Consider the following 102625-nt stretch of genomic DNA (forward strand, 5'->3'; position numbering starts at 1 on the left):
CTCATCCGACAACGTCAACTCGGCCTTCGGCCGCCCCGTACGTGCCATACCGCAAGCCTACACATCTGAACAGAATTCCTGACTCGGAAGACTAGAGCGGCAGCAGCTGCGGGCGCTTGGCGGTGCGGCCGTCGCCGGAGGAGGTGCCGCGCAGCCGGCGGCCGAGCCAGGGGCCGAGGAAACCGGCCACCCAGGCGGCCTCGGCGGCGACGGCCCCGGCGAACGCGCGGGGCGGGCGGGCCGGCAGCGGCTCCCGCCAGGCACCGCCGCTGCCCGGCAGCTCCAGGGCCTCGGCCAGCGCGGCGGCGATCCGGGCGTGGCCGAGGGGGCTGGCGTGCAGCCGGTCGGCGGTCCACAGCCGCGGGTCGGTGGCGACGGCGGCCCGGCCGGTCTCGGCGACCACCACCCCGTGGCGGGCAGCCGCGGCGCGGATGCGGGTGTTGAGCGCGTGCACGCGCGGGCTCAGCGACCGGGCCAGGGGGGCGATGCGCGCCACGTCGGGGAAGGTCACGGTGGCCACCCGGGCCCCGGCGGCGGTGAGCGCGGCGAACGCCTCCTCCAGCTCCCCGGCCACCTCGGCGGCGTCGAAGCGCGGCCTGAGCAGGTCGTTGACCCCGGCTACGACGGTCGCGAGGTCCGGCCGCAGCTCCAGGGCGGGCCCGAGCTGTTCGGCGCGGACCTGTCCGGCGAGCCGGCCCCGGACCGCGAGGTTGGCGTACCGCAGCCCGGGGGCGGCGGCCGCGAGGTGTCCGGCGAGGCGGTCGGCGAAGCCGCGCAGGCCCACCGTGTCGTCGCCGTCCCCCAGCCCCTCGGTCTGGCTGTCGCCCAGGGCGACGTAACGCAGGTACTCAGCCTTCCGCACGGGTGATCCCCTCCCTCTTGCCCAGTACGTCCGCGGTGCGCAGGCACCAGTCCCGGTGGCCCTCCTCGAAGGCCACCCCGCGCAGGCAGGTCAGATAGCCGCCGATCCGCTCGCCGCGCAGCAGGAACTCCTCCTCGTCCAGCTCGCCCCGCATGTCCCGCAGCAGCCCGCGGAGCATCTCGATCTTGGCCTCGGCGGCGGCCGCCCGTTCCAGGAGCTGCCCGATGACCGGGGCGGTGCCGATGCGGTCGGCGCTCTGCACCTTGACGAGGAGGTCGTCGCGGATCGAGGAGGGCTTGGACGCCGTCCCGGCGAACCGCTCCAGTTCGGCGCGGCCGGTGTCGGTGACCCGGAACAGCCGCTTGTTCGGCCGGGACTCCTGCACCACCTCCCGGCCCGCGACCAGCCCGTCCGCCTCCAGCCTCGCCAGTTCGGCGTAGAGCTGCTGGGGCGAGGCGTGCCAGAAGTTCGCGACGCTGATGTCGAAGGCCTTCGCCAGCTGGTAGCCGCTGTACTCGCCGTCGAGCAGCGCCGCCAGCACCGCGTGCCGCAGAGCCATGGCCACTCCCCCTTCCCTTTCCGTGTCCGCAGCGGCACGATACTCAAAAACATGACTACTCGCATTCTTGAGTAGTCATCGGCATCACCGACAGGAGGAGGGGCCACATGGGGACCGTGGACACGGCGGGGACCGCCGAACGCTTCCGCGCAGCCGTGGAGAAGCGCGATCTGGCCGCGCTGGACGAGCTGTTCACCGACGACATCCGGCTGTACAGCCCGGTGAAGTTCAAGCCGTTCGAGGGCAAGGCCGCCGTCCTCGGCCTCTTCGGCGTGCTGCTGCGCACCTTCGAGGACCTCCGCTACCTCGGCCGGCTGGACGGCGGCGCCGAGACCACCTCCGGCGACGGCGAGGCCCCGACGGTGATCCTGCCCTTCCGCGCGCTGGTGGCGGGCAAGCAGATCCACGGCATCGACCAGCTCCAGTTCGACGAGGCGGGCCGGGTCAAGGAGTTCACGGTGATGGTCCGCCCCCAGTCCGCCGTCCAGGCCCTGGGCCAGGCGGTCCTGACCGGCCTGATCGCCGACGGCCTCGCCCCGGAGGCCTGACGGCCGGGCCGTGCGCGCGCCCGCGGCAAGTACTTGCTAGATTGGCAAGTACTTGCCGGGCAATCGCACCCGCGGCCGCCCGGCCGCCATACGGGGGACCACCATGAACGAGCAGACCGCCGCCGCGGCGGCACTGAAGGGGATCGCACGGATCGAGGCCGACGCCCGGCAGCGGAGCCGACGGCTCACCGGCTGCCTGTGGGCCTTCGCGGGCTGGCAGCTCCTCCTCGTCCCCACCGTGCTGCTGTGGCACGGGCGTACGGGCACGCTCGTCGCCACGGCGGCGAACGCGGTCGTCGTGGTGGCGCTGTCCGCGTTCGCCACCCGGCAGCCCGTCGTGCCCCGGGGCCACGCCCGCCGCTACCTCGGCGCGATCGGCGCGTGGGCCGCCACGTACGTACTGGCCCTCGTGCTGGGCCTCACCGTCTTCGCGGACAGCACCGCCTACGCGGCCGGGGCGGCCCTGCTGTGCGCGCTGCCGCCCGCCGCCGCGGCCTGGCGGGAGGGCCGCGCGGCATGACGACTCCGGCCGACCGGACCCCGCACCCGCGCCACGCGCTCGCCCCGCTGCTCTCCTCGGCGGTGCGGCTGTCGATCGTGGCGGCCCTCGCGCCCGTGGAGAAGGCCGAGTTCGGCTACGTGCGGGACCTCGTGGAGATCACCGACTCCGCGCTGTCGAAGCAGGTCGCGCGCCTGGAGGAGGCCGGCTGGGTCACGGTGGAGAAGGGACGGGTCGGGCGCATGCCGAGGACCTGGCTGCTCCTGACCGGGGAGGGCCTGGCCGGCTACCGGCGGCACGTCGCCGCCCTCGCCGCCATCGCGGGCCCGCCGCGCTGACCGGCGTGTCGCCTCCGGGAGCGTCCCGCGCCGGTACGAGGATGGGCCGGGCGTTTCCGCACCTGACGGACCGCGCCCACGCGGCTACGCACCGCCCCGGGGAGCCGCCCACGAGTACTGTGGAAGGGCTTCCGGGGGCGCACCGGCGGATGGGGTACACCGTGTCGACATCGAGTCACGAAACGTTCGGCGCGCCCTGCTGGGTCAGCCTCATGGCCCGCGACCTCGATGCGTCCAAGGAGTTCTACAGCGCGGTCCTCGGATGGGAGTTCGGCCCCGCCCACCTCGGGGAGGCCTTCGCCGTCGGCTTCGCCTCCGGGGTCCCGGTGGCCGGGATCGGCGCGCTGCCCCCGACGCTCAGCATCCCCGTCACCTGGACCCCGTACTTCGCCGTGGACGACGCCGACGTCACCTCGGCACGCATCCGGGAGCGGAGCGGGACCGTCGCCGTCGGCCCCCTGTCCTTCGGCACCGGCCGGGCCGCGCTCGCCGCCGACCGGGACGGGGCGGTCTTCGGGATCTGGCAGGGCGAGGCCATCCCGGACTGGGGCATGGGCGGCGACGCGGCGCCGGCCTGGCTGGAGCTGCACACCCGGAACGCCTTCGACGCCGCCATCTTCTACGGCGAGGTCCTGGAGTGGGCCTGCGACCACGCCGGCTGCTGCGAGGTGGCCTACGTGGAGGAGGACGACCGCATCCTGCTCCGCCGCGCGGGCCGGACCGTGGCCCGCCTGCACGGCGGGACGCTCGCGGAGGCCCCCGACCCGCACCTCAGGCCCCGCTGGCGCGCCCACTTCCGGGTCCCCGACGTCGACGCCGCGGTGGAGGCCGCCACCGCGCTCGGCGGCACCGCCGTCCCCTCCGCGGACTCCGCCGCCTTCCCCCACGAGCGCACCCTGCGCGACCGCGACGGCGCCGCGTTCAGCATCGTCGGCCCGGCCGCACCGGGCCGCTTCTGAGCCGGCCCGGGCGCCCACCGCTCGCGACGCGCCTCAGCCGGGCCGGTACTCGGCCCAGGTCTTGGGCGTCTCGGAGACCCTCACGGCCGTGAGCTCGGGGATCCGCTCCGTCCAGAGGTCGTGGATCCACACGGCGAGGTTCTCCGCCGAGGGCGAGGTACCCCCCCCCATCGCCTCATTGAGGTGACGGTGGTCGAGGGTCTCGTCCACCCACTTCTTGAACGCGTCGAGGTCCCGGTAGTCCCTCACGAATCCGGCCTCCGTGAGGTCCTCCCGGCGGCCGCGGAGTTCGAGGACCACGACGTAGTTGTGCCCGTGCATGCGGGCGCAGGGGTGCCAGCCCGGCAGCCGGTCGAGAACATGGCTGGCCGAGAAGTGGAACTCCTTGGTGATCGTCAGCATGGCCACCCCCGTCGGCCCGCGAGCGGCGCGACCCCGCCCGGCACGAGTACTGCGCGCATCACCGACCGACCTCGCCGGCGCCGAGAATGGCTCGGTTGAGGGAGACGCCGGACAGGAACCGCTCCCGCACCGCGTCATCGGCGATCAGGTCCGCCTTGCGCAGGACCGCACCCCTGGCACGGTCGAGCAGGCCCCGCGCCTCGTCCTCGAATCCGCGCGCCGAGAGGACGAGCGCCGAGTGGTAGAGGACCTCCTCGGTCCGCAGCGCGGGCATGTCCCCCACCTCGCCCAGGATCCGCAGCGCCTCCCGCGCGTGCTCCTCGGCCCCCTCCACGTCGCCCCGGCGCACCAGGATCCGGCTGCGCAGGGAGTGCGCGGCGATCTCGCTGCGCACCATGCCGCTGCGCCGCGTCTCGACGCACGTGGCGACCGCCAGCCGCTCCGCGGCGTCGAGCTGCTCGCCGTACTCCCCCGCGCCGGCGAGGAGCACCTCCGCGTAGAGGTTGCGCACGATGGGGACCAGATTGGCCAGCCACGTCCGCTCGGTCTCCGCCCAGGCCTCGGCGATCAGCCGGCGGCCCTCCTCCCGGTCGCCCGCACGCCGCGCCACGATGCGGGCGAGGAGCGCGGCGTTGTAGGCGTGCCAGGCGCTGTCACCGCCGCGGTCCGCCTCGAAATCGAGGGCCTCGCGCAGGGCGTCCTCCGCCTTCCCCTGGTCCCCGAGGCCCATGTGCACCTGGGCGAGGTAGTTGAGCGCTATCGGCAGCTCCGCCTTCAACGGCTCGTCGCGCAACCGCGCGACGCACCGGGTCAGCCTCGTCAGCGCCTCGGTGAGGTACCCGCTGTCGAACAGGGTGATCCCGAGCTGCATCTCCCCCAGGTTGCGGGCGTGCTGGAGGACCGGCTCCCCGCCGCCCCCGAGGCGCGGGTCCGAGGCGTACATGCGTTCCGCCTCCCGGAGCTGCGCGAGGCCGTCGGCGAGCCTGCGCTTGGAGACCTGCCGGCCGTATTCGACCCGGGCCACGAAGAGGGGCACCGGATCCCCGTGCTCCTCGGCCAGCTCCACCGCTGCGGCCAGCTTGACCAGTGAGGGGACGAGTCCCTGCGTGGCGAGGAGGGTCTTGCCGCGCAGCAGCGTCGCGCGGATGGCCAGTTCCGGCTCCGCGCACCGCCCCGCCGCCGCCTCCGCCTCGGCCGCCAGGTCGTCGATGTCGGGTCCGCCCGCAGGGCGGCTCTGCCCTCGCCAGCGCACCTCGGTCAGCGAGAGGAGCAGCTCCACGGCCTGCACGAAACGCCGGTCCCGCCCCTCGGTCCCCACCGGCAGGTCCCGGGTGGCCTTGATCACTTCCTCGCAGTGCCGCTCGGCCTCGGCGAAGGACAGTCCCTCCGTGGCCGCGTCCCGCGCGAGCGCGAAGTGCGCGTCGGCCGATGCGGCCAGACAGGCCGGCCCGCCCCGTCTCAGGTGCCGTGCGATCTCCAGCCGCCGCTCCAGGGAGGCGGCCTCCGGCCGGGCCTGGCCGAGCGCCGACGCGATCCGCGCGTGCCGCGACCGCATCTGCTCGGCGCTCTGCTGTGCGTAGACGACGCTCCACAGCGCGCGGTGCTCGAAGCGGTAGCAGTCCGCGGGCTCCCAGCGCGCCCACGCGGGCGGCTCCTCGGCGACGAGCAGGCGGTGGTCCCGCGCGATCAGCCGCAGCCGCTCCATCACGACGTCGTGCGGCACACCCGTGACCGCCGCGACCGTGCCCGACAGGAACACCTCACCCTGGGCCGCCCCGGTGACGAGCAGGGCACGGTCCTGCTCGGTCAGCGTGCGCAGCCGCTCCTCCACCACCCTCGACAGGGTGGACGGCAGGGCCACGTCGGCCCCGTGGTCGGGGCTCCACTCCTCCAGGCAGAGCGTCACGAATATGGCGTGGCCGCCCGTCAGCTCCGCCAGCCGGTGCGAGAGGGCGGGCGGAGCCGCCGGGTGCCGCTGCGCGACGAGTTCGGCGATCGCGTCCTGCGGCAGTCCCCCCATCGTCCTGCGCCGTAGCAGCCCCTCACCGGACCAGCGGTGCAGCAGCGCCTCGATCCTGGACTCCCGGCCGTCCGCGTACGCCCCGTCGCTCGTGTGGCTGAGCACGAGGGCGAGCTGCTCCCGCGGCAGTTTGCGCAGCAGCTGGTCGAGGACGAACTGGCTGCTCTCGTCGATGTGCTGGACGTCGTCGATCACGAGCACGGTCGGCGGGCCCTGCCGGACCACCTCCAGCAGGCCGTCCACGATCCGGAGCGCCGCCGCGTGCCGGAACGGCAGCAGGCTATCGAAGGGCATCGACCCCGAGTCGAGGGAGGCCTCGGTGATCTCCCGTCCCAGGGTGAACACGGCCCCGAGTCCGGGGACGATCGCGGACAGCACCTCGGGGGCCGATCGGACCACCCCCTGCCCGGCGGCGCCTAGCATCCTCCTGAACACGCCGCGCCGCTTGGGTTCCTGGTCCTCCCCGATCTTCAGGAGCAGGTCGAGCACCGGCCCGTACATCAGGTCCGGTCCGATGCCGGGCCGGCACGCGGTGGACACGATCCGGCAACCGGCCCGGCCCGCGGACCCGGCGGCCTCCGCCTCGAACGCCCTCAGCAGAGCCGACTTGCCCATTCCTGAGGCACTGTCGAAGGCGAGGGCCTGGCCGCCCCGTCCCTCCACGAGCGCCGCCAGGACCGAACGCAGTTCCTCCATGTGCTCGACGCGATCGACGAATCCGATCGGCACCCCACGTCCCCCGTCCCATGGATCTGGCAGAGCTTCCCGGCCCGTTTCGGCAGGGCGCCGCCAACGGTAGATCATCCGGGTTCGTCCCGCCCGTGACTCGGCGAGATCGGCTCATCCGGATGGCGCCGGGAAGGCCGGTCAGGCGTTGTTGACCGGGAGGACGTCCGGGGAGAGGGAGCCCGCGTGGGCGGAGGCGGAGGTCATCAGGCGGCGGTGGTGCCGGCGGCACAGGACCTCGTAGCCGATCTCCTCCGCCGGGCGGTTCACGTCGCCGACCACCACCTGCGCGCCCTCGACCACCATCTGCCCGCCCACCGTGCGGGCGTTGTGCGTGGCGCGGGCGCCGCACCAGCACAGGGCCTCGACCTGGAGCTGTTCCAGGCGGTCCGCCAGTTCGATGAGGCGCTGGGAGCCCGGGAACAGCTTCGTGCGGAAGTCCGTGGTGATGCCGAAGGCGAACACGTCCAGGCCCAGGTCGTCCACGGTCCGGGCCAGCTGGTCGATCTGCTCGGGGGCCAGGAACTGCGCCTCGTCGACGATGACGTAGTCCGCCTTGCCGCCCTTGGAGAGCCGGTCGACGAGGTACGCGTACAGGTCCATGCCCTCCCCCGCCTCGACGGCCTCCGTGACCAGACCGAGGCGCGAGGAGATCTTGCCCTCGCCCGCCCGGTCGTCGCGCGTGAAGATCACGCCCTGGAGGCCGCGCGCGGAGCGGTTGTGGTCGATTTGCAGAGCCAGCGTGCTCTTTCCGCAGTCCATCGTTCCGGAGAAGAACACCAGCTCGGGCATGGGAGGTACGGGACCTTTCGGGGCAGGGTGGGAGAGGGGGGTGCGGGAGCGGGACGGTCAGGTGCGGATTTCGAGCAGCGGGACCAGCTGCTCGGCCGCGGTCATGGAGCCGTGCATCCCGGTGAGCGCCGACTCGTTGGGCTCGTTGCGGGAGGCGGTGATCGCGACGTCGGCCTGGGCCGCGGCGATCACGTCGCCGATCCGGCCGAGGACCCGCTCGTCGCACTCCCCCGGCGCCCCGAACCAGCCCAGTGCCAGGGCCTCTTCGCGGCTCGCGACCCAGAAGCGGTCGCCGAGCACCTCGCGCCAGACGGTCAGCACGTCGGCCTCGGCGCCCGGCACCGCGTAGACGTGCCGGGCCCGGCCCTCGCCGCCGAGCAGGGCCACGCCCGCGCCCAGCTCCCAGTCCTCGTCGAAGTCGATCCGGGAGTCCTCGTCGAAGGGCACGTCGACCATGCCGTGGTCGGAGGTGACGTACAGGGCGGTGCGCGGCGGCAGCTGCTCCGCGAGGCGCTGCACGAGCCGGTCGACGTACATGAGCTGGCCGCGCCAGGCGTCGGAGTCCACGCCGTGCCGGTGTCCGGCGCCGTCGAGTTCGCTGAAGTACGTGTACACGAGCGAGCGCTCGCCGGCCGCGAGCTGGATCGCCGCGAGGTCCATCCGGTCCTCGCCGGTCATCCGGCCGTGGAAGGTGCCGCCGCTGAGCGCGATCTGGGTGAGCGGGGTGGTCTGGAAGTTCGGCGCGGACACCTGCGCGGTGTGCACCCCGGCCGCGTCGGCGAGCTGGAACACCGTCGGGTACGGCTGCCAGGGCTTCGGCGAGGTCCACGGGTGCCAGCGGAGCTGGTTCATCAGCTCGCCTGAGGCCGGGTTGCGCACGGCGTAGCCGGGCAGGCCGTGCCGGGCGGGGGGCAGGCCGGTGCCGACGGAGGCCAGGGAGGTGGCGGTGGTCGCCGGGAAGCCCGAGGTGATCGGCAGGCCGGTGCCGCCGCGCGAGCTCGCGAGGAGGGAGGTGAGGAACGGGGCCTCGTCGGGGTGGGCCTTGATCTGCTCCCAGCCCATGCCGTCGACCAGGAACACGCAGTTCCGGTCGGCCGGCGCCAGCTCGGTGATCCCGGCGGCGAGGCCGGGTACGCCCTGGCCGGCCGCGAGGGTCGGCAGCAGGTCGGCGAGGGAGCCGGAGCCGTACTGCGGGACCGGGGCGCCCGCGAGGTCGAGCAGTTCCGGCTCGTCCTGCCAGTTCGACGGTACGGAGGAGGACATCAGCGGGCGGGGCCCGAGGTCGCCGCCGTCGCCTCGCTGAGCGCCTGCGCGAAGAGCAGGGCCTGGCGCACCGTCTCCGGGCCGTCGCCGGCCTCGCTGACGCGCAGGCTGAGGTCGTCGGCGGTGGAGTTGCCGGTGTAGCCGTGGTCGGCGTCGCAGTTCTGGTCGCCGCAGGCGGCGGGCTCCAGGTCGATGCGCGAGACCGCGCCCCAGCCGATGGTCAGGACGACCTCGCGGGGCAGCTGGCCGGGCGTGTACGACTCCGGGTTGGCCACGACGCGGCTGAGCACCACGGAGGAGATGCTGGAGAGCTTGACCGACTCGGTGGAGGTGGTCGCGTACGGGGACGGCGACCCTGCGTCGGCGGCCTGCTCGTCGGTGTGGCTGACGATGAAGCGGTTTCCGGTCAGGACCAGCACGGTGACGTGCCGGCGCACCTCGTTGGAGTCGAAGGTGGTCTCCTGGTGGACCAGGTACGACGAGATCGGCTCGCCGCCCACCGCGGCCTCCACCGCCTCGGCCACGAGGGCCGGGTAGTAGCCGCTGCGCTCGATGGCCGCGCGCAGCCCCTGGGTCGTCGTACCGGATTTCGCCATGAGGTCCATCCTAAGGCCCGTACGGGCTCCCCCTGCCTGTCGTGCGCTCAGTAGCTCGGCAGTGTGCGCGGGCCGAGGTCGGTCCGGGCGGGCGGGTGCGCCACGCGGACGGTGGCGCTGAGCACGGAGAGGCCCCCGGTGGCGACGACGACCGGTTCCAGCGAGACCCCGGTCACTTCCGGGTGGTCGTCCAGCAGCCGGGACAGCCGCAGCAGCAGCTCCTCCAGGGCGGGGGTGTCGACGGGGTCGCTGCCCCGCCAGCCGAAGAGCAGCGGGGCGGCGCGGATGGAGCGGATCAGGGCGGCGGTGTCCCGGTCGGTGGCGGGGACGAGGCCGTGGGCGGTGTCGCCGAGCAGCTCGGAGGGGACGCCGGCGAGGCCGAAGGAGAGGACGGCCCCGGCGGCGGGGTCGACGGTGGCGCGGACCACGGTGTCGACTCCGCGCGGGGCCATCGACTGCACCACGGGCTGCAGCTCGGCCGGCTTCCCGAGGGCCTCGGTGAGCTCCTCGTACGAGCGTCTGAGCTCGGCCTCGTTGGTGAGGTCGAGGCGTACGCCGCCCAGGTCGGCGCGGTGGCGCAGGTGCGGGGCGGTGGTCTTGAGGGCGACGGGGTAGCCCAGGACCCGGGCCGCGCGCACGGCGGCGTCGGGGCCGGGGGCGGGGAGGGTGGGCAGCACCCGGATCCCGTAGCGGGCCAGCAGCCCGCGGGCGTCGGCCTCGTCCAGGGTCAGCGCGGCGCCCTCCTCGACGCCCGTGAGCAGGGCGGCGAGCCGGGCGGCGGCGCCCGCCTCGTCGATGTCCTCGTACTCGGGGACCTGTCCGGTCTCGGCGTTGTCCCGGCGCCACCGGGCGTACCGCACGGCCTCGGCGACGGCCTTCACGGCGCGCTCGGCGGCCGGGTAGGCGGGGATCCGGCCGGCGCCCTCGACGCCGTGGGCGCCGCCGTCGGCGTCGGCGCCGGCGGGCACCTCGGCGGGCGGCGGGGGCGCGGCGGGGGGCGCGTCGCCGGCCGCGGCGGCCAGGGCTTCGACGAGGTCGCCGAGCTCCACGTGGACCACGGCGACGGGCTTGCCCGGGACCTCGGCGACGGCCTCCCGCAGCGCCTGCGCGAGGTCGTCGGCGAGCCGGCGGTCGCTCACGGAGGGGATGGCGGTGACGACGACGGCGTCGCAGTCCTCGGAGGCGAGCGCGGCGCGCAGGGCGGTGCGGAAGTCGGCGGGGCCGGCGGCGGTCGTCAGGTCGAGCGGGGGCAGCGGGCGCAGCCCCTCGGTCAGGCAGGCGTCGTAGGTGAGGACGCCGAGGGACTCGGAGTTGCCGAGGATGGCCACCCGGGGCCCGGCCGGCAGCGGCTGCCCGGCCAGCAGCAGGCCGACGTCGACGAGCTCGGTGACGGTGTCGACGCGGATGACGCCGGCCTGGCGGAGCAGCTCGGAGACGGTGGCCTCGGGGAGCCGGGTGCCGGGGACGACGTGTCCGGCGGGGGTGTGCCGGCCGCCGAGGGCGACGACCACGGGCTTGACGGCGGCGGTGCGGCGGGCGAGGCGGGTGAACTTGCGCGGGTTCCCGAGGGTTTCCAGGTACATCAGGGCGACGTCGGTGGCCTCGTCCTCGTACCAGTACTGGAGGATGTCGTTGCCGGAGACGTCGGCCCGGTTGCCGGCCGAGACGAAGGACGACAGTCCCTCGCCGCGCCGCAGCAGGGCGGACAGCAGGGCGATGCCGATCGCCCCGGACTGGGTGAACAGGCCGATCGGGCCGCGCGCGGAGGCGGGGGCCGGGGCGAGGCAGGCGTTCAGCTCGACCTCCGGGGCGGTGTTGACCACCCCGAAGGCGTTGGGCCCGATGAGCCGCATCCCGTACGAGCGGACCTGCCGCACCAGTTCACGCTGGCGGGCGAGTCCGGCCGGGCCGCTCTCGCCGTATCCGGCGGACAGGACCACCAGCCCCTGCACCCCGTGCTCGCCGCAGGCGGCCACGGCGTCGGGGACCCGGTCGGCGGGGACGGCGATCACGGCGAGGTCGACGGGGCCGCCGATCTCGGCGAGGGAGCGGTAGGCCCGTACGCCTTCGAGGAGGTCGCCCTCCAGGCCGGGGGCGCGGGCCTCGTTGACGGCGTAGAGGTGTCCGCGGAAGCCGCCGTCGCGCAGGTTGCGCAGGGCGGTGGCGCCCACGCCGGCGCCGGAGCGGCTGGCGCCGATCACCGCGACGGAGCCGGGGGCGAGGAGGCGCTGCACGGAGCGGGCCTCGGCGCGCTGTTCGCGGGCGCGCTGGACGGCGAGGGACTCGGCGGTGGGTTCGAGGTCGAGGGTGAGGTGGACGGAGCCGTCCTCGAAGCTGCGCTTCTGCTGGTAGCCGACGTCCGTGAACACCTTGATCATCTTGGTGTTGGCGGGCAGCACCTCGGCCGCGAACCTGCGGATCCCGCGTTCGCGGGCCACGGCGCCGATGTGCTCCAGGAGGGCGGAGGCGACCCCGCGGCCCTGGTGGGCGTCCTGGACGAGGAAGGCGACCTCGGCCTCGTCGGCGGGGGCGGAGGCGGGCCGGCCGTCGGGGCCGATGCGGTCGAAGCGGACCGTGCCGATGAACTCCCCGCCGATGGTCGCGGCGAGGCCGACGCGGTCGACGTAGTCGTGGTGCGTGAAGCGGCGGACGTCGCGGTCCGAGAGGCGGGGGTAGGGCGCGAAGAAACGGTAGTACTTCGACTCGTCCGAGACCTGTTCGTAGAAGCTGACCAGGCGGCCCGCGTCCTCGGTGGTGATGGGGCGGATCCGGGCGGTGCCGCCGTCGCGCAGCACGACGTCCGCTTCCCAGTGGGCCGGGTACGAGGGGTCCGACGCGGTGGTCATGGGGCCACCTTAAGGGGCGGTCCGGCCGGGTGTGCGGGTGCGGTGGGAGGCCCGTTCGGCGAGCGCGCGGCGAATGCGGCACACCGGGGCGAACCAGTGCAAGCTGGGGAGGGTCGAACGGCGGTGGATACGGGCCGAAGGTCGGTCCGAGCATTCCGGACGGCGTGAGAGACTGGTCTAGACAACCCGTAGAACCTGAAGGGCATCACCATGGCAGAGCGCCGCGTCAACGTCGGCTGGGCCGAGGGCCTGCACGCTCGTCCCGCCTCGATCTTCGTCCGGGCGACCACCGCCTCCGGAGTCCCGGTGACCATCGCGAAGGCCGGCGGCGACCCCGTCAACGCCGCGTCGATGCTGGCGGTCCTGGGCCTGGGCGCCCAGGGCGGCGAGGAGATCGTCCTGGCTTCCGACGCCGAGGGTGCGGACGCCGCGCTCGACCGCCTCGCGAAGCTGGTCGCCGAGGGCCTCGAAGAGCTCCCCGAGACCGTCTGAGACCGTCAGACCCTTCGGGTCCGGTAGACCGGAAGCCGCAGTCCCCACCACCCCGGGGGCTGCGGCTTCCGCGTTTTCCCGTTCGGGGAATCCGGGAATTCGGCGCGCCGGGAGGCGGCCGGAACGCGGCGGAATGAAAGCGGACGGGAATTAAACCGCCGCCCGGACGGGCCGGCGGACGGACGGACGGACGGACGGACGGACGGACGGACGGACGGACGAGAATATCCCTCTGTTGTATACGGGAATTGTTAATTCGGAGAGCTCGCCGCGTTTACGGCAGGTTGCGGATTCCTCACCCTGGGCCGGTGCGCCCCCGCCGACCGCTGCGCGTGCAGCGCGGTCAGCGCCCTGGCCCGCTCCGCGTCGCCGCGCGCGACGGCGTCCACGATGGCGGCGTGCTCGGCCCAGCACTCCGCGGGCTGCGCGGGCGCGTCCACCACGTACATCCAGGCGATCTTGTGCCGGGTCTGGGTCAGCAGGGCGATCAGCCCCGGGCTCGCCGAGGCCTGGGCCAGCGTCTCGTGGAACCAGCTCCCCAGGGAGCGCAGGTCCTCCCCCTGGGCCCGGCCGGCCCGTTCCCGGCCCAGCCTGACCAGTCCGCGCAGCACCTTGAGGTGGCCGTCGGTGCGCCGGCGGGCGGCCCGGGAGGCGGCGAGCGGCTCCAGCAGCATCCGCAGCTCCAGCAGGTCGGCGGCCTCCTGCGCGGTCGGCTCGGCGACGCAGGCGCCCGCGTGCCGCCGCGTGGTGACGAAGCCCTCGGACTCCAGGGTCCGCAGCGCCTCGCGGACCGGGACGCGCGAGACCCCGTAGCGGCGGGCGAGCACCTCCTCGGTCAGCCGGCCGCCCGGCCCGAAGAAACCGGAGACGATGTCGTCGCGAATCGCTGTGCACACCGCGTGCGCCGGAATACGCAAGGCCGGACCTCCGCTGGTTTCGGTTCGGTTTACCGTGGCCGTGCTGCGACTCTATTGCACATCGCGGTGAATTCCGAGCGGGGTCGGAAACAGGGCTGGAAACAGGGCTGGAAATACGGAGAAGGCCCCGGCTCTGTGAGCCGGGGCCTTCTTCGGTGAAGCGCGCTGCGTGCGTGCGGGTCAGATGCCCACGCCGTGGTTGCGCAGGTACGTCAGCGGGTTGATGTCCGTGCCGTACGTGGCGCCGGTGCGGGCCTCGAAGTGCAGGTGCGGGCCGCTGGAGTTGCCGGTGGAGCCCGACAGGCCGATCTGCTGGCCCGGGGTAACCGTTTCGCCGGCGGAGACGCTCAGCGAGCTCATGTGGCCGTACTGGGTGTAGGTGCCGTCGTTGTGGCGGATGACGACGTTGTTGCCGTACGCGCCGCCCCAGCCGGCCTCGACGACGGTGCCCGCGCCCACGGCGTGGACGGAGGTGCCGGAGTCGGCGTGGAAGTCGATGCCCGTGTGGCTGCCGGAGGACCACATGCCGCCGCCCGCGCCGTACTGGGTGCTGACGTACGAGCCGTCGATCGGGGAGACGAAGGTGTTGAGGCGCTTGCGGGCCTCTTCCTCGGCGGCCTTCTCGGCTGCCTCGCGCTCGGCCTTCTCCTTGGCCTCGGCGGTGCGCTTGGCCTCGGCGGCCCGCGTCTTCGCCTCGGCCTCGGCCTGCGCCTGCGCGGCGGCGGCCTCGGCGGCGCTCTGCTGGGTGGCGGCCTGGACCTCGATGTCGTCCTGCAGACCGTCGGCGACGACGATCGCGTTCTGACCGGTGTCCTCCATGGACGGTGCGCTGCTGTTGTCCGCCGCGAAGGCCGGAGCGGCCAGGGTGCCGACCACGCCCGTGGTGGCGAGGGCGGCGACGCCGGCGAAGCCGGCGGTCTTGCGGCTCAGACGGCTGGAACCACGGTGCTTACCAGAACCGGCGGCACGACTGCCAAACGCCATGAAGGGGGTGATCCTTTCCTTCCCTCTCGCCTACCGGGTTAGCTGACGGGTTCGGAGCAGGAAGGTCTCCTACGGGCCTCCTCTGGCGAGGGGGTCCGATTCACCCCAGGGACATGTGGGTCCCCGGCTCCCCAGGCTCGCGCCTGACGGGGACTCGGCGATCGCTGTCCGGTGCCGCGGGTGCGGCGGTTACAACTGACGAACAGCACGGCCGACGCTAGGCGGATCATCAGTCAATCGCCAAACAGACGAGCGGTTTTGTTGCGTACGCCACACCGCATACCTGCAACCACGCCACCAAACGGACAAAGGGGGCTCCGGTGGATGTTCCACCGGAGCCCCCTGGAAACGGGCCGGACCACGGCCCGTCTCGGGCCTCGCGCCGCTCAGTTGGAGACGACGGTGACCTCACCGATCCCGAGCGCCAGGACGGGCTCCTCGATCTGCGCGGCGTCGCCCACCAGGATGGTGACCAGACGGTCCACCGGGAAGGCGTTCACCACGGCCGAAGTGGCCTCCGCCGTACCGGTTTCGGCCAGCCGCGCGTACAGCCGCGCCTGGTAGTCGTCCGGCAGCTCCTGCTCGACCTGGTCGGCGAGCGTGCCGGCGACGGAGGCGGCCGTCTCGAACTTCAGCGGGGCCACGCCCACCAGGTTCTGCACCGCCACGTCCCGCTCGGCGTCGGTCAGCCCGCCCTCCGCGAGGGTCCGCAGCACCTTCCACAGGTCCTCCAGCGCCGGACCCGTGTTGGGGGTGTCCACCGAACCGCTGATGGCGAGCATCGAGGCGCCCTTGCCGTCCGCGGTGGAGCGCAGCACCTGCCCGAAGGCGCGCACGCCGTAGGTGTAGCCCTTCTCCTCGCGCAGCACCTTGTCCAGGCGCGAGGTGAGGGTGCCGCCGAGGCAGTAGGTGCCGAGCACCTGCGGGGCCCAGACGATGTCGTGCCGGTCCGGCCCGATCCGGCCGATCAGCAGCTGCGTCTGGACCGCGCCCGGCCGGTCCACGATGACCACGCGGCCCGTGTCGTCGGCCGTCACCGGCTGCACGGGACGGGCCGGGGCGGTGTCGCCCGTCCAGGCGCCCAGGGTGTCCGCCAGCAGCGCGTCCAGGTCGATGCCGGTCAGGTCGCCGACGACCACCGCGGTGGCGGTGGAGGGGCGTACGTGGGCCTCGTAGAAGGCGCGCACGGCCCCGGAGTCGATCCGCGCGACCGTCTCCTCGGTGCCCTGGCGCGGGCGGGACATGCGCAGCGAGGCCGGGAACAGCTCCTTGGAGAGCTCCTTGGCGGCGCGGCGCTGCGGGCTGGCCAGCTCGTGCGGGATCTCGTCGAGCCGGTTGCGCACCAGGCGGTCGACCTCGCCGTCGGCGAAGGCGGGCGCCCTCAGGGCCTCGGCGAGCAGGGCGAGCGCCTTCGGCAGCCGGGAGGCCGGGACCTCCAGGGAGACCCGCAGGCCGGGGTGGTCGGCGTGGGCGTCGAGGGTGGCGCCGCAGCGCTCCAGCTCGGCGGCGAACTCCTCGGCGGAGTGCTTGTCGGTGCCCTCCGACAGGGCGCGGGCCATGATGGTGGCCACCCCGTCGAGGCCCTCGGGCTCGGCGTCCAGCGGGGCGGCGAGGTTGACCTCGACCGCCACCACCTGCTGGCCGGGGCGGTGGCAGCGCAGCAGGGTCAGGCCGTTGGGGAGCGTGGAGCGCTCCGGGGCCGGGAAGGCCCACGGCTTCGCCTCGCCGGCCTGCGGCCGCGGGTGGAAGGTCATCGTGACGGCTGCGGTGTCGCTCACTGCTCCGCCCCCTCGTTCTCGTCGTGCTGCTCGGTCTCGTGGGCCCCGGCGCCGCCCAGCGGCTCGTAGACCAGCACCGCGCGGTTGTCGGGGCGCAGCCTGGCCGCGGCCACGGCCTGCACCTCCTCGGCGGTGACGTCCAGCACCCGCTGGACGGCGGTCAGGGCGAGCTGGGGGTCGCCGAACAGCACCGCGAAGCGGCACAGTTCGTCGGCGCGGCCGGCCACGGTGCCCAGCCGGTCCAGCCATTCGCGCTCCAGCTGCGCCTGGGCGCGCTCCATCTCCTCGGCCGTCGGGCCCTCGGCGGCGAACCGCGCGAGCTCCTCGTCGACGGCCGCCTCGATGGCGGGCACCTCGACGCCGCTGGAGGTCTTGACGTCCAGCCAGCCCAGCGAGGGCGCGCCGGCCAGGCGCAGCATGCCGAACCCGGCCGCCACGGCCGTCTGGTCACGGCGCACCAGGCGGTTGTGCAGGCGGGAGGACTCGCCGCCGCCCAGCACGGTCAGCGCCACGTCGGCGGCGTCGCACTCGCGGGTGCCGTCGTGCGGCAGGCGGTAGGCGGCCATCAGCGCACGCGCCGGGACCTCCTCGACGATCTCCTCGCGGAGCTGCCCGCCCATGACCTCCGGGAGGGAGCCGTCGCGCGGCGGCTGCTTGCCGTCGTGCGCCGGGATGGTGCCGAAGTACTTCTCGACCCAGGCGAGGGTGCGCTCCGGGTCGATGTCGCCCACGACCGACAGCACGGCGTTGTTGGGCGCGTAGTACGTACGGAAGAAGTTGCGCGCGTCCTCCAGGGACGCGGCGTCCAGGTCGGCCATCGAGCCGATCGGGGTGTGGTGGTACGGGTGGCCCTCCGGGTAGGCGAGGGCGGTCAGCTTCTCGAACGCGGTGCCGTACGGGACGTTGTCGTACCGCTGGCGGCGCTCGTTCTTGACGACGTCGCGCTGGTTCTCCATGGACTCGTCGTCCAGGGCGGCCAGCAGCGAGCCCATGCGGTCCGCCTCCAGCCACAGGGCGAGCTCCAGCTGGTGGGCCGGCATCGTCTCGAAGTAGTTGGTGCGCTCGAAGCTGGTGGTGCCGTTCAGCGAGCCGCCGGCGCCCTGGACGAGCTCGAAGTGCCCGTTGCCCGGTACGCTCGCCGAACCCTGGAACATCAGGTGCTCGAAGAGGTGAGCCAGACCGGTCCGCCCCTTGACTTCGTGGCGCGAGCCGACGTCGTACCAGAGGCAGACGGCGGCGACCGGAGTGAGGTGGTCCTCGGACAGCACCACGCGCAGGCCGTTGGCCAGCCGGTGCTCGGTCGCTGTCAGGCCGCCGGAGCCGGCCTGAGCTGTGGCCGTGTGACCCATGGGCATGTGGTCCCTTCGATCGCGATGCAGAGATTTCTGTCAGACCTGCCACTGTATGCAAGCGCACCGACGGCCGGATAAGTTCCCGGGTCACTCCCCGCGACTCCGTACGGGGGACCCCCGGGGTCGGAGTCCGCGTTGTCGGTGCCTCGGGCCACAATGGTCCGCGTCAACCCCGCCAGATCCCCCCAGTACACCCCGAACCTTGGTTAAGGAGCCGCGCAGCGATGGCCCGCCGCAGCACGAAGACCCCGCCGCCGGAGGATTTCGAGGAGAAGATCCTCGACATCGACGTCGTCGACGAAATGCAGGGCTCCTTCCTCGAGTACGCGTACTCGGTGATCTACTCCCGCGCCCTGCCCGACGCCCGCGACGGCCTGAAGCCGGTGCACCGGCGCATCGTCTACCAGATGAACGAGATGGGCCTGCGGCCCGACCGGGGGTACGTCAAGTGCGCCCGCGTCGTCGGCGAGGTCATGGGCAAGCTGCACCCGCACGGCGACCAGTCGATCTACGACGCCCTCGTGCGCATGGCCCAGCCCTTCTCGATGCGGCTCCCGCTGGTCGACGGCCACGGCAACTTCGGCTCGCTCGGCAACGACGACCCGCCGGCCGCGATGCGCTACACCGAGTGCAAGATGGCCGACGCGACGTCGCTGATGACGGAGTCGATCGACGAGGACACCGTCGACTTCGCCGCGAACTACGACGGCCAGGAGCGCGAGCCCGTCGCCCTGCCGGCGGCCTACCCGAACCTCCTCGTCAACGGCGCCTCCGGCATCGCGGTCGGCATGGCCACCAACATGCCCCCGCACAACCTGGGCGAGGTCATCGCGGCCGCCCGCCACCTGATCCGGTACCCGGAGGCGGACCTGGAGGCGCTGATGCGCTTCGTGCCGGGTCCGGACCTGCCGACCGGCGGCCGGATCGTCGGCCTGTCCGGGATCAAGGACGCCTACGAGAGCGGCCGCGGCACCTTCAAGATCCGCGCGACCGTGGCCGTGGAGGACGTGACCGCGCGCCGCAAGGGCCTCGTCGTCACCGAACTCCCCTTCACGGTGGGCCCCGAGAAGGTCATCTCGAAGATCAAGGACCTCGTCGGCTCGAAGAGGCTCCAGGGCATCGCCGACGTCAAGGACCTCACGGACCGCTCGCACGGCCTGCGCCTGGTCATCGAGATCAAGAACGGCTTCCACCCGGAGGCCGTCCTGGAGCAGCTGTACAAGCTGACGCCGATGGAGGAGTCCTTCGGCATCAACAACGTCGCGCTGGTCGACGGGCAGCCGCTGACGATGGGCCTCAAGGAGCTGCTGGAGGTCTACCTCGACCACCGCTTCGAGGTCGTGCGCCGGCGCAGCGAGTTCCGCCGGGGCAAGCGCCGCGACCGGCTGCACCTGGTCGAGGGCCTGCTCGTGGCCCTGCTCGACATCGACGAGGTCATCCGGATCATCCGCGACAGCGACAACTCCGCGCAGGCCAAGGAGCGCCTGATGGAGCGCTTCTCGCTGAGCGAGGTCCAGACCCAGTACATCCTGGACACCCCGCTGCGCCGCCTCACCCGCTTCGACCGGATCGAGCTGGAGTCCGAGCGCGACCGGCTGACCGGCGAGATCGACGAGCTGACCGGGATCCTGGAGTCGGACTCGGCGCTGCGCAAGCTGGTCTCCGCGGAACTGGCGTCGGTGGCGAAGAAGTTCGGCACCGAGCGGCGCACCGTGCTGCTGGAGTCGGCGGGCACCTCGGTGGCGGCCGTCCCGCTGGAGGTCGCCGACGACCCGTGCCGGGTGCTGCTGTCCTCCACGGGCCTGCTGGCGCGCACCGCGAACGCCGACCCGCTCCCCGTCGAGGAGGGCGGCGCCCGCGCGAGGCACGACCTGGTCGTCTCGCAGGTCGCGGCGACCGCCCGGGCGGACGTCGGTGCCGTCACCTCGTACGGCCGTCTGCTGCGGCTCGCGGTGATCGACCTGCCGCAGCTGCCGGACACGGCCGCCGCGCCGAACCTGGCGGGCGGCGCCCCGGTCTCGGAGTTCCTCTCCGGACTGGAGGCCGACGAGACGGTGGTCTGCCTGCTCTCCCTGGACGAGTCCTCGCAGGGCCTGGCCCTGGGCACGGAGCAGGGCGTGGTCAAGCGGGTCGTGCCCGACTACCCGGCGAACAAGGACGAGCTGGAGGTCATCACCCTCAAGGAGGGCGACCGGATCGTCGGCGCGGTCGAGCTGCGGACGGGCGAGGAGGACCTGGTCTTCATCACCGACGACGCCCAGCTGCTGCGCTACCCGGCGGGCCAGGTACGCCCCCAGGGCCGCCCGGCGGGCGGTATGGCGGGCATCAAGCTCTCCGAGAACGCCAAGGTGATCCACTTCTCGGCGGTGGACCCGGCCCGGGACGCCCTGGTGTTCACGGTGGCGGGCTCCCAGGGCACGCTGGACGACTCGGTGCGCTCCGGCAAGCTGACGCCGTTCGACCAGTACCCGCGCAAGGGCCGGGCCACCGGCGGCGTGCGCTGCCAGCGGTTCCTGAAGGGCGAGGACGTGCTGACGCTGGCCTGGGCGGGCAACGCCCCGGTCCGCGCCGCCGCGAAGAACGGCTCCCCGGCCGAGCTGCCGGTCCCGGACCCGCGGCGCGACGGTTCGGGTGCCGCGCTGCCGGCCACCGTCGACTCGCTGGCGGGCGCCGCGCTGTAGCTGCGGGGGCGGGCGGGGCGGGTGGACCGGGTGGACGGATGCGTTCCCCGGACCACCCGCCCCGCCCGCCGACTACTGTTTTCCCGGTACACGCGGGTGGGGGGAGAGCAGAGCTGATGAGTCGTCGGTCCAGCGGGATGATCGGCGTCTGGGCCGAGGCCCAGCGACAGCAGCAGCAGACGCAGCTGATCCAGATGCGCGAGGCGGAGCGCCGGGAGCGGGCGTACCAGCGCGAGGCCGCCCGGGACCGGCGCGAGCAGCAGGCCGCGTACAAGCAGCACCGCGAGGCCGAGGCGCGGCGCCGTACCGAGCAGCTCGACGCACAGGTGGCGGCCCTGCAGGGGCTGCTGGCCTCGGGCTGCCGGGCGCCCGCGTTCCGGATGGCCGGCCTGGTGCGGTCCGAGCAGATCCAGCCCTTCGACCCCGGCGGCCTCGGGCATCCGGTGCCCATGCCGCAGCTGGCCCAGTTCCACCGGAACGGCGGCGGCTGGGCCGTCGGCTCGCGCGGCCGGGCGGAGCGGGAGGCCCACGACCGGTACACCCGGGCCTGGCAGACCGCGCACGCCGCCGAGCAGGAGCGCCTGCGGCAGCTGGCGGCGTACCGGCAGCAGTACGACCGGTGGGCGGCGGAGCAGCTCGCCGGCATCCGCCGGCACAACAGCGGCCTGACCGATCTGGCCGGCTCCCTGCGCGCCGGGGAGCCCGACGCGGTGGTGGAGTACTTCTCGGCGGCCCTGTACGCCTCCACGGCCTGGCCCGGGGAGCTGCCCCGGCAGGTGGCGGCGGCGTACGACCCCGCGGCGCGCCAGCTCGTACTGGACTGGGAGCTGCCCCGGTACGAGGTGGTGCCGGAGGTGAAGGCCGTGCGGTACATGCCGAGCACGGACCAGGACAGGGAGACGGCGCGGCCGGCCACGCAGCGCCGGGCGCTGTACCGGGACCTGCTCGCCCAGTGCCTGCTGCTGGTGCTGCGCGAGCTGTACGCGGCGGACGAGTTCGGCGCCCTGGACTCGGTGGTCGTCAACGGGTTCGTGGACGACCACGATCCGGTGACGGGCCGTGAGGCGCAGCTGGTGCTGGCGACCGTGCAGGCGGCGCGCGGCGCCTTCTCCGGGCTGCGGCTGGAGCAGGTGAGCGCGGTGGACTGCCTGGTCGATGGGCTGCGGGGGCAGTTGTCGGCGCGCCCGGACCAGCTGACGGCCGTCCGGGCGGGCCGTCGGCCGGGCGAGGTCGGCGGGGACGTCGTCAGCCACGGCGGGCACGTCGCGGACGGCGAGGACGAGCCCGACCTCTTCCAGATGGACCCGATCGCCTTCGAGAACCTGGTCGCGGAGCTCTTCCGGGCGATGGGCATGGAGGCGGTGACCACGCAGCGGTCGGGTGACGGCGGCGTGGACGTCGAGGCAGTGGACCCGGCGCCGATCCGGGGCGGGCGGATCGTGGTGCAGGTCAAGCGCTACCGCAACACCGTGCCGCCGACGGCGGTACGGGACCTGTACGGCACGGTCCAGGACAAGGGGGCGAACAAGGGGGTGCTGGTCACCACCGCGTCCTTCGGGCCCGGGTCGTACACCTTTGCCAACGGCAAGCCGCTGGAGTTGGTTCCCGGGGCCGAGCTGGTGGAGCTGCTGCACCGGTACGGGCTGCGGGGGCGGCTGGGCGGCGGTCCCGTGCCGGCCCAGCGGACCTCCGGGGCAGCGGCGGCCGCGGCGGCCCGCCCGGCTCCGGGCCCGGCGGGCGGTCCGGCCGGGACGCCGACCCTGGTCGACCTGCCTCCCGTTCCCGACGACCGCAACGTGCTGGGCATGACCTGGTCGGGCGCGGTCGCACTGGACGTGTGCGCACTGGTCTGCGAGGGCGGCCGGGTGCTGAGCGAGGACCACTTCGTCTTCTTCAACAACCCGAGCACCCCGGACGGTTCGGTGCGCTCGCGCCCGCACTCCGCCCCGGACAAGGCGGCCGTCGAGGTCGGCTTCGACGACCTCCCGCAGCATGCCGACCGTCTGGTGCTGGTCGCCGCGGTGGACCCCGAGGTGAACCCGGACGCCGATCTGGCGGGGTTCACCGACGCCCGGATCCGGCTGCTGGACGCGTCGGGCGCGGAGATCGACCAGTTGGAGGTCTCCGACGGCCGGGCGGGCGAGACGGCCCTGGTGCTGGGCTCCTTCCGCCGCCGCCCGGGCGGCGACTGGAGGTTCGTCGTCGGCGGCAAGGGCTACCGGGGCGGCCTGGAGGCGCTGCTGGGCGACTTCGGCGTCGAGGTGGCCTAGGCGGCGCCCCCGTCGCGGTCGAGTTCGGCGTCGAGGGCGAGGGCCGCGATGATGAGGGCCAGGTGCGTGAAGGCCTGGGGGAAGTTTCCGAGCTGCTCGCCGGTGAGGCCGATCTCCTCGGCGAAGAGCCCGACGTGGTTGGCGTAGGTGAGCATCTTGTCGAAGGCGTAGCGGGCCTGGTGCCGCCTGCCCGCCTTGGCGAGGGCGTACACGTACAGGAAGGTGCACAGCGAGAAGGTGCCCTCGGAGCCCCGGAGGCCGTCCGGGGAGGCCGCCGGGTCGTAGCGGTGGACGAGGCTGTCGGAGACGAGTTCGGCGGCCATGGCGTCGAGGGTGGAGAGCCAGCGCGGGTCCTTGGGGGTGATGAAGCCGACCAGGGGCATGAGCAGCAGCGAGGCGTCCAGGACGGTGTTGTCGTACTGCTGGACGAACGCCTGCCGTTCCGTGCTCCAGCCGCGGGTCATGACCTGCTCCAGGATCGAGTCCCGCGCGGCCCTCCAGCGGGTCAGGTCGGCGGGGCGGGAGGTGGCCGTGGCCTGGCGGATGCCGCGGTCGAGGGCGACCCAGCACATGAGCCGGCTGTAGGTGAAGTCCTTGCGGCCGCCCCTGGTCTCCCAGATGCCCTCGTCGGGGCGGTCCCAGTGCTCGCACAGCCAGTCCAGCAGGGCGGCGCAGCGCTGCCAGTCGTCGTAGCCCACCAGGTCTTCGGCCGGGCCGCTGGGGGACAGTCCGTGGACCGCCTCCCCGTAGATGTCCATCTGCAGCTGGTCCGCCGCGCCGTTGCCCGCGCGCACGGGTGCGGAGCCCCGCCAGCCCTCCAGGTGGCCGAGGACCTCCTCGCTCAGGTACGGGTCCCCGTCGACCCGGTACATGATCTGCAGGGGTTCGCCGCCCGGTGCTCCGCCGTCCCTCAGCCGCTGCATGAGCCAGGCCCGGAAGGCGTGCGACTCCTCGGTGAAGCCGAGGTCGCGCATGGCGCGCAGCGCGAGGGAGGCGTCCCGGATCCAGGTGTAGCGGTAGTCCCAGTTGCGCTCGCCCCCCTCCTGCTCGGGCAGGCCCATGGTGGCGGCGGCGATCGGCGCCCCGGTGGGTGCGTACGTCATCAGCTTGAGGGTGATCGCGGAGCGGTTGACCATCTGCTGCCAGCGGCCGCGGTAGGTGCAGCGTCCGATCCAGCCGTGCCAGAACTCGCGCACGGCGTCGAACTCCGCCGCCATGTCATCCGGTCCCACGGGGGGTGGGGCCCCGCTGTCCGCGTCGCAGACCGTCAGCAGGACGGCCGCCCGTTCGCCCTGGGACAGGACCACGGTCGCCCGCACGTCCGTCCCGTCGGCCTCCAGGGCCACGGGACCCAGGGCCTGCAGGTACGCGGTGATGCCCGGTCCGTCGAAGCGGGCGGTGGCGCCGTCGCACGCGAGGCGGTGGGGCGCCCGGCCGTAGTCGAAGCGCGGCCGGCACTCCAGGTCGAAGCGCACGGTCCCGCGTACCACCCGCATGACGCGCACCACCTGGTGCCGGTCGGTGGCGGTGTGCGGCGCGTGGACGGGCATGAAGTCGATGACCTCGGCGACGCCCTCGGGGGTGAGGGAGCGGGTGATGAGGACCGCGGTGTCGGCCATGTAGAGCTGGCGGGTGACGGCTCCGGTGCTGTCCGGCGGTCCGCCGCGTGGTCGGCGGGCGGCGTCGGTCGTGATGGCGAAGTAGCCGCCGCGGTCGTGGTCGAGCAGGCTCGCGAAGACGCTGGGTGAGTCGAAGCGTGGTGAGCAGAACCAGTTGAGCACTCCCTCGGACGAGACGAGGGCACAGGTCTGCAGGTCCCCGATCAGACCGTGTTCGGCGATCGGCGGGTAGGGGCGCATCGGCCCTCCACGAGGGTTCTGGGCACGGCCCGGCCGGAGGGCGTCGCCCCGACGGGCCGACGGGCCGGAGACCGTGTCATACGGGGGCCGGGGCGAACGGGTACATCGCGTCGGCTCCGGGCTGGACGACGCCGTACGTGCTCTCCGGTACCTCGTGCCACGCACCGGGCAGATCGCCGAGGGGTTCGGACACGACCATCCGGGTCTCGTCGGAGACCTCCTGCAGGAACGCGACGTCGGGGTGCAGCCTGCGCAGTGCGTCGACCCGGCTGCTGTAGAACAGCGACCGGGACGCGTGCGCGCTGGAGTAGCGGAAGGCCCAGACGCTCTCGCCGTCGGTGATGGCCAGCGTCATCTGGAGCGGGAACTCCACTCCGTGGTCGCGTCCGGCGCGTTCCACCGTGCCCGCCATCCGGGCCACGGCGGCCGGCGGGTCCTGCTCCAGGCCGAAGGTGAGGGCCAGGTAGAACATCACCTCCGAGTCGGTCGTCCCTTCGATGTCGGCGTACAGCGCGGGGTCGACGAGCAGGGTGAGGTCGCGGCGCATCAGGTGGAAGCCGGAGATCGCGCCGTTGTGCATGAACATCCAGCGGCCGTGCCGGAACGGGTGGCAGTTGGACTGCTGCACCGCGGTGCCCGTCGACGCGCGGATGTGGGCGAAGAACAGCGGGGCGCGGACGTGGTCGGCCATCTCCCGCAGGTTGCGGTTGTTCCAGGCCGGACCGACGTCTCTGAGGAGCGCCGGAGTGGGGTCGTCCGGCGAGTACCAGCCGACACCGAACCCGTCGCCGTTCGTGGTCTCCACGCCGAGCTTGGAGTGCAGGCTCTGGTCGATCAGGGAATGGGCGGGTTTGTAGAGGATGGTGTCGAGCAGCATGGGTGTCCCCGAATAGGCGAGCCATCGGCACATGTGCGATCACCTGGGTCCTTGCGGCACGCCAGGAGGGAACCGCGCTTCCCGGCCTGCTCGGGTGACGCCGCTCGTCGAGTTCGGGCGTCACCTGTTCGCTGTGGCTGCCGCCCGGGCTGGGGCAGCCCGGGCGGGGGTCGCCGCGCATCGTGCGGGCGACAACGTGTGGACCTGGTCCGGCAGTGTCCATTCTCGGTTCGCTCTCCGGGGCGCGCCACACGGGCCGCGGGACCCTATGCGTCCCGGGCCTGGGCCTCCTGGGCCGGGGTGCCGTCCTCCGCCGCGGGCTCGTCCCCCCGGTCCGCCGCCGCGACGTAGCGCAGGACCCCCCACATGCTCTCGGGCGGCGCCTGTCCGGGGGACTCCTCCCGGCAGGCGTCCAGCTCGCGCAGCAGGCCCGGCCCGTCGGTGCCGGAGCCGATCAGGACGAGCTGCGTGCGGCGGCGCTCGCCCCGGCCCCAGGGGCCGGGGGTGAAGCGCAGGAAGCGGCCGACCGCGTGGACCTCGTACCGTTCCTGGTGGCCGGGCACGCCGAACCAGACGAACCCCTTGATCCGGTAGAGGCCGGCCGGGCGCCGGTCGAGGAAGTCGATGAAGCGGCGCGGGGACAGGGCCTGGTCGGAGGTGAACCCGACGCTCTCGTAGCGGGCGTGGGCGTGGTCCGCGTGCGCGTCGTGGCCGTCGTCACCGGCGTCGGAGTCGGCGTCGGCGGCATCGGCGGCCTCCGCGATCAGGTCCTCGAAGGACAGCTGCCCCCGCGTCTCGGTCCAGGGGCGGCGGTCGAAGAGCAGTTCCGGGTCGATCCGCCCGTGGTCGGCGCCGACCAGGGGCGTCCCCGGGGCGCAGAGCGAGGCGATCTCCCCCTCGATGCGCGCGCGTTCGGCCGGGTCCACGCGGTCGGTCTTGTTGAGCACCACCAGGTCGGCGACGGACAGGTGGCGGTCGGTCTCCGGGTGCGCGGCCCGCGTCCGGTCGAACTCCGCCGCGTCGACGACCTGGACCAGGCCGCCGTAGCGGATCGCCGGGTTCTCGTTGGCGATCAGCATCTTGACCATCTCCTGGGGCTCGGCGAGCCCGCTGGCCTCGATGACGATCACGTCGATCCTGTGGACGGGGGCGGCGAGCTTGTCCAGGTACGCGTCCAGCTCGCTGCCGTCGACGGCGCAGCACAGGCAGCCTCCGCCGAGGGAGACCATCGAGTCGCCGACCTGTCCGGCCACCGACATCGCGTCGATCTCGATCGACCCGAAGTCGTTGACGACGACCCCGATCCGGGTGCCGCCCCGGTTGCCGAGCAGGTGGTTGAGGAGCGTGGTCTTGCCGGAGCCGAGGAATCCGGCGAGGACCACGACGGGAATGGGCTGGACGCTGTTCACCCGGACGATCGTAGTCAGCCCGCGGCGGGCACGGGCTGCGGCGGGGTGGGGCCGGTGTAGCGCGCGGCCGGCCGGATGATCTTCGAGTCGGCGGCCTGTTCCAGGACGTTCGCGCTCCAGCCCACCACCCGGGCCGCGCAGAAGGTCGGGGTGAACATCTCGCGCGGCAGCCCGCACAGCTCCATGACCACGCCCGCGTAGAACTCCACGTTGGTGTGCAGCTCCCGGCCCGGCTTCAGCTCGGCGAGGATCTCCTCCACCTGCCGTTCCACCTCGACGGCGAAGTCCACGAGCGGCCCGCCGAACTGCCGGGCGATGTCGCGCAGCATCCGCGAACGCGGGTCCTCGGTGCGGTAGACGGGGTGCCCGAAGCCCATGATCCGGTCCCCGGCCAGGACCCGCTCCCGGATCCACGGCCCGATCCGGTCCACCGTGCCGATGGCGTCCAGGGTGTCCAGGGCCCGGCTGGGCGCCCCGCCGTGCAGCGGGCCGGAGAGCGCGCCGATCGCCCCGGTGAGGCAGGCGGCGACGTCGGCGCCGGTGGAGGCGATGACGCGGGCGGTGAAGGTGGAGGCGTTGAAGCCGTGGTCGACGGTGGAGATCAGGTACCGCTCGACGGCGCGGGCCTTGACGGGGTCGGGCTCCTCGCCGGTGAGCATCCACAGGTAGTTGGCCGCGTACGGCAGGTCGTCGCGCGGTTCGACCGGCTCCAGGCCCTGCCCGAGCCGGTGCAGGGCGGTGAGCAGGGTGGGTACGGCGGCGCAGGCGGCGAGGGCGTCGGCGGCCCGGCGCTCCGGGTCGAGGTCGTACACCGGGCGGAAGCCGGAACAGGCGCCGAGCAGCGAGAGCGCGGTGCGCAGGCCCGCGAGGGGGCCGGAGAGGGCGGTGGCGCCGGCGAGGGCGGGGAGCGCGTCGCGGACCTGGGCCGGCAGGTGCCGCAGCGGGGCGGTCTCGGCGGCGAAGGCGGCCCGCTCCGCGGCGTCCGCGGGGAGCGTGCCGCGGAACATCAGGTGCCAGACGTCCTCGAAGGTGCGGCTCTCGGCGAGCTCGACGGCCGAGTACTGGCGGTAGTGGTAGAAGCCCTCGCGGCCCCGGACGTCACCGAGCTGGGTTTCGGTGACCACGACTCCCGCGAGACCGCGGGGTACTTCGACGGTGGTGTTCATGGATCGACCATCCATCCTTGATTGGATCGCTGTCAATATTGATTGAATCAACATATGTAGGCTGTGTGTCATGAGCGAAGACGAGAGGCGGCTCACCACCCGGGAGGCCGCGCAGATCCTCGGGGTGAAGCCCGCGACCGTGTACGCCTACGTGAGCCGGGGCCAGCTCGGCAGCCGCCGCGACGCGGTCGGGCGGGGCAGCACCTTCGACGCGCGGGAGGTGGAGGCCCTGGCCAGGCGCAGCCGGCGGGAGGCCGCGGCGCCCGCCGGGGAGCTCTCGGTGCGCACGGCGCTCACCCTCATCGAGGCCGACCGGTACTTCTTCCGCGGTGTCGACGCCGTCGAGCTGGCCGCGCGGTACCCCTACGAGGAGGTCGCCGAGTGGCTCTGGACGGGGACCCTGCCGCACGGGGCCCGGTTCACCGCTCCCCCGGAGGCGCTCGCCGCCGCACGGCGGGCGGTGGCCGCACTGCCCGAGCACAGCGGGCCCCTCGACCGGCTCCGGGTCGCGGTCGCCGCCGCGGCGGTGGTGGACCCGCTGCGCTTCGACCTGTCCGAGGAAGCGGTACTCGGCTCCGCGCGCTGCCTGATCCCGACGCTGGTCGGCGCCCTGCCCGGGGCGGAGGCGGCCCCGGCACCGGAGGGCGACGGGCGGCTCGCCCGGGCACTGTGGCCCCGGCTGACCCGACACGAGCCGGACCCGGTCGCCGTCGACGCCCTGGACCTGGCGCTGGCCCTGCTGGTCGACCACGACCTGGCCGCCTCCACCCTCGCGGTACGGGTGGCCGCCTCGGCGCGGGCCCATCCGTACGCGGTCGTCTCGGCCGGGCTCGGCGCCCTGGAGGGCCCCCTGCACGGGGCGGCCGGGCGGCTCGCGCACCGGATGCTGGCGGAGGTCCTGGAGCGGGGCGGCGCCGCGCCCGTGGTGGCGGAGCACCTGCGCGCGGGACGCCGGGTGCCCGGGCTCGGCCACCGGCTGTACCGGGGCGAGGACCCGAGGGCGCGGGCCCTGTTCGACCACCTGGAGGGGCTCCCGGGGGCCGCCCCGGCGCTCGGCGCGGCCCGGGACGTGGCGGCGGTGACGGCCCGGCACGGCCTGCACCCCAACGTGGACCTGGCGCTGGCCGTGCTGACGGTGTCCTGCGGGATGACCGCCGAGGCCGGCGAGACGGTCTTCGCCGTCGCCCGGACGGCGGGCTGGATCGCGCACGCGCTGGAGGAGTACCAGGAGCGCCCCCTGCGCATGCGCCCCAGCGGCCACTACACCGGCACCCGCCCGCCCCGCCCGCTGCCCTGACCGGCACCCGCCGCACCCCGCCCGGGACCGCCCCGACCGCTCCGACCGGCCGGCAACGGCCCGGGTGGGGCCCCTCCGGGTGGGGCTTCTCATAGACGGGGGAAATTCCGCTTCCGCTCCCGCCGACCTACGGTGCTAGTCATGCGGTTCCTCCCCACGGGCGCTCGGCGCCTCGGGCTGCCCCGACGGGCCGTCTCGCAGATCCTGCTGACCCAGCTGGCCATCGCGGCCGGGGTCGCCGTCCTGGCGACCGGGCTCTTCCTGGCCCCCCTGAGCGGCCAGCTGGACGACCAGGCGATGCGGCGGGCCCTGGCCATCGCCCAGAGCACGGCCGCGGACCCGTCACTGGCCGCCGACCTGCTCCGGTCGCAGCCGACGGCGGACAGCCCCGTCCAGTCCGCGGCCGAACGGATCCGCAGGGCGACGGGCGCCGAGTACGTGGTGGTCCTCGACCTCCACGGCATCCGCCGCTCCCACCCCACCCCCGACCGGATCGGACGGCCCGTCTCCACCGACCCGAGCGACGCGCTCGCCGGCCACGAGGTGATGGAGATCGACGAGGGCACCCTCGGCCGCTCCGCCCGCGGCAAGGTCCCCCTGGTCGCCGCCGACGGGGAGGTCGTCGGCGCCGTCTCGGTCGGCATCGCCTACGACAGCGTCCGCGACCGGCTGCTCGGCGCCATCCCCGGACTCCTCGCCTACGCGGGCGGCGCCCTGGCGGCCGGTGCGCTGGCCGCCTACCTGCTCTCCCGCCGGATCCAGCGGCAGACCCGCGACCTGGCCTTCTCCGACATCGCGGGGCTCCTCGCGGAGCGCGAGGCCATGCTGCACTCCATCCGCGAGGGCGTGATCGCCCTCGACCCGGACGACCGGGTACGGCTCGTCAACGACGAGGCCGCCCGGCTGCTGGGCCTCCCCCCGGACAGCGCCGCCACCCTCGCCGGCCGGCCCCTGGACGAGGTCCTCGGCACGGGCCGCACCAGCGACGTCCTGACCGGGCGGGTCACCGGCCGGGACCTGCTCACCGTCCAGGGCCCCCGGGTCCTGGTGGCCAACCGGATGCCGACCGCCGACGGCGGAGCCGTCGCCACCCTGCGCGACCGCACCGAGGTGGAGCGCCTGGGCCGCGAGCTGGACTCCACCAAGGGCCTGATCGACGCCCTGCGCGCCCAGGACCACGAGCACGCGAACCGCCTCCACACCCTCCTCGGCCTCCTCGAACTGGGCCTGCACGAGGAAGCCGTCGACTTCGTCAACGAGGTCGTCGGAGTCCACCGCACCACCGCCGAACAGGTCACCGAGAAGGTCCACGACCCCCTGCTCGCGGCCCTGCTCGTGGGCAAGGCGACCGTCGCCGCCGAGCGCGGCGTCGCCCTGCGCCTCGCCCCGGACGCACTCCTGCCCGACCGCCTGGTGGACCCGGGCGGCCTCGTCACGATCCTCGGCAACCTCGTCGACAACGCCCTGGACGCGGCGGCCGGCTCGGCCGCACCCCTGGTCGAGGTCGACATCCGCGCGCAGGGACGCACGGCGGTGCTGCGGGTGCGCGACAGCGGCCCGGGGATCCCCGCCGGCCGGCACGAGGAGATCTTCACCGAGGGCTGGTCGACCAAGAAGCCCGAGGCCCACCGCGAGCGCGGGCTGGGGCTGGCCCTCGTACGCCGCCTCGCGGAGCGGCAGGGCGGCAGCGCCCGGGCCGGGTCGGCAGAGGACGGAGGGGCGGAATTCTCCGTCGTGCTCCCGGAGGCCCTGCGGTGAACGAGACCCCGATCCACGTATTGGTCGTCGACGACGACATGCGTGTTGCCAGGATCAACGCGGCGTACGTGGCGAAGGTTCCCGGTTTCCGGGTCTGCGGCGAGGTCCATTCGGCGGCCGAGGCCCTGGACTTCCTCACCGCCCGCCCGGTGGACCTGGTCCTCCTCGACCACTACCTCCCGGACGAGAACGGCCTCGACCTGGTACGCCGCCTGCGCCAACTCGGTCACCACACCGACGTGATCATGGTCACGGCCGCCCGGGACCTGGCCACCGTCCAGGCGGCCATGCGGCTCGGCGCCCTCCAGTACCTGGTCAAGCCGTTCACCTTCGCCGGGTTGCGCACCAAGCTGGAGGCCTACGCCTCCCTGCGCCGCTCCCTCTCCGGCGGCGGCGAGGCCGAACAGGCCGAGGTAGACCGGATCTTCGGCGCCCTCGCCGCGGCCGGCACCCCGAACGAGCTGCCCAAGGGGCACTCCCCCACCACCGCGGAGCTGGTCCGCCAGGTCCTGCGCGCCGCCGAAGGCCCCCTGTCCACCCAGCAGATCGCCGACCGCGCCGGCATCAGCCGGCAGACCGCCCAGCGCTACCTGAAGCTCCTGGACCGGGCCGGCCGCGTCACCCTGGCCCTGCGCTACGGCGAGACCGGCCGCCCCGAACACCGCTACGCCTGGCGCCCGTCGGACACCCCGACCTAGCCGGGCCCCGCGGACCGCCTCACACGGCGCCGGCCCCGGTCAGCGACCGGACCTCCGTCTCGGCGTGCTTGCGCTCGTCCGCCTCCTCCGCGGAGGTCACGGTGCCCAGCCAGCCCGCGAGGAAGCCGAGCGGGATCGAGACGATGCCCGGGTTCTGGAGCGGGAAGTACTGGAAGTCCACTCCCGGGAAGAGCGATTCGGGGCTCCCGGAGACGACGGGCGAGAGGACCACCAGCAGCACTGCCGGGACCAGCCCCCCGTACACCGACCAGACCGCGCCCCGCGTGGTGAAGCCCCGCCAGAACAGCGAGTACAGCAGCACCGGCAGGTTCGCCGAGGCGGCCACGGCGAAGGCCAGTCCCACCAGGAAGGCCACGTTCAGGTCCTGCGCGAGCAGCCCGAGGGCGATGGCCACCGCCCCGATGCCGACGGCGGCGAGCCGCGCCACGGCCACCTCGCTGCGCTGCCGGGCATGGCGGCGCCTGAGGGAGGCGTACAGGTCGTGCGCGACGGAGGCCGACGAGGCCAGGGTGATCCCGGCGACCACCGCGAGGATGGTCGCGAAGGCGATGGCGGCCACGATCGCGAACAGCACCGCGCCCCCGGTGGACTCGGCACCCCCTCCCAGGAAGGCCGCCAGCAGCGGTACGGCCGTGTTCCCGGAGGCGTTCGAGGCCCGCACCTCGTCGGGCCCGACCAGCGCGGCCGCCCCGAACCCGAGGACGACGGTCATCAGGTAGAAGCCCCCGATCAGCGCGATCGCCCACACCACCGACCGGCGGGCGGCCCGCGCGGTCGGCACCGTGTAGAACCGCGACAGGATGTGCGGCAGCCCCGCGGTACCCAGCACCAGCGCGAGGCCGAGGCTCATGAAATCGACCCGCGAGGTCCAGTCGCCGCCGTACTTGAGGCCGGGGCTCAGGAAGCGGGCCCCGTGCCCGCTGCGCTCGGCGGCGCCGGTGAGCAGCTGGTCGAGGTTCCCGTGGAAGCGGAGCAGGACGAGCACGGTCAGGGCGACGGCCCCGCCCATCAGCAGCACCGCCTTGACGATCTGGATCCAGGTGGTGGCCCTCATCCCGCCGAAGGTCACGTAGACCACCATCAGCGCCCCGACCCCGATCACGGTCAGGGTCCGGGCGGCGGGGCCCGAGTCCGAGAGCAGCAGGCCCACCAGGCTGCCCGCCCCGACCATCTGCGCCACCAGGTAGAGCACGGAGACGACCACCGAAGAGGTGCCCGCGGCGATCCGGACGGGGCGCTCGCTCATCCGGGCGGCCACCACGTCGGCGAGGGTGAACCGCCCGCAGTTGCGCACGAGTTCCGCGACCAGGAAGAGGACCACCAGCCAGGCGACGAGGAAGCCGACGGAGTAGAGCAGCCCGTCGTAGCCGAAGAGGGCGATCAGCCCTGAGATCCCCAGGAAGGAGGCGGCGGACATGTAGTCGCCGGCGATGGCGAAACCGTTCTCCATGGGGGAGAAGAGCCGCCCGCCCGCGTAGAACTCCTCGGCCGAGCCGTGCCGGTTGCGGCTGACCCAGGTCGTGATGCCGAGGGTGACCGCGATGAAGGCGCTGAAGAGGATCAGCGCGAGGGCCTGGTGTTCGGTGGTCACGCCCCCTCCCCCCGGACCGTCCTCGGCCGCTGTCGGCCGTACTCCTGCTCGCGCGCGGCCGCCCGGTCCTGTGCGCGCTCCTGCACGCGCTCCTGCTCGAAGACCGTCCAGCGCAGGTCGAGGGCGGCCCGGTCCCGGCGCAGCCGCGCGTGCCGGGCGTACGCCCAGGTCAGCAGGAAGGTGCTGAGGAACTGGCCGAGGCCGGCCAGCAGGGCCACGTTGACCGCGCCGGCCACGGGCCGGGCCATGAACCCGGGTGCCGCGGTTGCGGCGGCCACGTAGGCGACGTACCAGAGCAAGAAGCCGGCGGTCGCGGGGACGACGAACCTTCGGTAGCGGCCGCGGACCTCCTGGAAGGCGGCGCTGCGCTGCACTTCGAGGTAGATCTCGGACGCGCCGGGCGCTGCCCGGCCTCCGGGGACCGGGGCTGCCTGGGCCGGGACCGTGTCGGCGCCCTCGCCCCAGCCCACGGCCAGTGCGTCGTACCAGGGGTCGTCCAGCCGGATCGTTCCGGCATCACGACCTTCGTGCTTGTCCACCGAACTCTCCTTGTCCGCCGCCGCATTGGCCGCGTGCCCACAAGGATGTGCCGGATGGTCGGTTTCCGGACTGATGTACCGGTGCTCTTCACCCCTTCAGGTGATGGAGCGAGCGGCACCGGTGTGCCGGAACGCCGTTTCCGCATCCGCGGTACCGGCCGTGGCCGGCCGGTACCGCGGAGGGGTCAGGCGTCGATGCGCGAGCGGTCGAGGGTCGCCGCGGAGCCGGTGATGAACTCCTTGCGCGGAGCCACCTCGTTGCCCATGAGCAGGTCGAAGACCTGCTCGGCGGAGTCGAGGTCGCCGATGTTGATCCGCCGCAGGGTGCGGTGGCGGGGGTCCATGGTGGTCTCCGCCAGCTGGTCCGCGTCCATCTCGCCGAGGCCCTTGTAGCGCTGGATGGCGTCCTTGTACCGGATGTTCTTGCGCTGGTACTCCAGAAGGGTCTGGCGCAGCTCGTTGTCCGAATACGTGTAGACGTACTTGTCCTGGCCCTTCTTGGGCTGGACCAGCTCGATCCGGTGCAGCGGCGGCACGGCCGCGAAGACCCGGCCCGCCTCGACCATCGGGCGCATGTACCGCTGGAAGAGCGTGAGCAGCAGGCAGCGGATGTGCGCGCCGTCGACGTCGGCGTCGACGAGGAGCACGATCTTCCCGTAGCGGGCGGCGTCGATGTCGAAGGTGCGGCCGGAGCCGGCTCCTATGACCTGGATGATCGCACCGCACTCGGCGTTCTTGAGCATGTCCGAGACCGAGGACTTCTGGACGTTGAGGATCTTGCCCCGGATCGGCAGCAGCGCCTGGAATTCGGAGTTCCGCGCGAGCTTGGCCGTACCGAGGGCGGAGTCCCCCTCGACGATGAAGAGCTCGCTGCGGTCCACGTCGTCGCTGCGGCAGTCGGCCAGCTTGGCCGGCAGCGAGGAGGACTCCAGCGCGGTCTTGCGGCGCTGCGCCTCCTTGTGCTGGCGGGCCGCGATCCTGGTCCGGGCGGCCGCGACGATCTTCTCCATCACGGCGCGCGCCTGCTGCTTGTCGTCGCGCTTGGTGGAGGTCAGGAAGGCCTTGAGCTCCTTGGCGACGACCGCGGCCACGATCCTGGTGGCCGCGGAGGTGCCGAGCACCTCCTTGGTCTGCCCCTCGAACTGCGGCTCGGCGAGGCGGACGGTCACGACCGCCGTCATGCCCTCCATGGCGTCGTCCTTGACGACGTCGTCCTCGGCAACGCGCAGAAGCTTCGCGGAGCGCAGCACCTCGTTCACGGTCTTGGTGACCGAGCGCTCGAATCCGGAGACGTGGGTGCCGCCCTTGGGGGTGGCGATGATGTTCACGAAGGACTTGACGCCGGTCTCGTACCCCGTGCCCCAGCGCAGGGCGATGTCCACTCCGAGCTCGCGGGTGACCTCGGTGGGGGTCATGTGGCCGCGGTCGTCGAGGACCGGGACGGTCTCCTTGAAGGTGCCGGTGCCGGTCAGGCGCAGCACGTCGCAGACGGCCTTGTCCTGCGCGAGGTACTCGCAGAACTCGCTGATGCCGCCGTCGAAGCGGAAGGTCTCCTCGGTCTTGCCGGCGCCGTCGATGCCGCGCTCGTCGCGGACGACGATGGTCAGGCCGGGGACGAGGAAGGCGGTCTGGCGGGCGCGCTGGTAGAGGTTCTCCAGGGAGAGCCGGGCGTCCTTGAGGAAGATCTGGCGGTCGGCCCAGTAGCGGATCCGGGTGCCCGTCTTGCCCTTGGCGACGCGCTTGGCCTTGCGCAGGCCGTTCGCCGGGTCGAAGGGGCTCTCGGGGCCCTGCTCGGTGAAGAGGCCGGGGACGCCGCGGCGGAAGCTGATGGCGTGCGTGGCGCTGTTCCGGTCCACCTCGACGTCCAGGCGGGCGGAGAGGGCGTTGACCACGGAGGCGCCGACGCCGTGCAGGCCGCCGGAGGCCGCGTAGGAGCCGCCGCCGAACTTGCCGCCGGCGTGCAGCTTGGTCATGACGACCTCGACGCCGGACAGGCCGGTCTTGGGCTCGACGTCGACCGGGATGCCGCGGCCGTTGTCGCGGACCTCGACCGAGGCGTCGTCGTGGAGGATCACCTCGATGTGGTCGCAGTAGCCGCCCAGGGCCTCGTCGACGGAATTGTCGATGATCTCCCAGAGGCAGTGCATCAGGCCTCGGCTGTCGGTGGAGCCGATATACATGCCGGGGCGCTTGCGGACGGCCTCAAGGCCTTCGAGGACGAGCAGGTGCCGCGCGGTGTAGTTGGAACCGTCCCGGTCTGCTCCGGACAGCAGCGCGCTGGAAGGCACGGACGTGTCGGCGGTCACGCAGTTCGCTCCTCGCTGAATTTCTTTTCTGGCCCGGTCGGGCGCAGGGGTGGCTGGGTCGCCGGTCGAAGGGTACCGAGGCCTGGTAGAGCCGATGCAACGCCACCCTCGTGGGTTCCACAGCCTAGTGCAGATCCGCACGGATGTTCGATCCCCCGTGGGGGTGAAGCAAACATCACGTTCCCTTCGACGCATGAACCATTTAGGGTTCGGGCACGTCCTCATCAACATCCGGCACTCAGCCGGGGAGGACGAGAACTGCTACAAGCGAACGACTGACAACGCGAAACCGTAAAGCAACGCAATACGGCTCCTTCGCCGCCAACCGGCAGCAGCCGGCCAGCTTCGGAAGGAAGTTTCGAGGAAAAGCCGCGAGCGGGAACGTTTTCGGCCTGGTTGGATGTTGACCCTGGTACGACAGCTCGTCGAGCTAGAGAAGAGGCGACGTGACTACTGTTCTGACACCCGCGACCCCGCTGACGGCCGCTGACCGATGCGACCGTTGCGGCGCCCAGGCATATCTGCGCGTCGTCCTCCTGAGCGGTGGTGAACTGCTCTTCTGCGCCCACCACGGGCGTAAGTTCGAGCCGGAACTCAAGAAGATCGCCGCGGAAATACAGGATGAGACCGAGCGGCTTACGTCCGCTCCGGCCGCCAGTGCGGCCGACGAGGACCGCTGACACAAGGCCTGAACCTCGCATCCGACGAGCCAGGACCGGCCAGGCCGGTCGACGGGCGGCATCCCTGAGATCCAGGGGCGCCGCCCGTCCTCATCTCCGCGGGTGCCCGGGGAGACCCCGGGCCCTGCTTCCGGAGTCCGCCCCTGGCGGCCCCGGCGCCCCTTCCCGGGGCTTGCGGGGCGCCTGGAGCCCCTCCGGGCACCTCGTGCGGCCCCCTAGGCCCCGCTCGGCCGTGCGCCCCTCTCGGGGCCGCTCACGAAGCCGACGAGCGGTGCGATCCGGGTGTACACCCCCGGGCTGTCGGCACGCCCGCAGCCGCGCCCCCAGGACACCAGCCCGATGAGCCGCCCCTGGGCTACCAGCGGCCCGCCGCTGTCCCCCTGGCAGGCGTCCTTCCCGCCGGCACGGTCGCCCGCGCACACCATGGAGTCCTCCCGGTACTGCCCGTCCGAGTCCCCCGGGTACGCCCGGCGGCAGACCTCGTCGGCGAGTACGGTGACCCGCGCCGCCCGCAGCCCGTAGGCGTAGTCGCCGAAGCCGCTGGTGTCGCCCCACCCGTACACGGCCGCCTCGGTGCCCGCCCCGTAGGCGGGGTGGCCGGCCCCGGCCATGGGGAGCACGTGGTCCGCCGGCACCGCTTCGGCCAGCTCCAGCACGGCGAGGTCCCCGGCGTTGGTCCCGGGGTCGTAGGCCGGGTTGACCCGGGCCCCGACCACCGCGATCTCGCGGCCCTCGGGCGCGCGGAGCTCCGTACGCCCGGTGATCACGCGGAAGTCGGCGACGGATTCGACCGGCCCGCCGAGCACCTGGCGGCCGAGGCAGTGGGCTGCCGTCACCACGGTGGTCGGGGCGACGATGACACCGCCGCAGAACTGCCCGTCACGGATACCCCCGAACCGGTCACGGCTGGCGAGTGCCACCACCCAGGGACTGTCGGCGACCCGTACCGGGCTCCCGCCTATGACGACGCTGTCCGCGGCCACCCTGGGCGCCTGGGCCAGCGGCGCCGCGGCCGCTCCCGCCACCAGGGTCAGAGCGCCCGCCAGGGCACGGGCGAAGGGACGACGCATGAGGCCTCCTGACTCTGAGTGTGCTCGAATACACCCAGAGTGGGATGACCGGAGGACATGCGCACCTGCTGCCCCGGCGGCGGCCCGTCCCGGGACGGGCCGCCACGGACCGGATCAGTCCAGGTAGTCGCGCAGGACCTGCGAACGCGACGGGTGGCGCAGCTTCGACATGGTCTTGGACTCGATCTGGCGGATGCGCTCACGGGTGACCCCGTAGACCTTGCCGATCTCGTCCAGGGTCTTCGGCTGCCCGTCGGTCAGTCCGAAGCGCATCGAGACCACGCCCGCCTCGCGCTCGCTGAGCGTGTCGAGCACGGAGTGGAGCTGCTCCTGCAGGAGCGTGAAGCTCACGGCGTCGGCCGGGACGACCGCCTCGGAGTCCTCGATGAGGTCGCCGAACTCGCTGTCGCCGTCCTCGCCGAGCGGCGTGTGCAGGGAGATCGGCTCGCGGCCGTACTTCTGGACCTCGATGACCTTCTCGGGGGTCATGTCGAGTTCCTTGGCCAGCTCCTCCGGGGTGGGCTCGCGGCCCAGGTCCTGGAGCATCTGGCGCTGCACCCGGGCGAGCTTGTTGATCACTTCGACCATGTGCACCGGGATGCGGATGGTGCGGGCCTGGTCGGCCATGGCGCGCGTGATCGCCTGGCGGATCCACCAGGTCGCGTACGTGGAGAACTTGTAGCCCTTGGTGTAGTCGAACTTCTCGACCGCGCGGATCAGACCCAGGTTCCCCTCCTGGATCAGGTCCAGGAAGAGCATGCCGCGGCCGGTGTAGCGCTTGGCCAGCGAGACCACGAGGCGGAGGTTGGCCTCCAGGAGGTGGTTCTTGGCGCGGCGGCCGTCCTCGGCGATGATCTCCAGCTCGCGCTTGAGCTTGGGGGCCAGCTTGTCGGAGTTCGCCAGCTTGTCCTCGGCGAACAGGCCCGCCTCGATGCGCTTGGCGAGCTCGACCTCCTGCTCGGCGTTGAGGAGGGGAACCTTGCCGATCTGCTTGAGGTAGTCCTTGACGGGGTCGGCGGTGGCGCCGGCCACGACGACCTGCTGGGCGGGGGCGTCGTCCTCGTCGTCGGAGATGACGAAGCCCTTGTTCTCGCCGCCCTCGTCCTCCTCCTCGGCCTCCGCCTTCACGGCGTCGGGGCCCTCGTCGAGAGCGTCTTCGCCGCCCTCGTCGGTGTCCTTCTTGGCGGCGGTCTTCTTCGCCGCCGTCTTCTTGGCGGCGGTCTTCTTGGCGGGTGCGGCCTTCTTGGCCGCCGTCTTCTTCGCCGCCGTCTTCTTCGCGGCCGGCTCGGCTGCGGGCTCCCCGGCGAGCGCGTCGGCGGTGTCGGGGTCCGCCGCCCCCGCCTCCGCCGTGACGGTGTCGGCCACTGCCGGGGCGACCGCCGTCTTGGCCGCGACGGTCTTCGTCGCCGTCCGCTTCGCGGGAGTCTTCGCTGCGACGCTCTTGCGTGGGGTGCGCTTGGGCGACTCCGCGGCACTGACCATCAGCGTCACACCCTCTTCCTCGAGGATCTGGTTGAGGCTGCGCAGGACATTCTTCCACTGGGTCGCAGGAATCTGGTCAGCCTCGAAGGCCCGACGCACGTCATCGCCGGCGATCTGCCCCTCGGCCTTGCCCCGCTCGATGAGCGCCATCACAGACTCGGAATCGGCGATCTCCGGCGGGAGCGTACGGGATGTGCTGGCCGACACGAACAACCTCTCGGAACGATGGGAACGGCTTCCGACCCCGGCCTGGTGCTGGACCGGAGCCGACGACCACCGACTGGGGATGGGCCGGGGGCGCGGGCAGGGGCCGGGGAGCTGCACAGCATCCCCAAGGGCTGCTGTCTTCCCTCCGTCGGCCATCACCTCTTACGTCATCGCGTGACGTCGCGGAGCGTTACGCCCAATCTTCGTGTCCCGGCTGCGCCCCTTCGTGGCCTGCGTCACACCGCGTGCGCGGGCGTGCCGGTCCCGCGGTCGACCGCACCCGCCGGGGACCGCTCCCGCGGAGCCCCGCACGCGGAGCCCGCATGCCGCTGTCGCCGGGCCCGCAGGGGACCCGGCGACCGGTGGTGCGCTCCCACGCCCCCGTGCGTCGGAGCGTCAGTGCTCGCGCGGGGCGGGGACCACGCGCTCGACCTCCGGATGCACCGTCAGGAGCTGGCGCATGGCGCTCTCGGCGCCCGCGCCGTCGCCGGAGGCCAGGGCCTCCGCCATCCGCGCGTGGTGGGCCACGCAGGTTTCGCTGGGGCGGTCGCACGAGGTGATGGGGCTGCCGGAGACCTGGAGGGCGGCGGAGACGATGCCCGAGAGGTGCTCCAGCATGCGGTTGCCCGCGACCTGGATCAGGAGCGCGTGGAACTCGTTGTCGGCGCGGGCGAAGGTGATCGCGTCGCCCTGGCCGAGGGCGTGGCCCATGATCTCGACCATGTCGGAGAGGCGCTGCTGGACGTCCGGGCGGTCGTGTCCGGCGGCGAGGCGGGCGGCCAGCGGCTCGATGGTCCAGCGGAGCTCGTTGAGCTCGCGGCGCTGGTCGTCGCGCTGGGGGCCGAAGGCGCGCCACTCGATGATGTCGGGGTCGAGGAGGTTCCAGTCGGCGACCGGCCGGACCCGGGTGCCGACGTTGGGGCGGGCGCTGACGAGGCCCTTGGCCTCCAGGACCCGGAGCGACTCGCGGACGACGGTACGGGAGACCTCGAAGCGCTGGCCGATCTCCTCGGGGACCAGCGGCCGGTCCGCGCCGAGGTCGCCGGAGACGATCATCTGGCCGAGCTGCTGGACGAGTTGGCCGTGCAGTCCGCGGCCGCGGCTGCCGGCCGCCCGGCGTCCGACGCGGCTCAACTCGACGTCGGCACCGTCCCAGTGGGGTGGTCCGACCCGGTCGGAGCCGGCGGCCTCCGCGTAGGGGTAGCGGTCGAGTTCGCCCGGGCCGGCGAGGCCGGTGTCGGCATGGCGGGCGGCGGTCATCATGGTGTGCGCAAGGGTACTCACGAATCCTTTGTCGGCCGTGCCTCCACGACCCTTGAGGTCTTTGGTGAAAAGCACACGAAAGGGTGATCGGTGCCACCTACGCAATTGACGCCTTATCGTAAGGAACCGGGCCCTTTGCGGGGAGTTGTGGTCCGCTTCGCCTGATTCCGTGCGAAGCGGACTTCCGCGGTCTCCCCGCAGTCGCCTCCCGTAAGGGAACGATCACCAACGGACTCTGGCGCGCAGTCCTGTGAACCCATAGGCGCACAACAGGACCATCAACGACAACACCAGTGCGGTGCCGACGGGTTGGGCCATCACCCGAAGGGCCCCCAGCACGAAGCGGTCCCCTTCCGGGGGCCAGGGCGCGGAGGCCAGGGCGCGCAGCCGGGAGGCCACCCCGCCCGCGGGGTACGCGGACTGCCCCTCCAGGGCCTTGCGCACCAGCGGCACGACCGCCACCGGTACGGCGAGCACGGCGCCCAGGCCCGCGAGGGAGGACCGGAACACCCCGGAGGCGAGCACCCCGGACCAGGCGCAGCCGACCAGCAGCCCGGCCCAACTCGCGGCCGGGGCGAGCCACTCGGCCGGGGCGCGCAGCGGGGCGCTCCCGAAGACGAGGCGGAGCGCGGCGGCGTCGGCGGCGACCGCGAGGGCCCCGAGCGCGAGGGCGAGGGCGGCGCACACCCCGAGCTTGGCGGTGAGCAGGCCCAGCCGGCGCGGCACGGTGCCCCGGTCTGCGGCGAGGGCGGGGTAGCGGTACTCCTCGCCGAAGGCCAGGGCCCCCAGCAGTCCGGCGCCGAGCGCGGCCGGGGGCAGCGGGAACGGCTCCGGCCACGCGGCGAGGACCCGGTTCTGCGGGGTGTGCCCGGCGCGGGCGAGCACGAGGGCGGTGGCGGCGGAGACGGCGACGACGAGGGCGGCGGTGAGGAAGGGGGCGGCGGTGCCGAAGACGCGGCGCAGCTCGTAGCGCAGCGGCCGCAGCGGGCCGCCCACGCGGCGCACCGCCGGGGCGGTGCGTCCGGGCCGGGCGTGCCGGGCCCGCCGCGCGAGGGCCCGCGTGCGCCCGGCGGGCCCGGGGACGTGAGCGGGCGGGCCGGGCGCGGAAGCCGGACCCGGGCCGGACGGGGCCTCGCCGGACGGCTCGGCGCGCCCCTCGGCGGCGGGGGCGGTGACAGCGGGGCCGGGGAGGGACCCGGCAGCGGAGCCGGTGCCGGTCCGGGGTTCCGCGTGGGCGCCGCCGTCACCGCCGTCACCGCCGGCCGTGACGGCGCCGGGGCCGGGGCTGGTGCGGACCTGTGCGGCGGCTTCCACCCTGGCCTCCGCGCGGGCCTCCACCCGGATCCCCGAGCCGGTCCTGGTGCGGGCCTGCGGCACGGGCGGGACGGGTGCTCCGGTGTCGCCCGTCTCGTCCGCGAGCTGGTGGACCAGCACGCCGTGGCGGAACGCGGCCTCGCCGACCTCCGCGCAGTTGCTCCCGTACACCGAGAGCCGACTGCCGCTCTCCTCGACGATCTCCACCACCCGGTGCGCGGCCCGGGCCTCGCGGCCCAGTACGTCGGCCAGCCGGGCTGCGTGCGGGGTGCGCACGGCGACCCTGGGCCGCAGCCGGGTGCGCGCGAAGTCCGCGGCGTCCTGGTCGGCGACGAGCCGGCCCGCGGCGATGGAGACGACCCGGTCGGCGCTCCGGGCGGCTTCCTTCGCGTCGTCGGTGGTGAAGAGCACGGCGCCGCCCAGGGAGGCGTGGCCGCGCAGCAGTCCGTGCAGCCAGGCCCGTTCCCGGGCGGCCAGACCGGCCGTGGGCTCGTCGAGGAGCAGGGTGCAGGGGTCCGCGAGCATCGCCGCCGCCAGCCCGACCCGGCGGTCCATCCCGGCCGAGAGCGAACCGAGCCGCTGGTCGCGCAGGCCCCCGATGCCGACGACCTCCATCATGGCGTCGGCCCGGGAGGCCGGGACGCCGACGGCGGCGCAGAGCATCCGGAGCTGGTTGCGGACCGTCCGCGACGGGTGCCCGGGGACGTCGCCGAGGAGGACCCCGACCTCACGGCCGGGATGGGGGATGCGGTGCAGCGGGCGGCCGCGGAAGTAGGTGACGCCGCGGCCCGGTTCGAGTTCGAGCATGAGCCGCAGTGCGGTGGTCTTGCCCGAACCCGGCTCTCCGAGCAGGGCGGTCACGCACCCCGGGCGGGCCTCGAAGGTGAGGTCGTCCACGAGGGGCGGGAGATCTCGACGGGGTGTGCTGGTGAGTCCGATGGCCTGGAGCATCGCTTCTCTCGCGGGGTGTGAGACCGCTTTGCGGCAGCGTGAGTACCACACGCAAGATAACGCGATATGTCCGATTTTGTACGCAACCGGCCCGAGTCCGTACCGATATGGCCGCAGGCCGACCCTCGGACGGCGGAGGCCGCCACCCCGGCTCCGGCGGCTCAGACCTCCGGGCGCAGCATCGGCGGGTTGAGCAGGGTCGCACCGCCGGCCCTGAACAGCTGCGCGGGCCGCCCGCCCTGACGGGTCGTCGTCCCCCCGGCGGGCACCAGGAACCCGGGGGTCCCGGTGACCTTGCGGTGGAAGTTGCGCGGATCGAGCGCCACGCCCCACACGGCCTCGTACACCCGGCGCAGCTCGCCGACGGTGAACTCGGGCGGGCAGAAGGCCGTGGCCAGCGAGGAGTACTCGATCTTCGAGCGGGCCCTCTCCACGCCGTCGGCGAGGATCGTCGCATGGTCGAAGGCGAGCCCGGCGGAGGCCTGGTCAGGGCCTTCGAGCAGTTCGTCGACGGGGGCCCAGCGGGCGCTGTTCGCGTCGCCTCCGGCCCGCGGGGCGGGCAGGTCCGGGGCGAGGACCAGGTGCGCCACGCTGACCACGCGCATCCGGGGATCGCGCTTCGGGTCCCCGTAGGTGGCGAGCTGTTCGAGGTGCGCGCCGTTGTCCACGCCCGGCGCGGCCGGGTCGTGCGCGCACAGGCCGGTCTCCTCGGCGAGTTCCCTGGCAGCGGCACCGGCCAGGTCCTCGTCCCCGCGTACGAAGCCGCCGGGCAGCGCCCAGCGCCCCTGGAACGGCTGCTCACCCCTTCGGACGACCAGCGCGCAGAGCGCGTGGCGCCGCACGGTGAGCACGACCAGGTCGACGGTGACGGCGAAGGGCGGAAAGGCCGACGGGTCGTAGGGCGACATGCCGCGATCATAGTCGTCTGCCTGACGATAAACAGTCGTTTCGTGATCCCGAGGACGGTGATCTGGACCCCAGTCAGGATCCTCCCGAGCAGCCGGGGCCACCGTGCGGGCCTCTCCTCAGCCTCCCAGTTGGAGCCCATCGGCCGCCTCCTCCACCATGCCCACGCCGAGGCGGCTGATCCTGACGGTAAAGGGCTCCCCCGCCACCCGCAGCCCCGAGAGGCGCAGGGCCCCGAGGGGGGCACCCGCCCTGGGGGCCACGGCGACCGTGCCGGCCGGGGCGTCCGGGCGGATGCCGGCCAGGGCGGTGAGCGCGTGGATCCCGGCGGCCGCGGCCACCGCCGCGGGCCGGCAGGCCGCCGGATGCGGCAGGGGCGCGCTGCCCGCGGTCCGCTGCTCGGAGGCGTGCATCTCCGGCAGCCGGTACCCGAAAGCCTCCGCCGCGTCGAGCAGGCCCCGCAGCAGACCGGCGGCCTCCTTCTCGAAGCCCGCCTGGGCCAGCCCGGCCACCGCGACGGCGCTCTCGTGGGCCCGGACCGCCCCCGACCGGTGGCCGAACGGGTTGTGCCCGGGCTCCCGGGCGGCCATGCTCCGCAGCCCCCACCCCGAATCCATGGCGGGGGCTCCGAGCAGCCGGGCGAGCTGTTCGGTGCGGACGGCGTCCAGCAGCCCGGGCGCCATCCGGCCCCCACCGACCAGGCCGGTATCGAGGAGGTGCGCGGCGGCTCCGGTGAGCCGGGGCAGCGGCCGGCCGTCGGGGTGCAGGGCCGCGGCGGGGCGGCCCCCGTCCGGGCCGTCGATCCAGAACCGGGCCCGGAACCTCTCCCGCAGGGCGGCCGCCCATTCCCGCCACTCCCCCGCTCCGCCGCGCCCGCAGCCCTCCAGCAGGTCGGCGCCGAGCAGCGCGGCCCGGTGGGCGTGGGCCTGGGTCTCGCAGCGGCGGGGCCCCGGGTCGGGGTCGGCCAGGAAGCCGTCCTCCCCCAGCGCCCCGCGCAGCCAGTCCAGGCAGCGCTCCGCGACGGGCAGCAGCCGCGCCACCTCCTCCTCGGGCAGCCCCCACCGCCGGGCCTCGGCGAGCACCGCCGGGAAGCCGAGGGTGGCCTCGGTCCCGGTGCAGCCGGGCGGCAGCTGCGGCCCGGCGGCCCGCAGCGGACCCGGGATCTTGCCCGTGTCCGGGCCCCGGCCCCCGGTCTGCGCGCGGGCCAGGATCCGCAGCGTGGCGGCGGCCAGCCCGGTACCGAGCGGCAGTGCCATCCGCGCGGCCCACAACGACTCCGCCGGGGCGGGCCCGAGCCGCCACGGCACTCCCGCCGCCGCGAAGGCGTCGCCCGGTTCGACGGGGTCCCGCAGGAGCAGTGCCCGGAGGTCTTCGACGCTGGTGCGGAACCATTCGTCGGCCCTCGGGTCGTCCCCCTCGGCGCGGGCGGCGGCCAAGGGGTTCGCCACCTGCCCGGCGGGGGCCCGCGCGGCGCGGTCGCGGGTGGTGCGCAACTCGATGGTGCGGGACTCGCCGGGGCCGAGTTCGAGCTCCCACCGCAGCAGCCCGGCCGAGGCGAGGGCGTCGTCGGGGGCCGGCTCGGCGGTGGTGACGGCAAGCGCGTCCCCGGTGTTCCAGCGCAGGCCGGCCGCGTGCACCCCGGCGGCGAGCTCCGGCCCGGCGCGGCCGGCGGCGACGGCCGCCAGGTCGGCCAGGTCGGTGCCGAGGGAGATCTCCACGGGCAGGCGCAGGGGGCGGGCGGCGTAGCTGCGCACGGTGATGCGCTCGGTGCCGTCGGCGTGGCGGATCCGCTCGACCCCGATGTCGGGGTCCGGTCCGGGCTCGACCCCGGTGCGGACCGTGGCGGTGAAGGACGCCCGGTCCGCGCCGATGCTGCGGCCCTGGACGGCGACCGGGTCCCGTCCGGCGACGCGCAGCACGCAGCGGGAGAGCAGCCTGCGCCCGGATCGGTAGATCCCGTCGATCCCCCGCCCGGTCAGCTGGCCGTGCTCCGGCGAGATGGCCAGGCAGGGCGCGGCGACGCAGATGAGCGCCCCGTGCACCGGCGGCAACTCGGCCCGCCGCCCGACGGCGCCCGTCTGCCCGGGCACCCCGCCGCCGCCCCGCCCCCCGGCACCCGCACCAGACCCCACACCGGCACCGGCACCGATACCCGCACCGGACCCCACACCGGCACCGGGCCCCAGGCCAGCACCACCACCACCACCGGCACCGGCACCGGCACCGGCACCACCCGCGGAAACAGCACCGGGCGGCAGCCCAGCCGCAGCACCCCACCTCGCCCCGCCCGGCCCCACACCAGCGCCGGCACCCGCACCGCCACCGGCCGCCTGCCCCGGCGGCCCGGCGGCCCCCGGCAGCGGGCCGGCCGGGCGGTCCAGGCCGCCTGGCCCCGCCTGCCGCTCCGGCGGGAGCTCCGCCGCTCCGCCGGGCGGGGGTTCCGCCGGGCGGGACGCCGGGGTGGGAGGGGGCCCGGAAGGGCCGCTTCGGGGTACGGGGGGAGCCATGTGCCGCCTTGTCTGCGCTCCGGCCGGTTCTGCGGGGCGGCGGCGCGGCCGGGCCCCCACCACCCCCCAGCTGAACGCCCCCACCCCCGCCCGGGTCACGGGCCCCGGTGGCGGCTGCCCGCACCGGGCGGGCCCGCTTAGGCGCGGGGCACGGCCCCCCGGCCTCCGCAGGACCCCGGCCAGGCCCTGACAGGGGCTCACTGGCCGCTCCCCTCGGTGCGGCGGGAGGCGCGGCGGCGCTGTCCGGTGCGGCGGCCGGGCGGGCGGGTGGCTCCGGCGGGCCGCTTGCGGCCCGGCTCCCGGCGCCTGCGCTCCTCCCTCAGGCACTCCCGCAGCCCTTCGGGGTCGATGCCCTCGTTGCAGGCGTGGTGGAGGAGCTGGGCGAACCGGTACTCGGCGTCGGCCCGCAGGGCCAGCCCGAACGCGATCCGGGCGGTGGGCTCGTCCCCGGTGGACCAGGAGACCCAGCCGGCCAGGGTCAGCGGGGCCGCGGCGTGCTCCCCGTAGGCGCCGACGCAGCGCCTGGCCAGGGCCCGCCACAGCCGCAGGGCGGGCGCGGCCTCCTCGTCCTCCATCCACTCGGCGGCGATGTCGCGGATCTCCCGGTCCTGGAGTCCGAGGATCACGGCGGCGGCCTCGTCGTGGCCGAGCAGTGCGTCGTCCCAGTCGTCGGCGCACGGCCCGCCCTCGGCGGGCGGCGCCATGGTCAGGCGCCTCATCAGGGTCCGGGCCAGGTCGAGGGTCTGCGCGCCGACCTCCTCCCGGGTCGCCCCGTCGAGGATCTTCGGCACCAGGGCCGTGGCGGCCCGCTCCAGGGCTTCCTCCTGCTCGGTGGCCCAGGCGCCGCCGAGCGGGGTCAGCCGGCCTTCGATGTCCTTGAGGGAGCCGCGGACCTGGAGCCCGGCGAAGGTGGCCGCGGCGGCCATCACCGAGGTGCCGGGGGGTGCCAGCGGGTTGCCCTCGGCCGGGCAGCATCCGTCGTCGCCGCAGGTGTAGGACCAGTAGCGGCCGGTGGAGAGGCACAGCGCCTCCAGGACGGGCACGTCGAGGGCGCCGCAGGCGATCCGGACCCGCTGGGCGAGCGGCCGCAGCCGGGTCATGACCCGCTGCCCGCTCTCGCCGCCCCGGGGGTCCTGGCAGAGGAAGACCACGATGCCGTCGGGCTTGCCGCCGCGCCGTTCACTGCCGCGGATGAGGCATTCGGCGACCTGCCGTGCCGTGTCCTCCCATTCGGCGGGGGCGAGGGGGATGCCCACCCGCAGACGGCCGCCGAAGCGTCCGTTCGCGCCGTGCACAGCGACCATGACGAGGGAGTCGGTGGGGTGGAAGCCGAGCATGTAGGGCAGCGCGTCGGCCAGTTCCGCCGGGCTGCGCAGGGTGATCTGGGGGTCGGTGGGGACTCCGGACGGGCTGATGGACGGCCGTCCGGACGGGCTGGGTGATTCGTGGTTCGTCGTCATGCGTCCGAAGGTCCCGCGCCCGCTCCGATCCCGAAACCCCTGTGGATAACCCGTTCGATCTTCAATTTCCACAGGTCCGGATCCGCATTGGCGCGATGTCAGAGCCATCGGGTTGCATGGGGGCATGAACGCAGACCTGAGGTCCTCGGCCGATTCCGTACTCGCCCGTCTCGTGGGCGACCCCACGGGCACCGCGCGGCTGCGCGAGGACCAGTGGCGGGCGATCGAGGCCCTCGTCGCGCACAAGCGGCGGGCCCTCGTGGTCCAGCGCACCGGCTGGGGCAAGTCCGCGGTCTACTTCGTGGCCACGTCCCTGCTGCGGGCGAGCGGCGCCGGACCCACCGTGATCGTCTCCCCGCTGCTGGCGCTGATGCGCAATCAGGTCGAGGCCGCCGCGCGGGCGGGCATCCACGCGCGGACCATCAACTCCGCCAATCCGGAGGAGTGGGAGGGCATCCAGGCCGAGGTCGCGGCGGGCGAGGTCGACGTCCTGCTGGTCAGCCCGGAGCGGCTCAACAATCCGGACTTCCGCGACCAGGTACTGCCCAAGCTGGCGGCCGCCACGGGCCTGCTCGTGGTCGACGAGGCGCACTGCATCTCCGACTGGGGGCACGACTTCCGCCCCGACTACCGCCGGCTGCGCACGATGCTCGCCGACCTCCCGCCGGGCGTGCCCGTGCTGGCGACGACGGCGACCGCCAACGCCCGGGTGACGGCCGACGTCGCGGAGCAGCTCGGCACGGGGGCCGGTACGGACGCGCTGGTGCTGCGCGGCCCGCTGGACCGCGAGAGCCTGAGCCTGGCGGTGCTGGCCCTGCCGGACGCCGCGCACCGGCTGGCCTGGCTCGCCGACCACCTCGCCGAGCTGCCCGGCTCCGGGATCATCTACACCCTGACGGTGGCCGCCGCCGAGGAGGTCACCGCCTACCTGCGCCACCGCGGGCACACGGTGTCCTCGTACACCGGCCGGACGGAGAACGCCGACCGCGAGCAGGCGGAGAGCGACCTCCAGGCGAACCGGGTCAAGGCCCTGGTGGCGACCTCCGCCCTGGGGATGGGCTTCGACAAGCCCGACCTGGGCTTCGTGGTGCACCTGGGCTCGCCGTCCTCCCCCATCGCCTACTACCAGCAGGTCGGCCGCGCCGGCCGCGGGGTGGAGCACGCCGAGGTGCTGCTGCTGCCGGGCCGTGAGGACGAGGCGATCTGGCAGTACTTCGCCTCGGTGGCCTTCCCTCCGGAGGAGCAGGTGCGCCGCACCCTGGACGCCCTGGCCCAGGCGGGGCGGCCGCTCTCGCTGCCCGCGCTGGAGCCGCTGGTGGACCTGCGCCGGACGCGACTGGAGACGATGCTGAAGGTGCTCGACGTGGACGGGGCCGTCCACCGGGTGAAGGGCGGCTGGACGGCCACGGGCGAGCCCTGGGCGTACGACTCGGAGCGGTACGCCTGGGTCGCCCGGCAGCGGGCCGCCGAGCAGCAGGCGATGCGGGACTACGCGGCCACGACCGCCTGCCGGATGGAGTTCCTGCGCCGCCAGCTCGACGACGAGGAGGCCGCGCCCTGCGGCCGCTGCGACAACTGCGCCGGCGCCCGCTTCACGGCTGACGTCTCGGGCGCCGCGCTGGACACCGCGCGGGGCGAACTGGGCCGCCCCGGAGTGGAACTGGAACCGCGCAGGATGTGGCCGACCGGGCTCGCGGCGGTGGGCGTGGACCTCAAGGGGCGGATCCCGGCCGGGGAGCAGTCGTCGACGGGGCGGGCCCTGGGCAGGCTGTCCGACATCGGCTGGGGCAACCGGCTGCGGCCCATGCTGGCCCCGCAGGAGGCCGACCGACCCGTTCCGGACGATGTCGCGCAGGCCGTGGTGGCCGTGCTCGCCGACTGGGCCCGGGGTCCCGGCGGTTGGGCCTCGGGGGCGGCTGATGCTCCGGCCCGGCCGGTGGGCGTGGTCGCGCTGCCTTCGCGGAGCCGCCCGCAGCTGATCGGCTCCCTGGCCGCGCGCATCGCCGAGGTGGGGCGCATCCCCCTGCTGGGGGCGCTGGAATACACGGATCAGGCGCCGCAGTTCGGGCTGCCGTCCTCGAACAGTGCCCAGCGGGTCCGTGGGCTCCACCAGGCGTTGACCGTGCCGCCAGCCCTGGCGGCGAATCTTTCCGAGGTCCGGGGCCCGGTCTTCCTCGTCGATGACCGCGCGGAGAGTGGATGGACCCTGGCGGTGGCCTCCCGGCTGCTGCGCCGGGCGGGGGCCGAGGGGGTGTTTCCGCTGGTACTGGCGGTCCAGTCATAGCGGAATGCGTCATCTTCGGCGTGGGGGGCAAGGATATGAGCGGCATACCGGCGAATTCCGGTCCGCGGCCGCAAATGCTCATTGCCCCATCCTCGCGGGCCACGCGAGAATCGGAGTGCTCCCGCTCGGCTCGTCGGCACTCTCCTGGGCCGCGCTGCGGCGCGCCCACACCTCAGCCGTGCCCGTACGCGGGCGTGTACCCGAAGGGAGGACCGTGACCTTCGGATTCGCCCCGTCCTCGACCACGTCACTGGCAGCAACGGCCGGTGGCGCCAGTCGGCACGGCAGACTGCTCGAACCCTCCGAGTGGACGGCGGCGGGGGTCCCCCTGCTCCGCAATCCGCGCGAGGTGGTCGGCGGGCTGCACTCCCGGCACAGCCCGACGCCGTCCACCGCCGTCATAGCCGTGCTCGGTCCCGAGGAACAGATCGTCGCGAGCGCCTCGTTCGTGCAGAAGTCCGTTTCGGCGGACGGCTGGGAGTACCGCAACGCGCTGCTGTCGCGGCTGCGCCGGGTCATCCCGCACGACCTGCGGCGCCGGACCCCGGTGCGGACGGCGGTGCTGATGTACTGCCGTGACGGCGACGAGCGCTGGACCGAGGAGGACGGCGCCTGGATGTGGGGGCTGCGCGACGCCTGCACCCTGCACGGGCTGCGCTGCGGCGCGTACATCACGCTGACCCGCGGCGGCTGGCAGGTGGTGGGTGAGGGCCGGGGCGGTCGTCGGCCCGGTTCGGACTCCCGGCCCGAGCCGCTCGGCTCGCTGACCCCCGAGCTCACGCCGCTGACGCTGAGCACGGTGGGCGGCACGTCGGAGCCCCTGCGCCGGACCGCCGCGCGCTGAGGAGCCCGCGGCCGCACGGGCCCGGTGCCGGACGCCAGATGCCGGACGCCGGACGCCGACGGCAATCCGTACGCCGTCGGAGGCCGCCGAAAGCCCGCCGCACCGTACGGGCGGGGGCAGCCCTCACGGCCGTACTCCCGGGAAGGGGGTACGGCTGGTCGGGCTCCGGACTTCAGCGGGGCCGGCCCATGGCCCGCCCCGCCCCTCGCCCGCGCGGGATACGGGGCGTCAGACGCCCGCACCCAGCAGGGAGTCGATCTGCTTGACGTCGCCGCACACGATCAGCAGCGCACCCGCCCGGGCAAGCGCCACCGGCAGTGCGGTGGAGGTCGCCGAGACCGGTCCGCCGTTGGCCGCGAAGACCACGACGGGGCGGCCGGAGGCGCGCTGCACGTGCGCCGCGTCCGCGTAGAAGACGTCGTCCCCGGCGTCGTGCTGGGCCCAGTACGAGGCCTCGCCGAAGGACAGCTCGTGAGCGGCCCACGGGTGCGGGTCGCCAGTGGTGATCACCAGGATCTCACCGGGCGCGCGCCCGGTGTCGAGCAGCAGGTCCACGGCCTCCTCGGCCGCGTCCAGCGCGCCCTCGGCGGAGGCCGGGATCAGCTGGACCTGCGGGACCGCCGCCGAGACGGACGGCGCGGCGGAGGCTGCGGGAACGGGTCCGGGGGTGGTTTCGGCCGCGCGCGGCGCGGGCGGACCGGGCCGGGGGGCGACACCCGCGCGGCTCGCCGCGGCGGGGGTGGGACCGGGGCGCCCGGGCCGGGGAACGGCTACGGGACGCGGACCAGGTACGGGACGGGGGGTCTGCGCGGTGCGGCTCGCGGCCGGCGTGACGCGGGGACCCTGGGCACTCTCGTGAATCTGAGGCTCCTCGATGGCGGGGGTGAGAGGCATGAGTTGATATCTATCAAACACCGGTACGAAACGTACCGGTCGGTGGCACGTGGGTGCGATCAGAAATCGAAGCCGAGTTGGCCTCCGTTTTCCAGCTCCAGCGCTTCCTCGCTGCGGCGCACCTTCTTCAAGTGCCGCCACTGGGGCAGCGCGTCGAGGTAGGACCACGAGAGCCGGTGGTACGCGGTGGGCCCGCGCAGCTCCAGTGCGGCCCGGTGGACCGGCGAGGGGTAGCCCGCGTTCGCGGCGAAGGCGAAGTCCTCGATGCCGTCGCCCGGTTCGCCGAGTCCGGCCATCATCCGGTCGCGCCGGACCTTGGCGATCACCGAAGCCGCGGCCACGGCGATGCAGGACTGGTCGCCCTTGATGACCGTACGGACCCGCCACGGCGGGCCGAGGTAGTCGTGCTTGCCGTCGAGGATCACCGCGTCGGGCCGCACCGGGAGCGCTTCCAGCGCGCGCACCGCCGCGAGCCGCAGGGCCGCGGTCATCCCGAGTTCGTCGATCTCCTCGGGGGAGGCGTGCCCCAGGGCATGTGCGGTGACCCAGTCCTCCAGCACCTCGAGCAGCGCGTCGCGCCGCTTCGGGGTGAGCAGTTTGGAGTCGGTGAGCCCCTCGGGCGGCCGGCGCAGGCCGGTGATCGCCGCGCAGACGGTGACGGGACCGGCCCAGGCCCCTCGTCCGACCTCGTCGACCCCGGCGATGACCTTGGCGCCGGTGGTTGCACGGAGGGAGCGCTCGACGGTGTGGGTGGGTGCTTCGTACGGCATGGCGCCAGCAAGGTTACGCCGCCCCGGGCCGCCTGCACACCCCGGCCCGGGGCAAGCTCCGCCGGGGCGCCTCCGCGCGGCCGCGCGGAGTGCGTGCGCCGGCCCGCGCGGGGCCCTTCGTCCGCGTCCGAGGAGTGCCCGCACGGGTCGTGCCGCGGGCGCCGGCGGGCCCGTACGGGAGCCGCCCGGGCGGGCTGCCCGGGGGTCACACCCGGAGCATCGGCACCATCACTCCGTCGATCATCTCCGCGATCTCGACGTCCGGCCATTCGCTTCCGCACACCTTCGCGCGGTACATGAGCATCGCCGGGATCACATCGGTGAGCAGGGGACTCGTGGCGTCGGACCGGACGTCACCCCGCTCAATTCCGCGCTGGAGCAGCTCGCGTATCACCTCATGGGCCGGCTCGTGGAGGCCCTTCCAGATCACTTCGCGGAACAGGTCGGCATGGGTGTGGTCGCATTCGTGAAGGACTGCGCGCAGGGCCACCCCGGCTTGGGAGCGCATGACGTCGCGCATCCGCACGCACAGCGCGTACAGGTCCTCGCGCACCGATCCGTGGTCGGCGACCGCCCCCAGCTCGGGCAGCCCCGCCCGCAGCACCTGCGCCACCAGGTCGGTCTTGGTGGGCCAGCGCCGGTAGACGGCCGCCTTGCCGGTGCGCGCCCCGGCCGCGACCGCCTCCATGGTGAGGGCGTTCCAGCCGACGGTGCTCAGCTGGTCCAGTGCGGAGTCCAGAATCGCCCGTTCGAGCGCCGGCCCCCGCCTGCGCACCGGCGCCGCCCCCGCCGACCAGCCCGAACCCGCCATGCCCATACCTCCGACCGGCCCGGGCGACTCCCGCGCACATTTCCAGCCTTAGTGAACGCTTGCGTTCCCTACATTCGGGCTCCTACCGTGGACCCGCAGTGAACGAATGCGTTCACTATTTCACTTCGGGGGGATCCACAGTGACAAGCGTTCAGCTCGAGAAGCCCCGGATACCAGGGGCCGCCCGACGGCCCGGACGTCCAGGGGTGGCACTCGCCGTCATCGCCGCCTGCCAGCTCATGGTCGTCCTCGACGCGACCATCGTGAACATCGCGCTCCCGCACATCCAGACGGCGCTCTCCTTCTCCACCACCGACCTCTCCTGGGTGATCAGCGCCTACACCCTCGCCTTCGGCGGACTACTGCTGCTCGGCGGCCGGGCCGGCGACATCCTGGGCCGGCGCCGCGTCTTCGTGACCGGAATCCTGCTGTTCACCCTGGCCTCCCTGCTCGGCGGATTCGCCCAGGAGCCCTGGCAGCTGATGGCGGCCCGCGCCCTCCAGGGCGTCGGCGGGGCCATCGCCTCGCCCACCGCGCTCGCCCTGATCACCACGACCTTCGCCGAAGGCCCCGACCGCAACCGCGCCTTCGGGGTCTTCGCCGCCGTGTCCGCCGGCGGCGGCGCCGTCGGCCTGCTGGCCGGCGGCATGCTCACCGAGTGGCTCGACTGGCGCTGGGTGCTCTTCGTCAACGTGCCGATCGGCGTGCTCATCGCCGTCCTCGCCCCGCTCTACATCAACGAGTCCGAACGCCACCCGGGCCGCTTCGACGCCGCCGGCGCCCTCACCTCCACCGCCGGGATGACCTCGCTCGTCTACGGGTTCATCCGCGCGTCCGAGGACGGCTGGCGCGACTCGCTGACCATCGGCTCCTTCGCCACCGCCGTCGTCCTGCTCGGACTCTTCGTCCTCATCGAGTCGCGCGCCGCCGAACCGATCATCCCGCTGCGGATGTTCGCCGACCGCAACCGCGCCGGCACCTACCTGATCATGCTCGGTCTCGCCGCCGCCATGTTCGGCATGTTCTTCTTCATCGTCCAGTTCGTGCAGAACGTCCTGGGGTTCTCGCCCATCCAGTCGGGCGTCGGCTTCCTGCCCGTGACGGTGGCGATCATCGCCGCCGCCGGGCTCTCGCAGCGCTTCCTGCCGCGCCTGGGCCCCAAGCCGTTCATGGTCACCGGATCGGCGCTCACCGGGACCGGCCTGGCCTGGCTGACCTTCATCCGCACCGACAGCACCTACCTGTCCGGCGTGCTCGGCCCGATGCTGCTGTTCGGCTTCGGCATGGGCCTCAACTTCGTCACCCTCACCCTCACCGCCGTCTCCGGCGTGGCACCGCGGGAGGCGGGAGCGGCCTCCGGCCTGCTGAACGCCAGCCAGCAGGTGGGCGGTTCGCTCGGCCTGTCGATCCTGGTCACCGTCTTCGGCACCGCCGGGCGCGACGAAGCCGCCAAGCAGGTCCCGGACTTCATGGCCCACGCCGAACCGGGTCAGCTGGCCGCCTTCAAGCAGACCGGGCAGCTGCCGGACCCCTGGGGGGACCTCGTCCTCACCCGGGGCATCTCCACCGCCTTCATCGCCGCCGTCGCCATGGCGGGGCTGGCACTGGCCACCGCGCTGCTGGTGATCCGGGTGCGCAAGAGCGACCTGGAGGCCCTCAGCGGTGCCGCCGCCGAGGCCGGCCCCGCGGCCTGAGCGCACCACCCGGCCGCTCCCCCGGCAAGAGCGAACGTACGAGCAGCCCCGGGCGCGGAACGACCCCCGCGCCCGGCACCCGCCCACCCGGCACCAGCGCCACCCGGCCGGGCCCGCTCAGCAGCCGCTCCCCGTCAGGCGGGCAGTCCGGGCAGCCACGCCGGAAGCGCCTCGGTGCGGTCCAGCCACGCCTGCGGCAGCGCCTCGTCCCCGCGCCCGCCCAGCACTCCGCCGACGATCGCGCAGGTGGTGTCCACGTCGCCGCCCACCTGGGCGGTGGTCCAGAACGCCCGCTCGAAGTCGTCCAGCGCCCGGGCCGCCGACCACAGCGCGAAGGGCACCGTGTCATGGGCGCTCGTGCGCCGCCCGCAGCCCAGCACCGCGGCGACCGTCGTGGCGTCGCCGTAGTCCAGCATGTCCCGCGCCCTGCGCACGCCCGCACCGACGGCGCTGCGCGGCACCAGCGCGATCACCCCGTCCAGCAGGGCCTCGGCGGTCGGCGGCCCGGCCGGGGACGCCGCCAGCGCGGCCGCCGCGGCGACGGCCATCGCCCCGCACACCGCCTCGCGGTGCTGGTGGGTGGTGTAGGCGGAGATCTCCGCCTGGTGTGTGGCCTGCTCGGGGTCGTCCGCGTACCAGGCGCCGAGCGGGGCGATCCGCATCGCGGCGCCGTTGCCCCAGGAACCCTGCCCGTTGAAGAGCTCGGCGGCCAGCGTCCGCCAGTCCTCGCCCTCCCGGACCAGGCGCAGCATCCGGTTCACGGCGGGCCCGTAGCCGCGGTCGAAGTCGTGGTGGTCGGCGAAGGAGGCCGCCAGCGCGTCCTGGTCGACGCGGCCGTGCGTGGCGAGCACGGCCAGCACCGAGCAGGCCATCTCGGTGTCGTCGGTCCACTGCCACGGCTCGCTGCCGGCCGGCAGCTCGCGCCGCTTCAGCAGCGGGTAGTTGACGGGAACGAAGTACTGGGAGCCCAGGGCGTCCCCCAGGGCCAGCCCGCGAAGGCTGGACAGGGCGCGTGCGTAACGCGTTTCGGAAGTGGAATCAGCGGTCATCGCGCGCCACTTTAGCCGTCCAGGTCATAAGGCTCGGGTGTGGTCCACCGCTCAAACGGGCGGTCCATCCGGTAGCGGCCGTCGGGTCCGAGCAGCAGGACACGGTATTCGCCGTTGCCAGGGTTGGACAGGGCCTCGAACTCGGCCACCGACCAGTGGAACCAGCGCATGCAGAACAGCCGCATCGTCAGCCCGTGGGTGACCACCAGGACGTTCTCGGGATGGTCGGGGGCCTCGAAGCTGCGGTAGAGGCTCTCCAGGAAGGAACCGACGCGGTCGTACACGTCGGCGCCCGACTCGCCCTGCGCGAAGCGGTAGAAGAAGTGCCCGTAGGCGTCCCGGTACGCCTTCTGGAGCTTCACGTCGTCGCGGTCCTGCCAGTTCCCCCAGTCCTGCTCGCGCAGTCGGGGCTCCTCGCGTACGCGGACCCGCGCCGGGTCCAGCCGCAGCTCGCGGAAGGTCTGCAGGGTCCGGCGGTAGGGGGAGACGTACGCGCTGATGCTCTCCTCGCCGAAGAGCTCGCGCAGCCGCTCCCCGGCGGCCGCGGCCTGCTCGTGGCCGGTGCGGGTCAGCCGCAGGGCGTGGTCGGGCTCCCGCTCGTACACCGTGTCATCGACGTTTCCCTCCGATTCCCCGTGCCGGACAAGGACGATGCGCCGTGGTCGAACCATCCCCCGACCCTATTCGGCCACCGGGGCCGCTGTGCCCCGGGCACGCCGGTCGGGGGCGGCGCTTGTCCTACGGTCATACCGTCCAGCTGGGTTCGAGGTCGACGACGTCCCCGGTGAGCGCTTCCACGTCCGCCTCGGTCTGGGCGCGCAGCGAGAGCCGCTCGACCCGCTCCTGCCGGTACTTGCCGTGCTCCGCGGCCGCCCGCCACATGGACAGCACCAGGAACTCCCGGCCGGGCGCCTCCCCGAACAGGCCCCGGATCATGCCGGGCGATCCTGCCATCGCGGGGTTCCAGACCTTCTCCTGCATCAGCGCGAAGTGCTCCTCGCGCCCTTCCCGCACCCGGGTGTGGGCGACCCGCACCACGTCGGCGTCGCCGAAGCGCGGCTCGAAGCCGGTCTTCACGTCGAAGCGGTGGTCGAAGAGCGTCACCCGGGCATCGGTGTAGGTGCCGTTCTGCGAGGCGGCCAGTCTGTCGTGCGAGCGGGCCATGAAGGAGTCGTAGAACGAGCGGCTCTCCCAGAACGCGAAGACATGCGCGACCCCCTGCCGGCCTCTGCTCCAGCCGCCGCCCTGTCCCCGGAATCCCGGTTCGCCGGGCAGCCCCGCCCACTTGCGCTGCCCGCGCTCGAACCCGCGTCGGTCCGTCACCGTGCAGCGAATCCACTTGACCAGCACCGCGCCATCGTACGGGCCGGGCACGGTCCCGGTCAGTCCCCGGAGCGGTGGATCCGTACCAGTTCCGCCGCATCCCGCTCGGGCAGCCGAAGCCCGAACTCCCGGTCGAGGAGGGCGGGCAGCCGGTCGGGATCCACCGGCTCCCGCTCGGTCCGCCCGTCGGGGAACAGGCGCGTCAGCTCACGCCCCACGAGCGTCTTGCGCACGGCGTCCCCGGGGAGCTGCACGATGGTCTTCCCGACGAAGGAGGACCGGGGGTGCGTGGAGCTGTAGTGGTTCAGCACGACGTAGTCCACGGGGTGGTACCGCTGCGGGGAGAAGGCGTACAGGTCCCACCAGCCCTCCCCGCGGCGGGCGCGGAGCACGAGGACGCCTTCCTCCTCCTCGTGGACCGCGTACGTCCACGGCCCCTGGCGGACCTCGGTGCCGGGCCGCGCGAGCGGGACGGGCTCGCGCGGGCCCATGTAGCCGAACCCGGCGTCGCAGAGCCACGGTTCGCCGTCGACGGTGACGACGAGCACGGCGTGCGTCACCGCGAGCAGCGAGTCGCCCCGGGTGCGGTTGCGGGCGCCGCGCCCGGAGACCTCGAAGCCGATCCGCTCCAGGGCGGCGGCCAGCAGCGAGTTCTGCTCGTAGCAGTAGCCGCCCCTGCGGGCGCGCACGAGCTTGCCCTCCAGGGCCTTGACCTCCAGCTCGACGGGGCGGCCGAGCAGGACGTCCAGGCTCTCGAAGGGGATGGCGGCGGTGTGGGCCCGGTGCACTTCGTACAACGTCTCCAGGTCGGGCCGGAGTTCCCGCACGGCCCGTCCCGTCGCGGCACCGAGGCCGATCCGCTCCAGGTACGCGTCCAGGTCCAGTTCCTCACCGCTCCACATGGCTCCCCGCTCCCCCGCCGTGAAATCCGCATGCCCGGACGTCGCCGGGCCCCGCACAATGATCGCCATGACCGCCTTGCACACCAACCCGCTCTTCGCCCGGCTGGCCACGGCGGAACGCGTGCTCGTCGCCGGTGCCGGCGGGGGCTTCGACGTCTACTCCGGCCTGCCCATCGCCCTGTCGCTGCTGCACCAGGGCAAGGAGGTGCACCTGGCGAACCTCTCGTTCAGCACCCTGGCCGGCCTGCCCGCCGAGGAGTGGGCGGCACCCGACCTGGCTGCCGTCACCCCCGACTCCGCGCCCCACCTGTCCTACTTCCCGGAGCGGACCCTCGCCCGCTGGCTCCGGCTGCACCGCTACCCCTCGACGGTGTACGCCTTCCCCCAGGTCGGCGTGCAGCCGCTGCGGGCCGCCTACCGGGCGCTGATCGACCTCCACCGGATCGACGCGGTGGTACTGGTCGACGGGGGCACGGACATCCTGATGCGGGGCGACGAGGCCGGCCTCGGCACGCCCGAGGAGGACCTGACCAGCGTGGCGGCACTGGCCGCGCTGGACGACGTACCGGAGCGGCTCGTGGTGTCGGTCGGCTTCGGCGTGGACGCGTACCACGGGGTCAGTCACGCCCTGGTCCTGGAGAACATCGCGGCGCTGGAGCGGGACGGGGCGTACCTCGGCGCCTTCTCGATACCCCGGGCCACCCGGGAGGGGGCGCTCTTCCTGGACGCGGTGGACCACGCGCAGGACCACACGCCGGACCGTCCGAGCATCGTGGCGGGTTCGATCGCGGCGGCGGTCCGCGGCTCCTTCGGGGACGTCCGGTTCACGGAACGCACCCGGGGCAGCGAGCTCTTCGTGAACCCCCTGATGTCCCTGTGCTTCGCCTTCGAGCTGCGCGGGCTGGCGGACCGGTGCCTCTACCTGGACCGCATCGAGGACACCCACCTGATGCGGCAGGTCCACTCCAGGATCGCCGAGTTCCGGGAGGACCTGGTCACCCGGCCCTCGCGGGCGATCCCCCACTGACGGGCCGCCCGGCACGGGCACAGGCACAGGCACGGATACGGCGAAGGGGACCGGCCGTGGGCCGGTCCCCTTCGTTCGTGTGCGGCGGGTCAGCCGTCAGCTACCCGCGCGGGCTCAGCTGCAGCCGCTGGTGGAGCCGCAGCCCTCGCAGATGTAGCAGGAGCCGGCGCGCTGCATCTTCGTACCGCAGGAGAAGCAGAGCGGGGCGTCGGCGGAGACGCCCATCTGCATCTCGACCAGCTCGGCGTTGCTGTGCGCCGTCTTGGGGGCCGGGACCGGGACGATCGCCACCGGCTTGGCCACGGCGGCGACGGGCGCCGACTGGGCGAGGGACTCGGTGTCGAGCTCCTCCTCGTCGAGCGGCTCGTAGGAGCCGGTGTCGAGGTGGCGCTGACGCTCCTCGGCGGAGTGGATGCCGAGCGCCGAGCGGGTCTCGAAGGGCAGGAAGTCCAGCGCCACGCGGCGGAAGATGTAGTCGACGATCGACTGCGCCATCCGCACGTCCGGGTCGTCCGTCATACCGGCCGGCTCGAAGCGCATGTTGGTGAACTTCGCGACGTACGTCTCCAGCGGGACGCCGTACTGCAGGCCGACGGAGACGGCGATCGAGAAGGCGTCCATCATGCCCGCGAGGGTGGAACCCTGCTTGGACATCTTCAGGAAGACCTCGCCCAGGCCGTCGTCCGGGTAGGAGTTGGCCGTCATGTAGCCCTCGGCGCCACCGACCGTGAAGGAGGTGGTGATCCCCGGGCGGCCCTTGGGCAGGCGCTTGCGGACCGGGCGGTACTCGATGACCTTCTCGACCGCCGTGCGGATGGTCTCCTCGGCCTTCTCGGTGACCTCGACCTTCTCCTCCTCCTTCTTCTTGGCGGAGAGGGGCTGGCCGACCTTGCAGTTGTCGCGGTAGATCGCGAGCGCCTTGACGCCCAGCTTCCACGCCTCGAAGTAGATCTCCTCGATCTCCTCGACGGTCGCCGTCTCCGGCATGTTGACCGTCTTCGAGATCGCGCCGGAGATCCAGGGCTGGATCGCGGCCATCATGCGGACGTGGCCCATCGCGGAGATGGAGCGCTCGCCCATGGCGCAGTCGAAGACCTCGTAGTGGTCGGTCTTCAGGCCCGGGGCGTCGACGACGTTCCCGTGCTCGGCGATGTGGGAGACGATCGCCTCGATCTGCTCTTCCAGGTAGCCCAGACGGCGCAGGGCCTGCGGGACGGTGCCGTTGACGATCTGCATCGAGCCGCCGCCGACGAGCTTCTTGAACTTGACCAGGGCCAGGTCCGGCTCGACACCGGTGGTGTCGCAGGACATCGCGAGACCGATGGTGCCGGTCGGCGCGAGGACGGAGGCCTGGGAGTTGCGGAAGCCGTTCTTCTCGCCGAGGCGGAGGACGTCCTGCCAGGCCTCGGTGGCCGCGGCCCAGATCGCGTTGTCCAGGTCGTCGGTGCGCGGCGCGACGGCGTTGGCGTCGGCGTGCTGCTTCATGACGCGCTTGTGCGAGTCGGCGTTGCGGGCGTAGCCGTCGTACGGGCCGACGATGGCGGCGAGCTCGGCGGAGCGCTTGTACGCGGTGCCGGTCATCAGCGAGGTGATCGACGCGGCGAGGGTGCGGCCGCCGTCCGAGTCGTAGGCGTGGCCGGTCGCCATCAGCAGGGCGCCGAGGTTGGCGTAGCCGATGCCGAGCTGGCGGAAGGCGCGGGTGTTCTCGCCGATCTTCTGGGTCGGGAAGTCCGCGAAGCAGATGGAGATGTCCATCGCGGTGATGACCAGCTCGACGACCTTGGCGAAGCGCTCGGCGTCGAAGGACTGGCTGCCCTTGCCGTCGTCGTTCAGGAACTTCATCAGGTTCAGCGAGGCGAGGTTGCAGGACGTGTTGTCCAGGTGCATGTACTCGCTGCAGGGGTTGGACGCGGTGATGCGGCCGGACTCGGGGCAGGTGTGCCAGTTGTTGATCACACCGTCGTACTGGATGCCCGGGTCGGCACAGGCCCACGCGGCCTCGGCGAGCTTGCGGAAGAGCGCCTTGGCGTCGACCTTCTCGATGACCTCGCCGGTCATGCGGGCACGCAGGCCGAACTCGGTGCCGTTCTCGACGGCCGTCATGAACTCGTCGTTCACACGGACGGAGTTGTTGGCGTTCTGGTACTGGACGGACGTGATGTCGTCGCCGCCCAGGTCCATGTCGAAGCCCGCGTCGCGCAGGGCGCGGATCTTCTCCTCTTCCTTCACCTTGGTGGCGATGAAGTCCTCGACGTCCGGGTGGTCCACGTCCAGGACGACCATCTTGGCCGCGCGGCGGGTGGCGCCGCCCGACTTGATCGTTCCGGCGGAGGCGTCGGCGCCGCGCATGAAGGAGACGGGGCCGGAGGCGTTGCCGCCGGAGGAGAGGAGCTCCTTGGAGGAGCGGATGCGGGAGAGGTTCAGGCCGGCGCCGGAGCCGCCCTTGAAGATCATGCCCTCTTCCTTGTACCAGTCGAGGATCGACTCCATGGAGTCGTCGACGGCCAGGATGAAGCAGGCGGAGACCTGCTGCGGCTGGGGCGTGCCGACGTTGAACCACACCGGGGAGTTGAAGCTGAAGATCTGGTGCAGGAGGGCGTAGGTCAGCTCGTGCTCGAAGATCTCCGCGTCGGCGGGGGACGCGAAGTAGTCGTAGTCCTCGCCGGCCTTCGTGTACGTCTTCACGATGCGGTCGATGAGCTGCTTCAGACCGGTCTCGCGCTGCGGGGTGCCGACGGCGCCGCGGAAGTACTTGCTGGTGACGATGTTGACCGCGTTCACCGACCAGAAGTCGGGGAACTCGACGCCGCGCTGCTCGAAGTTGACCGAGCCGTCGCGCCAGTTGGTCATGACGACGTCACGGAGCTCCCAGTTCACCTCGTCGTAGGGGTGCACGCCGGGGGTGGTGTGGATGCGCTCGATCCGCAGGCCGCCCTTGGCGGCCTTGGTCCCCTTGGCGCGGGAACCACGTGCCGAGCTGCTCGCCGTCTCTGTCATGCCGCCTGCCTCCCATATGCGGGCAAAAACGCCCTAAAGTGCCAGCGCTATTCCGCGGCACAGTGCTGTGTGTCTTGTTCTACGAATCTCGCCTCACCGACCGGCCGGGCCGCGCTGCACTGCGGCCCCGAGCGGTCAGTCGGCGGCGGAGGCGGGCACGGGGACGACCGCGGGGGTCCCTCCGGGCTCGCACTCATGGGGGTGAGGCCGCGGCTCGCGCAGTTCCGCGATGGCGGTCTCGAAGTCTTCAAGGGTGTCGAACGCTTTGTAGACGGATGCGAACCGCAGGTAGGCGACGAGGTCGAGTTCCTGCAACGGGCCGAGTATGGCCAGACCCACGTCGTGGGTGGTCAGCTCGGCGCTCCCGGTGGCGCGCACCGCTTCCTCGACCCGCTGGCCGAGCTTGGCGAGGGCGTCCTCGGTGACCGGCCGCCCCTGGCACGCCTTGCGCACGCCGGAGATGACCTTGGTACGGCTGAAGGGTTCGGTGACCCCGCTTCGCTTGATCACCATCAGCGAGGCCGTCTCCACCGTCGTGAAGCGACGGGAGCAGTCGGGGCACTGACGGCGCCGGCGGATCGACGTTCCGTCGTCGGTGGTACGGCTGTCGACGACGCGGCTGTCGGGGTGCCTGCAGAAGGGGCAGTGCATGGTTCCCTCACCCTCCTCTTGGCACGACTGAATCACTCCACGGAGCCCCTCAACGACGGAGAGCGAGTCTTCGCCGGGGGCTCGTGAAGCAGCCACAAGCATATGCGATCCCGGGGGCCTCGGCGGACCGAGGACCACAACTTCTGGGTGGCCGCGCCCATCCAACCACTAGATCTTGGGTTGGGCCGGATTTACGCCACTCCGCGTGTCGCGGTGTCCGATGGCCGGATACGGGGGTTCCCGATGCCACACTGGGCCCAGCGCCGGGCCCTGCCGGGGCATGGCCGATCCAACCGGGAAGGGTACCGTAAGGAGCGGACACGAGGCCGAACCCGCGTTCGGCCGGACCGGCGCAAAACGCATTCCGGTTGACCGCCGCGGAGATCAACCGCGGATGCCCGGCCGCCCCCATATCGGCCACAAATCGGCCGCCCATACACCCGCCGATCTAACCCGGGTGGGGGATCTGCGATTTTTCACTCGAACGTGTGTTTGGCGCAACCTTTCGAAAGCTACTACCGTTGTCCAGCTAGGGAGAACATTTCGAGAGGGGCCGACGTGACCACCACCGCAGACAGTGCCACCATCACTGCCCAGAACCGCTCCCAGAGCCGACTCGAGCCGGTGCATGCCATGAATGACGCAAGTCAGAACCAGGAGGCGGAGGCCGTACGCCCCGCGCGCTCCCTGCCAGGGCGACCTCCAGGCATCCGCGCCGACAGCTCCGGGCTCACGGACCGGCAGCGGAGGGTGATCGAGGTCATCCGGGACTCCGTGCAGCGCCGCGGCTACCCGCCGTCGATGCGCGAGATCGGCCAGGCGGTCGGCCTCTCCAGCACCTCCTCCGTGGCGCACCAGCTGATGGCCCTGGAGCGCAAGGGCTTCCTCCGCCGCGACCCGCACCGGCCCCGCGCCTACGAGGTGCGCGGCTCGGACCAGCCCAGCTCGCAGCCCACGGACACCACCGGCAAGCCCGCCGCCTCCTACGTCCCCCTGGTCGGCCGGATCGCGGCCGGCGGGCCGATCCTGGCCGAGGAATCCGTCGAGGACGTGTTCCCCCTCCCCCGCCAGCTCGTCGGCGACGGCGAACTGTTCGTCCTCAAGGTCGTCGGCGACTCGATGATCGAGGCCGCGATCTGCGACGGAGACTGGGTCACCGTCCGCCGCCAGCCCGTCGCGGAGAACGGCGACATCGTCGCCGCGATGCTGGACGGCGAGGCCACCGTCAAGCGCTTCAAGCGGGAGGACGGCCACGTGTGGCTGCTCCCGCACAACGCCGCCTACCAGCCGATCCCCGGCGACGAGGCGACCATCCTCGGCAAGGTCGTCGCCGTGCTGCGACGGGTCTGACCCGGCCCGCTGCCCCTCATCCAGCTCCGGGACCCACTGCGCCGGTCCCGGAGCTGTTCCATGCCCGCAGGCTCCGCGCTTCGTCGCGGGCTCGCGCATGCCCACGCGGCCCGCGCCTGCCCGCTACCCGGCCGGGGCCGGGGCCGGGGCCGGTCCCCTACTTGCCGTCGGCCTTCGCGCTCGCGTCGATGGCGGCCAGCGAGCGGCGGACCTGGTTGCGGTCCGTGGTGTACCAGAAGTCGGGCAGCGAGGACCGCAGGAAGCTCCCGTACCGGGCCGTGGCCAGGCGGGGATCCAGGACCGCCACCACGCCCCGGTCCCCGGAGGCCCGTACGAGCCGGCCCGCGCCCTGGGCCATCAGCAGGGCGGCATGGGTCGCCGCTACCGCCATGAAGCCGTTGCCCCCGTTCTCCTCGACCGACTTCTGCCGCGCGCTCATCAGCGGGTCGTCGGGGCGCGGGAAGGGGATCCTGTCCATGATCACCAGCTGGCAGCTGGGCCCGGGCACGTCCACGCCCTGCCACAGGGACAGCGTGCCGAACAGGCAGGTCTTCGGGTCCGCCGCGAAGGTCTTGATCAGCTCGCCGAGCGTCTCCTCGCCCTGGAGCAGGATCGGGTTGTCGAGCCGCCCGCGCAGCTCCTCGGCCGCGGCCTTGGCGCCGCGCATGGAGGAGAAGAGGCCCAGGGTGCGCCCGCCGGAGGCCTCGATCAGCTCCGCCAGCTCGTCCATCATGTCGCCACGGGTGCCCTCCCGGCCCGGTGTCGCCAGGTGCTTCGCGACGTAGAGGATCCCCTGCTTCGGGTAGTCGAACGGCGACCCGACGTCCAGGCCCCGCCACACCGGCACGCCCTCGCCCTCCACGCCCTCCGGGGAGAGGCCCAGCGAAGCCGCGACCCCGTTGAAGTCGCCGCCGAGCTTGAGGGTGGCGGAGGTGAGGACCACCGAGCGGTCCTCGAAGAGCTTCTCGCGCAGCAGCCCCGACACCGAGAGCGGGGCGACCCGCAGGGTGGCGCCGAAACGGTCGTGGCGCTCGTACCAGACGACGTCGTACTCGGAGCCGATCGTGATCCGCTCCGCCACCGCGTGGACGTTCTCCACGGCGGCGAGGGCCTGCTTGCGGACGGCGTCCTCGTCGTGCACGGACTTGTCCCGCGTCGCACCGATCGCGGAGATCACGTTGCGTGCGGAGTCGCGCAGCGACATCAGCGCGTAGCCGAGGTCCTCGGGGACCGTCTCCAGACGGCCGGGGAGCGCCAGCTCCATCACCCGCTCGAAGGTCTCCGCGGCGGTCTGCAGGGAGTCCGCGGTCTTCTCGTCGACCAGCTTGGCGGCACGCTTCACGGCCCGGTTGACCTGGCCCGGGGTGAGCTCGCCGGTGGCGACACCGGTGACGCGGGAGACCAGCTCGTGCGCCTCGTCCACGATCAGCACCTCGTGCTGCGGGAGCACCGGGGCACCCTCGATGGCGTCGATGGCGAGCAGGGCGTGGTTGGTGACGACCACATCCGCGAGCTTGGCCCGCTCACGGGCCGCCTCCGCGAAGCACTCGGCCCCGTACGCGCACTTCGTGGCGCCCAGGCACTCCCTGGAGGAGACGGAGATCTGGCTCCAGGCCTTGTCGGAGACGCCGGGGGTGAGGTCGTCGCGGTCGCCCGTCTCGGTCTCGTCCGCCCAGTCGCGCAGGCGCAGCAGGTCCTTGCCGAGCTTGCTAGTCGGGGTGGCCGCCTCGAACTGGTCGAAGAGGCCCTCCTCCTCGTCCTGCGGGACGCCCTCGTGGAGGCGGTGCAGGCACAGGTAGTTGGACCGGCCCTTGAGCATGGCGAACTGCGGCCGCCGGCGCAGCTGCGGGTGCAGCGCCTCGACCGTGCGCGGCAGGTCGCGCTCGACGAGCTGGCGCTGGAGCGCGAGCGTCGCCGTGGCGACGACCACGCGCTCGCCGTGCGCGAGGGCCGGCACCAGGTAGCCGAGGGACTTGCCGGTGCCGGTGCCGGCCTGGATCAGCCGATGGGAGTTGTCGTCGATCGCTTCGGCGACGGCTTCGGCCATGGCCACCTGGCCGGGCCGCTCCGTGCCGCCGACGGCGGAGACGGCGGCATGCAGCAGGTCGGTGAGGGAGGGCTTCGTCATAGCACTGCCAACCCTACGGGGCGCCACCGACAGCGACCGCATCGATCACTCTTCAGGGGCCGTGCAGGGGGTTGGGCACGGTGCCGTGGACCACTGCGCCCGGCCGGTCCGGGCGGTCGCGGTAGCCGTCCGCGTAAAGCCGGTTCCGGTTGAGGCAGAGCCGGTCGATCCGCTCCGTCAGCAGGTCGAAGAGGCGGTGGCGCTCCTTGTCCTCGGGGAAGCGCGCCTGGTGGCGGAGGATCTCAGCCCGCACGAGGGACCAGAACTCGCCCTCGGGCACGCCGAGCCGGTCGTCGCACAGGGCGGACAGGAAGCGGAAGACCCCGATGAACAGTCCCGAGTGGATGAACTGGGTGAGGAATCCGGGCGGCTCCGCGAGCAGCGCGGCCCGCACCTCGCCCGGCATGGACGCGAGCTCGGGCAGGGGGGTACTGCTGATGTTGACGTCGTCCACGAAGTCCTTGACGGCCAGCCGGACGGGGACGTCCCGCTCGTCGAAGATCACGACGGTGTTCTCCCCGTGCGGGGAGAACACCGTCCCGTAGCGGTAGAGGAAGTGCAGCAGCGGGGGCAGCAGGGCCGCGAAGAGGTGGCGCAGCCAGGCCTCCGGGGTGAGGCCGGAGCGGGCGACGAGTTCGGCGGTGAAGGAGCGGCCGCGCGGATCGACGTGGAGGAGGGAGGCGAGGGTGCGGGCGCGTTCGCCGGGGTCGAGCCGGCCCGTCAGCGGCTCCCGCCAGATCGCTCCGAGGAGCTCCCTGTACTGGTAGGGCACCTCGGGGAGCCCGTCGTACACGGGGTGGCGGACGGTGACCGAGGCGACCTCTCCGAGCAGCACGACCCGGCATTCGTCGCGCAGGAAGGGGTCGGCGTCGCGGAGCGAGTGGATCCAGGCGGTGACGGCGGGTGCGGCCACGCTGAGGTCGCTGGGCAGGCCGCGCCAGACGGTGGTGTTGAAGACGGACAGCGGGAGCTTGACGCTGTGCCGGTCGGGGCGGGTGAGGTTGAGGAAGGTACGGATCGACTGCTGCGGGATCCTGTCGTCCGGGTCGGCGGGGAGCGGCACGAGGGCGCCGGAGGCGAGGGCGGGCGCGAAGAGCGGCAGGACGATCTCGTCCCACTGCCAGGGGTGTACGGGAAGGTACAGGTAGCGAAGCGGGTCGAGGCCCCGGTCGCGCAGGATCCGGTCGAACGCCGCACGGGTGGCGGGGTCGAGCTCGGCCGCGTAGAGGCGCGCCGGGTCGTCCAGGCCGGCGGTGCCCCGGTACTCGGCCAGGGAGGTGTGGGCGGCGAGCCACGGAAGCCGCTGCCGGGTACGGGCCTCGGGGGCCCAGGCGGCGGCGTCCGCGGCGGACCATCCCACGCGGCCCTTGTTGGCGACGAGCCAGGGATGGCCGGTCTGGTGTCCTTCGAGCGCCGCGTAGTCCAGGTCGGCGAGGACGTCGGCGGTGAGCGCGTGGTGGTCGAGGCGGGCGTCGGCGGCGAGGGTGGAGCTGAGTTCGTGGACCAGGTGGCCGAGGGTGGGCCCGTCGAGGCGCAGCAGGGTGCGGGCGCGTACGAGGAAGCCGTACGGGTCCCCGAACGTGGTCGGGGGCTCCGTGGAGGGGGCCGGCGGGGTCAGCGTGATCGTGTCCGGGGTGACGTGCCAGCTGCCGTAGGCGCCCCGACGGGCGCGGAAGCCCAGACTGCTGCCGTCGTCGAGGGTCAGGGTCCAGGCGTCGCCGGCGGCGGAGGGCGCGGGGACGGGGCGGACGATGTCCTCGTACGCGAACTCGCCGATCATCTTGGCCAGCAGTCGGCGCGCCGCGAAGTCCCAGGTGGGCTGGTTGATTTCGGGAGGCGCGCACGGGTGCTGGGGCGACGGGGGGACGGCGTGCTCGGCCGGGTCGGGGGCTGCGGGGAAATTCGGCACGGGACTCCTCGGATATCGGGAACCTTGCTGAGCGACGCGGAGTTCTGGAGATGAGAGCTGTGAAAACCGAATGCCGAGAAGCGAATACCGAGACAGCGAGAAGCGTGGACCGGAAGCATGGGACGAGGACCGCGCGTCGAGGACGCGAACCTGGTCCCGATCGAGCGGGATGACCGGTTGGGATGACCGGGCGCGGCGCGGCGATCAGAGCAGATTGCGCAGGGCCCGCTCACGGATCATCAGGGCTGCTCGTTTCTCTGGGAGTTCGATTTCCGTGGAATAGCGGAATCCGGCGTTCATGAAGGCTGATACGGAGGGGGTGTTGCGAATGTCCGGTTCCGCGATGACGCGTGTGCATCGGGGGCGGTTGTCGAAGACGAGCTCGGTGACGGCTCGCAGCAGCGTGGTGCCCAAGCCCCGGCCCCGGTTCGTGCCGTCTCCGATGAGCAGGTGGATACCCGTGTCGTGGGAGCGCGCCGGGTAGTGGCGGGAGACCGGGTCGAGATCGGCCCGGTAGATCTCCCAGTAGCTCATGGGACTGCCGTCGAGGACGCCGAGGCAGGGGATGCTCTGGCCGTCGCCGTCGAGCTGGGCCCGCAGGTGGGCTTCGGTGACGGCAGGGGCTCCGCCCAGTTCCCAGTAGGCGGACACGTCGGGGTCGTTCATCCAGCCGGTGAGCAGTGCCAGGTCCCGGCCCGGCCGTACGGGTTCGAGGCGGAAGGGCCCTGCAGGTGTCGGGACCGCGCCCCAGCCCGCCGGTGAGTCGAGGAGGTCCGCCTCGGCGAGCAGCGGCAGCAGTCCGACGGTGAAGCGGTGCGCGGTGGCCTCCTGGGAGGCGGGGCCGCCGGCGGTGCTCGTGGTGGTGTCCGTGGGAGGCATCGGGGCTCTTCTCGGTGTCGGTGGGAGCGCGTCAGTCGTGGAGGGGGTTGGTGATGGTGACGTAGACGGACTGGGTGTCGACGGGGCCCACGAGCTCGTCGAGCCCGCCCAGGCGGGTGAGGAGGTTCGCCTTGCAGCGCAGGGTGGGTGAGTCGAGGAGCCGTGCGGGGACCGGGCCGAGGCCGGAGGCCTTGCCGAGGAAGCGGCGGAAGGCGGCGAGGAGCACGCGCTCGTCGGCGAGCCGCTGCGATCCGAAGGCTCCGATGAGGCCGATCACGTTGTTGATGCCCAGGTAGTAGGCGAAGCGTTCGTCGGTGACGGCGTCCGGGACGAAGGTGTCGCTGGCGCCTCCGATGCCGGGGAGGCGTCGTTCCAGCTCGGCTCGCCGGGAGTCGCGGAAGTAGTAGCCCTGGTTGTCGCGGAAGCGGCCGCCGACGGGCCAGCCGGCCCGGTCGAGGAGCACGAGGGTGTTCTGCTGGTGCGCTTCGAGGGCGATGCCGGCGAGGGCGTCGAAGGCGAGTACCGGCAGGACGACGTGGTCGAGGTAGCGCAGGAACCACTCGGCTGCGACGGCGGCGACGGGCCGGCCGGTGGTCACCGCGAGCCGGGAGACGGTGTCGGCGAGCCGGGAGCGCATCGTGGTCCGGCCGGCCCACGGGCGGAGTGAGGTGAGTGCGGCGACGCACACGGCGTCGTCGTCGGAGTGGAAGGGGTTGTGGCGCAGTACGGCGTCGAATCCCCGGACGGGGGTGCCGTCCAGGGCGTCGACGGCGACCCAGGCGGGGTCGCGGACGATGTCGAAGCCGGGGTGGGCGGTCTGCCACTGCTCGGCGAGACCGGTGCGGAGCAGCCGGTGGACCTCTACGCCTCGGTGGAGTTCCTTGCGGAGGTTCTCCCGGCGGGAGTTGGTGATGCGCAGTCCGAGGGAGAGCTTGAGCATCGCGGGGGCGCCGGGGCGGTGGACGGTGCGGACGGAGGAGGTGGGGTACCAGGGGGTGCCGTAAGGGCCCAGGTCGGTGATGAGTCCCGCGTCGCGGAGGGCGGTGACGGCGGGGCGCTGGAGGAGGTCTCGGGCCTGCCAGGGGTGCAGGGGAAGGGCGGTGGTGCCGGCGGGCAGGGGGAGGCCGGGGGCGAGCCGGGCGAGGAGCTGCGCGGCGGATACCGGGCGGCCCCGTTCGGTCCAGGCGGAGTCGGTGGCGAGGGCCTCGGGCGCGACCGCGATCCAGTGCAAGGGGAAGGAGCCGTGGAGTTCGGGCGAGTAGTGGCGTACTTCGGTCTCCGAGAGTCCTTCGCGGCTCTTGGGGTCCGGTTGGAGGGGGTGGCCGAGGAGGAGTGACTGTTCGGCGGTGAGGAAGCGGTCGGCCGCGACGGGGGCCGGGCCGGTGGGGTGTTGGCGACGGTCGGCGATGAACTCGGTGGTGCGGCGCACCGAGTCGGCGACCCGGCCCACGAGGTCGGTGCCGCTGCGGCCGTCGCCCTCGCGGGCGAGCAGGCCGGCGAGGGTGACGGCGTCCACGGCCGGGGCATGGGCGGGGGCACCTTCGAGGCGGGCGGGGCCGAAGCGGTGCCAGCCTGCCGGAGACCAGTACCGGACGGGGACGAGCAGGGCGGCCCCGGACGCGGGGAGGGGGATGCGGAGCAGGGTTCCGATGGGCCCGTCGGGGCGGCCGATGCCGCTCTCGCGGACCCAGCACCGCAGCAGGTTCTCCACCGTCGCGGACTCGGCCGCGGTGGCCGGGTCGGGGTGGTCCAGCAGGTCGGGCAGCACCGCCGGGTCAGGGCCGGTGGGCCCGGTGCCGCCCACCCGCGGGCGGAGGGTGCCGTCCTTCTGCCGGGGCACGGTGCCCGCCGGGACAGGGGCCGGGGTGGCCTGCGCCGCCGGGACCCCGGACACGGGCCCGGCCTCCGCTCCGGCCCTGGGCCGCCCGGGGGCTGCCTGATCCCGGTCCGCGGCCGGGGATGCCGCGGGCAGCGGGGAGTCCGGGCGGGGCCCCGGCGGCAGCTGCGCGGCGGCGGGCGGCTGGGGCTGCGGGCCGGCGGGGGGCCCGGCGGCGGGCGGCCGGGCGGCGCCGGGCCCGGCCGCCGGCTGGCCCGCCGCGGCCTCGGGGGCGACGCCACCGGATGCCGCTTGCGCCGTGGCGGAGGGGACGGGTGGCAGGCCGTCCGTGTCGGTATCCGCGGCCGCGTGCGCAGGGACCGGCGTGAGCCCGTGGAGGGCGGTGGGGTCCGGAGGGGCCGCGGCGCAGGACGGGGCCTGTGCCGGGCGGACCGGGGCCGGTGCAAGGGGGGCGACCGGACCGGCCGCGGCGGCCGACCATGGCAGGGTCGGGGCCTCCCGGCCGGTCGGCGCCAAGGGGGCAGTGGCCGACGGCGGAGCCGGGGTGGTCGGGGGGCCGGCGGGGGCAGCGGGCCTCAGCCCGCCGGGGGCAGCGGGCGGGCCCGGGTGCGCCGCAGCCGCGGCGCCGGCCGACGGGACGGGGTGCGCCGCAGCCGCGGCGCCGGCCGGCGGGACGGAGTGCGCCGAAACGGCAGTGGCGGGCGGGCCCGGGACCGAGGTGCCGGCCACGACCGGGGCCGGCGTGGCGGCCGCAGTGGTGGCCGGGGGTTCTGGGTGGGGCGGGGGCGGGGTGGTGGGGTGGGGGGTGGTGGAGGGGTCGGGCATCGGGGGTCCTTCGGCGGGCGTCAGTGGGGCCGGCGGGCGGCGGCGGGGATGGAGTCGGCCAGCCGGTCCAGGACGGCTGCGGCCTGTTCGTCGGTCAGGGTCAGCGGGGGCAGCAGGCGCACGACGCTGGAGTGGCGGCCTCCGAGCTCGACGATCAGGCCGCGGTCCAGGCATTCCTGGCGCACGGCGGCGGCGAGGGCGGGTGCGGCGGCGCCGCTGTCGGGGTCGACGAGTTCGACGCCGATCATCAGTCCGCGGCCCCGCACGTCACCGACGCACGGCTGCTCCGCGGCCAGGCCGCGCAGTGCGGTCAGCATCCGCTCTCCCAGCGCGGCCGCGCGCTCGGCGAGTCCGTTGCGGCGGACGTAGGCGAGGGTGGCGGTGCCCGCGGCCATGGCGAGCTGGTTCCCGCGGAACGTTCCGGCGTGCGCGCCGGGCGCCCAGACGTCCAGTTCGGCCCGGTAGACGATCACGGCCAGCGGGAGGCTGCCGCCGATGGCCTTGGACAGGACCATCACGTCGGGGACCACCCCGGCGTGGTCGACGCCCCAGAAGGCGCCGGTGCGGCCCACCCCGGTCTGCACCTCGTCGGCGATCAGCGGGATGCCCCGGGCCGCGGTGATCTCCCGCATCCGGCGCAGCCACGCGTCGGGGGCCGGGTGGACCCCGCCCTCCCCCTGCACGGGCTCGACGATCATGGCGGCGGGCAGCGGCACCCCGCCCTTGGGGTCGTCGAGCAGGGTCTCGGTCCAGCGGGCCCCGAGGCGCGCGCCCTCGGCGCCGCCGACCCCGAACGGGCAGCGGTGGTCCTGCGGGTAGGGCAGCCGGGTCACCCGTACGTCGCCGGCACCGCCCGAGGCCTCCAGGGCTCCGGCGGTCATCCCGTGGTAGGCGCCGGTGAAGGTGAGCAGCCCGGTGCGTCCGGTGGCGGCCCGGACCAGTTTCAGGGCGGCCTCGACGGCGTCGGTCCCGGCGGGGCCGCAGAACTGCACGCGGGCGTCGGCGGCCAGTTCCGCGGGCAGGTTCTCGAAGAGCTCGGTGGTGAAGGCGTCCTTGACCGGGGTGGCCAGGTCGAGGACGTGCAGCGGCGCCCCCGAGTCGAGCACCCCGCGGATGGCTTCGAGGACGACGGGGTGGTTGTGCCCGAGGGCGAGGGTGCCCGCGCCGGAGAGGCAGTCGAGGTAGCGCCGCCCGTCGGCGCCCTCGATCGTCAGCCCCCGGGCGCGCACGGGGACGATGGGCAGCGAGCGGGCGTAGGTCCGGGCGGCGGACTCCCGCAGCGCCTGCCTGCGCAGGATGCCGTCCGCCGAGGCGGGTCCTCGTCCGCCCTGCGCCGGAACCTGTGGGCCCGCGTGCGCCGGGGTGCCCGGTGCTGCCTCGGCTGCGGTCCCGGCCGGGGCACCTGCTGCGGTCGGTTCGGTCACGGCCACGACTGTCGGTCCTCCCGCAGGTTGCTCTTCCGGATTGCGCCTCGAACACGAACGCTGCTGCACCATCCCCCGTACGTACCAACGACGGTGACGGCTTCGGATCACGGGTGGACCGAAGATCCTTGCGGTTCGGCCGGGCCGGAACGGCAGGAACCATCGACCCGGCGCCCGCCGTCCTATGCCTCGGCGGCATAGTGGGGTGCTGCGATCCACCCCGATCGAATCCGTCCCAACACCTCGAAACTCCTGGGGGCTTACGACATGCGACCGAACCGACCGGTCACCGCGATCCTTTGCGCGGCCGCGCTCGCGCTGACCGCCTCGGCCTGCGGACCCGGCGACGGGGAGGCCGGCGCCGACGCCAAGCCGACCGTGGCTGCGCCCCCGCCGTCCGGCGCGGCGGACGGGATCACGATCCCCGACGAGCTGAAGGAGAGGCTCAAGCAGCACGGCTTCGACCTGGAGAAGTGGAAGGGGGGCGCGTGGAAGAACTGGAAGAAGGAGGACTGGCTCCGCGAGGCGGGCGACTACGTCAACCCGATCATCGACGGCCTCTGGGACCCGGACCGCATGCGTGACGCGGAGCAGCCGCAGCGCCCGGCCGTCGACCCTGACGCGGGCAAGGACCAGGGCGTCACCGACCCGACCCCGGCTCCGGTGGCGGCGCAGCCGGCGGCTTCGCCGTACCACTCGAGCGTCCCGGCGTCCGGGAAGGTCTTCTTCGACGGCCCCGAGGGCTCGATGGTCTGCTCGGCGACCGTGGTGAAGGACCCGGCGCACCCGGGCAAGTCCAACATGGTCTGGACGGCGGGCCATTGCGTGCACGCGGGCAAGGCCGGCGGCTGGTACCGCAACATCGCCTTCGTCCCGTCCTACAACAACACGGGCAAGCCGGCGGCGGCGCTCAAGGGCGCGCCGCGCGAGCAGGTCGCCCCGTACGGCGTGTGGTGGAGCGACTGGGCGCAGACCTCGGACCAGTGGATCGCGACGGGCGGTCCGACGGGCGGCGCGGGTGCCCCGTACGACTTCGCGGTGCTGCACGTGACGCCGGAGAAGGGCGGCGGCAAGTCGCTGGAGGAGACGGTCGGTACGGCGCTGCCGGTGGAGTTCAACGCTCCGGCGGTGGGCAAGGTCGCGAGCATCACGGCGACGGGCTACCCGGCGGCGGCTCCGTTCGACGGGCAGAAGGCGTTCCAGTGCGCGGACAAGCCGGGCCGGCTGGCGCTGAAGCAGGCCGACCCGGTGATGTACCGCATCGGCTGCACGATGACGGGCGGTTCGTCCGGTGGCGGCTGGGTCGCGGCGGGTGCCGACGGCAAGCCGGCGCTGGTGTCGAACACCTCGATCGGTCCGGCGAAGGCCGGCTGGCTGGCCGGGCCGAAGCTCGGTCCCGAGGCCAAGGGCATCTACAACGCGGTGAGCGCCAAGTTCAAGTGACCGGTCGAGTGACGGTCGGGTGACCGGTCGAGTGACCGGCCGGACCTGAGGACATGACGTGACATGACGGAGGGCCCCCGCTGCTGCGGGGGCCCTCCGTCATGTGTGGCCGTGCGGCGTGCCGCCGCCGGTGTCAGTGCTTGGCGGGCACGTACGGCGCCAGGTCCGCCGCCAGTTCGGCGTGGACCCGTGCCTTGAGCAGGGTGCCCTCCGGGGTGTGCTCCTCGGAGATCACCTCGCCGTCGGCGTGGGCCCGGGCGATCAGCGCGCCGCGGGTGTAGGGCACGAGGGCCTCCACCTCGACGGCGGGCCTGGGCAGCTCGGTGTCGATGAGCGCGAGGAGTTCCTCGATGCCCTGGCCGGTGCGGGCGGAGACGGCGATCGAGTGCTTCTCGATGCGCAGCAGCCGCTGGAGGACGAGCGGGTCCGCGGCGTCCGCCTTGTTGACCACCACGATCTCGGGCACGTTGACCGCGCCGACCTCGCGGATGACCTCGCGCACCGCCGCCAGCTGCTCCTCCGGTGCCGGGTGCGAGCCGTCCACGATGTGCAGGATGAGGTCGGAGTCGCCGACCTCCTCCATCGTGGAGCGGAACGCCTCGACGAGGTGGTGGGGCAGGTGCCGGACGAAGCCCACGGTGTCGGCCAGGGTGTAGACGCGGCCGGAGGGGGTTTCGGCCCGGCGCACGGTCGGGTCGAGGGTGGCGAACAGGGCGTTCTCCACCAGTACGCCCGCGCCGGTGAGGCGGTTGAGCAGGGAGGACTTGCCGGCGTTGGTGTAGCCGGCGATGGCGACCGAGGGGACCTTGTTGCGGCGGCGTTCCTGCCGCTTGATGTCCCGGCCGGTCTTCATCTCGGCGATCTCCCGGCGCATCTTCGCCATCTTCTCGCGGATGCGGCGCCGGTCGGTCTCGATCTTGGTCTCACCGGGGCCTCGGGTGGCCATGCCGCCACCGCCGCCGCCACCCATCTGCCGGGAGAGCGACTGGCCCCAGCCGCGCAGTCGCGGCAGCATGTACTGCATCTGCGCGAGTGCGACCTGTGCCTTGCCCTCTCGGGACTTGGCGTGCTGGGCGAAGATGTCGAGGATGAGGGCGGTCCGGTCGACGACCTTGACCTTGACCACGTCTTCGAGCGCGATGAGCTGGCCGGGGCTGAGCTCGCCGTCGCAGACGACGGTGTCGGCCCCGCTTTCGAGGACGATGTCGCGCAGTTCGCGCGCCTTGCCGGAGCCGATGAAGGTGGCCGGGTCGGGCTTGTCGCGGCGCTGCATGACACCGTCGAGTACGAGGGCGCCCGCCGTCTCGGCGAGGGCCGCGAGCTCCGCGAGGGAGTTCTCGGCGTCCTGCACGGTCCCGGAGGTCCAGACACCGACGAGGACCACGCGCTCCAGGCGGAGCTGGCGGTACTCGACCTCGGTGACGTCCTCGAGCTCGGTCGAGAGACCGGCGACGCGGCGCAGGGCCGCGCGGTCGGAGCGGTCGAGCTGTTCGCCGTCCCGCTCTCCGTCGATCTCGTGGCTCCAGGCGACGTCCTCTTCCATCAGGGCATCGGCCCGAAGGCTCTCGGTGAAGCGCTGCGAGTCCCGCACGTCCTGCGCGTCCCGCGGGTCCTGGGAAGGGGAAGAAGAGGAGGTCATTGGATCCTTACGTCGATTCGATGGTGTCGCGCCGTCCGGTTCCGGCGGCCGGCCGGCTCGGCCAGGGCCAAAGGTACCGCTGTGCGTGACATAACACTGTCACGTCCAACGTGTGGTCCCGCCCGGTGATTCCCGGAGCCGGATCCCCGGATCCCGGAGCCGGATCCCCGGAGCCGGAGCCCGCAGGGCAGGACGCCTCGGCGCGGCCTCGCGGGGGAGCTTCCCCCGTCGGCCTCGTCGATGGTGTCATGCCCGTTCCCCGGCCGTCATACCGTTTTCCGCCGCTACGGCTTCCCCGCAGCCGGGGCTGCGGCCGGGGTCTTCCCCGGGGCCGCGGCGGCCGCCGGGCCGCCCCACTCCGGGTGCCCGGGCATCGCCGGGGTGGTCTCCCCGTACAGCCAGGGCCGCAGGAAGGCCGTGAGGTCGCGTCCGGCCTCCTGGGAGGCGAGGCGTACGAAGTCGTCCGTGCCGGCGACGGCGTCCTGGTGCTCCGCCACCCAGCGCCGCTCGACCCGGTCGAAGGCCGCCGCGCCGATCTCCTGGCGCAGGGCGTAGAGGATCAGCGCGGCCCCGTCGTAGACGACGGGCCGGAACAGGCCGATCTTCTGTCCCGGGGCGGCGGCCTTGGGGGCGGCCGGGGGGCCGCCCTGGGCCCGCCACTGGTCGGAGCGCTGGTAGGCCTCGCGCATCCGCCGCTCCAGGGGGTACTTGCCGAGTCCGTCCGCGTACAGGGCCTCGTACCAGGTGGCGTGCCCCTCGTTGAGCCACAGGTCGGACCAGGTGCGCGGGGTGACGCTGTCGCCGAACCACTGGTGGGCGAGCTCGTGGACCATGACGGACTCCACGTACCAGTCGGGGTAGCCGGCCGCCTCCCCGGCGAAGAGGCCGTGCTCGAAGAGCGAGAGGGTCTGGGTCTCCAGCTCGAAGCCGGTCTTCGCGCGGGCGATCAGCACCCCGTAGTTCTCGAAGGGGTACCGGCCGACGCGCTCCTCCATCCACGCGACGTGCCCGGCGGTCTTCGCCAGCCAGGGCTCCAGCCGCTCCCGGTCGGCGGCGGGCACCACGTCGCGCAGCGGCAGGCCGTGCGGTCCAGTGTGGTGCAGGACGGCGGAGCGGCCGATGGAGACCTGGGCGAGCTCGGTGGCCATCGGGTGCAGGGTCCGGTACGTCCACTCGGTGGCGCCACCCGCCCGTGCGGCGGGGACCGCTCCCGGCAGCCCGTTGGCCACGGCCCGGTACCCGTCGGGGGCGGTGATGCGGAAGGTGAACCAGGCCTTGTCGGCGGGGTGGTCGTTGCACGGGAAGACCCGGTGGGCGGCGTCGGCCTGGTTGGCCATGGCGAGGCCGTCCTCGGTGACGACCCAGCCGCCGTCGGAGGCCCGGCCGCGCGGGTCGCTGGTGTGCCGGACGGTGATGTGCAGCGGCGCGCTCGCCGGGACGGGGTGCGCGGGGGTCAGTACGAGGTCCTCCCCGGCGGACTCAAACCGTGCGGGCTGCCCGTTGACCTCGGCGGAGGCGACCGTCCCGTGCGTGAAGTCGAGGTTGATCCGCTCCAGCGGTTCCAGGCTGCGCGCCTCGATGGCGGTGACCGCGTCGAGGGGGCTGCGGTTGTCCTTGTACGTGAAGGAGAGGTCGTACGAGAGGACGTCGTAACCGGGGTTGCCCAGCTCGGGGAAGAGCCGGTCGCCGATGCCCAGCGGCTTCGGCGGGGGCAGCACGGCGGCGACGAGGGTGAGGGAGGCCGCGGCGAGCAGGGAGGCGCGCAGGCGCGGGGAGGTGAGCTGCATCCACCACCGCTTACCAGCGCGTGTCCCGGGCCCGCGAGCGGCGCGCGACGACTCCACCCGAACGGGGCGCCGGAGCCGGGCGGCGGACTCCGTACGCCCCCGCGTACGCGCCCCTGCGCGCGCTGTCCACGTAAATCCCCCCGGCACACCCCCGGGGTTCCGCGAAAGCCTTCCCAGCCCCTTGATCCCCCGCCCCGCTCCCCCGATCCCCCGATCCCCCTGGCCCGCTAGCCCCCTAGCCCCCTAGCCCCCTAGCCCCTCCGGTCGCCGTTCACACCCGACTGACGTCGTACACGCCGGGTACGTCCCGCATCGCCCGCATCAGGGCGGGCAGTACCGCCGCGTCGGGCAGTTGCAGCGTGTAGCTGTGGTGGACGCGCTGTTCGACGGGCGGCTCGACGGTGGCGGAGACGACCTCGACGCCCAGCCGGGCGATGGCCTCGGTCAGGTCGGCCAGCAGGTGCGGGCGCCCGAACGATTCGGCGGTGAGGGTGACCCGGCAGTCCGCGGTGGCCCGCCAGTGCACGGCGACCGAGGTGCGGCCCAGCGAGCGCATCTGGGCCACGGCCGGGCAGTGCTCCCGGTGGACGGTGACGGCCCCGCCGCGTACGAGGAACCCGGCGACCGCGTCCGGCGGTACGGGGGTGCAGCATCCGGCGAGGCGGACGTGCGCGTCGGGGAGGTCGGCGACGGCGTTGCCCCCGCCGCCGCGCAGCCCCGGTACGGACAGAGGTGCCCGGGGCGCGGCGGTGGCGGGGCCGGGGCCGTCGGGGTGGGTCTGGAGCCAGCTGCCGATGGCGATCCGGGCGGCCGGGGTCCTGGCGTGCTCCAGCCAGTCGGGGGCGGGTCCGGAGGAGGAGTCCTGCGCGAGGAGCAGCTGGACGGTGTCGCCGTCGGAGAGGGGGGAGGAGAGGGAGGTGAGGCGCCCGTTGACGCGGGCGCCGATACAGCCGTGGGCCGCCTCGCCGTGCTGTGCGTAGGCGGCGTCGATACAGCTGGCGCCGGCCGGCAGGCCGAGGGTGCCGCCGTCGGCGCGGAAGACGGTGATCTCCCGGTCCTGGGCGAGCTCGGCGCGCAGCACGGTCCAGAAGGTGTCGGGGTCGGGTGCGGACTGCTGCCAGTCGAGGAGCCGGGAGAGCCAGCCGGGGCGGGTGGGGTCGACGCGTTCCTCGTCGCAGTCGGCGGTGGCGGCCTCGGCGGTGGCGTACGGGTTGCCGAGGGCGACGACGCCGGCTTCGGCGACGCGGTGCATCTGGCGGGTGCGGACGATGACCTCGGCGACGTACCCCTCGGGGACGGCGACGGCGGTGTGCAGCGACTGGTAGAGGTTGAACTTCGGTACGGCGATGAAGTCCTTGAACTCGGAGACGACCGGGGTGAAGCAGGTGTGGAGTTCGCCGAGCACCCCGTAGCAGTCGGCGTTCTCGGCGACGAGGACGAGGATGCGCCCGAAGTCGGAGCCGCGCAGTTCGCCGCGCTGGCGGGAGATGCGGTGGAGGGAGACGAAGTGCCGGGGGCGTACCTGGACCTCGGCGGCGATGCCGGCGTCGCGCAGGACGGTGCGGACGGATTCGGCGATGGCGGCGAGGGGGTCGTCCTGGCCCGCGCGGGCGGCGATGAGGGCGCGGGTGTGCTCGTACTCCTCGGGGTGCAGGATCGCGAAGACGAGGTCTTCCAGCTCGGTCTTGAGGGCCTGGACGCCGAGGCGTTCGGCGAGCGGGATCAGGACGTCGCGGGTGACCTTGGCGATGCGGGCCTGTTTCTCGGGGCGCATCACGCCGAGGGTGCGCATGTTGTGCAGCCGGTCGGCGAGTTTGATGGACATGACGCGGACGTCGTTGCCGGTGGCGACGAGCATCTTGCGGAAGGTCTCGGGTTCGGCGGCGGCCCCGTAGTCGATCTTCTCGACCTTGGTGACGCCGTCGACGATGAAGCAGACCTCGTCGCCGAACTCCTCCCGGACCTGTTCGAGGGTCACATCGGTGTCCTCGACGGTGTCGTGGAGGAGAGAGGCCGTCAGGGTGGTGGTCTCGGCGCCGAGTTCCGCGAGGATGAGGGTGACGGCGAGCGGGTGTGTGATGTACGGCTCACCGCTCTTGCGCATCTGGCCGCGGTGGGAGTGCTCCGCGAGCAGGTAGGCCTTCCGCAGGATGGACAGGTCGGCGTCCGGATGGTGGGCGCGGTGGGCTTCTGCTACGTGCCCGATGGCGTCGGGCAGGCGGTCGCGGGATGTGGGCCCGAGCAGGGCCGCACGTCCCAGGCGGCGCAGATCTAGTCGGCTACGGCCTCGTCTGCGCAGCTCAGGGCGCATCTCGGCATGTGCTTCGGGGTTCGTGGCCTCTGCACTCATGGGCACCTCCGGCGGCTTCGACCGGCGGTGGTGGGCATGGGGTGAGCCCTCAGGGCCGGTGCCTGATGTTACCGACCCCACCACGTGGCGCAGTCCACCTCTCGCTCAGCGTGAAACGGATCACCCATGAGAGGGAACCTTCAGGCGAAAGCCGTTTCGGTGAGCCAGGCGGCTTCGAACTCTCCGGAGGCGACGATGACGGCGGGTCCGGTCATGTCGACGCGGCCGTCGGGGTGTTCGGTGATGACGAGGGTGCCGCCGGGCAGGTCGACGGTGTACGAGACCGGTTCGCCGGTCTCGGCGGGGTCGGCTCCGTCCCGTCGGATGGCGGCGACGGCGACGGCGCAGGCGCCGGTGCCGCAGGAGCGGGTCTCGCCGGAGCCGCGCTCGTGGACGCGCATGGCGACGTGCCGCGGGCCGCGGTCGACGACGAACTCGACGTTGACCCCGGTGGGGTAGGCGGAGGCGGGGCTGAACGGCGGGGGGCTGTACAGGTTGCCGGCGTGGTCGAGGCTTTCGACGAACGCGACGGCGTGCGGGTTCCCCATGTTCACGTTGCGGGCGGGCCAGGAGCGTTCGCCGACGGAGACGGTGACGTCGCCCTCGGGGAGCAGGGCGCGGCCCATGGAGACGGTGACGTCTCCGGTCTTGTCGAGGTGGACCTGCTTGACGCCGCCGCGGGTGGCGACGGCGAGGTCGCCGGGCTCGACGTGGCCGGCGTGCTGGAGGTAGCGGGCGAAGACGCGGACGCCGTTGCCGCACATCTCGGCGACGGAGCCGTCGCTGTTGCGGTAGTCCATGAACCACTCGGCCTCGTCGGCCATGTGCGCGGCCTCGGGGTGGGCGGCGGAGCGGACCACGTGCAGCACACCGTCGGCGCCGATGCCGGCCCGGCGGTCGCACAGGGCGGCGACGGCGGTCGGGGGCAGGTCGACGGCGTTGTCCGGGTCCGGGACGATCACGAAGTCGTTCTCGGTCCCGTGGCCCTTGAGGAAGGAGAGGGTGGTGTGCGTCACCCGCTCATGGTACCGAGCCGGTCGGGGCCGTGGCCTGCGGGATCAGCATGCGGTCAGGCCGCTGCCGCGGGGGTGTCCGGGCGGGGCGGCGCGGTCAGCGCAGCCGGGCCACCCGGTACACGGCGAGTGCTACGACGACCAGTGCGACCAGCGCGTACAGCGCGGCCATCCGCCAGTCGGGGCGGCGGCTGCTGCCGCGCGGCGGCAGCCCGGGCCAGGTGTAGCCGACGCGGCGCGCGGCCATCATGCCCCAGCCGCCGGCGCAGGAGCTGATGAGGAAGCCGAGCATGGCGACGACGGCGCCGCCGTCCCCGAACTCGAAGGCGAGGGGGAAGGCGAACATCAGGGAGCCGGCGGCGGCCAGCATCACGATGGGGGCGATCTGCCAGATGCGCAGGCGGCGCTGCGGGCGCAGCTCGACCTCGAACTCGGGGCCGGCGGCCGCCTCCGTGCCGGGCTCCGGGGCGTCGGGGCCGTCGGGGCTCAGCCGGGCCGGTTCGGCGGGCAGGCCGAGGCCGTCGGCGCCCGTGTCGGCGCTCCCGATGCCCGTCGGGGCGTCGGGCGTGCCGGAGCCGGCGGGCACGCCGGGCTCGCCGGGCCCGCTTCGGAGCATCGGGTCCGCTCCTCGCCTGGTGTCGTCCCGCCCCGTGTCACGAGGGCCGGCCTCCATAGCCACGCGCCCTCCCCACTCGGACTTCGTACGCCACTGTTCAGAAGTTTGATGATGGCACGGACCCGGGCCCGCGACGGGCACACGGGGCTTCCCGATGCAATCACGTGATCAGGCTGTGACCGCTCGTTCGACCAACGACTGCGCGAGTCCGGGGAGTTCCCCCCGGTCGGCGGCGGCTCCGCTGAGCCAGTGCACGCGGGGGTCGCGGCGGAACCAGGAGTCCTGGCGGCGGGCGAAGCGCTTGGTGGCGCGTACGGTCTCCGCCTTGGCCTCGTCCTCGGTGCACTCCCCCGCGAGGGCGGCCAGTACCTGCTGGTAGCCCAGTGCGCGGGAGGCGGTGATGCCGTCGCGCAGCCCCTGGGCCTCCAGGGCGCGGACCTCGTCGACCAGGCCGTCGTCCCACATGCGGTCCACGCGCAGCGCGATCCGCTCGTCGAGTTCGGGGCGGGCCACGTCGACGCCGATCTGGACGGTGTCGTAGACGGAGTCGTGGCCGGGCAGGTTGGCGGTGAAGGGCTTGCCGGTGATCTCGATGACTTCCAGGGCCCGGACGATGCGGCGGGCGTTGCTGGGCAGGATCGCGGCGGCCGCGGCCGGGTCGGTGGCGGCGAGGCGGGCGTGCAGGGCGCCGGGGCCGCGCAGGGTGGCCTCCTCCTCCAGACGGGCCCGGACCTCGGGGTCGGTGCCGGGGAACTCCATGGCGTCGAGGGCGCCGCGGACGTAGAGGCCGGATCCGCCGACGAGGACGGGGGTGCGGCCCTGGGCGAGGAGCTTGTCGATCTCGGCGCGGGCCAGGCGCTGGTACTCGGCGACGCTGGCGGTCTCGGTGACGTCCCAGATGTCGAGGAGGTGGTGCGGGACTCCGCCGCGCTCGTCGAGCGTCAGCTTGGCGGTGCCGATGTCCATCCCCCGGTAGAGCTGCATGGAGTCGGCGTTGACGACCTCGCCGTCGAAGTGGCGGGCCAGGGCGACGCCCAGGTCGGACTTTCCGGCCGCGGTGGGACCGACGACGGCGATGACCCGCGGGGCGGGGGCTGCATTCCTCACCGACACAGTCTCGCAGCCCCCGGTCAAGACACCGTCATGTACCCGATCGGGTGAGGTGACGGGGTGCGGGCGAAGTCGTTGCCCTGAAGAGGTTCCGGCCCGGCGTGCGCCTGGCGCGCATGTGGTGGACGCCGGTCCGGCCAGGGCGGAACTTCACCCGCACGAGTAACGTTATGGGAGTAGACATGGGCGTTTTTGACCGGATTTTTCGTCGCAAGGAAGAGGTAGTGGCCGAACCGGCCGCGGCCGAGGCCGGCACGGCGGAGGCGCTGGAGACGGAGACCGAGCCGGCCGCAGGGGCCGAGGAGGTCGTGGAGGTCGAGGAAGCCGGGTCTGCGGCGGCCGGGGCCCCCGCGGCGGAGGCCGTGGAGATCCCGAAGCAGCAGTCGGTGGAGGCGGCCGCGGACAGCGAGGCCGGCGAGGGCGCCCGTACGTAGTCACGCCACTGGAAGGTGCCCCATGGGGTTCATGGACAATCTGAAGGCCAAGCTCGCTCCGGCGAAGGACAAGGTCGGCGACCTCGCGCAGCAGCACGAGGGCAAGATCGGCGAGGGCCTGGACAAGGTCGCCAAGGTCGTGGACTCCAAGACCCATGGCAAGTACAGCGCCCGGATCACGACGGGCGCGGACAAGGCGAAGGACGCCCTGGGCAAGATCGCGCACAAGGACACCCCCGGCGGGCCGACGCCGCCGGCCGCTTCCTGACGCGGCACCGGAGGGGCGCGGGACCGTCCTGGTCCCGCGCCCCTTCGTCGTGCGTGCGTACGGGCGGGCCCGGCGCCGGCGCCCGCTACGACCAGGCGGCCACGAAGTAGCCGACGCCGTACGGGGCGTCCTCGTACAGCAGCCGGCCGTCCAGGCCCGCGCCCTCCGCGGCGCCGGCGAGCACCTGCCACGGCGCCCGGCCCGCGGCCAGCAGCTCGGCGGCGAGCACGGGGTCCAGCGCGGCGAGCGCCCCGGTGTCGGCGGCGCCCAGGGCGCGTCCGGCGGCGGCGTCGAAGGCGGCGGCCCGTTCGTCCAGGTAGCCCGGGGCCTTCAGGGTCCGGCAGGCGCTGCCGTCGCCCATGACCAGCATGGCCACCCGCTCGGCGGAGCGGCCCAGGTCCGCGCCGAGCAGGCCGCAGCCGCCGGCCGGGAGGTCCTCGGCGACGGCCACCCCCGCGACCGGGGCCGCCGCCCAGCGGGCCTGCCCGAGCAGCCAGCCGGCCACCGCGAGGGAGGGCGGGAGGACGGTGCCGGTGGCCTCGCCGCTCGGCGGTCCGCCCGGGTCCGGCCCCAGGGTGACGGTCAGGTCCACGCCGAAGCCGGCGAAGCCGCCCGGGGTGCCCTGGTCGTACCCGCCGCCCTCGGCCGCGGCGCCAACCACGACGAGCAGGTCGGGCCGGGCCGCGGCGAGCACGGCCAGCGCGTCGGAGCAGGCGGTACGGGCGTCGGCGAGTTCGGCGGCGGCGCCCGCGGCGACCTCCGGCACGAGGAGCGGCGGGGCGGGGCAGACGGCGGCGGCTACGAGCATGATCCGCAGCCTAGCCGCCCCGGCCCCCGCGCGGTCAGTCGATCGCGCAGCCCGAGGTGGCCGCCGGGAGCGGGGCCGGGACGCCGATGGAGGGGATGCCGAGCATGACGCCGGCCGGCTGCGCCGGGGCGGCGTTGCGCTTCTCCCAGGCGTCGCCGGCGCGGGTGCGGCGCACGGCCTGCGTCGGGCCCTCGGCGAGGAGGTGGTGCGGGGCCGCGTACGTGATCTCCACGGTGACCACGTCGCCGGGGCGGACGTCCTCGTCGGGCTTGGTGAAGTGGACGAGGCGGTTGTCGGGGGCGCGGCCGGACAGGCGGGCGGTGGCGCCGTCCTTGCGGCCCTCGCCCTCGGCGACCATGACCTCCAGGGTGCGGCCGACCTGCTTCTTGTTCTCCTCCCAGGAGATCTCCTCCTGGAGGGCGACCAGGCGCATGTAGCGCTCCTGGACGACCTCCTTGGGGATCTGGCCCTCCATCTCGGCGGCGGGGGTGCCGGGGCGCTTGGAGTACTGGAAGGTGAAGGCGCCGGCGAAGCGGGCCTCGCGCACGACGTGCATCGTCTGCTGGAAGTCCTCCTCGGTCTCGCCGGGGAAGCCCACGATGATGTCGGTGGAGATCGCGGCGTGCGGGATCGCGGCGCGGACCTTCTCGATGATGCCGAGGAAACGCTCCTGCCGGTAGGACCGGCGCATGGCCCGCAGGATCGGGTCGGAGCCGGACTGCAGCGGCATGTGCAGCTGCGGCATCACGTTCGGGGTCTCCGCCATGGCGGCGATGACGTCGTCGGTGAAGTCCTTCGGGTGCGGGGAGGTGAAGCGGACCCGCTCCAGGCCCTCGATCTGCCCGCAGGCGCGCAGCAGCTTGGAGAAGGCCTCGCGGTCGCCGAGGTCGGAGCCGTAGGCGTTGACGTTCTGGCCGAGCAGGGTGATCTCGGAGACGCCCTCGGCGACCAGGGCCTCGACCTCGGCGAGGATGTCGCCGGGGCGGCGGTCCTCCTCCTTGCCGCGCAGCGCCGGGACGATGCAGAAGGTGCAGGTGTTGTTGCAGCCGACGGAGATCGAGACCCAGGCGGCGTACGCGGACTCGCGGCGGGTCGGGAGGGTGGAGGGGAAGGCCTCCAGCGACTCGGCGATCTCGATCTGCGCCTCTTCCTGGACGCGGGCGCGCTCCAGGAGGACGGGCAGCTTGCCGATGTTGTGCGTGCCGAAGACCACGTCGACCCAGGGGGCCTTCTTGACGATGGTGTCGCGGTCCTTCTGGGCGAGGCAGCCGCCGACGGCAATCTGCATGCCGGGGCGCTTCGTCTTCATCGGGGCGAGCCGGCCGAGGTTGCCGTACAGCTTGTTGTCGGCGTTCTCGCGCACCGCGCAGGTGTTGAAGACGACCACGTCGGCGTCGCCGTCGGAGCCCTCGGGGGCCCGGACGTAGCCGGCGTCCTCCAGCAGACCGGAGAGCCGCTCGGAGTCGTGCACGTTCATCTGGCACCCGTAGGTGCGCACCTCGTAAGTTCCCTTGGGGTCCACCACTGCCGTGCTCCGGTCGCTGCTGCTGGTCATGGAACAAGGGTAGGCGGTGCCGGAGTGCCCTCCGGCCGCCCGGGTCCCGGCCCGGGGTGAGCGGGCAGGCCGGACCGCCGGAGCGGGCGCGTCGGGCCGCCGGAGCGGGCCGGAGGGCTCGGGGCGGCCGTGCGGGCCGGGCGGCGGGGCGGGTCCGGCCGTGACAGGCGGGCGGGGCGGGTGGGAGGATCCCGGCATGCCCCTCGTACCTCCCCGCATCAGCCGGCGCCGCCTCCTCCTGGGCCTGGTCGCCGTGCTGGCCGTGCTCGGGGGGCTGCTGTGGTGGCCGCGGCCCTTCTTCGAGCCCGAGCTCAAGGGCGGGCTGACCTTCAGCACGGGTGTGCGTACCGGCGTGTACCACCGCTACGGGCAGCTGCTGGAGGGGGCGCTCGCGCAGGACATGCCGGGCGTGAAGGTGCGGCTGGAGCCCAGCGAGGGTTCCCAGCAGAACCTCCAGCGGGTCGCGGCCGGGCAGGCGGACTTCACGATCGCCACGGCGGACGCGGTGGCCAAGTACCGGGCCGACGGGAAGCCGGGCGCCGACCGGCTGCGGGGCTGCGCACGGCTCTACGACGACTACGTGCAGCTGGTGGTGCCGGCGGGCTCGCCCGTCCAGTCGGTCCGCGACCTGCGGGGCAAGCGGGTCGCGGTGGGCCAGGACGGCTCCGGGGTCAGGCTGGTCTCGGAACGGCTGCTGACGGCCGCCAAGCTGAACCCGCACAAGGACATCACCGCCGTCGGGATCGGCATCGACACCATGCCCGCCGAGCTGGAGGCGGGGCGGATCGACGCCTTCTTCTGGTCGGGCGGGCTCCCGACGAACGCCGTGCACGAGCTGTCGGAGCGCTTCGAGATCCGGCTCGTGCAGCTGGGCGACCTGGTCGAGCAGCTCCAGGCCAGCGGCAGCCCGGCCCGGTACTACCGCGCCGCGGTGATGCCGCAGGACGCGTACGCGCGGGCCCGCAACACCTCGGCGGTGGCCACGCTGGCCGTGCCGAACCTGCTGGTGACCCGGGAGGACACGGGAACGGAGCTGACCGAGCAGTTCACCCGGACGGTGATCCTCAGCCGGGACCGGATCGGGCGCGAGGTCCACGCCGCGCAGCTGGTGGACCTGCGGACGGCGATCTACACGGACCCGCTGGACCTGCACGAGGGCGCCCGGCGGTACTACCGCTCGGTCAAGCCGTAGGCAGCAGCATCATCGCGGCGGCGGCCGCGCCGATCAGTCCGGCGTGGGTGCCGAGGGTGGCCGGGACGACCTGGAGGTCCTTGACGAAGGACAGGGCCGCGTACGAGGCCAGGTGCCGCCGGATCGGTTCGAAGAGGGTGTCCCCGCTGGCGGCGACCCCGCCGCCGATGACCGCGATGTCGGTCTCGACGAGGGTGGCGGTGGCCGCGATGGCCGCGGCCAGGGCCCGCCCGGCCCGGTCGAAGGCGGCCAGTGCCACCGGGTCGCCGGCCGCGGCGGAGGCGGCGACGCCGGCCGCGGTGGGGTCGGGGCCGGTCCAGCCCTGGGCGAGGGCCCAGCGGGCGATGGCGGTGCCGGAGGCGAGGGACTCGACGCAGCCGTGGCCCCCGCAGACGCACCGCTCGCCGTCGAACGCGACGCTGATGTGGCCGATGTGGCCGGCGTTGCCGGTGGGGCCGGGGTGGAGCTGGTTGTTCAGGACGAGCCCGCCCCCGACCCCGGTGGAGACCACCATGCACAGGGCGTTCGCGTGCCCCCGGGCGGCGCCGAGCCAGTGCTCGGCGGCCGTCATGGCCACGCCGTCGCCGGCCAGGGCGACCGGGATCCGGGCCCCGCGCGCGGCCAGCTCGGCGGCGGTCCGCTCCTGCACGGGGAACTCCCGCCAGGCCCCGATGTTGACCGGGCTCACGGTGCCCCGCGAGGTGTCCACGGGGCCGGCGCTGCCGATGCCGCAGCGGACGGCCTGCGCCCACAGGGGGTCCCGCGCCAGGTCCGCGACGACCTCCGCGACCGCCGCCATGACCCCGTCGGCGTCCGTCCCGCGCGGGGTGGGACGCCGGGTGACCGCGGTCATCGCGCCGTCGGGGTGGACCAGCGCCCCGGCGATCTTCGTGCCGCCGATGTCGATCGCCACGGTCGGGCCGGCGACGGCGGCCGCGGCGGCGCCGCGCGGCACGGGGAAGGCTGAGGTGGGGGTGGTCACGGAGGCGCTCCTGCCAAGGGGTCGGATTTCAGTATGCCGCCGCCGGCGGGGCCGTACTCTCGCGGGGTTCCAGCCGGGGCGGCTCGCTCTCCCGGGCCCGGGGCGGGCCTCCGGCGAGGAGCGCGAGGAGCTCCTCGGCCGCGAGCCGCCCGAAGCCGGCGGTGTCGCGGACCAGCGCGGTCAGCCGGGGGTGGGTGACCCGGCACAGCGCGGAGTCGTCCCAGGCGACGACGGAGAGCCGGCCGGGCACGGGGATGCCCATCCCGGCGGCGACCGCGCTGCCCGCCACCGCCATCACGTCGTTGTCGTAGACGAGGGCCGTGGGCGGATCCGGCTCGGCGAGGACCCGGCGGGTGGCGGCGGCGCCCTCGGCGTCGGAGTAGTCGGTGGGCACCGACCGGACGTGGTCCTCGGGAAGCCCGAGCCGGCGGGCCTCGGCGCGCAGCGAGGCGATGCGCCGGTCCGTGTGGGCGAGGCCGGGCAGGCCCGCGATGTGCGTGATGCGGCGGTGGCCGAGCCCGTGGAGGTACTGCAGCACCCCGACCATGGCGCGGGCGTCGTCGGCCCGGACGGACGACAGCGGCGGCGGGGAGTCCCCCGGCACCGGCTCCGCCGTCCCCCCGACGAACACGGCCGGGAGCCCGAGCCGGGCCAGGAGCTCCGGGCGCGGGTCCCGCGTACGGGGGTCGACGACGAGGACGCCGTCCACGCGCCGTTCGGCCCACCAGCGGCGGTGGACGGCGCATTCGGCGTCGACGTCCTCCACCACCTGGAACAGCAGCGCCGTGCGCCCGGCGGAGAGCACCTCCTGGATGCCGGAGACGAGCTGGAGGAAGAACGACTCGACCCCGAGGGTGTGCGCGGGCCGGGCCAGCACCAGCCCGACGGCCCCGCAGCGCTCGCCGGACAGGACCCGGGCCGCGTGGTGCGGCTGCCAGCCCAGTTCCTCGGCGACCCGGCGGACCCGGGCGCGGGTGTCCTCGGAGACCCCCGGCCTGCCGTTGAGGGCGAAGGAGACGGCGCTCTCGGACACTCCGGCTCCGCGGGCGATGTCCTTGATGGTGGGTCTGCGGGCCATCCCTGCCTCATCCCTCCGTGACGTGGACTGCGCTGGGGCGGACCGTACGCCGACCCGACCGCGGCAACAACCTTGCGGTCGGCGGCATCCGGCACCGTGCGGATCCGGCCGCCCGGCGCCGGAGGCCCTGTTGACCACAGCCCGCGCGGCCCGGCAGTTTGTGGTCGTCCGGCGACGCATTCCCCGAGAACCCGGGACCATTCCATGGACCGCACCCTGCGCTTCGGCGTCAACTACACCCCGGCACGCGGCTGGTTCCACCACTGGCTCGACTTCGACCTCTCCGAGGTCGGGGCCGACCTCGATTCGATCGCCGCCCTCGGCCTGGACCACGTACGGGTGTTCCCGCTGTGGCCGCTCTTCCAGCCCAACCGCGCGCTGATCCGGCCGCGCGCCGTCGAGCAGCTCGCAGCCCTCGCCGACGCGGCCGCCGCGCGCGGGCTCGACGTCGCCGTGGACGGCCTCCAGGGGCACCTGTCGAGCTTCGACTTCCTGCCCGCCTGGACGCGGACCTGGCACCGGCGGAACCTCTTCACCGACCCGGAGGCCGTCGCGGCACAGGAGGAGTACCTGCGCACCCTCGCCGCCGCCCTCGCCGACCGGCCGAACTTCCTCGGGATGACGGTGGGCAACGAGACCAACCAGTTCTCCGGCCCTCCGCACCCCGACCCCGACCCCGTCACCCCCGAGCAGGCCGGACGCTGGCTGGAGCGGATGCTCGCCGCCTGCGAACGGGGCGCCCCGGGACGGCTGCACGTGCACGCCGAGTACGACGCCGCCTGGTACCAGGACGGGCACCCCTTCACCCCGGCCCAGGCGGCCCGGCTGGGCGCGGCCACCGCCGTGCACTCCTGGGTGTTCAACGGCACCGCGCAGCGCCACGGCCGGACCGGGACGGCCACCGAGCACCACGCCGCGTACCTGGTCGAGCTGTCGAAGGCCTGGGCCGAGGACCCGGCCCGGCCGGTGTGGCTCCAGGAGGTCGGGGCGCCGGCGCCGCTGATCCCCGCGGAGCACGCCGCACGGTTCACGGCCGCCACGCTGGCGGCCGCCCTGGACTGCCCGGGGCTGTGGGGGGTGACGTGGTGGTGCTCGCACGACGTGTCCCGGGAGCTCGTGGACTTCCCGGAGCTGGAGTACGGCCTGGGCCTGCTGACCAACGACCGCCGGCCCAAGCCCGCCGGGACCGTCCTGGCGCGCGTCGCCGCGGCCTGGCGGGACCGCGAACACCGCCCGCCCGTACGCGGGACCGCGCTCGTCCTGGACGAGTCCCGGGGCCGCGCGTCCTGCGCCCCGGGCGGCCCGTTCTTCGAGGCCTGGGCCTCCCTGACGGCCCGGGGGGCCCGCCCGGCGGTGGTCCTGGCCGACCGCGCGGAGGATCCGGCCCACCTCAAGACCCGGGGCATCACGGAAGTCGTCCACGTCAGCGACGTGGAATGACGGCCCGCACCCGCACCCGCACCCGGCCCCGCCCCCGCCTCCGCCCCCCGCCCGAGCCGCACCGTGAGGAGCCCCCGATGTCCGACCCCGCCCCCTTACGCCCGACCAGACGCACCCTGCTGGCCGCCGCAGCGGCCGGGGCCGCCGCCGGAGCCCCGCTGCTCGGCCCGCCCGCCCCGGCGGCGGCCGCTCCCGCCGCCGCCGCCGTCCCGCCCGCCGGCGACCTGACCCCGTACGCCTCCTACTGGTTCCCCGGCTCGCTCCCCCACGGCACCCCCGCCCCCGGCGTCGTGTGGCGCTCGCTCGGCGACTGGACCCCGGAGTCGGACCCGGACCTCGCCCACAACACGGCGACGGTGCCCCTCGCCCCGCGCTTCACCCCCGTCCCCCCGCACCGCGGCGCCCGCACCGGCCAGGCCCGGATATCGGCGCTGGTCTCGTTCGGGCCGACCTCCGGCAACCCCTCCCAGGGCTCGGCGACCGCCGACTACTACGCCCTGACGCACTGGGCGTACCTCGACGAGCTGGTCTTCTGGGGCGGCTCCGCCGGCGAGGGCCTCGTGCTGGCCCCGAACGCGCCCGTCGTCGACGCCGCCCACCGCCACGGGGTCCGGGTGCTGGGCAACGTCTTCCTGCCGCCCGTCCCCTACGGCGGCGACCTCCAGTGGACGCGCGACCTGGTGCGGCGGGAGCCCGACGGCCGGTTCCCGGTCGCGGAGCAGCTGGTCCGGGTGGCGGTGGCGCACGGCTTCGACGGCTGGTTCGTCAACGCCGAGACGGACGGCGGGGACGGCGCCCTCGCCACCCTCATGCGGGAGTTCCTGCGGGCGCTGCGGGCGGCGGGCGAGCCGCACGGGCTGCGGATCACCTGGTACGACGCGATGAACGTCACCGGCCGGGTCGGCTGGCAGGGCGCCCTCAACGCGCTCAACCAGGAGTTCTTCGAGGACCGTTCGGGGCGGGTCGCGGACACGGTGTTCGTGGACTTCCGCTGGACGGCGCGCACCCTCGCCGACTCCGGCGCCCTCGCCGGCCGGCTCGGCCGCAGCCGCCACGAGCTGTGGGCGGCGGTGGACGTGGAGTCCAGGGGCTGGGACTCCGCCGTCGACTGGGACGCCGTCGTCCCGCGCGACCGCGAGCACGTGGTCAGCCTCGGCCTCTACCGGCCGGAATGGACGCGCAACCACCTCGCCGACCGCTCCCCCGGCGCGTTCCACCGCGCCGACGACCGGTTCTGGACGGGCGAGTCCGGGGACCCGTCCCGGCCCGCGCCGCAGGCCGCCTGGCGGGCCCCGGCCACGTTCACCGCGGACCGCTCCACGGTCGCCGGGCTGCCGTTCGGCTGCTCCTTCAACACCGGGCACGGGCTGCGCTGGTACGAGGACGGGGCGGTCACCTCCGGGGAGCCGTGGAACCACCTGGCGCTCCAGGACCGGCTCCCGGGCCGGCGCTGGGTGGTGGACACCGCCGGGGCGCGCCCCTCGGTGACCCTGGACTTCGCGGACGCCTGGCGCGGGGGCTCCAGCCTGCTGGTGGCGGGCGCGCTCAGCGGGCCGGCGGCCGTGGCACTGCACTCCACTCGCCTGCCCCTGACCGGCTCGGCGGTCGCGGAGCTGGTCCACACGAGCGGCGGCGCCGGGCCGGTGGCCGTGGAACTCGGCGTCGCCGTCCGCGAGCCGTCCGCCCCGGGCGCGCCGGTGCCGTACACCTGGCTGCCGGCCGGGACGGCGGGCCCGGGCCAGGGCTGGCGGACCTCCCGCGTGCCCCTCGCGCGCCTGGCCGGGAGGACCGCGTACGCCCTTGCCGTACGGATCACCGCGCCCGGGAAGGCGGCGGTGTCCTGGCGGCTCGGGGCCCTGACGGTACGCGACACCACCGCCCGGCGGCCCCCGGCCCCGCCCTCGCACCTGAGGGTGGAGGCCGTCTCCGGTCAGGGCGGCGGCCGGGCCGGGCTCCGCCTGCGCTGGGACCGGGCTGCCGGGCCGGTCCGGCACTACGAGCTCCACCGCCTCCTGCCCGACGGCACCCGCCGCTTCCTGGCCGGTACCTGCGCGGCCGCCCTCCACGTGCCGCTGGTCGTCCGGGCGGACGGGGAGCGGGCGGCCGTCTTCGAGCTCCGCACGGTGGACGAGGCGTACGCCGCCTCCCCGCCGGCCCGTGCCGAACTGCCCTGGCCCTAACCCTCCTGGGGGTCGGTGCGGGGTACGGCCACCGTCACGCGCAGGCCGTGCGGCGGGTTCGTCTCGTAGGAGATGGATCCGCCGCCGGAGGCGAGCAGGGCGCGGGAGATCGACAGGCCGAGACCGGAGCCCTTCACGTTCTGGTGGCGGCCGCTGCGCCAGAAGCGGTCGCCGACGCGCAGCAGCTCCTCCTCGGTCAGGCCGGGTCCGCGGTCGGCGACGACGACGAGCGCGCTGCGTCCCTCGGCGGAGACCGACACCTCGACCTCCTCGCCGGCGGGGGTGAACTTCAGGGCGTTGTCGATGACGGCGTCGAGGGCGCTGGACAGGGCGATGGGGTCGGCCCAGCCGGTGACGGCGCTGCGGCCCGCCTCGGTGAGGCGTACGCCCTTCTCCTCCGCGTAGGGGCGCCAGGCGGCGACCCGTTCGGCGGCGAGCTCGCCGATGTCGGTGAGGCTGATCTCGGCGGAGGCGTGTTCGGCCAGCGCCAGGTCCAGCAGGTCGTCCAGGACCTGGGCGAGGCGTTTGCCCTCGGTGCGCACGGAGGCGATCTCCTCGTTGCCCTCGGGGAGTTCGAGGGCGAGGAGCTCGATGCGCAGGAGCAGCGCGGCGAGCGGGTTGCGCAGCTGGTGGGAGGCGTCCGCGACGAACGCCCGCTGCTGCTCCAGTACCTCTTCGACGTTGTCGGCCATCTCGTTGAACGAGCGGGCCAGGCGTCTGAGTTCCGGCGGGCCGCTCGCGGCGGCGACGCGGGAGTTCATGCGTCCGGTGGCGATGCCGTGGGCGGCGGCGTCCAGGGTCCGTACGGGCTTGAGCACCCAACTTGTCAGGCGCAGGGCGGCGCCGAAGGCGGCCAGCATGGCGGCGGCGAGGCCGGCGGCGATGACCGCCCACCCGCGCAGGGTCCGGGCGCGCATCTGGTCGGTGGGTGATTCGGTGGCGACGACGGCGACGACGTCGCCGTCGAGGACGACCGGGGAGACGACGAGGAGTTTGCCGCTGGTCTGCCAGGGCCAGACCTGGCCGGGGTCGTGGCTGCGCCGGCCGGCGAGGGCGTCCTGGAAGGCGCGCTTGCCTTCCCTGGAGTCGGGCAGCTGCCACCAGCCGGGGGCGCGGACCATGGCGTTGTCGTCGCGGTAGAAGATGCCGACGCGGATGCCGTACAGCTCCTGGTAGCGGGCGAGTTCGAGCTGGAGGGTGTCGCGGCGTTCGTCGGCGCCGGTGGCTCCGGAGCCCTCGGCGTCGATGACGAACTGTGCGAGGGCCGCGAAGCGGGCGCTGTCGTCGATGCGGTCGACCACCACCCGCTGCTGCTGGGCGGCGGCCAGGCTGACGGCGAGCGGGAGGCCGAGCGCGATCAGGACGCCCGCCATCAGGATGACCAGGAGCGGGAGCAGCCGGGTGCGCACGGCGGGACCCCGCTAGGGGACGGCCGGGGTGACGAGCCGGTAGCCCACCCCGCGGACGGTCTCGATGAGCGCGGGCATGCCGAGCTTGGAGCGCAGCGAGGCCACGTGGACCTCCAGGGTGCGGCCGGTGCCCTCCCAGCTGGTGCGCCACACCTCGCTGATGATCTGCTCGCGGCGGAAGACGACGCCGGGCCGCTGGGCGAGCAGGGCCAGCAGGTCGAACTCCTTGCGGGTGAGCGGTACGTCGGTGCCGTTCACGGTGACGCGGCGGGTGGGCAGCTCCACGGCGACGGAGCCGAGCCGGACGGTGCCGGGGGCGGTCTCGGGGGTGGCGGCGGCCTCGTCGGCGGCGCCGGTGCGCCGGGCGACGGCGTGGATGCGGGCGAGGAGCTCGCCGGTGTCGTACGGCTTGACCACGTAGTCGTCGGCGCCCATGTTCAGGCCGTGGATGCGCGAGCGGACGTCGCCGCGGGCGGTGACCATGATGACGGGGGTCGAGGTGCGCTTGCGGATCTTGCCGCAGACCTCGTAGCCGTCCTGGTCGGGCAGGCCCAGGTCCAGGAGGACCACGCCGAAGGGCTTGGCCCCGGCCGGCAGCAGCGCCTGGAGGGCCTCCTCGCCGTTGCGGGCATGGGTCACCTGGAAGCCGTGCCGGGCGAGGATCGCCGAAAGGGCGGCGGCGACGTGGTCGTCGTCCTCGACGAGCAGCAGCCTCATGGAGTCCCCCTTCCCGATTCTTCCGCTTCAGCTTCCGTACAGATGGTCACCATGCATCCACGCCCATGGGAGAGTCCCACGTCAAGAGGGTTCCGGTCCGGCGAGTCTTCCGTTATGCACCCGGTACGAGTACATCGCACCCTTCGTGGGTACCGCGTACGGAGCGTATCGGCGCGAGGCCGTTTCGTTATGCTCAATTCTCCCTCAGATGTGCTGACGGTGTGCTCACCTCATCACTACATTCCTCCCAACCGACGGAGGACGGAGCAAGAAGCCGATGAGCGGAGTATCAGTGACCAAGGACGTGGAGGATGCGGCCGGTGCCGCGGACGGCCTGGTCGTACTGAGCAACGTCAACAAGCACTTCGGCGCGCTGCACGTGCTTCAGGACATCGATCTGAGCATTGCCCGCGGTGAGGTCGTCGTGGTGATCGGGCCCTCGGGCTCGGGCAAGTCGACGCTGTGCCGGACCATCAACCGGCTGGAGACCATCGACTCGGGCAGCATCACGCTGGACGGGAAGCCCCTTCCGGCCGAGGGCAGGGAACTGGCCCGGCTGCGCGCGGACGTGGGCATGGTCTTCCAGTCGTTCAACCTGTTCGCACACAAGACGGTGCTGCAGAACGTGATGCTGGGTCAGCTCAAGGTCCGCAAGACGGACCAGGCGACGGCCCTGGAGAAGGCGAAGGCCCTGCTGGACCGGGTGGGCGTCGGCGCACAGGCCGAGAAGTACCCGGCGCAGCTGTCCGGTGGCCAGCAGCAGCGCGTGGCGATCGCCCGGGCGCTGGCGATGGACCCGAAGGTGATGCTCTTCGACGAGCCCACCTCGGCGCTGGACCCGGAGATGATCAACGAGGTGCTGGAGGTCATGCAGCAGCTCGCCCGCGAGGGCATGACGATGGTCGTCGTCACGCACGAGATGGGCTTCGCCCGCTCGGCGGCCGACCGGGTCGTGTTCATGGCGGACGGCAAGATCGTCGAACAGGCCACCCCTGAGCAGTTCTTCAGCGCCCCGAAGAGCGACCGTGCCAAGGACTTCCTCTCGAAGATCCTGCACCACTGACGCTCTCGTCTGGTAGTGATCCGATCGACGGCCCGTGCCGTCGCCCACGACGTGTCCTGCTCGTCGTTCAACAACGTCTCACCCGAGGGAAGTTCACCATGAAGGTTCTCAAGACCGGCGCTGCCGTTGCCACGGCCGCCGTTCTCGCCCTGACGGCGACCGCCTGTGGCGGCGGCAGCAAGGACGCGGCGAGCGACGGCGGTCCGTCCGGCGGCGGCAAGTCGGACAAGATCGTCATCGGCATCAAGTTCGACCAGCCGGGTATGGGCCTGAAGACCCCGGACGGCAAGTACGAGGGCTTCGACGTCGACGTGGCGACCTACGTCGCCAAGGAGCTCGGCTACCAGCCGGACCAGATCGAGTGGAAGCAGGCCGTCAGCGCCGACCGCGAGAACCTGATCTCCAACGGCGACGTGAAGTTCATCGCCGCCACCTACTCGATCAACGACAAGCGCAAGGCGAAGGTCGACTTCGCCGGCCCGTACTTCCTGGCCCACCAGGACCTGCTGGTCCGCGCCGACGACAGCTCGATCACCAAGGTCGAGGACCTCAACAAGAAGAAGCTCTGCTCCGTCACCGGCTCCACCTCGGCGCAGAACATCAAGAAGGACCTCGCCAAGGACGCCGACCTGCAGGAGTTCCCGGGCTACTCCGAGTGCCTCACCGGCCTGGAGAACAAGGCCGTGGACGCGCTGACCACGGACAACTCGATCCTGGCCGGTTACGCCGCGCAGGAGAAGAACAAGGGCAAGTTCAAGCTCGTCGGCCTGAGCATGAGCAACGAGAACTACGGCATCGGTCTGAAGAAGGGCGACAAGGACCTCCAGACCAAGATCAACGCCGCGCTCAAGAAGATGGTCGCGGACGGTGCCTGGGAAGCGGCCGTGAAGAAGAACCTCGGCCCGTCCGGTTACAAGAACGAGCCTGCCCCGCAGATCACCGAAGGCAGCTGATTTCCCGGTGGGGTGCGTCGCCGCCCGCCCGTCCGCGGGCGGCGGCGTACTCCACCGGCCATCCTGGGGAGAGCGCAGGGCAACGTGTTCGACTTTCTTGATTCCGGGCAGTACGACCTGCTCGGAGCCTTCTGGGTGACGGTTCAGCTCACCCTCTACTCGGCGGTGGGCTCCCTCATATGGGGCACCGTCCTGGCCGGGATGCGGGTCAGCCCGGTCCCGCTGATGCGGGCCTTCGGCACCGCATACGTCAACTTGGTCCGCAACACACCGCTGACCCTGCTGATCATCGGAAGCTCGCTGGGCCTGTACCAGACGCTCACGATCAACCTGGGCGGCGACACGTCCAAGGAGACCGGCTTCCGGCTCGCCGTCCTCGCTCTGACCGCCTACACCGGCACCTTCGTCTGCGAGGCGCTGCGCTCGGGCATCAACACCGTGCCCGTCGGCCAGGCCGAGGCGGCTCGCGCGCTGGGCCTGAGCTTCTTCCAGGTGCTCACCCTGATCGTGCTCCCCCAGGCCTTCCGGGCGGTCATCGCACCGCTCGCCAACGTACTGATCGCGCTCACCAAGAACACCACGGTGGCCGCGGCCATCGGCGTGGCCGAGGCGGCCCTGCTGATGAAGGAAATGATCGAGAACGAGGCGGACGCGATCTTCGCCGTGTTCGGGATCTTCGCCCTCGGCTTCTGCCTGCTGACCCTGCCCACCGGTCTGCTGCTGGGCTGGGTGGCCAAGCGAGTGGCGGTGAAGCGATGAGCTCCGTGCTGTACGACACCCCCGGCCCCAAGGCCAAGGCCCGCAACTGGATCTACACGGCCGGCTTCATGGTCCTGTTCGCGCTCGCCGCGTGGTGGGTCCTCTCCGTCATGGCGGACAAGCACCAGCTCGACGCCGACAAGTGGAGCCCCTTCGTCACCGACAGCCGGATCTGGACGACCTACCTCCTCCCCGGCCTCGTGGAGACCCTGAAGGCCGGCGCGATCGCCATGGTGGTCGCCCTCCCGCTGGGCGCCCTGCTGGGCATGGGCCGGCTCTCCGACCACGCTTGGGTGCGCGTGCCGGTCGGCGTGGTCGTGGAGTTCTTCCGCGCCATCCCGGTCCTGATGCTGATGATGTTCGGCTACGCCTTCTTCGTGCAGTTCATCCCCGCCGTCTCCTCGGACTTCCGGCCGGTGTACGCCGTGGTGACCGGCCTGGTCCTGTACAACGCGTCGGTCATCGCCGAGATCGTGCGTGCCGGTGTGCAGTCCCTCCCCCGCGGCCAGACCGACGCGGCCAAGGCGATCGGCATGCGCAAGGGCCAGACCATGGTCCACGTCCTGATCCCGCAGGCCGTCACCGCGATGCTGCCGGCCCTGGTGAGCCAGCTCGTGGTGATCCTCAAGGACACCGCGCTCGGCGGTTCGCTGCTCGGCCTCACGGACCTGCTGGCCGCGAACCGGCAGGTCTCGGCGAACTACAGCAACACCATCGCCACGCTCGTGGTGGTCGCCCTGATCTACATCGCGGTGAACTTCGCCCTCACCTCCTTCGCCTCCTGGATGGAGGGCCGGCTGCGGAAGTCGAAGAAGGGCACCGGCACCGTGGTCGGCGTGGCCGATGTGAACGACATGGCCACCGGCAACAACTCGGCCGGGGCCTGACGGTCGAGCCCTGCTCCAGCCCGGGCGGAAGGCCGCCGGAGGGCTGACGTAGGGTCAGTCATAGTGCGTAGCCCGTGTGGTGCGGCGGAATCCTCCGTCGCACCACACAGCGCTGTCCCGGCCGGGTGTCACTTGACGCAGGAACCTCCAGTGGGTTGCATACGTTCTGTGATCACATACCGGACATCGGGAGCCGCATCATGGACCCGGTGATCGTCGTCGGCGCGGGGCCCGTCGGGCTGTCCCTGTCCCTCGCCCTGGCCGGGCACGGCGTGCCCAGCGTGCTGCTCGACGAGGGGCCCGGCAAGGACGAACCCCGGCCCGCCCGCAGTGTCGTGCTGCACACCGACACCGCCGCCATGGCCCACCGGCTGGGCTGTACCACCCTGCGCGACGAGGGCGCCCGGTACGCGGCCTGGCGGACCGTGAAGCGCCGCCAGGAGGCCCGGCGGATCACCTTCGAGGGCGCCTTCGAGGGGCAGGCTCCGCTGCACCTCCCGCAGCACGCCCTCGTGCGCGGGCTGCGCGCCGCCGCCACCGCGCACCCCCTGGTGCAGCTGGTCACCGGCGCCAAGCTGGACTCCTTCGAGCAGGACGGCCACGGGATCACCGCCCGCACCCGGGGCACCGAGAGCACCTGGTGGCGCGGCAGCCACCTGGTCGGCTGCGACGGGGCCCGCTCCACCGTGCGCAAGCTGCTCGGCATCCGCTTCCCCGGCCGGACCGCCGTCGAGCGGCACGCCGTGGCCGCGCTGCGCGCCGAACTGCCCTGGCCCGGCGAAGCGTTGCTGCACCGCAACCCGCCGTCCGGGCCCGAGGAGATCACCGCCCGGCCGCTGCCCGACGGGGTGTGGCGGCTCGACTGGCTGCTGCCCGCGCGCGGCGAACTCGTCACGCCCGACGCGCTCGTCACCCTCATCCGGGACACCCTGGCCCTGTGGTGCGGCGGCACGACTCCCCCGTACGACCTCATCGACACCGGCGTGCACACCCTCCACCACCGGCTCGCCCTGCGCTGGCGCGACGGCCGGGCCTTCCTCGTCGGGGACGCCGCGCACCTGCTGGGCGCGGTCGGCACCCAGGGCGTCGAGGAGGGGCTGCGCGACGCGGAGAACCTCGCCTGGAAGCTGGCCCTGGCCTGGCACCAGGGCGCCTCCGAGGCCCTGCTCGACAGCTACGAGGGCGAACGGCGCACCGCCGTCGCCGCCCGGCTGCGCGCCGCCGACCAGGCCGTGCCCGTACTGCGCGGCGGGGGCGGGCTGCGCACCCTGCTGCCGGGGACGGGGCGTTCCGCCGAAACCCTGCTGACCGACGGGCACCTGGGGCGCGGCCCGCTGGGCGCGCAGCCCGTGTACGCGCCGCCCGTGGCCGTGCGCGAGGTCCCGACGGCGACCGAGCCGGGCGGGCCGGTGGCGAACGTGCCCGTGACCGCGCCCGACGGGGCCACCGTCCCGCTGCGCGACCTGCTGGGGCGGGGCCGGCTGCTGGTGCTGCTGGTCGCGCCGGGCACCGGGGTGTGGGACCGGCGGCACTGGCAGAGCGCCGGGGTGATGCCCCGCCTCGCGGCGGCCGTGAGCGCGCTGCCGGTCCCGGCCGACCTGCTGGTCGCCGACGGCTACCCGGGGGCGCCCGCGCACACCGTGCTGCTGGTGCGCCCGGACGGGCACCTGTCCGCCACCTTCGCGGGGGTCCGGCCGGCCGAGCTGTACGCGGCTGCCGACGCCGTCCGGGCGGGCGCCCCGGCGGGCTCGCCCGCCACACCCGCTCCCGTGATCGATTGACCGTTCTCGGGGGCGCGTGGTTCACTCGCGGACATGACCGGCAACGACGTACGCCTGTGGCGGAGGGTTCACATGGACCTGCTCCGCTACGCGGGCTGCGTGTGTCGCCCCTCCTGCTGATTCGCCTTCCCTCCGCGCGCCCCTGAGCCCTGCCGGCCGGCGCGCGCACCTTCGCGAACCCCAGGACGGTCACATCCATGCCTTCCCCCCGGCCCACGCACGCCCCTGCCCGCCCGTCGTCGGCCCCGACGGCGGCGGAACTCCTCGACTTCGCCCTGCGCACCGCCGCCGACCCGGAGATCGTCGACTCGCTCCCCCTCGATCCGGAGGGCCGGACCTGGATCCGGCTCGACGGGCCGGGCGGCAGCGAGGCCTGGCTGATCGGCTGGCCGCCGGGCACCGGCACCGGCTGGCACGACCACGCCGAGTCCCGGGGCGCGTTCGCCACCGCGCGGGGCCGGCTGACGGAGCACTCCCTGACGGTGCGCCTGCCCTCGGAGGGCTGGCAGAGCCTGGAACTGGCCCCCGACGTGGACCGCACCCGCAGCCTCGGCGCGGTCAGCGGGCGGGCCTTCGGCGAGCACCACGTCCACGAGGTGCTCAACGGGTCCGCCTCGGAGCACGCGGTCTCCGTCCACGCGTACTACCCGCCGCTGCCGCTGATCCGCCGGTACAGCCGCAGCGGTCCGGTGCTGCGGCTGGAGCACGTCGAGCGCCCGGCGGACTGGCAGTGAGCGCCGCCGTGCCGCCGGTCGGCATCGACGAGCTGCTGGAGCGGGTCCGTGCGGCGTACGAGCGCATCGGCCCGCAGGAGGCGTACGAGGCGTCGCTGGACGGGGCCCTGCTGGTGGACATCCGCTACCAGGCGCTGCGCGAGCGGGACGGGCTGATCCCGGGGGCGGTGGTCGTGGAGCGCAACGAACTGGAGTGGCGGCTGGACCCCCAGGGCTCCCACCGGCTCCCGGAGGCCGTGTCGCACGACCTGCGGGTGGTGGTGATCTGCAACGAGGGCTACGCGTCTTCGCTGGCCGCGGGGTCGTTGCACGCGCTGGGGCTGCGGCGGGCGACGGACCTCACGGGCGGGTTCCAGGCGTGGCGCGCCGCGGGCCTGCCCGTCACCCCTCCTTGACGCGCCACTCGCGCGGCTCGGCCCCAGGGGGCCTCCCCGGCTTCGCGCCACTGCGCCGGACTCCGTCCGTCGGGGCCGGGGCCGGGTTCCGTGGCCGGTGCCGGTGGGTCGGGTGCGGGTGGGTGGGCCGCTGCGCGGGGCTGTCCCCTACCCGCCCTTCCACCGTTCCCAGGGGCTGCGCCCCTGACC

82 protein-coding genes and 1 riboswitch are annotated in these 102625 nt (G+C 73.4%); of the genes, 30 read left to right on the forward strand and 52 right to left on the reverse strand.

Translation table 11 applies throughout. From position 1 onward, the window contains the following. Window positions 1-91: 91 nt before the first annotated feature. Together ACQKM2_RS26635 and ACQKM2_RS26640 are read right to left on the reverse strand one after the other, a co-directional pair. Window positions 92-862 (reverse strand): SGNH/GDSL hydrolase family protein, encoded by a 771-nt coding sequence (locus ACQKM2_RS26635; protein ID WP_427714087.1) that lies wholly within the window; start codon window positions 860-862, stop codon window positions 92-94. Beyond that, window positions 849-1421, reverse strand: a complete 573-nt coding sequence (locus ACQKM2_RS26640; protein WP_427714090.1) for a PadR family transcriptional regulator — start codon at window positions 1419-1421, stop codon at window positions 849-851. Before ACQKM2_RS26640 ends, ACQKM2_RS26635 begins: the two co-directional genes overlap by 14 nt. A gap of 107 nt (window positions 1422-1528) precedes the next feature. Between ACQKM2_RS26640 and ACQKM2_RS26645 the strand changes: the two genes are divergently transcribed. From ACQKM2_RS26645 to ACQKM2_RS26660, 4 genes are all read left to right on the forward strand, one after another. After that, the gene (locus tag ACQKM2_RS26645; RefSeq protein WP_427714093.1) at window positions 1529-1969 is read left to right on the forward strand and encodes a nuclear transport factor 2 family protein; all 441 of its coding nucleotides are present in this window, start codon (window positions 1529-1531) and stop codon (window positions 1967-1969) included. Between the two features lie 103 nt (window positions 1970-2072). Beyond that, window positions 2073-2489 carry a hypothetical protein gene (locus tag ACQKM2_RS26650; protein ID WP_427714095.1) on the forward strand — a complete coding sequence of 139 codons (417 nt, stop codon included), beginning with the start codon at window positions 2073-2075 and terminating at the stop codon, window positions 2487-2489. Continuing rightward, the gene (locus tag ACQKM2_RS26655) at window positions 2486-2806 is read left to right on the forward strand and encodes a winged helix-turn-helix domain-containing protein (protein ID WP_427714097.1); all 321 of its coding nucleotides are present in this window, start codon (window positions 2486-2488) and stop codon (window positions 2804-2806) included. Before ACQKM2_RS26650 ends, ACQKM2_RS26655 begins: the two co-directional genes overlap by 4 nt. A gap of 149 nt (window positions 2807-2955) precedes the next feature. After that, window positions 2956-3765 (forward strand): VOC family protein, encoded by an 810-nt coding sequence (locus tag ACQKM2_RS26660; protein WP_427714099.1) that lies wholly within the window; start codon window positions 2956-2958, stop codon window positions 3763-3765. A 33-nt stretch (window positions 3766-3798) separates the two neighbouring features. Here ACQKM2_RS26660 and ACQKM2_RS26665 read toward each other — a convergent pair whose 3' ends face one another. The 6 genes from ACQKM2_RS26665 to ACQKM2_RS26690 all read right to left on the reverse strand — a co-directional run bounded on the left by ACQKM2_RS26665 (window position 3799) and on the right by ACQKM2_RS26690 (window position 12410). Continuing rightward, entirely contained in the window at window positions 3799-4167 is a 369-nt protein-coding gene (locus ACQKM2_RS26665) for a 6-pyruvoyl trahydropterin synthase family protein (protein ID WP_385765952.1), read from the reverse strand. A 58-nt stretch (window positions 4168-4225) separates the two neighbouring features. Continuing rightward, window positions 4226-6916 carry an AAA family ATPase gene (locus ACQKM2_RS26670; RefSeq protein WP_427714102.1) on the reverse strand — a complete coding sequence of 897 codons (2691 nt, stop codon included), beginning with the start codon at window positions 6914-6916 and terminating at the stop codon, window positions 4226-4228. Between the two features lie 138 nt (window positions 6917-7054). Further along, window positions 7055-7705, reverse strand: coding sequence for a thymidine kinase (locus tag ACQKM2_RS26675; protein ID WP_427714104.1), 651 nt, complete (start codon window positions 7703-7705; stop codon window positions 7055-7057). Between the two features lie 57 nt (window positions 7706-7762). Continuing rightward, window positions 7763-8968, reverse strand: coding sequence for an alkaline phosphatase family protein (locus tag ACQKM2_RS26680; RefSeq protein WP_427714106.1), 1206 nt, complete (start codon window positions 8966-8968; stop codon window positions 7763-7765). Further along, on the reverse strand, window positions 8968-9564 hold the full coding sequence (locus ACQKM2_RS26685; protein ID WP_185911182.1) for a DUF5998 family protein: 597 nt from the start codon (window positions 9562-9564) through the stop codon (window positions 8968-8970). The genes ACQKM2_RS26680 and ACQKM2_RS26685 overlap by 1 nt, the downstream gene beginning before the upstream one ends. 47 nt (window positions 9565-9611) lie before the next feature. Continuing rightward, window positions 9612-12410 carry a GNAT family N-acetyltransferase gene (locus tag ACQKM2_RS26690; RefSeq protein ID WP_427714109.1) on the reverse strand — a complete coding sequence of 933 codons (2799 nt, stop codon included), beginning with the start codon at window positions 12408-12410 and terminating at the stop codon, window positions 9612-9614. 210 nt (window positions 12411-12620) lie between these two features. Here ACQKM2_RS26690 and ACQKM2_RS26695 point away from each other — a divergent pair, with 210 nt between their 5' ends. Next, window positions 12621-12902: an HPr family phosphocarrier protein gene (locus ACQKM2_RS26695; RefSeq protein ID WP_007267025.1), complete on the forward strand. Its 282-nt coding sequence runs from the start codon at window positions 12621-12623 to the stop codon at window positions 12900-12902. A gap of 251 nt (window positions 12903-13153) precedes the next feature. On the opposite strand, the gene ACQKM2_RS26700 is transcribed toward ACQKM2_RS26695, so the two are convergent. The 4 genes from ACQKM2_RS26700 to ACQKM2_RS26715 all read right to left on the reverse strand — a co-directional run bounded on the left by ACQKM2_RS26700 (window position 13154) and on the right by ACQKM2_RS26715 (window position 17930). Continuing rightward, window positions 13154-13819 (reverse strand): GntR family transcriptional regulator, encoded by a 666-nt coding sequence (locus ACQKM2_RS26700; RefSeq protein ID WP_427714112.1) that lies wholly within the window; start codon window positions 13817-13819, stop codon window positions 13154-13156. 180 nt (window positions 13820-13999) lie between these two features. After that, window positions 14000-14803 (reverse strand): M23 family metallopeptidase, encoded by an 804-nt coding sequence (locus ACQKM2_RS26705; protein ID WP_427714115.1) that lies wholly within the window; start codon window positions 14801-14803, stop codon window positions 14000-14002. A gap of 12 nt (window positions 14804-14815) precedes the next feature. After that, window positions 14816-14973, reverse strand: a riboswitch (cyclic di-AMP (ydaO/yuaA leader). A 216-nt stretch (window positions 14974-15189) separates the two neighbouring features. Beyond that, on the reverse strand, window positions 15190-16557 hold the full coding sequence (locus tag ACQKM2_RS26710; protein ID WP_427714247.1) for a M16 family metallopeptidase: 1368 nt from the start codon (window positions 16555-16557) through the stop codon (window positions 15190-15192). Window positions 16558-16577: 20 nt separating this feature from the next. Beyond that, entirely contained in the window at window positions 16578-17930 is a 1353-nt protein-coding gene (locus ACQKM2_RS26715; protein ID WP_427714117.1) for a M16 family metallopeptidase, read from the reverse strand. A 227-nt stretch (window positions 17931-18157) separates the two neighbouring features. Here ACQKM2_RS26715 and ACQKM2_RS26720 point away from each other — a divergent pair, with 227 nt between their 5' ends. Both ACQKM2_RS26720 and ACQKM2_RS26725 read left to right on the forward strand, forming a co-directional pair. Further along, on the forward strand, window positions 18158-20614 hold the full coding sequence (locus tag ACQKM2_RS26720; protein WP_427714119.1) for a DNA gyrase/topoisomerase IV subunit A: 2457 nt from the start codon (window positions 18158-18160) through the stop codon (window positions 20612-20614). Window positions 20615-20730: 116 nt separating this feature from the next. Continuing rightward, on the forward strand, window positions 20731-22884 hold the full coding sequence (locus ACQKM2_RS26725) for a restriction endonuclease (protein ID WP_427714122.1): 2154 nt from the start codon (window positions 20731-20733) through the stop codon (window positions 22882-22884). On the opposite strand, the gene ACQKM2_RS26730 is transcribed toward ACQKM2_RS26725, so the two are convergent. From ACQKM2_RS26730 to ACQKM2_RS26745, 4 genes are all read right to left on the reverse strand, one after another. Further along, a complete protein-coding gene (locus ACQKM2_RS26730; protein ID WP_427714124.1) occupies window positions 22881-24743 on the reverse strand; it encodes a glycoside hydrolase family 15 protein in 1863 nt (620 codons plus the stop codon). The genes ACQKM2_RS26725 and ACQKM2_RS26730 overlap by 4 nt on opposite strands. Window positions 24744-24819: 76 nt before the next feature. Continuing rightward, window positions 24820-25653 carry a class II glutamine amidotransferase gene (locus tag ACQKM2_RS26735; RefSeq protein ID WP_427714127.1) on the reverse strand — a complete coding sequence of 278 codons (834 nt, stop codon included), beginning with the start codon at window positions 25651-25653 and terminating at the stop codon, window positions 24820-24822. Between the two features lie 233 nt (window positions 25654-25886). Further along, window positions 25887-27029 carry a CobW family GTP-binding protein gene (locus tag ACQKM2_RS26740; RefSeq protein ID WP_427714129.1) on the reverse strand — a complete coding sequence of 381 codons (1143 nt, stop codon included), beginning with the start codon at window positions 27027-27029 and terminating at the stop codon, window positions 25887-25889. 14 nt (window positions 27030-27043) lie between these two features. After that, entirely contained in the window at window positions 27044-28195 is a 1152-nt protein-coding gene (locus ACQKM2_RS26745) for a citrate synthase (protein WP_427714131.1), read from the reverse strand. Window positions 28196-28265: 70 nt separating this feature from the next. On the opposite strand from ACQKM2_RS26745, the gene ACQKM2_RS26750 reads away from it, so the two are divergent. The 3 genes from ACQKM2_RS26750 to ACQKM2_RS26760 all read left to right on the forward strand — a co-directional run bounded on the left by ACQKM2_RS26750 (window position 28266) and on the right by ACQKM2_RS26760 (window position 31948). Next, the gene (locus ACQKM2_RS26750) at window positions 28266-29492 is read left to right on the forward strand and encodes a citrate synthase (protein ID WP_427714134.1); all 1227 of its coding nucleotides are present in this window, start codon (window positions 28266-28268) and stop codon (window positions 29490-29492) included. A gap of 141 nt (window positions 29493-29633) precedes the next feature. Beyond that, window positions 29634-31250 (forward strand): ATP-binding protein, encoded by a 1617-nt coding sequence (locus ACQKM2_RS26755; protein WP_427714137.1) that lies wholly within the window; start codon window positions 29634-29636, stop codon window positions 31248-31250. Window positions 31251-31288: 38 nt separating this feature from the next. Continuing rightward, window positions 31289-31948: a DUF7342 family protein gene (locus ACQKM2_RS26760; protein WP_427714248.1), complete on the forward strand. Its 660-nt coding sequence runs from the start codon at window positions 31289-31291 to the stop codon at window positions 31946-31948. A gap of 19 nt (window positions 31949-31967) precedes the next feature. Here the strand turns inward: ACQKM2_RS26760 and ACQKM2_RS26765 are convergent, their stop codons facing one another. The 3 genes from ACQKM2_RS26765 to ACQKM2_RS26775 all read right to left on the reverse strand — a co-directional run bounded on the left by ACQKM2_RS26765 (window position 31968) and on the right by ACQKM2_RS26775 (window position 36405). After that, on the reverse strand, window positions 31968-33560 hold the full coding sequence (locus ACQKM2_RS26765; RefSeq protein ID WP_427714140.1) for a solute symporter family protein: 1593 nt from the start codon (window positions 33558-33560) through the stop codon (window positions 31968-31970). Then, entirely contained in the window at window positions 33557-34099 is a 543-nt protein-coding gene (locus tag ACQKM2_RS26770; protein WP_427714142.1) for a DUF485 domain-containing protein, read from the reverse strand. The genes ACQKM2_RS26765 and ACQKM2_RS26770 overlap by 4 nt, the downstream gene beginning before the upstream one ends. 185 nt (window positions 34100-34284) lie before the next feature. Continuing rightward, the gene (locus ACQKM2_RS26775) at window positions 34285-36405 is read right to left on the reverse strand and encodes a DNA gyrase/topoisomerase IV subunit B (protein WP_427714145.1); all 2121 of its coding nucleotides are present in this window, start codon (window positions 36403-36405) and stop codon (window positions 34285-34287) included. A 446-nt stretch (window positions 36406-36851) separates the two neighbouring features. Between ACQKM2_RS26775 and ACQKM2_RS26780 the strand changes: the two genes are divergently transcribed. Further along, window positions 36852-37085, forward strand: coding sequence for a DUF7455 domain-containing protein (locus tag ACQKM2_RS26780; RefSeq protein ID WP_007267009.1), 234 nt, complete (start codon window positions 36852-36854; stop codon window positions 37083-37085). A gap of 215 nt (window positions 37086-37300) precedes the next feature. On the opposite strand, the gene ACQKM2_RS26785 is transcribed toward ACQKM2_RS26780, so the two are convergent. The 7 genes from ACQKM2_RS26785 to ACQKM2_RS26815 all read right to left on the reverse strand — a co-directional run bounded on the left by ACQKM2_RS26785 (window position 37301) and on the right by ACQKM2_RS26815 (window position 48245). Continuing rightward, window positions 37301-38155: a serine protease gene (locus ACQKM2_RS26785; RefSeq protein ID WP_427714147.1), complete on the reverse strand. Its 855-nt coding sequence runs from the start codon at window positions 38153-38155 to the stop codon at window positions 37301-37303. Window positions 38156-38269: 114 nt separating this feature from the next. Further along, entirely contained in the window at window positions 38270-39844 is a 1575-nt protein-coding gene (locus tag ACQKM2_RS26790; protein WP_427714150.1) for an RNA polymerase sigma factor, read from the reverse strand. Window positions 39845-40240: 396 nt separating this feature from the next. Beyond that, window positions 40241-41182 carry a FadR/GntR family transcriptional regulator gene (locus tag ACQKM2_RS26795; RefSeq protein ID WP_427714153.1) on the reverse strand — a complete coding sequence of 314 codons (942 nt, stop codon included), beginning with the start codon at window positions 41180-41182 and terminating at the stop codon, window positions 40241-40243. A gap of 147 nt (window positions 41183-41329) precedes the next feature. Beyond that, entirely contained in the window at window positions 41330-43372 is a 2043-nt protein-coding gene (locus ACQKM2_RS26800; protein WP_427714155.1) for an ATP-binding cassette domain-containing protein, read from the reverse strand. Window positions 43373-43533: 161 nt separating this feature from the next. Continuing rightward, a complete protein-coding gene (locus ACQKM2_RS26805) occupies window positions 43534-44280 on the reverse strand; it encodes an NUDIX hydrolase (protein ID WP_042801975.1) in 747 nt (248 codons plus the stop codon). Window positions 44281-44397: 117 nt separating this feature from the next. After that, window positions 44398-46368, reverse strand: a complete 1971-nt coding sequence (locus ACQKM2_RS26810; protein ID WP_427714158.1) for a glycogen debranching N-terminal domain-containing protein — start codon at window positions 46366-46368, stop codon at window positions 44398-44400. Window positions 46369-46982: 614 nt separating this feature from the next. Then, window positions 46983-48245, reverse strand: a complete 1263-nt coding sequence (locus ACQKM2_RS26815) for a DUF4192 domain-containing protein (protein WP_427714161.1) — start codon at window positions 48243-48245, stop codon at window positions 46983-46985. A gap of 124 nt (window positions 48246-48369) precedes the next feature. Here ACQKM2_RS26815 and ACQKM2_RS26820 point away from each other — a divergent pair, with 124 nt between their 5' ends. Together ACQKM2_RS26820 and ACQKM2_RS26825 are read left to right on the forward strand one after the other, a co-directional pair. Beyond that, window positions 48370-50529 carry a RecQ family ATP-dependent DNA helicase gene (locus ACQKM2_RS26820; RefSeq protein ID WP_427714163.1) on the forward strand — a complete coding sequence of 720 codons (2160 nt, stop codon included), beginning with the start codon at window positions 48370-48372 and terminating at the stop codon, window positions 50527-50529. 214 nt (window positions 50530-50743) lie between these two features. Beyond that, window positions 50744-51373 carry a hypothetical protein gene (locus tag ACQKM2_RS26825; protein WP_427714166.1) on the forward strand — a complete coding sequence of 210 codons (630 nt, stop codon included), beginning with the start codon at window positions 50744-50746 and terminating at the stop codon, window positions 51371-51373. 228 nt (window positions 51374-51601) lie between these two features. Here ACQKM2_RS26825 and ACQKM2_RS26830 read toward each other — a convergent pair whose 3' ends face one another. The 3 genes from ACQKM2_RS26830 to ACQKM2_RS26840 form a co-directional block, all read right to left on the reverse strand. Then, window positions 51602-52267, reverse strand: coding sequence for a hypothetical protein (locus tag ACQKM2_RS26830; RefSeq protein ID WP_427714168.1), 666 nt, complete (start codon window positions 52265-52267; stop codon window positions 51602-51604). A gap of 59 nt (window positions 52268-52326) precedes the next feature. Further along, window positions 52327-53037, reverse strand: a complete 711-nt coding sequence (locus ACQKM2_RS26835) for a ribonuclease HII (RefSeq protein ID WP_427714171.1) — start codon at window positions 53035-53037, stop codon at window positions 52327-52329. Between the two features lie 205 nt (window positions 53038-53242). Then, window positions 53243-53848, reverse strand: coding sequence for a TetR/AcrR family transcriptional regulator (locus tag ACQKM2_RS26840; protein WP_427714174.1), 606 nt, complete (start codon window positions 53846-53848; stop codon window positions 53243-53245). 140 nt (window positions 53849-53988) lie between these two features. On the opposite strand from ACQKM2_RS26840, the gene ACQKM2_RS26845 reads away from it, so the two are divergent. Next, a complete protein-coding gene (locus ACQKM2_RS26845) occupies window positions 53989-55542 on the forward strand; it encodes an MFS transporter (protein ID WP_427714177.1) in 1554 nt (517 codons plus the stop codon). A gap of 134 nt (window positions 55543-55676) precedes the next feature. On the opposite strand, the gene ACQKM2_RS26850 is transcribed toward ACQKM2_RS26845, so the two are convergent. From ACQKM2_RS26850 to ACQKM2_RS26865, 4 genes are all read right to left on the reverse strand, one after another. Continuing rightward, the gene (locus tag ACQKM2_RS26850) at window positions 55677-56591 is read right to left on the reverse strand and encodes an ADP-ribosylglycohydrolase family protein (protein ID WP_427714180.1); all 915 of its coding nucleotides are present in this window, start codon (window positions 56589-56591) and stop codon (window positions 55677-55679) included. Window positions 56592-56602: 11 nt separating this feature from the next. Next, window positions 56603-57262 carry a histidine phosphatase family protein gene (locus ACQKM2_RS26855; protein WP_427714183.1) on the reverse strand — a complete coding sequence of 220 codons (660 nt, stop codon included), beginning with the start codon at window positions 57260-57262 and terminating at the stop codon, window positions 56603-56605. 73 nt (window positions 57263-57335) lie between these two features. Then, window positions 57336-57941, reverse strand: a complete 606-nt coding sequence (locus tag ACQKM2_RS26860) for a YdbC family protein (RefSeq protein ID WP_427714185.1) — start codon at window positions 57939-57941, stop codon at window positions 57336-57338. Between the two features lie 32 nt (window positions 57942-57973). After that, on the reverse strand, window positions 57974-58816 hold the full coding sequence (locus tag ACQKM2_RS26865) for an arylamine N-acetyltransferase family protein (RefSeq protein ID WP_427714187.1): 843 nt from the start codon (window positions 58814-58816) through the stop codon (window positions 57974-57976). Between the two features lie 67 nt (window positions 58817-58883). On the opposite strand from ACQKM2_RS26865, the gene ACQKM2_RS26870 reads away from it, so the two are divergent. Next, window positions 58884-59843 carry a DUF1152 domain-containing protein gene (locus tag ACQKM2_RS26870; RefSeq protein WP_427714190.1) on the forward strand — a complete coding sequence of 320 codons (960 nt, stop codon included), beginning with the start codon at window positions 58884-58886 and terminating at the stop codon, window positions 59841-59843. Between the two features lie 114 nt (window positions 59844-59957). On the opposite strand, the gene ACQKM2_RS26875 is transcribed toward ACQKM2_RS26870, so the two are convergent. Both ACQKM2_RS26875 and nrdR read right to left on the reverse strand, forming a co-directional pair. Then, complete coding sequence (locus tag ACQKM2_RS26875) at window positions 59958-62840, reverse strand: vitamin B12-dependent ribonucleotide reductase (protein WP_427714192.1); 2883 nt, start codon at window positions 62838-62840, stop codon at window positions 59958-59960. A 135-nt stretch (window positions 62841-62975) separates the two neighbouring features. Next, complete coding sequence (gene nrdR / locus ACQKM2_RS26880) at window positions 62976-63491, reverse strand: transcriptional regulator NrdR (protein ID WP_125816927.1); 516 nt, start codon at window positions 63489-63491, stop codon at window positions 62976-62978. Window positions 63492-64049: 558 nt separating this feature from the next. On the opposite strand from nrdR, the gene lexA reads away from it, so the two are divergent. Beyond that, entirely contained in the window at window positions 64050-64841 is a 792-nt protein-coding gene (lexA, locus tag ACQKM2_RS26885) for a transcriptional repressor LexA (RefSeq protein ID WP_125602045.1), read from the forward strand. A 157-nt stretch (window positions 64842-64998) separates the two neighbouring features. On the opposite strand, the gene ACQKM2_RS26890 is transcribed toward lexA, so the two are convergent. The 5 genes from ACQKM2_RS26890 to ACQKM2_RS26910 all read right to left on the reverse strand — a co-directional run bounded on the left by ACQKM2_RS26890 (window position 64999) and on the right by ACQKM2_RS26910 (window position 73717). Further along, window positions 64999-66969 (reverse strand): ATP-dependent DNA helicase, encoded by a 1971-nt coding sequence (locus ACQKM2_RS26890; RefSeq protein ID WP_427714195.1) that lies wholly within the window; start codon window positions 66967-66969, stop codon window positions 64999-65001. A gap of 52 nt (window positions 66970-67021) precedes the next feature. After that, a complete protein-coding gene (locus tag ACQKM2_RS26895; RefSeq protein WP_427714196.1) occupies window positions 67022-68878 on the reverse strand; it encodes an IucA/IucC family protein in 1857 nt (618 codons plus the stop codon). 204 nt (window positions 68879-69082) lie between these two features. Beyond that, on the reverse strand, window positions 69083-69757 hold the full coding sequence (locus tag ACQKM2_RS26900) for a GNAT family N-acetyltransferase (RefSeq protein ID WP_427714198.1): 675 nt from the start codon (window positions 69755-69757) through the stop codon (window positions 69083-69085). A gap of 31 nt (window positions 69758-69788) precedes the next feature. Then, the gene (locus ACQKM2_RS26905; RefSeq protein ID WP_427714250.1) at window positions 69789-71759 is read right to left on the reverse strand and encodes an IucA/IucC family protein; all 1971 of its coding nucleotides are present in this window, start codon (window positions 71757-71759) and stop codon (window positions 69789-69791) included. Window positions 71760-72439: 680 nt separating this feature from the next. After that, window positions 72440-73717, reverse strand: coding sequence for a diaminobutyrate--2-oxoglutarate transaminase family protein (locus tag ACQKM2_RS26910; protein ID WP_427714251.1), 1278 nt, complete (start codon window positions 73715-73717; stop codon window positions 72440-72442). Between the two features lie 393 nt (window positions 73718-74110). Here ACQKM2_RS26910 and ACQKM2_RS26915 point away from each other — a divergent pair, with 393 nt between their 5' ends. Next, complete coding sequence (locus ACQKM2_RS26915) at window positions 74111-75286, forward strand: trypsin-like serine peptidase (RefSeq protein WP_427714201.1); 1176 nt, start codon at window positions 74111-74113, stop codon at window positions 75284-75286. 133 nt (window positions 75287-75419) lie between these two features. Here ACQKM2_RS26915 and hflX read toward each other — a convergent pair whose 3' ends face one another. The 6 genes from hflX to miaA all read right to left on the reverse strand — a co-directional run bounded on the left by hflX (window position 75420) and on the right by miaA (window position 83798). Continuing rightward, on the reverse strand, window positions 75420-76925 hold the full coding sequence (gene hflX / locus ACQKM2_RS26920) for a GTPase HflX (protein ID WP_427714204.1): 1506 nt from the start codon (window positions 76923-76925) through the stop codon (window positions 75420-75422). 284 nt (window positions 76926-77209) lie between these two features. Then, a complete protein-coding gene (locus ACQKM2_RS26925; protein ID WP_427714206.1) occupies window positions 77210-78712 on the reverse strand; it encodes a M1 family metallopeptidase in 1503 nt (500 codons plus the stop codon). A 271-nt stretch (window positions 78713-78983) separates the two neighbouring features. After that, the gene (locus ACQKM2_RS26930) at window positions 78984-81062 is read right to left on the reverse strand and encodes a RelA/SpoT family protein (protein WP_427714209.1); all 2079 of its coding nucleotides are present in this window, start codon (window positions 81060-81062) and stop codon (window positions 78984-78986) included. Between the two features lie 140 nt (window positions 81063-81202). Next, window positions 81203-82078: a diaminopimelate epimerase gene (dapF, locus tag ACQKM2_RS26935; protein WP_427714211.1), complete on the reverse strand. Its 876-nt coding sequence runs from the start codon at window positions 82076-82078 to the stop codon at window positions 81203-81205. A 94-nt stretch (window positions 82079-82172) separates the two neighbouring features. Further along, the gene (locus ACQKM2_RS26940; protein ID WP_427714253.1) at window positions 82173-82748 is read right to left on the reverse strand and encodes a hypothetical protein; all 576 of its coding nucleotides are present in this window, start codon (window positions 82746-82748) and stop codon (window positions 82173-82175) included. Between the two features lie 111 nt (window positions 82749-82859). Then, a complete protein-coding gene (gene miaA / locus ACQKM2_RS26945) occupies window positions 82860-83798 on the reverse strand; it encodes a tRNA (adenosine(37)-N6)-dimethylallyltransferase MiaA (RefSeq protein WP_427714214.1) in 939 nt (312 codons plus the stop codon). Window positions 83799-83983: 185 nt separating this feature from the next. Here miaA and ACQKM2_RS26950 point away from each other — a divergent pair, with 185 nt between their 5' ends. Together ACQKM2_RS26950 and ACQKM2_RS26955 are read left to right on the forward strand one after the other, a co-directional pair. After that, window positions 83984-84235: a hypothetical protein gene (locus ACQKM2_RS26950; RefSeq protein WP_427714215.1), complete on the forward strand. Its 252-nt coding sequence runs from the start codon at window positions 83984-83986 to the stop codon at window positions 84233-84235. 22 nt (window positions 84236-84257) lie between these two features. Then, entirely contained in the window at window positions 84258-84503 is a 246-nt protein-coding gene (locus ACQKM2_RS26955) for an antitoxin (RefSeq protein WP_427714216.1), read from the forward strand. An 85-nt stretch (window positions 84504-84588) separates the two neighbouring features. On the opposite strand, the gene ACQKM2_RS26960 is transcribed toward ACQKM2_RS26955, so the two are convergent. After that, entirely contained in the window at window positions 84589-85311 is a 723-nt protein-coding gene (locus tag ACQKM2_RS26960; protein WP_427714218.1) for a hypothetical protein, read from the reverse strand. Window positions 85312-85345: 34 nt separating this feature from the next. Beyond that, a complete protein-coding gene (gene miaB / locus ACQKM2_RS26965; protein WP_427714220.1) occupies window positions 85346-86866 on the reverse strand; it encodes a tRNA (N6-isopentenyl adenosine(37)-C2)-methylthiotransferase MiaB in 1521 nt (506 codons plus the stop codon). A 196-nt stretch (window positions 86867-87062) separates the two neighbouring features. Here miaB and ACQKM2_RS26970 point away from each other — a divergent pair, with 196 nt between their 5' ends. After that, complete coding sequence (locus ACQKM2_RS26970) at window positions 87063-88058, forward strand: TAXI family TRAP transporter solute-binding subunit (RefSeq protein WP_427714223.1); 996 nt, start codon at window positions 87063-87065, stop codon at window positions 88056-88058. Here the strand turns inward: ACQKM2_RS26970 and ACQKM2_RS26975 are convergent. Together ACQKM2_RS26975 and ACQKM2_RS26980 are read right to left on the reverse strand one after the other, a co-directional pair. Further along, window positions 88048-89013: an ROK family protein gene (locus ACQKM2_RS26975; protein WP_427714254.1), complete on the reverse strand. Its 966-nt coding sequence runs from the start codon at window positions 89011-89013 to the stop codon at window positions 88048-88050. The two genes, ACQKM2_RS26970 and ACQKM2_RS26975, sit on opposite strands and share 11 nt — an antisense overlap. Window positions 89014-89068: 55 nt before the next feature. Continuing rightward, complete coding sequence (locus ACQKM2_RS26980; RefSeq protein ID WP_427714225.1) at window positions 89069-90118, reverse strand: LacI family DNA-binding transcriptional regulator; 1050 nt, start codon at window positions 90116-90118, stop codon at window positions 89069-89071. Between the two features lie 204 nt (window positions 90119-90322). Between ACQKM2_RS26980 and ACQKM2_RS26985 the strand changes: the two genes are divergently transcribed. Then, the gene (locus ACQKM2_RS26985) at window positions 90323-91558 is read left to right on the forward strand and encodes a glycoside hydrolase 5 family protein (RefSeq protein ID WP_427714228.1); all 1236 of its coding nucleotides are present in this window, start codon (window positions 90323-90325) and stop codon (window positions 91556-91558) included. 77 nt (window positions 91559-91635) lie between these two features. Continuing rightward, window positions 91636-93738 (forward strand): endo-beta-N-acetylglucosaminidase, encoded by a 2103-nt coding sequence (locus ACQKM2_RS26990; RefSeq protein ID WP_427714229.1) that lies wholly within the window; start codon window positions 91636-91638, stop codon window positions 93736-93738. On the opposite strand, the gene ACQKM2_RS26995 is transcribed toward ACQKM2_RS26990, so the two are convergent. Both ACQKM2_RS26995 and ACQKM2_RS27000 read right to left on the reverse strand, forming a co-directional pair. Then, complete coding sequence (locus ACQKM2_RS26995; protein ID WP_427714232.1) at window positions 93735-95147, reverse strand: ATP-binding protein; 1413 nt, start codon at window positions 95145-95147, stop codon at window positions 93735-93737. The two genes, ACQKM2_RS26990 and ACQKM2_RS26995, sit on opposite strands and share 4 nt — an antisense overlap. Before the next feature lie 12 nt (window positions 95148-95159). Then, window positions 95160-95864 (reverse strand): response regulator transcription factor, encoded by a 705-nt coding sequence (locus ACQKM2_RS27000; RefSeq protein ID WP_362461456.1) that lies wholly within the window; start codon window positions 95862-95864, stop codon window positions 95160-95162. 277 nt (window positions 95865-96141) lie between these two features. Here ACQKM2_RS27000 and ACQKM2_RS27005 point away from each other — a divergent pair, with 277 nt between their 5' ends. From ACQKM2_RS27005 to ACQKM2_RS27040, 8 genes are all read left to right on the forward strand, one after another. After that, window positions 96142-96927, forward strand: coding sequence for an amino acid ABC transporter ATP-binding protein (locus tag ACQKM2_RS27005; protein ID WP_427714234.1), 786 nt, complete (start codon window positions 96142-96144; stop codon window positions 96925-96927). A gap of 98 nt (window positions 96928-97025) precedes the next feature. After that, on the forward strand, window positions 97026-97880 hold the full coding sequence (locus tag ACQKM2_RS27010) for a glutamate ABC transporter substrate-binding protein (protein WP_427714236.1): 855 nt from the start codon (window positions 97026-97028) through the stop codon (window positions 97878-97880). A gap of 84 nt (window positions 97881-97964) precedes the next feature. Continuing rightward, window positions 97965-98639, forward strand: a complete 675-nt coding sequence (locus ACQKM2_RS27015; protein WP_427714238.1) for an amino acid ABC transporter permease — start codon at window positions 97965-97967, stop codon at window positions 98637-98639. Continuing rightward, window positions 98636-99526: an amino acid ABC transporter permease gene (locus ACQKM2_RS27020; RefSeq protein WP_427714240.1), complete on the forward strand. Its 891-nt coding sequence runs from the start codon at window positions 98636-98638 to the stop codon at window positions 99524-99526. Before ACQKM2_RS27015 ends, ACQKM2_RS27020 begins: the two co-directional genes overlap by 4 nt. Window positions 99527-99726: 200 nt before the next feature. Further along, window positions 99727-101307, forward strand: a complete 1581-nt coding sequence (locus ACQKM2_RS27025; RefSeq protein ID WP_427714242.1) for an FAD-dependent oxidoreductase — start codon at window positions 99727-99729, stop codon at window positions 101305-101307. Between the two features lie 33 nt (window positions 101308-101340). Then, window positions 101341-101427: a putative leader peptide gene (locus tag ACQKM2_RS27030; protein ID WP_311318651.1), complete on the forward strand. Its 87-nt coding sequence runs from the start codon at window positions 101341-101343 to the stop codon at window positions 101425-101427. Window positions 101428-101504: 77 nt separating this feature from the next. Continuing rightward, on the forward strand, window positions 101505-102041 hold the full coding sequence (locus tag ACQKM2_RS27035; protein WP_427714243.1) for a cysteine dioxygenase: 537 nt from the start codon (window positions 101505-101507) through the stop codon (window positions 102039-102041). Beyond that, window positions 102038-102436 (forward strand): rhodanese-like domain-containing protein, encoded by a 399-nt coding sequence (locus tag ACQKM2_RS27040; protein ID WP_427714245.1) that lies wholly within the window; start codon window positions 102038-102040, stop codon window positions 102434-102436. Before ACQKM2_RS27035 ends, ACQKM2_RS27040 begins: the two co-directional genes overlap by 4 nt. Window positions 102437-102625: the final 189 nt, after the last annotated feature.

This window comes from Streptomyces sp. NPDC004126 (assembly GCF_050275515.1).
Taxonomy (GTDB): domain Bacteria; phylum Actinomycetota; class Actinomycetes; order Streptomycetales; family Streptomycetaceae; genus Streptomyces.

Excerpts from the sequence above, each read along its gene's own strand:
- ACQKM2_RS26710 (WP_427714247.1), bottom strand. The coding sequence starts at position 16,557 with ATGACCTTCCACCCGCGGCCGCAGGCCGGCGAGGCGAAGCCGTGGGCC.
- ACQKM2_RS26955 (WP_427714216.1), top strand. The coding sequence starts at position 84,258 with ATGGGGTTCATGGACAATCTGAAGGCCAAGCTCGCTCCGGCGAAGGAC.
- ACQKM2_RS26970 (WP_427714223.1), top strand. The coding sequence starts at position 87,063 with ATGCCCCTCGTACCTCCCCGCATCAGCCGGCGCCGCCTCCTCCTGGGC.
- ACQKM2_RS26760 (WP_427714248.1), top strand. The coding sequence starts at position 31,289 with ATGCGTGTTGCCAGGATCAACGCGGCGTACGTGGCGAAGGTTCCCGGT.
- ACQKM2_RS26980 (WP_427714225.1), bottom strand. The coding sequence starts at position 90,118 with ATGGCCCGCAGACCCACCATCAAGGACATCGCCCGCGGAGCCGGAGTG.
- ACQKM2_RS26870 (WP_427714190.1), top strand. The coding sequence starts at position 58,884 with ATGACCGCCTTGCACACCAACCCGCTCTTCGCCCGGCTGGCCACGGCG.
- ACQKM2_RS27035 (WP_427714243.1), top strand. The coding sequence starts at position 101,505 with ATGCCTTCCCCCCGGCCCACGCACGCCCCTGCCCGCCCGTCGTCGGCC.
- nrdR (WP_125816927.1), bottom strand. The coding sequence starts at position 63,491 with ATGCACTGCCCCTTCTGCAGGCACCCCGACAGCCGCGTCGTCGACAGC.
- ACQKM2_RS26890 (WP_427714195.1), bottom strand. The coding sequence starts at position 66,969 with ATGACGAAGCCCTCCCTCACCGACCTGCTGCATGCCGCCGTCTCCGCC.
- ACQKM2_RS26690 (WP_427714109.1), bottom strand. The coding sequence starts at position 12,410 with ATGACCACCGCGTCGGACCCCTCGTACCCGGCCCACTGGGAAGCGGAC.
- ACQKM2_RS26755 (WP_427714137.1), top strand. The coding sequence starts at position 29,634 with ATGCGGTTCCTCCCCACGGGCGCTCGGCGCCTCGGGCTGCCCCGACGG.
- ACQKM2_RS26645 (WP_427714093.1), top strand. The coding sequence starts at position 1,529 with ATGGGGACCGTGGACACGGCGGGGACCGCCGAACGCTTCCGCGCAGCC.
- hflX (WP_427714204.1), bottom strand. The coding sequence starts at position 76,925 with ATGACCTCCTCTTCTTCCCCTTCCCAGGACCCGCGGGACGCGCAGGAC.
- ACQKM2_RS27025 (WP_427714242.1), top strand. The coding sequence starts at position 99,727 with ATGGACCCGGTGATCGTCGTCGGCGCGGGGCCCGTCGGGCTGTCCCTG.
- ACQKM2_RS26820 (WP_427714163.1), top strand. The coding sequence starts at position 48,370 with ATGAACGCAGACCTGAGGTCCTCGGCCGATTCCGTACTCGCCCGTCTC.
- ACQKM2_RS26990 (WP_427714229.1), top strand. The coding sequence starts at position 91,636 with ATGTCCGACCCCGCCCCCTTACGCCCGACCAGACGCACCCTGCTGGCC.
- ACQKM2_RS26715 (WP_427714117.1), bottom strand. The coding sequence starts at position 17,930 with ATGGGTCACACGGCCACAGCTCAGGCCGGCTCCGGCGGCCTGACAGCG.
- ACQKM2_RS26650 (WP_427714095.1), top strand. The coding sequence starts at position 2,073 with ATGAACGAGCAGACCGCCGCCGCGGCGGCACTGAAGGGGATCGCACGG.
- ACQKM2_RS26695 (WP_007267025.1), top strand. The coding sequence starts at position 12,621 with ATGGCAGAGCGCCGCGTCAACGTCGGCTGGGCCGAGGGCCTGCACGCT.
- ACQKM2_RS26665 (WP_385765952.1), bottom strand. The coding sequence starts at position 4,167 with ATGCTGACGATCACCAAGGAGTTCCACTTCTCGGCCAGCCATGTTCTC.
- ACQKM2_RS26865 (WP_427714187.1), bottom strand. The coding sequence starts at position 58,816 with ATGTGGAGCGGTGAGGAACTGGACCTGGACGCGTACCTGGAGCGGATC.
- ACQKM2_RS26655 (WP_427714097.1), top strand. The coding sequence starts at position 2,486 with ATGACGACTCCGGCCGACCGGACCCCGCACCCGCGCCACGCGCTCGCC.
- ACQKM2_RS26950 (WP_427714215.1), top strand. The coding sequence starts at position 83,984 with ATGGGCGTTTTTGACCGGATTTTTCGTCGCAAGGAAGAGGTAGTGGCC.
- ACQKM2_RS26675 (WP_427714104.1), bottom strand. The coding sequence starts at position 7,705 with ATGCCCGAGCTGGTGTTCTTCTCCGGAACGATGGACTGCGGAAAGAGC.
- ACQKM2_RS26660 (WP_427714099.1), top strand. The coding sequence starts at position 2,956 with ATGGGGTACACCGTGTCGACATCGAGTCACGAAACGTTCGGCGCGCCC.
- ACQKM2_RS26835 (WP_427714171.1), bottom strand. The coding sequence starts at position 53,037 with ATGCCGTACGAAGCACCCACCCACACCGTCGAGCGCTCCCTCCGTGCA.
- ACQKM2_RS26730 (WP_427714124.1), bottom strand. The coding sequence starts at position 24,743 with ATGCGCCCCTACCCGCCGATCGCCGAACACGGTCTGATCGGGGACCTG.
- ACQKM2_RS26720 (WP_427714119.1), top strand. The coding sequence starts at position 18,158 with ATGGCCCGCCGCAGCACGAAGACCCCGCCGCCGGAGGATTTCGAGGAG.
- ACQKM2_RS26960 (WP_427714218.1), bottom strand. The coding sequence starts at position 85,311 with ATGCTCGTAGCCGCCGCCGTCTGCCCCGCCCCGCCGCTCCTCGTGCCG.
- ACQKM2_RS26940 (WP_427714253.1), bottom strand. The coding sequence starts at position 82,748 with ATGGAGGCCGGCCCTCGTGACACGGGGCGGGACGACACCAGGCGAGGA.
- ACQKM2_RS26855 (WP_427714183.1), bottom strand. The coding sequence starts at position 57,262 with ATGGTTCGACCACGGCGCATCGTCCTTGTCCGGCACGGGGAATCGGAG.
- ACQKM2_RS26745 (WP_427714131.1), bottom strand. The coding sequence starts at position 28,195 with ATGAACACCACCGTCGAAGTACCCCGCGGTCTCGCGGGAGTCGTGGTC.
- ACQKM2_RS27020 (WP_427714240.1), top strand. The coding sequence starts at position 98,636 with ATGAGCTCCGTGCTGTACGACACCCCCGGCCCCAAGGCCAAGGCCCGC.
- ACQKM2_RS26915 (WP_427714201.1), top strand. The coding sequence starts at position 74,111 with ATGCGACCGAACCGACCGGTCACCGCGATCCTTTGCGCGGCCGCGCTC.
- miaB (WP_427714220.1), bottom strand. The coding sequence starts at position 86,866 with ATGACCAGCAGCAGCGACCGGAGCACGGCAGTGGTGGACCCCAAGGGA.
- ACQKM2_RS26685 (WP_185911182.1), bottom strand. The coding sequence starts at position 9,564 with ATGGCGAAATCCGGTACGACGACCCAGGGGCTGCGCGCGGCCATCGAG.
- ACQKM2_RS26925 (WP_427714206.1), bottom strand. The coding sequence starts at position 78,712 with ATGCAGCTCACCTCCCCGCGCCTGCGCGCCTCCCTGCTCGCCGCGGCC.
- ACQKM2_RS26735 (WP_427714127.1), bottom strand. The coding sequence starts at position 25,653 with ATGTGCCGATGGCTCGCCTATTCGGGGACACCCATGCTGCTCGACACC.
- ACQKM2_RS26785 (WP_427714147.1), bottom strand. The coding sequence starts at position 38,155 with ATGCGTCGTCCCTTCGCCCGTGCCCTGGCGGGCGCTCTGACCCTGGTG.
- ACQKM2_RS27000 (WP_362461456.1), bottom strand. The coding sequence starts at position 95,864 with ATGAGGCTGCTGCTCGTCGAGGACGACGACCACGTCGCCGCCGCCCTT.
- ACQKM2_RS26840 (WP_427714174.1), bottom strand. The coding sequence starts at position 53,848 with ATGGCGGGTTCGGGCTGGTCGGCGGGGGCGGCGCCGGTGCGCAGGCGG.
- ACQKM2_RS26705 (WP_427714115.1), bottom strand. The coding sequence starts at position 14,803 with ATGGCGTTTGGCAGTCGTGCCGCCGGTTCTGGTAAGCACCGTGGTTCC.
- ACQKM2_RS26800 (WP_427714155.1), bottom strand. The coding sequence starts at position 43,372 with ATGCTCCAGGCCATCGGACTCACCAGCACACCCCGTCGAGATCTCCCG.
- ACQKM2_RS27030 (WP_311318651.1), top strand. The coding sequence starts at position 101,341 with ATGACCGGCAACGACGTACGCCTGTGGCGGAGGGTTCACATGGACCTG.
- ACQKM2_RS26850 (WP_427714180.1), bottom strand. The coding sequence starts at position 56,591 with ATGACCGCTGATTCCACTTCCGAAACGCGTTACGCACGCGCCCTGTCC.
- ACQKM2_RS26875 (WP_427714192.1), bottom strand. The coding sequence starts at position 62,840 with ATGACAGAGACGGCGAGCAGCTCGGCACGTGGTTCCCGCGCCAAGGGG.
- ACQKM2_RS26725 (WP_427714122.1), top strand. The coding sequence starts at position 20,731 with ATGAGTCGTCGGTCCAGCGGGATGATCGGCGTCTGGGCCGAGGCCCAG.
- ACQKM2_RS26805 (WP_042801975.1), bottom strand. The coding sequence starts at position 44,280 with ATGTCGCCCTACGACCCGTCGGCCTTTCCGCCCTTCGCCGTCACCGTC.
- ACQKM2_RS27005 (WP_427714234.1), top strand. The coding sequence starts at position 96,142 with ATGAGCGGAGTATCAGTGACCAAGGACGTGGAGGATGCGGCCGGTGCC.
- ACQKM2_RS26680 (WP_427714106.1), bottom strand. The coding sequence starts at position 8,968 with ATGTCCTCCTCCGTACCGTCGAACTGGCAGGACGAGCCGGAACTGCTC.
- ACQKM2_RS26750 (WP_427714134.1), top strand. The coding sequence starts at position 28,266 with ATGAGCGAAGACGAGAGGCGGCTCACCACCCGGGAGGCCGCGCAGATC.
- ACQKM2_RS26815 (WP_427714161.1), bottom strand. The coding sequence starts at position 48,245 with ATGACGACGAACCACGAATCACCCAGCCCGTCCGGACGGCCGTCCATC.
- ACQKM2_RS27010 (WP_427714236.1), top strand. The coding sequence starts at position 97,026 with ATGAAGGTTCTCAAGACCGGCGCTGCCGTTGCCACGGCCGCCGTTCTC.
- ACQKM2_RS26640 (WP_427714090.1), bottom strand. The coding sequence starts at position 1,421 with ATGGCTCTGCGGCACGCGGTGCTGGCGGCGCTGCTCGACGGCGAGTAC.
- ACQKM2_RS26985 (WP_427714228.1), top strand. The coding sequence starts at position 90,323 with ATGGACCGCACCCTGCGCTTCGGCGTCAACTACACCCCGGCACGCGGC.
- ACQKM2_RS26930 (WP_427714209.1), bottom strand. The coding sequence starts at position 81,062 with ATGAGTGCAGAGGCCACGAACCCCGAAGCACATGCCGAGATGCGCCCT.
- ACQKM2_RS26900 (WP_427714198.1), bottom strand. The coding sequence starts at position 69,757 with ATGCCTCCCACGGACACCACCACGAGCACCGCCGGCGGCCCCGCCTCC.
- ACQKM2_RS26830 (WP_427714168.1), bottom strand. The coding sequence starts at position 52,267 with ATGCCTCTCACCCCCGCCATCGAGGAGCCTCAGATTCACGAGAGTGCC.